The organism is Halorubrum distributum JCM 13561 (assembly GCF_000337395.1).
Classification (GTDB): domain Archaea; phylum Halobacteriota; class Halobacteria; order Halobacteriales; family Haloferacaceae; genus Halorubrum; species Halorubrum distributum.
The window spans coordinates 1-98046 of sequence record NZ_AOJF01000035.1; the positions used below are offsets into that span (position 1 = coordinate 1).

Here is a 98046-nt window from a genome sequence, read left to right on the forward strand (position 1 = left end):
CCCCAGCCTCGTCGGTGGTCCTCCGCTTCGCTCCGGACCACCGACTCCCTCGCGCGTGCTACTCGCGGGCCTACGGCCCGCTCGCAGGCACGCGCCACCGCCCATCTTTTATAAGCGAACGTCGCTACCGCTCACGGCTATTTAAATAGCGTTTCACAGCAACCGGTCTGATTTACCCACTCCGCTAATCGCTCGCCACCCTCGCTCGATCCACACACCGCAACGCCGAACGGCACCACCGCTCCGCGGGTGGGATCGAAACGAAAAACCGCGTGACGCGTCCCGTCGGTCCGAACGCTGAACCGGCGTTAGCGGGCCGCGGCGGCGACGCGCTCGCGCTCCTCCTTCTGCGAGATGGAGTAGGAGCCCTCGACGTCGTAGTCGGCGGCGGCGACGAGTTCGTTCGCGAGCGCCTCGGCGGCGGCGGTCGTCGACTTGTACGTCGCGCTGGCGACGGCGTCGGAGATGAACAACAGCGCCTGGTCGACGCGGCGCTGGGGCGCGACGTCGACCGCCTTCGGGACGGAGATGCCGCCGTACTTCAGGCGGACGGTCTCCTCGCGGGGCGCGGCGTTCTCGACGGCCGTCACGAGCACCTGGACCGGGTTCTCCTCGGTCCGCTCGTGGACGATGTCGAAGGCGTCGCGGACGATCCGCGTCGCCTGCTGTTTCTTGCCCGTGTTCTCGTCGGTCTGCATCAGGCGGTTGATCAGCCGCTCGACCAGGGAGATCTCGGACTTCTTGAACTGCTTGGACGCGTGACGGCCCATGGTGTGCGCGATGGGCGTCACGGTCATGTATCGCTTCGTGGAGGGGTCCTCGTAGGCGATCTCGGTGACGTCCCAGACGCCGAACAGCTTGGCGTTCTCGTTGGCGGCCTCGCTGGAGGCGGGCGCGTCCGGGTCCGGCTCGTCGGCGGCGACGTCCTCCTCGGACGGCGCCTCGGTCTCCTCGCCGCTCATCTGACCGGCTTCTCCGCGTTCCCGCGAACCAGTTCGATCATCGACACGCCGTTGACCTTCTCGACCTTGTAGTTGACGCCGGAGAGGTCGCCCATCGCGCGACCCTTCGCACCGCCGATCCCGGCGATGGTGACCTCGTCGTGCTCGTCGATGAAGGAGATCGCGCCGTCACCGGGACAGAACGCGGTGACCTGCTTCCCGTTTTTGATGAGCTGAACCCGGACGCACTTTCGGATCGCCGAGTTCGGCTGCTTTGCCTCGATGCCGACCTTCTCGAGGACGATGCCGCGCGCCTGCGGGGCACCTTCCAGGGGGTCGGACTTCTTTTTGAGCCCGCGCTCGCGCCGAGCGTACTCGGAGTCGGACCAGCGGCGCTTCTGCCGGTCCTTTTTGAGCTTACGGGCCGCGTACTTGCCGTTCGCCATCGTACGCCTACTTCCGAACGGAGCTACTTAAGCGTCGTCTTTCTCCGCCGCGAAACGCCCTCAGATCCCCCGAGCGGTACCTCTCGACGGATCTGAGAGTGTTTCACGGATCGGCTCGACCGAAAACGACGGGCGTTCGCTCCCGCTGAGCCGGTAAGCCGGCGAGAGCGCCCGTCGTTTCGGATGGAATTCCACAGAACGGTTCGGGTATCAGCCGCTCGTCTCCTCGCGCGCCGTCTCGACCCACGCCGGCTCCGACACCGTCGCGCCGAGGTCCCGGTAGTCGATGTCGACGTCGACGGTCGCCGCCTGCCCGTCGTGTTCGCCCGCCCACGACTGGACGAGCCGCGGGACGAGGCCGGACTCGTACACGTGGACGGTCGCGGACGCCGTCTCGACCGTTTCAGGGATGTTCCGGTCCCCCTCGAAGGCGTCTGCCGCGAACCGCGCGGTCTCCTCGCCGCGCACCTCGCCCGCCCCGTCGCTCGTCGGGTTCCAGAGGTTCAGCCCCTCGTACTCCGTCTCGACGTCCGAGGCCCCACCCTCGACGCGGATCCCGGTCGCCATCTCCGTGCGCATCGCCGACTCGAGTTCGCCCGACGACCGGTCGATCGACCGGCGGCCGTACTCCACGCCCGACTCCCGCTCGACGCGAAACAGCGCATCGCCGTCGGCCGCGTACAGTTCGGAGACGTCCGACGCGTCGGTCTCGGTCACCGCCACCCTGACGTACAACCGCTGGGTTTCGAGGTCGTACCGCGACTCGTACTCCTGCGAGGGAAGCCACGGCGTGGGGTCCTCGCCGCCGTCGTGGCTCGTCTCCGCCGTCGAGAACAGCGTCGCCCCGCCCGCCTCGACCGCCGCGTCGGCGTGGCTCGTCGCCAGCGTCTCGACGTCGAGTCCGTCACCGTCGCGCCACGCGGCGTCGGGGAACGGCCGGTCGACAGTGTCGCCGTCTCCGTTGCCGCCGCCGCTGTCGTCGCCGTCGCCGGAACAGCCGGCGAGTCCGACAGCGGCGGCGGTTCCGAGACCGGCGAGGAGGCGTCTGCGGTCCATGGGTCGACAAACGGGTCGGCGGGCAAAAGTGCGCGGGTTCGGTTTTAAGTCAGCTGAACGTCGTCGACGTCGTAGTGCCGCTCCGCGAGCCGGCGGGCGGTCTCGATGTTCGCGCCCTCAGCGCCGATGGCGACGCCGCGGTCCGCTTCTTGGACCTCGACGTACGCCACGCGGTCGTTCTGCTCGGAGATGGTGACCGCGTTGACGGCCGCGGGCGCGAGCGCGCTCGCGACGAACGCCTCCGCGGTGTCGGCGTCCTCGACCAGTTCGATCGACTTGTCGAGCCGCCGCTCGGCCTCCGCGACGGTCTCGCCGCCCTGGCCGATCGCGGCCGCCATCTCGCCGGCGGGCACCACGAACACGAGGCGGTCGCCCTCCACGAGGCAGTCGGTCGGCGTGACCCCGGTCAGCTCGTCGAACCGACCGATGTACTGCCGCGCCTCGTCGGAGAGCTCGACGTACATTAGTCGTCGCTCACGACGCGCGACCCCATCCGGAGGTCGACGTCGCCGGTCCCCATCGAGATGGGCTTGCCGGCGATGACGTTCTCGATGACGCCGTCGAGGTCGTCGTACTCGCCGTGGATCGCGGCGTCGAGCAGGTGGTTGACCGTCACCTCGAACGCCGCGCGCGCGAGCACCGAGTCCTTGTTGCCGGAGATGCCGTGCCGACCGATCGACTCGATCTCGCCGTTGTTCGTCATGATGTCGGCGACGAGCATGAGGTGCCGGACGTTCACGTCGTCGAGCCCCTGCTCTTCGAGCGTGTTCTTCGTCTCGTCGATGATCGTCTCGCGGGCCGCCTCGACGCCGAGGTTGCGGTAGATCTCGTGGATGTTGTTACACGTCGTCCGCGAGGCGTCGACGCCCTCGATGTCGAGGGTGTCGCCGAACGCGGACCCCTCGGTGTAGAGGACGAACTCCTCGTCGCCGTCGATCTCCTCTTTCCGGATGACGACGCGCTCGATCTCCTCGATCCCCTTGAACACGATCTCCCGGAGCCGCTCGACGAGCTGGAGCAGCTCGCGGTAGCTCGGCTCGTTGGGGCCGAACTCGATGACCGTGCCGGCCTGCCGGGCGTCGACGCCCAGCGAGTCCTCGATCGTCTCGGCGATGATCTCCGCGACCTCCGTCGGGTCGGAGTGGGTGGGCCACCGCTCCAAGAGCGTGTCGTCGTTCAGGTCGATCCGGACCAGCATGTCGGCGACGTTCGTCGACACGTCGCCGAGCGCGAGGATGCGCGTCGCCTCGATCGACCAGACGACCTCGTGCGCCTTCTCGCGGTCGGTCGCGTACTCCCCGTCGAGGTGGACGGTCATCATCGGCGTGTCCGGCGTCTTCCGGGCGTCCACCAGCTCGATGAGCCGGGGGAGCCCCTGCGTGACGTCGATCTCCGCGACGCCGGCGTAGTGGAACGTGTTCATCGTCATCTGCGTCCCGGGCTCGCCGATCGACTGCGCGGAGACGGTGCCGACCGGGTCGAGGGGGTCGACCCGCGTCTGCTCGTAGCGGTTCACGACGCCCTCGACGACGTCGGTCGCCTGCTCGATGGTGACCTCGCCGGCCTCCTCGGCCTTCCGGTCTATCGCCTCGTACACCTTCGACTTGAGCCGGCGGGGGAGCTCGGTCGCCTCCACGACCGCCTCCATGTCGTCGGTGACGTGGTCGTACTCAGTCATCGGACTCCACCCCCGGCCCGCCGGCCTTGTTCAGCCCCGGCCCGGCGTGCTCCGAGAGGTTCGTCGGCGGCTCGCGCTCGCCGAGGAACCGCTCTTTCTCCTCGTCGGAGGCGAACTCGGCGTCGACCACGCGGTCGACGATGCCGTCGACGTCGATGCCGTCCTCCTCGCCGGAGGAGACCTTCACCGGCGAGGTGCCGTCCTCGCCGAACTCGAACTGGACGATCCGGCCCGAGGTGTCCCGGACCGTGCCGTCGTACTGCGCCTCCAGCTCGGAGAGCGCGTTGATGAGCCGCCGCTGGAGGTAGCCGGACTTGGAGGTCCGGACCGCCGTGTCGACGAGCCCCTCGCGGCCGCCCATCGCGTGGAAGAAGAACTCCTGCGGAGTGAGCCCGCCGCGGTAGGAGTTCTCCACGAAGCCGTGCGCCTCGGAGGAGAGGTCGTTCGGCCGGTAATGGGAGAGCGTCCGGTCCTCGTAGCCGCGGTTGATCCGCTCGCCGCGGACCGCCTGCTGGCCGACCGAGCCGGCCATCTGCGTCAGGTTCAGCATCGAGCCGCGTGCGCCCGAGCGGGCCATCACGACCGCCGGGTTGTCGTCGCCGAAGTGCTGGTCGGCGATCTCCCCGGCCGAGTCGCGGGCCTTCCCGAGCGTCTGCATGATCTTCATCTCCAGCGTCTCGTCGACGCCGCGGCCGGGGAGCGACTCCAGCTCGCCGGCCTCGTACGTCGAGATCAGTTCCTGAACGCGGTCGTAGGCGCTCTCGATTGCGTCGTCGACCTGCTCTTCGGCCTCCGGCGGGATCGACTCGTCGTCGATCCCGATCGAGAACCCGAAGTTCATGATCGCGCGCATCGCCAGCGACGCGATCTCGTTGATGAACACGCGGGCGCGGGTCTCCCCGTACTCCTTGGTGAGCGTGTCGACGACCTCGCCGCCGAACGCGCCGACCGCGTCCTCGTCGATGGTCCCCTCGATCAGCTGGCCGTCCTCGATGACGACGCTGTCGCCCGCCGAGGAGGTAAAGGAGAGGTCGAGGTCGTCGGGGAGCAGCTCCGAGAACAGCGTCCGGCCGGTCCAGAACTCGCGGCCGTCGTCGTCGACGCCGTCGGCCTCGGGCAGCTCGTCGACGCGGGTGGCGCGCAGCAGGTCCAGCGCCTGCGTCTCCGAGAACTCGGGGTTGGAGTGGGTGAGCAGGTAGGTGCCGGAGATGTGGTCCTGGATCGCGCCGATGATGTTCCCGCCGAAGCGGGGCGAGAGGATCTGCTCTTGGACGCGCATGAGGACGCGCGCCTCGGCGCGGGCCTCCTCGTTTTGCAGCGCGTGCATGTTCATCTCGTCGCCGTCGAAGTCGGCGTTGTACGGCGGACAGACGACGGTGTTGAGCCGGAACGTCTTGTACGGCATCACCACGACCTCGTGGGCCATGATGGACATCCGGTGCAGCGAGGGCTGCCGGTTGAAGATCACGATGTCGCCGTCGACGAGGTGACGGTTCACCTCCCAGTCGGCCTCGACCTTCTCGGCGAGCTCCTCGCAGTTCTTCTCGGTCACCTTCAGCCGGCGCCCGTCGGGGCGGCGCACGTAGTTCGCGCCGGGGTGGGCCTCGGGCCCGTTCCGGACGTACTGGCGCGCCTCCTCGACGTTGCGCTCGGTGACGTTGAGCGTCTGGGTCATCTCCTTCGCCACGCGGTCGGGGACGCCGACCTCGTTCAGCGAGAGCGTCGGGTCGGGCGAGATGACGGTCCGGGCGGAGAAGTTGACGCGCTTCCCGGAGAGCGAGCCGCGGAAGCGGCCCTCCTTCCCCTTCAGCCGCTGGCTGAGGGTCTTGAGGGGGCGACCGGAGCGGTGGCGCGCCGGCGGCGTCCCGCTGATCTCGTTGTCGACGAAGGTGGTGACGTGGTACTGGAGCAGTTCCCAGAGGTCCTCGATGATCAGCTGCGGGGCGCCGGCCTCGCGGTTCTCCATGAACCGCTGGTTGATCCGGATGATGTCGACCAGCTTGTGGGTGAGGTCGTCCTCGGAGCGCTGGCCGTTGTCCAGCGTGATCGAGGGGCGGGTGGTCACCGGCGGGACGGGGAGGACCGTCAGGATCATCCACTCCGGGCGGGAGTGCTCGGAGTCGATACCGAGGACCTCGAGGTCCTCGTCCGGGATGTCCTCGAACCAGTCGCGGATGTCCGAGGGCATCAGCTTGTTCATGTCCTCCTCGGTGAGGTCGACGTCGAGCGCTTTCTCGATGGCGCGGCGGTCCTCCTTGCGCGGGCGGAACTCGCCGGCCATGATCTCGTTGATCCGGTCGACGGCGATGTCGGTCTCGTCGGCGAGCTCCTGCGGGGAGGTGCCCGGATCGTCCTCCTCCTCGTCGGGCTGCATCGCGGCCGCGATGCGCTCGGAGTAGTCGCCCGAGAGCACGTCTTGGACCTCGTAGTACGTGGTCGGCTTCTCGTGTTTGATGTCCGCCTGCGGCTCGCCGCAGAACGGACAGGTGGACGCCTTCCGGGCCTGCCGGACGGCGGCCTTCAGCACGTCGTGTTCGTCGTCGCCGAGCTCCTTCGCCCGCTCGTAGCGGTCGCGGAACTCGTCGCGCTGCGCCTCGTCCAAGGCGAGCTTCCCGCACTCGCGGCACGTCGATCGGAGCAGCCGCCGGATGAGCTTCGTGAAGCCCACGTGGATGACCGGCGCCGCCAGCTCGATGTGGCCGAAGTGGCCGTTACAGGAGCCGGAGTGGGAGCCGCAGGTGCGGCACTCCAGGCCGGGGTCGATGACGCCCAGTCGCGGGTCCATCAGCCCCATGTCGATCGGATAGCCGTCGTCGTCGTACGTGTCGGCCGTGATCACCTTCGTCGCGGACATGTCCCGGTACGTCTCCGGGTCCATGAGGCCGAAGTCGATCCCGCCGAGCACTTTCGGTGTTTGCGTTGACATCTAAATCGCGTCCTCCAGTTCGAGTTTCGGTCGGATGCCGAGAGCGATCATCTCGTCGAGCAGCAGCTTGAACGCGTAGCTGACCTCCAGCTCGTGGATGTCGTCCTCGTCGCCCGTGACCGGGTCGTACACGCGGCGCTGCTCGCGGTCCTCGACGGCGACGAGGCCGGTCTCCGCGGAGACGTGGACCGTCTCGGCGTCGGAAGACTCCAGCAGCCGCTCGTTGAGCACCATCGACGCGCCGTGGCCGATGATCGTGTCGCGCTCCATCTCCCCGACGCGCAGCCCGCCCTCGCGGGCGCGCCCCTCGGTCGGCTGGCGCGTGAGCACCTGGACCGGCCCGCGCGAGCGGGCGTGGAGCTTGTTCGACACCATGTGGTACAGCTTGTGATAGAAGATCGTCCCGACGAAGATCTCGGCGTCGATCTTCTCGCCGGTGACGCCGGAGTACATGACCTCCTTGCCGGAGGACTCGAAGCCGTACTCCTCCAGCTGACCGCGGAGCTCCTCCTCGTCTTCGCCCTGGAACGGCGTCCCGTCGACCCGCGAGCCGCGGAGCGAGCCGACCTTCCCGCCGAGCATCTCCAGCACGTGGCCGACCGTCATCCGCGACGGCAGCGCGTGCGGATTCATCACGAGGTCCGGGACGACCCCTTCCTCGGTGAACGGCATGTCCTCCTGGGGCGCGAGGTGGCCGACGACGCCCTTCTGTCCGTGTCGGGACGCGAACTTGTCGCCCAGTTCGGGGACGCGCTGGTCGCGCACCTTCACCTTCGAGAGCTTGGAGCCGTCCTCGCCCTCCATCAACGTCACCGTGTCGACGACCCCCGACTCGCCCGAGCGCATCGTGACGGATGTCTCGCGGCGCTTCTGGGGGGAGAGCCCGCCCATGTCGTCGGGCTCTTCGAGGAAGCGCGGCGGGCTGGTCTTGCCGAGCAGCACCGAGGACTCGTCCACCTTCGTCTCCGGGTTGACGAGGCCGTCCTCGTCGAGGTGCGTGTAGGCGTCCTCGCCGCGGGCGCCGCGCACGTCCTGGTCCGGGATCTCGAAGCGGTCCTCCTGGCCGCCGGGGTACCGGCGCTCCTCGCCCTCGTAGGTCCGGAAGAAGTGCGAGCGGGTGAGCGCGCGGTCGACGGAGCCCTGGTTCATCACCAGCGCGTCCTCGATGTTGAACCCCTCGTAGGACATCACGGCGACGACGAAGTTCTGCGCCGCCGGCCGCTTGTCGAAGCTGATCTGGTCGGAGGTCTGCGTCTTCACCATCGCCAGCTGCGGGTAGTGGAGGAGGTGCTGGCGCGTGTCCGGCCGGATCCGGTAGTTCGCCGAGGGGAGCCCGAGCGACTGCTTCATCATCCCCGCGCCCATCGTAATTCGGGGGCTCGCGTTGTGTTCGGGGTACGGGATCATCCCCGCGCCGATACCGAAGACGAGCTGCGGGTCGATCTCGAGGTGCGTGTGGTCCTCGGTCACGTCCTCCTCGTCGACGGCGACGAGGATGTCTTCCTCCTCCTCGGCGTCGATGAACTCGACGTAGCCGCGCTCGACGAGGTCCTCGAACTCGACGTCGCCGCGTTCGAGCGCCTCGATCTCCTCGTCGCCGAGGAGCGGCTCGCCGTTCTCGACGACGATGAGCGGGCGCCGCGCCCGCCCCGCGTCGGCGTTGACGATGACCTCGCGGGTCCGGTCTTTCACCGAGACGTTCACCATCTCACTGACGTCGCCGCGGCGGCGCGCCTCTCGGATCTGTTCGGCGAGCTCGTCCGGGTTCTCGTGGGTGCCCACGAGGCTCCCGTTGACGTACACCTTCGCTTCGCGTTCTGCTTGTGCCATGATCAGTCGTCCGCCGTCTGTCGTTCGACGCCCTCGATGCCGGGGATCCCCTCGACACCCATCGACGCCAGTTCTCGTTTCAGCCCCTGTTCGTCCTCGACCGTCTGCGACAGCTCCATCGCCTGCGCGAAGTTCTTCACGAGCCCGCAGTTCGGTCCCTCCGGCGTCTCGGAGGGACAGATGCGACCCCACTGGGTCGCGTGGAGGTCCCGCGCCTCGAAGTGCGGCTGCGACCGCGACAGCGGCGAGCGCAGGCGCCGCAGGTGCGAGAGCACGCCCATGTAGTCCGTCCGATCGACGAGCTGGGAGACGCCCGAGCGGCCGCCCACCCAGTTCCCCGTCGCGATCGGGTGTTCGAGCCGCTCGGTCAGCACGTCCGAGCGGACGACCGTGTTGACGGTGAGCTGCCGGTTCCGCATATTGGCGCGTTCGAGCTGGTACTTCACGTCGCGCGCCAGCTTGTTCAAGGCGGTGCGGAACAGGTCGCGCATGAGGTCGCCGGAGACCTTCAGGCGCTTGTTCGCGTAGTGGTCCTTGTCGTCGGCCTCCCGGCGGTCGAGGGCGAGCTCGAAGCACGCCTCGGCCATCCGGCAGAGGTAGTACGCCTTGTTGATCCGCACGTCCTCCTCGTCGACGCCCTCCTCGTGGAGGTGCGGCAGGAGGTAGCGGTCGATGACGTAGTTCGCCCGCTTGAGCTGGTAGTTCTTCCCCTGGCCGGAGGCGACGCGCTCGCCGAGGGTCTCGATGGCCTCCTCGGTCGTCTGGACGTCGGCCTCCTCTAAGTTCTCCAGCATGAACTTCACGATCTCGGGGTCGTCCGAGACGCGGTGGACGATCTCCTCGTCAGATTCGAGCCCGAGCGCGCGGACCAGCGTCACGAAGTCGATGGAGCCGGAGACGGAGGGGAACGACACTTCGAGCAGCCCCTCGCGGTTGCGCTCACAGAGGACCAGCGCGCGGTAGCCGCGGCGCTGGGAGAACGTCTTGGCGACCTGGATCTCGTCACCGTACTTCGAGTCGTACTCCGCGAGGATCTTGTTCGGCGCCAGGTCCTCCGAGGTCATCAGCACGCGCTCGGAGCCGTTGACGATGAAGTAGCCGCCGGGGTCGACGGGGTCCTCGCCGATGTCGATGAGCTCCTCGTCGGAGAAGCCCGCCATGTTACACTTGTTCGAGCCGACCATGATCGGCATCCGGCCGACCTTGGTCTCGGTCGTGTCGACGACCTGTTCGGGCTCGTCCTCGCCGCCGCGCACGATGGACATCTCCATGAACACGGGCGCCGAGTAGGTGATGTTGCGGAGGCGCGCCTCCTGCGGGTACAGCAGCTCCTCGGAGCCGTCGGCCTCGCGGACGCGCGGGGTGACCATCCGCACGTCGCCGAGCTCGACGTACACCGGCTCCTGGCCCTCCTTATCGCCGATGTCCGTCTCGATGGTCTCCTTCTCGTCGACGACTTCCTGCATGCCGCGGTCCAGGAAGTTGTTGAACGAGCGGAAGTGATGTTCGGCGAGCCGTTCGTCCGAGAAGTACTCGCGTGAAACCACGCGTCGGTCTTGCCTGTTCATGAGACGACCAGTCGGTACACGACCGCCTCGTCGGTCGTTCGGGAGTCGCGGACGATCTTCACCACGTCGCCGACCTCGGCCTCGTCGGGGAGCGCGGGATCCGTGCGTTTGATCTTCGGTAAATTCGTTTTCTTCACGTCGTACTCCGCCAGGACCTCCTCGACCTCCTCGGGGTCGTCAAGGAGAACGTGGTCCGGGACGAGTTCGTGTTGGCTTACGTCTACCATGGGTGCTGGTGGTGGGGAGAAGCTATCACGAGATACTACAGATACGTATATACGCCAGCGGCATAAGACTTACCAAGCGCCGCCGCGCGCGGCTCACGAGTCGCGGGGCGTTCGACACTCCCACACAGGCGAGGTCGGCACAAAAGCATACCGGCCGCGACCCCCATTTCCCCCTCGGCGTCGCGGCTCGGACGCCCCGATTCCCTGTCACCGACCCGCACTCCCGTCAGGGATGACAAGCCTTATTTGCCAGACAGGGGTACGAACTGATGCGACAAGCCCGGATGGTGTAGTGGCCCATCATACGACCCTGTCACGGTCGTGACGCGGGTTCAAATCCCGCTCCGGGCGTCCCCGGTTTCGGGGCGCTGTCGCTTGTTTGCCCGGATGGTGTAGTGGCCCATCATACGACCCTGTCACGGTCGTGACGCGGGTTCAAATCCCGCTCCGGGCGTTCCTGTCGACGCCGACTACGAGCGAGGAGCGTCAGCGACGAGCGAGTCCGGCGTCGACGAACGCAGACGAAGGGATTTGAATCTGAGGACGAGCGAACGCAGTGAGCGAAGTCCTCCGGGTTCAAATCCCGCTCCGGGCCTCTTTCGCTGCCGCAACAACGAACGAGGAGCGGTAGGAACAAGCGCATCCGACGGCGGTTCCGCTCCCGACCTACAGGTCCAGTTCAGCCAGCAGGTCGTCGACGAGCGTCTCGGTCTTCGCGTCCGGGTCCTCGTCGGTCGCGACGGGCGTCCGCCCGTCGTACGTCTCGTGGACCATGGAGACGCCCTCAGCGAGCGTGTCGAGGCCGTAACCGCCCTCCAGCACGTACGCGTTGGCGGCGCCGACGTCGTCGGCGAGCGACCGGATCCGATCGGTCAACAGCGCGTACCCCTCCGAGGAGACGCGCATCCGCGAGATGGGGTCGTGGCGGTGCGCGTCGAACCCCGCCGAGACGATCAGCAGGTCGGGGTCGAATCTGTCGACCGCGGGCGCGATCCCCTCGTCGACGGCGTACAGGTAGTCGGCGTCGCCGGCGCCGGCCGCCAGCGGGAGGTTCGCGGTGGCCCCCTCGCCGTCTCCCTCGCCGGTCTCGTCGAGGTCGCCCGTGTCCGGGTACAGCCCGTCCTCGTGGATCGACGCGTAGAACACGTCGCCGCGGTCGTAGAAGATGTCCTGCGTCCCGTTCCCGTGGTGGACGTCCCAGTCGAAGATCGCGACGCGGTCCGCGAGCCCCTCGTCGAGCGCGGTCTGGGCCGCGACCGCGGCGTTGTTGAAGAAGCAGAACCCCATCGCGTCGTCGGTGACGGCGTGGTGGCCCGGCGGGCGACCGACGGCGAACGGCGTCTGTCGGCCGGTCGACCCGGTAAGCGCCTCGCGGGCGGCCCACTGTGCGAGCCCGGCGGAGGTGAGCGCGGCGTCCCACGTCCCGTCGCTGGCGACGGTGTCGGGGTCCCAGCTCCCGCCGCCGTCCGCCACGAACGACTCCAGCTCGTCGACGTAGTCGGGGTCGTGGACCGCCGTGACCGCCGCCTTCTCGGCGGGCTCCGCCTCGACGTACTCGACGCCGTGTCGCTTCGCGAGGCCGCGGCGGATCGCGCGGAGCCGGTCCGGGTTCTCCGGGTGTCGCTCGCCGGTGTCGTGGTCGAGACACCGGTCGCTGTAGCCGAACCGCATCTACTCGAACAACGCGAAGTACGTCTCGATGTCCTCGGCCTGTACCGTCCGTCGGTCCGCGTGGCGGGCCAGCGTCGCGGCCGCGCTCGCGACGTTGTCGGCGTAGTCCTCCAGGATGTCGGCCAGCGCGACCCGCGCGTCGACGCCGACCCGGTACCGGTCGTCGATCCGGAGCCGAGCGATCCGGTCGATGGGCGCGACGGGCAGCGTGAGGTCCTCCCGGCTGACGACCTGCTCGACGCCGAAGTCCGCGGCCATCAGCGTCTTTCGACCGTCCGCGGTCGCCCGCTCGGCCGCGTCGACGGCCAGCTCCGCGCCGTGCGACTGGATCCGTCGCGCGAGCTCCTCGGCGGCGTCCGCGCTGACGCGGAGTTCCCCCGCGTTCCGCCGGATGATCCCGTCGACCGGCGCGAACGGCAACTCGACACTCATACACACAGTCGCGTCCGTGTATCGTATAACGCTTTCCGTTAGCCGCATCCCCGCCGGATCCGGACGGGAACCGTCGGGGCCAGAGGACGCGTCCGCGTCAGAAGACGTCGTCGGCGTCGATGGTGCCGTCGCGCTCCGGCCCGCGGACGGTTACCTCCTCGCCGAGCCGGAGGCTCGCGTCGGTGTCCACCGTCTTCGTCCGCTGCCCGTCGTCGAGGACGACCGGGTCGCCGGTCTGGACGACCGTCCCGGTGAACTCCACGCCCTCGCTCGACCGCTCCGCCGTCGCGGCCGCGGCGCCGCCGCTCGCGCTGCCCCCCTCGTCCTCACCGCTCTCGCCGGCGACGGCCTCGGCGGCCGCCTTCTGTCCGTCCTCGGCGAAGGCGCCGAGACCGGTCTCGTCCGCGCCGCGATCGCCCCCGTCGCCGCCGGCCCGGTTCCCCCCCGAGCCGTCGGATCCGGCCGCTCCGTCCGCGACGCCGGCCGCCGCGTCGCTCCCCTCGTCGAGGACCGTGACGGTCGAGCGCCAGTTCGCGGACGCCTCGAGGTCGTCCTGCCAGCCGTCCTGGATCTCGACGTCGGTGAAGACGACGCGGTCGGCCAGTTCGATCTCGCGGTCGGCCTTGTCGCCCCACAGCGCGACGCGGATCTCGCCCGTCTCGTCTTTGATCCGGACGTTGCGGACCTGCCCCTCGCTGCCGTCGTCGCGGTCGAAGGTGCGCACCGGGTCCGTCTCGATGACGCCGCCGCCGACGTCGACGGTTTCGCCGATCTCCAGGTCGGCGATATCGGTCGTCTCCGGGACGTACTCGACGTCCTCGTCCACGCGCTCGACGGTGCCGCGGTCGCCGACGTGGAGCTCGAGGTCGCCGTCGCGCTCGCGGACGTAGCCGTCGCCGACCTCGACGACCTGGCCGGCCTCGAACTCCTCGGCGAGGTCGGCCTTGCCGTCCCACAGCGTCACGCGCACGCGGCCCGTCTCGTCGCCGACCGTGAGGTTCGCCACGCGCCCCTCGCTGCCGTCGTCGCGGTCGAACGTCCGGATCGAGTCGGTGTCGAGCACCTGGCCGACGAGGTCGACGTCGGAGGCGCCGAGCGTGAGGTCCTCGACGCGGTAGGTGTCGAGCACCTGGACGTCGACCTCGGCGTCCTCGTCCGGTTCGACCTTGTCGGCGCTCACTTCGAGGCCGCTGTACCCCTCCTTCGGGCGGCCCATGACGCGGAGGACTTGCCCGACTTCCAGCTCCTCCTCGGCCGCCGCGGCCATATCGTCCCAGAGGGCGACCCGGACGGAGCCGGAGGCGTCCGCGACGTCGACGTTGCAGACGCGGCCCTCCTCGGCCTCCTCGTCGTCGCGCTCGAAGGTCCGGACCTCGCCGATGGCGGTCACCTTCCCGAGGAACTTCACGTCGTTCATCCCCGGCTCGATGTCGGCGATGGTGTCGGCCTCCTCGTCGCGGAGCTCGTGCGCGATGAGCATCGCGGCGGTCTCCTCGTCCGCGAGCCCGCCCATCTGCTCGACCTTGTCCTCGACGGCGGCCTCGAACTCCTCGAACTCGACGTCGGTGTCGAGGTCCTCGTACACCTCCTCTATGGCTCCCATGCTCGTCCCTCCGTGGTCTGCGAGGTCGCGCATAAGCGTTGCCGTTGCCCGGGGTCCGCGCCGGAACCCGACCGGTCGGCGGGGCGACCGACGCGGGTCGCGGTCGCGGCTCGAAGGCGTCTCATAGAGGCTCATGGGGCCCGTCGATACAAAAGGTGTTCATCCGACGCGGGGAGACCGTGCGGACGGCAGGCACGCGGCCGCCGGACCGTAACCGTCTTAAGTTCTACCGCGATACGTAGAGATGAGTCCTGGTAGGGTAGTGGACTATCCTCTTGGCTTGCGGAGCCAGGGACCGGAGTTCAAATCTCCGTCAGGACGTTCACTTTGCGGCTGTCTCACTTCGTTCGACAGCCGCTGCGTTCACGTCCTGACGTGCCTCACGCTCGCTTCGCTCGCGTGAGACTCCGTCAGGACGCTCGTTCATAAATAAAGAGCGGCGTGCGCCTCCGAGCGGCCGCCACCGCGGCCGTGAGGAGCACGCGCGAGGTCGCCGGCGCTACGCGCCGGCTGCCAGAGGGACCGAAGGTCCCGCGCTGGAGTCGGTCGCCGAGCGAAGCGACGGCGACCGACGAGGCTGGGGCGGCGTGAGGCTGCGGTGCTGTGCGGCGCGGGGGGACTCAAAGGGGCAGTCACGAGGACGAAGGCGCGCGAAGCAAGGACCGCAAGGAGGGAGCGTTAGCGACCGACTGAGGACCGCAGCGAGCGCACCGAGTCCTCGCGACTGGGGCTTTGGCGGTGTTCGCCGCGCTCTCGTCGGCGGTTTCAAAACGATTCAGCGTTAGGTCATCTGCCTCAGTCGTCCCTCCGCGAACGGCCCGAACAACATAGTCCACCTCTTAATCGTGCGGGTGGAAGCGGTCCATCGCGCGGCGGACCGCGTCCGTGTCGCCGATGAACGTCACGTGGTCACCGATTTCGAGGACGCTGTCCGCCGAGGGGACGTGATTCTCGCCGTCGCGACTCACCACGGCGACGAAGGTGCCGTCCGGAATCTGCGCGTTGAGGTCGCGGATGGTCTTGCCCGCGAGCTCCCGGGAGGTCACCTCGACCTCCTGAACGTCGTGGCTGTCGCCGAGCTCGTTCATCCAGTGGGTGAGCGCGGGCCGCTCGATCTCGTCGTCGATGGCCACCGCGGTCGCCGTCGTGGCGTCGATACCCGTCACGCCGATGCTGTCGAAGGCGTCGACGTTGTCCGGGTCGTTCACCCGCGAGTACACCGAGGCGACGTCGAACTTGGTGATCGCGAGCTGGCACGCCAGGAGGTTGATGTCGTCGTCGCTCGTCGTCGTGATGAACCGCTTGGCGTCCTCGATGTGGGCGCCGCGCAGCGTCTCCGTGTCGCTGCCGTCCCCCTCGTAGACGGTGTACCCCTCCGAGCGCGCCCGCTCGGCGACGTCCGGGTCCGACTCGACGACCACGACGTACTCCCCCCTGTTCTCCAGTCGCGTGGCGAGCGCCTGGCCGACCCGACCCCCGCCGATGATTATCGTGCGCATTGGTGACACTCCGAGGAACTCTCCGATCTGCCGCGCGAGCCCCGCCTCGACGAGGACCGTCGCGAAGATGACCGCGAACACCGTGCCGACGAGCAGTTCGCCGGCGGCGACGCTGCCCGCGAGCTCCAGTTCGATGGCGAACAGCGTCGCCACGCTCGCCGGGATGATCCCCCGCGGCCCGACGCTCGCGATGAACAGCCGCTCCGGCCGGGTGAACCGCTCGACGCCGACGGTCGCGAGGAACGCCCCCAGCGGCCGGAGGACGAACATGATGACGGCGACGAGCGCGACCACGCCGAGTCCGAGCCCCGCGATCGCCTCGACGTCGATCAGCGCCGCGAGCGAGATGAACACGAAGGACAAGACGATCGTGGTGGTGTTCTCCGCGAACGTCTCTATCTCCTCGCGGTTGTCGATCCCGAGGTTCCCGAGGAGGATCCCGCTCGTCGCCGCGGCCGCGATGCCCGCCTCCGCGGCGACGGCCTCGGCGGCCGCGAACGAGCCGATCGCGGCCGACAGCACGAGGAACTGCGACGCCTGCACGTCGCGTTCGGGGACGAGGTCGCTGTCCAGCAACACGTAGATGATGACGGTCGCGAGCAGCCCCGCGGCGACGCCGACGCCGAACCGCTGGAGGAAGGACAGCACCGTCGCGGGGACGCCGAGGTCGTCGAGCAGCAGCGTCTCGAAGATCACGACCGCGACGATCGCGGCCGTCACGTCGTTGACGATCCCCTCCGTCTCCAGCGCGGTCGCGACGTGGTCCCGCACCCGGACCACGTTGAGGATCGGCGTGATGACGGTCGGGCCGGTCGCCACCAGCAGCGCGCCGATCAGCAGCGCGATCTCCCACGTGCCGTCCGTGAACGCGCGGACCGCCGCCGCGGTGCCGAGGAACATCACGACCGCGCTGATCGTCACCAGCCGGAGCGACACCGTCGACGCGCGCCGGATCCGGTCGATCCGGAGCGCGAACGCCCCCTCGAAGACGATGATCGCGACGCTGAGTCCGACGATGATCTCCAGTCCGTCGCCGAACGTCTCCAGCGTGACCAACCCCAGCAGCTCGGGCCCCAACACCACCCCGATCGCGAGGTAGAAGATGACGCTCGGCACCCGGAGCCGGTGAGCGAGCAGCTGGACGGCGAGCCCCGACACGAGTATCACCGCGATCACCGGCAGCAGGCTACTGGACACGTCTGTCGTCGATACACGCTCCGCCCCCCTTAGTGTACTGGTGGGCGCTCCGGTCGGCCGGATCGGGGCGACGGGGAGAGCACGCTATTGCTTCGCACACACGAACAACTATTAACTCGGTTCCGTCTGTCGGTGGTACCACGCCCGGCCGGTCCCCCACCGCCGGGTCGATACCATGATCGTCCGCGATCCCACCCCGACGTTCGCCCCCCGCCGGAGCGTCCGGAAACGGGCCCGCGGACCGGTCGCCGCTCTCCTCGGCGCCGTCGCCGCGTGACCCCGACGCGGGGACGGCCCGCTCGTCCGCCGCGGCGAGCGCCGTCTTCTCCCCGGCGCCCCGAGACCCCGCTTCGCCGCCCGGAGACCGCGCGGTGCGGTCGCCGGCGGCCGAACCGACGCCAACTGCGAGGCGCACGCCTCGCGCCACGATCCACATCCGTCGATGAACGCAGACCGATCCCCCTCCAGACGCACCGACCACCCCGACCACCCTGACCCGCACGCGACGCCGCACCCGGCCGAACCGCTCCCGTCGTGCGGCGCGATGATCGCCTTCGCGGCGCTGCCGGTGGCGACGGTCGCCGGCCTCTCGTTCCCGATCGCCGCCGCGGTCGCGCTGGCGGCCCTCTGCGGCGCCGTCGCCGGCGCGGCGCTTCACCGGCGCTACCCGACCGCGGTCGACCGGACGTTCCGCCTGCCGGACGACGACGGCGCCGTCCGAGAGGCCTGACGTGTCCGGCACGGGCGACGACCGACGCACTCGCTGACGCTTCCCCCTCCGCTTCCCCCTCCGCTTCCCCGCTGACGCTTCCCCCTCCGCCTTGTCGACCCCAGAACTCGGCATTTATCACTCGCCGCCGTCGACCCCGAGGCGTGACCGACCGCGACTCCGATCCGGACCGGAGCGCGCGCGAGCCGCTCTCCGCGTCAGTCGTGATCACCGCCGGCGCCGCGCTGTTCAACGAGGGGCAGTTCCTCGCCGCCCGCGACGTCTGGGAAGGTGAACGGCAACCATCGGACGGCGACGACAGCGACGACGTCGAGCGACTGCTCCGGGGGCTGGCCGCGACCGCGGCGGCGGCGCACCGCGCGAGCGACGGCGACCGGTCCGGGGCGACGGAGCGCGCGGCCGACGCCGTCGCGGCGCTGGCGAGCGTCTCCGATCCGCGCGGGGTCGCGCTTGGTCCCGTTCGAGAGTGGGCGGAGCGGCTCGCTGCGGCTCCGAGAGACACGGGTTCGGCGACCGCGCCACGGGTCCGTATCGACGACGAGACGCCGGAATTCGGCGGTCTGTCGCTCGACGCGGCCGGGCTCGCGGGGCCGGCGCTCGCGAGGGGTGGCGAGCCGGGCGACCCGGCTACGCTCGCGAGAGCGGCGGAGTTCGCTCGCGAGGAGCGCGGGACGGGACAAACCGAATTCGCGGAACTACTGTTCGCGTACCTCCGGACGCCGGACGCGCGGCCGCAGGTGGCCGCGCGGCTGGGCGATCACGTCGATCGGGAGGCGCGGAAGCGACACGACGTCGACGGGCTGTTCTGAGCGCTTCGGGCCGGTCAGGCGTCGTCCGGGTCGGCGGGGAAGTTGGGTTCGGCGGGCGACTCGGGTGCGGGCCGATCGGCGTCCGACGCGAACGAGTCGCCGTCGTAGCGACCGCCGTTCGTCTCGGTGTCGCTGTCGGACTTGGGTTTGCCCTCGAAGGTGTAGTCGGCGGAGTTGTCGGCGGGGTCGTAGCCGAGCGCCTCGCGGGCGCGCTCGATGGAGTAGTAGCGACGGTCGTTGTTCGAGATGCCGTACACGATCTCGTAACCGTACTCGGCCTGGAGACAGCGGTCGAACAGGTGCGCGCAGTCGCGGTGCGAGAGCCACATCGCCTGCCCGCGCTCGTACTCGCGGGGCGGGTGGTCTCTCGTGAGGTTGCCGATGCGGACGCAGACGACGCTCATTCCGAACTCGTCGTGGTAGAAGCGCCCGAGCGACTCGCCGGCCGCCTTCGAGACGCCGTAGAGGTTCCCGGGGCGGGGGAGCTCGCTGCCGTCGAGCCGGTAGTCGTCCTCGGGGCGGTAGAGGTCCGGCGTGCGGTCCTCGGTCTCGTAGCCGCCGACGGCGTGGTTCGAGGAGGCGAACGCGAACCGCTTGACGCCCGCGTCGGCGGCCGCGCGCATCACGACCTGCGTCCCGTCGATGTTGTTCCGGAGGACGGAGTCCCACGGCGCCGTCTTCCGGGGGTCGCCGGCGAGGTGGATTACCGCGCCGACGTCGCCGACCGCCTCGCGGACGGCGCGCTCGTCGGTGATGTCGGCGACGTACCGGTCGGCGTCGGTGACCCCGTCGGGCACCTTCGCGGCCGGGAGCGGCTCGCGGTCGAGGAGCCGCCAGTCGTACTCGTCGCCGAGACCGCGGAGGATGGCCTGTCCCACCCGTCCGCCGGCGCCCGTCAGCAGGACCGGCTCGTCCATTCGACTCTACGTGGGCGGGAGAACGGCATATATGACACGGTTCGACCGGTGGGACCGAATCGGGTGTGGAAAAGCGCGACGACGGACCGAGAGGCGGACCGAGACCGCCGGACCGCGGCGCTTACAGCTTCTGCCGGGAGACCTTCACGCCGGTCGGGGTGACGATGATCTGGTCGTCGCCCTTCTGGACGATGTCGCCGTCGACCTCCTGGACCACCTGACGGAGCTCGTCGTAGACGTGTTCTATCGTCCGGTCCGACGTGGAGTGGCGGGTGATGTCCGCGATGACGAAGTCGCCGTCGTACACCGCGTCCTTGATCGGGATGACGTCGCTCTGGTCGCCGATCTCGGCGAAGTGTACCTGCGTGCCCGTCTCCGCGTGCGCGTCGGCGAAGTCGTCCGCGTCGAGCTCGACGTAATCGTCGACGGAGCGGCTCCCACTTCCGCCGAGGATCTTGCTCATGATGCCCATACACACCACACGACGAGGTTAGACATTAGTTCTTACGTCAGACGCACCCGCGTCCGTCCCGCGCCGCGGTCAGTCGAGCCGCTCTTGCCACTCCTGGACCCGGGAGAGCAGCTCCACCGGGGGGGTCGACGCCACGTCGACGTCGCTCAGCTCCTCGATCACGGCGCGGGTCTCGGGGTCGAGCCGGTCGGCCGCCGCGGCCTCCGTGGTCTCGACGGAGTCGCCCGCGGCCTCCGCGGCTGCGTCGGAACCGGGCGACGTCGATCCGGCGGTCGCTCCGTTTCGACCCGCCTCCGAGGTCGAGGCGTCGGCCGCCGACCTCCCGTCGGCGTCAGCGCCCTCCGAGAACGATCCGGACGAGAGGTCGAAGACGACCTGCTGTGTGCCCCCTGTGTCGCCGTCGCCCGGGCCCGCGCCGTCGCCGCTCCCCCCGCTCCGCGAGCCGCGGGCCTCGATGGCCTTCTCTTCGCGGAGCCGGTCGAGGACCTCGTCCGCGCGCGAGACGACGGGGTCGGGGACGCCCGCGAGGTCCGCGACGTGAACCCCGTACGAGCGGTTCGTCGGGCCGTCGCGGACGGTGCGGAGGAACGTCACCTCCCCGTCGCGCTCGTCGACGGCGACGTGGACGTTCGCGACACGAGGGAGGTGGTCGGCCAGCGTCGTCAGCTCGTGGTAGTGGGTGGCGAAGAGGGTCCGGGCGCGGACCTCGTTGTGGAGGTACTCGGTCGCCGCCCACGCGATGGAGATGCCGTCGTAGGTGGCGGTGCCGCGGCCGACCTCGTCGAGGATGACGAGCGAGTCCGCGGTCGCCGAGTGGAGGATGTTCGACAGCTCCTGCATCTCGACCATGAACGTCGACCGGCCCTGCGCCAGCTCGTCGAGCGCGCCGACGCGGGTGTAGATGCCGTCGACGAGCCCCACCTCGGCCGCGCGGGCGGGGACGAACGAGCCCGCCTGCGCGAGCAGCTGGATCAGCGCCGCCTGCCGCATGTACGTCGACTTCCCGCTCATGTTCGGCCCGGTGACGATCAGGAAGCCGCGCTCGGCGTCGAGCCGGAGGTCGTTCGGGACGAAGTCGGTCGTCCCCTCGACGACGGGGTGGCGCCCGGCCTCGACGTCGAGCCGGCGTTCCGTCGTCAGCTCCGGGCGCGTCCAGTCCCGCCGGGCGGCGTGGGTCGCGAGCGAGGCGAGCGCGTCGAGCTCGGCGACCGCCCGCCCGGCGTCCTGGAGCAGCTCGGCGCGCTCGGCGACGCGCTCGCGCAGCTCCTCGAACAGGTCGTACTCCAGCTCGCCGCGGGCCTCCTCCAGGCGGAGGACCTCCCGCTCCTTCTCCGCGAGCTCGTCGGTGACGAACCGCTTCGAGTTCTTCAGCGTCTTGATCTCCCGGTAGTGTTCGGGCACCTGGTCGGCAACCGACTTCCCCACCTGGACGTAGTAGCCGTCCGTCTTGTTGCGGTCGACGGTGACGTGGCTGAGCCCGTGTTTCCGCTTCTCGCGCTCCGCGAGGCCGTCGAGCCACGACTTCACTTCCTCGTGACGCTCGATCAGCTCGTCGAGCTCCCCGTCGTACCCCGCCTTCAGCAGCCCGCCGCCCGTCTTCGCCTTGGGCGGGTCCTCGGCGAGCGCCTCGGCGAGCTCCTCGCGGAGCGCGGCCGCCCGCTCGCGGTCGACGCGGTCGAGGACGGCCGCCGCGGGCGAGTCGGCGAGGGCGGTCCCCCCTATCGCGTCGGCGAGGTCCGGGAGCAGCGCGAGCGTGTCGCGGACGGAAAGCAGCTCTCGCGCGCCCGCGCTTCCGCTCGTCGTGCGCGCCGCGAGCCGTTCGAGGTCGTAGGCGTCGCCGAGGACCTCGCGGACCCGGTCGCGGGCGAGCGCCGCGGACGCCAGCGCCTCGACCGCGTCGAGGCGGGCCGCGAGCGCCTCGCGGTCGCGTCGCGGCCGGGTGAGCCACTCGCGGAGCAGCCGGCCGCCGGCTGCGGTGACGGTGTGGTCGACCGTGTCGAACAGCGAGCCGTCGGCGTCGCCCCGCATCGTCTCCGTGATCTCGAGGTTGCGCTGGGTGGTCGCGTCGACGTCGACGCGGTCGTCGGCGCCGTCCGCGGTGAGCCGCGTCATCGAGGCCAGCACGCCCGCGCCCGTCTCCTCGACGTACGAGAGGACCGCGCCCGCGGCCCGGACCGCGAGTTCGGAGTCGAGCCCGACGCTGTCGGTCGTCTCCCGGCCGAACTGCTCGCGCACGGCGTGCTGCGCGCGGCCGGTCGCGAACGCCTCCGCGTCGAACGCGGTCACGCGTCCCGAGAGGTCCTCGCGGACCGCCTCGAGCAGCTCGTCGTCGTTGCGGACGCGCGGCCCGGGGAGCACCTCCGCGGGGTCGAACCGGTACAGCTCGGCGCGCAGATCGCCGCCGTCGTCGACCGTCGTCGCGAGGAACCGCCCCGTGGTCACGTCGGCGAACGCGAGCCCGTAGGGGCTGTCGGCGTCGGAATCGTTCCCCTCGTCCCGCACGACCGCGGCGAGGTAGCGCGCGTCGTCGTCGCTCGTCTCGAGGACAGTACCGGGCGTGACGACCCGGACGATCTCGCGGGCGTGGTCGCCGCCGTCGGTCTCGTACTGGTCCGCGACCGCGACGCGGTAGCCGCGCTCGACGAGGGCGTTCACGTACGGCGTCAGCTCCGAGAGGGGCACGCCCGCCATCGGGTACGACGAGCCGTGGGAGGACTTCTGTGAGATGCTCAGGTCGAGCTCGTCGGCGACCAGCTCGGCGTCGTCCGCGAAGAACTCGTAGAAGTCGCCGCACTGCATCGCGAGGACGTCCGCGTCCGTCTCCGCCTTGAGATCGAGGAACTCCCCGACGATCCCCGTTGCCATATGTCCGTACTCCCGCCGTGCGCGGCTAAAACCCTGCGGGTGTAACGCCGCGACGGGACGGCGCTATTCAACCCGGTTGCGACGCGTTATTGTCCGGTGTATCAGCCCGGAGACGCCGAACAGCAGCGCGAACAGCAGCGCGTACGCGTACCCGGACACCGAGCCGAACGGGACGGTGCCGACCCACGCCGCCGCCGCCAGCAGTCCGCAGACGACCGCGAGCCCGACGTAGTACTCGCTCCAGAGGATCTCGTTGTCCGAGACGATCTCGAGGTACACCTCCAGCTGCCGACTCTCGTCGGTGAGCGACACCAGCCCCCGGTCGGACTCGTACTCGATGAACCCGCTCGCCGCCAGCTTCGGCAGATGCGACTGGTGAAGCGCCGTGTACACTCGCTTGCGCTGCTTGTACGTCACCTCTGGGATCTCGAGGTCGTTCTCCCACGCCGCCAGCTGCTCGGCGATGTCTCTGACGCGGGCGTCGTCGCCGGCCCGTTTCAGGTACTTGATCACGTTCCGTCGCCGCCGGTTACTCAGCGCGGTGAATATCTCGTCGCGAGACGGCCCCTCCTCGTCGTCTGGAACCCGTGCTGGCGTCTTGAGTTGGGGCGTCATGGGAGACTCATAAAAGCGGTTACTTCGTTAATTGGTACCGAAAGACATATTATTTTCTATAACCTTCGAGAATAGACGCCCGGCGAAATATGTCGCGTCGGCGTCGGCGGTATGTCTCTGAACTCGCGCTCTTCGAGGGTTTAACCGCCTACCGTGTTGATCGGTTACAGGGAGGACAGCGGGTTCTGCGGCCGCCGGCCCGACGGTAGGGACTCCATACATACGATCGTTCGGCGCGAACGACCGGCGATGACTACGTCACACGACACGAAAGCGCCGGACCGGCCGGCGGAACGCGCCGGCCGCCGACCGCTGGACCGCCTCCGCCGACCAGAGTACACCGGCGCGAACCGTTGTCTCCCCTGTACAGCGGTCAACGTCTGTATCGCCGTCGGCGCGGCGCTCGCCGCGGGCGGACTGGTCGGCCCGGGCCTCGGCGCTGGGGTGTTCGTCGCTTCGCTCGCGGCGATCTGGCTCCGCGGCTACCTCGTTCCGGGGACGCCCGAACTCACGAAGCGCTACCTCCCCGAGCGGGTCCTCGCGCTGTTCGGCAAGGCGCCGGGCGTGGCGGGCCGGGACGCGCGTCCGACGGGCGACGTCGACCCCGAGGAGTACCTCCTCGGGACCGGTGCCCTCGTCGAGACGCCGGCGGGCGACGACTTCGCGTTCGCGCCCGACTTCGCCGCGGCGTGGCGCGCGTCGGTCCGCGGCGAGACGGGCGAGACGAACGGCGACGGGAACCGGGACGCCCGCGGCCGGGACGCCCGCGACGACCTCGGGGATCTCGCGGAACTCACCGGGCTCGACCGCGACGCGCTGTCGATCGAGTGGCGCGGCGGCGCGGCGTTCGCGTACGCCGACGGGGAGCGGATCGGCCACTGGGAGTCACGCGCGGCGTTCAGGGCGGACGTCGCGGCCGACCGCGTGCTGACGGCGACCCGCGACGACTGGGGGACCCTGCCGCTCGCGGACCGGAGCGCGGTGCTCGGCGCCCTGCGGCTGTTCGTCGAGGAGTGTCCCACCTGTGCCGGGGAGGTGGCGCTCGAAGAGCGGGTCGTCGAGTCCTGCTGTTCCAGCTACGACGCCGTCGCCGGACGCTGCGCGGGCTGTGACGCCCGGCTGTTCGAGCTCCGGCTGCCGGCGTCGCTCGCGACCGCCGAGGAGTAGCGGCGGAGGGGGCGGAGCGGCGGGGCAGGACGAGGACTGTTTTTCCAGGCGGATCGCCGTTTTTCCGGGCGGGTCAGCGTTTCTGGTCGGATCGCCGGGGGCGCAGCTGGCGCAGCACCGAGAACCGGTTGACCCACAGCTGGACCGCGCTGGCGGCGGCGAAGGCGCCGAGCGCGAGGCTGGTCCACAGCACCGGGTCGACGGCCGAGACGAGCGGGGCGTCGAGGAGCGCGGCGAGCACGACGGTCAGCGATCCCACGGCGAGCGCGCGGTACAGCTCCGACCACGTCGCGCCGCCGGGCGCGAGGATCTCCGTGTAGAGCCGCACGTCGCGCGCGCGGCGCGAGAGTTCGACCGTCTGGGAGTCGCGATCGTACGTTATCACGCCCGCGTCCGCCAGCTTCGGCAGGTGCGTCTGGACCAGCGACGTGTACACGCTCTCGCGGCAGCGCGTCGGCGGCGGGCTCTCCCCGGTCTCGCGGCCCGCGACGAGCGTCGACAGCTCGTTGACCGAGACCGTCCCGCCGACGGCGCCGAGCTGTTCGATGGCGCGCCGTCGGCGCTCGTTCGCGAGGATGGCATACACCTGTTCGGCCGGAAGGACGTCGTTTCGGAGTTTCATGATGGGGCTCTGGGCGGCCGCGCTCGGCGGCGTCCGGATTCTGTCACCCTGTGCGACTGACGAGGCTATATGTATGGGCTCGCTGCCCGGGGGAGCCGCCGATGAGGGGCGAAGGTACGACTCTCCTGTCGGATTCGCCCCGACGAGTACGGTCTGCGTGCCGCGTTCGCGGGCGGCGGTACGGACCGCTTACGGTCGAGATCAGTCGGAGTAGGGACGCCGGACCGCCGGTCGAACGCCTCCTTTGACCCGCGGCATGAGACGTTCTATCGGTTGGAATCGGGCGTTCGGCGGTGGCGTGGGAGCGCGTAACTACGTCGGTATCCCTCGGAGGGGAGAGTAACCGATTCGGTTCAGCCCAGCGCGGACGGGGGGCGAGTCGGGGGAGAAATCATGAGCCAAGACACAAACGACACAATCGGACTCTCGCGGCGCAAGGTGCTCGCGGGCCTCGGCGCGGTCGGCGTCGCGTCCGCGGGCGCGGGACTCGGTACCACGGCGTACTTCAACGACACCGAGTCGTTCACCAACAACACGCTCACCGCGGGCGAACTGGACCTCAAGCTCGACTACAAGTCGACGTACCTCGGCGGCCCCGGCCGTCTGGACGACGTCGTCGACATGGGTTACCCGGACGCCGAGGACCTCGGCGACGGCCGGTACCTGCTCGATCAGGCGCCCAGCCCCGCGGACATGCAGGCGTGGGAGGACCTCGTTATGGACGACGACTTCGACTTCTGTTCGCCCGAGGCGGACGAGTACCTCGTCAACGGCGACGGGATCCCGATCTTCACGCTCGACGACGTGAAGCCCGGCGACTCCGGCGAAGTGACGATCAGCATCCACATCTGTGACAACCCCGCGTTCCTCTACCTCGCGGGCGAGCTGACCGAGAACGCGGAGAACGGGCAGTCCGAGCCCGAGATGGAAGACGAGGGCGAAGACGCCGACGGTATCGGCGAGCTCGCGGACGCCATCGAGGTCTGCGTCTGGTACGACGAGGACTGCGACAACGTGTACGAGCCCACGGGCACGGGACAGCAGCAGGAGCTGGAAGTCGCCTTGGTCAGCGACGTCTCCGGCTCGATGAGCGGTTCGATCGACGACCTCCAGGCCGCCGCGAACGGGTTCGTCGACAACCTCTCTGCCCCGGACGAGGCCGCCGCGATCTCGTTCAACAGCTCCGCGTCGCTCGACCAGGAGCTGACCACGAACTACCAGGCCGTCAAGGACGCCATCAACGCCTACAGCGACGGTGGCGGCACGAGCATCGACCTAGGTATCGACGTTGGTGCGGACGAACTCCTCAACGGGAGCAACGCCACCCCCGGCGCCTCAAAAGTGATGATCCTGCTGAGCGACGGGAACTCCAGCGCCAGCGCCGCGAACACCGCGGCGGACGCCGCGAAGAACGCGGGCATCCGCATCTTCACGATCGCCCTCGGGAGCGCGAACACCTCGCTGCTCCAGAGCCTCGCGAGTTCGCCAGACGACGCCTTCGTCGCGCCCGACCCGGCCGACCTCGACACCGTCTACGCCGAGATCGCGCAGATCGTCCTCGCGGGCGAGCAGAAGATCCTCTCCGGCACGATGAGCGAGGTCTTCGCGGAGCTGGCCGACGGCGAGGCGCTCGACGGCAACCGCCAGGAGGAGGGCCGCCAGCCGTACCCCGGCGCGACCACGCAGTGCATCGGCTTCGAGTGGACGCTCCCGGCGGAGGTCGGCAACGAGATCCAGACCGACTCCGTGAGCTTCGATCTGGCCGTCTACGCCGAGCAGTCGCGGCACAACGACAATCCGCAGGTGGCGTTCAACGGGACCGACGTGAACAGCACCAGCCCCGGTCCCGCACCCAACGGCACCGGCAACGTGAGCAACTCGAGCTAGCTCCTCGGAGCAGCGCGGCCCCGGACGACGAGATACGTCCGGTTCCCGGCTCGGCGCCTTCGGGCGGCCGACGCGGCGGTTCGCGACCGCCGCCGGGAGTTCCCTTCGGGGATGATACACAATGAACGACGACAAAATCGGACTATCGCGGCGCAAGATGCTGGTCGGACTCGGTGCGGTCGGCGTGGCTTCCGCTGGCGCGGGCATCGGCACCACTGCGTACTTCAACGACACCGAGACGTTCGAGGACAACACGCTGACGGCGGGCTCGCTGGACCTGTTCGTCCACGTCGACTACTCAGAGGACCAGGGCAGCTACGCGCAGTACTCCACCGAGCCCGGAACGTTCATCGACGGTAACGTCATGGGCGGCGGTGACGGAGAACCCCTCAGCATCCAGGTCTCCGACCTGAAGCCCGGCGACTCCGGCGAGGGCGAGTTCTGCTTCTCGATCGTCGACAACCCCGCGTACATGTGGATGTGCGGCGAGCTGACCGCGAACGCGGAGAACGGGCAGTCCGAACCCGAGATGGACGACGACGATTCGCTCGACGAGGGCGAGCTCGCGGACGCGATGCAGGTGACCGTCTCGTACTGTACTCCCGACGGTGAGAAGGGCGACGAGATCGTCTCCGGCTCGCTGGCGGAGGTAATGCTCGCGCTCCAAGCCGGCGTCCCGCTCTCCGGCGACGGCGACACGGGCGCGGCGCTCGCAGACCGTCCCGCGTTCGAGGGCGTCACCGAACCGTTCCTCGATGGAGAGCCGAACGTCGCGGAGCAGTGCGTCTGCTTCGAGTGGGTCGTCCCGACGAGCGTCGAGAACGAGATTCAGACGGACTCGGTCGCCTTCGACTTCGAGTTCTTCGCCGTCCAGTCGCGGCACAACGACGGGACGCACAACCCCTGCGTCGACGAGACCGTTGTCACCGCGTACGACAACGACTGGAAGGGCCAGACCCTCGGCAACCCCACCGACGGGAACGTCTACACCAGCGTCTCGTTCGGCCAGAATCAGACCGTTCTGAGCTTCGCCTTCGCCGACGACGGCGACGGGGTGGACTTCCTCGACACGGCAGACTACTCCAGCACGAATCTCCCGGTGGCGGTCGACGCGGACGCGGACGGCACCCACGACTGGCAGCTCATCTGGCAGCCCAACGCCGGGTTCCCGGACGCGCCGTTCGGATACCAGCCGAACAACGGCGGGAGCTACGGCGCGACCGAAGCGCTTCCGGCCGGCTTCTCGGCGGCGAAGGTCGGGAACACGGTCGTGTTCGGGATTCCGAACAGCGACATCAACTCGACGTTCCGGCTGCTCGGGTACGGCAGCACCGGCGGCGAGGGACCCATCGCGGAGGTCAACGTCGACCCCTCGTTGGGGCCGGACTTCTACAGCAGCGCGAACGCGATCGAGTTCAGCGACTGACGTGCTGACGACGCCGCTCGAAGCGGCGTGATCGCCTCCCACTCCGGACCCGCGCGGGCGGCCGGGACGACGGTTCGACCCCGTCGGTGGGACTCCCCTCGGGGATTCACAATCATGACAGAGAACGAGAAATTCGACACGATCGGACTGTCGCGGCGCAAGATGCTAGCGGGCCTCGGCGCGATCGGCGTGGCCTCCGCGGGCGCCGGCCTCGGGACCACGGCGTACTTCAACGACACCGAGTCGTTCGAGGGCAACCAGCTGACCGCCGGCCAGCTCGACCTCTTGGTCGACTGGCAGCAGACCTACGACTTCGGCGAGGGGCGCCAGTTCGTCAGCGCGCACCCCGACCACGACGGCGACGGCGAGCAGTCGGTCCAGATCGACGACGAGGTGTTCAAGTACAGCGACTTCCCGGACGAGGACGACACGGACAGCAACGGGGCGAACCTCCCGGTGTTGACCTGCGAGAACATCCCGCCGCTGTCGGAGGCCGACTTCGGCACGGACCCCGTCACGGGCGAGGAGATGGAGACGCTGGTTCAGCTCACCGACGTGAAGCCCGGCGACTCAGGCGAGATCACCTTCTCGCTCCACCTCTGTGACAACCCCGGCTACATCTGGATGCAGGCGGCCAACGTCGACGACGACGGCGGCACCGAAACCGAGCCCGAGCTGCTCGTCGACCCGGACAACATGGGCGACCTCGGCGACGCCATCGAGGCGCGCCTCTGGTACGACGAGGACTGTGACAACGTCTACGACCCGGCGGAGCCGGTCGACATCATGCTGACGCTCGACTTCTCGGGCTCGATGCTGTACGACCAGTTCGGCGGCGTGGTGAACGGAGACGACATCGCGATCAACGGGACCACCTACGGCGAGACGACGAAGATCGACCTCGTCGAGCTCGGCACCCGGCAGTTCATCGACTTCCTCCAGAGCTCGAACGCGGACGTTGAGGTCGGCGTCGCGTACTTCGACGGCGAGAAGGGCGGCGACAACGAACCCCGGACCGGGATCTTACAGCCCCTGACCGACGACCTTTCGGTGGTCGACGGCGCGCTGACGAACCTGCGGCAGAAGCTCGCGAACGTCGTGAGCGGCGGCGCGGGCTCGACGCCGTCCGACGGCGACGGGAACCCCGACCCGTTCGCGGGCGGCGGCGGTATCGCGACCGGCACGTACATCGGCGAGGGCGTCGACGACGCGCAGGCCGAACTCGACGCGAACGGCCGGACCGGCGTCGCGAAGCAGAACATCGTCCTCTCGGACGGCGAGTCGTTCAACGGGACGGGCTCGACGACGTTCTCCTCGCCCACCGCGGCGGCCGACGACGCCCGCGCGGCGTCGCCGAGCCCCGCGACCGACCTGTTCACGATCAACGTCGACGGCAGCGCGAGCACGCTCCAATCGATGGCCGGCCCCGCCGGCGGGACGGGCGGCGACCCGCTGTTCTTCAACGACCTCGACGACCCGCTGAACATCCCGACGGTGTTCGGCAACCTCGCGGCGCAGGCCACGCAGGAGAAGGTCATCATGGAGGACACGCTCGCGAACGTCCTCGCCGAGCTCGCCGACGGGGACGGGATCCCGCTCGACGGCAACCGCGCGACGCTGTACGACGAGCTCAGCGACCCGGCGGACGACCCGGACCGCGACGCGTTCCGCGGCGACGGCGTGATGCACTGCGTCGCACTCGAGTGGGAGCTTCCCCTCGAGGTGGGCAACGAGATCCAAGGCGATACGCTCGCCTTCGACCTCAGCTTCTACACCGAGCAGGCGCGCCACAACGACGGCTCGGGTCCGGAGCTGACCCCCGCCTGAGCGCCGGAGATCCCGCCGGGGTACGGGGCGGACGCGCCGGACGGCGCGAACGCCGAACCGGAGGAGCGCGGCCGGGTACGATCCTCGTACCATCGGGTACGGACGCCGGACCGGCCGAGTAGGTCGCGCATACATACGACCGCGGTGAGGGTAGGAGAGACGAGAAGGGAGAGGGAACCGACGAAACGGCCGTCCGGAGCCGCGACGACACACAATGACACAGAAAGAATCGGGACTCACGCGGCGGGAGGCACTCGCGGGCGCCGGAGCCGTGGGCTTCGCGACCCTCGGGGCCGCCTCCGGACGGCGGACGGGGACGGACAACTGGGACGAGTACACGGACTACACGTACGCCCAGACGGACACGCCGCTGAACCTGCTCGTCGGGTGGCGGCGCACGGAGAACGGGACGGCCGTCGGTTCGAGCCCGGTCGGCGCCGTCGACGACGTCGGCGCGGCCGGGGTCCGGCTCGTCGACGTCGACAACGCGCTGCCGGGCGATTACGGGACGGCGAGCGTCGGGCTTCGGCTCGAAGACCCGGAGGACACCGCCCGCGTGTGGCTGCGGATCGATCCCGGGCTCGACGACCCCGACGACGCGAGCGCCGCGCTCGCGAAGCGCATCGCGCTCACGGTCCGACAGGATACCGGGATATTCGGCGTCGGCAGCTGCGGCGGCGCGGAGGGCGAGTTCGCGAGCGCAGGCGAACTGATCGCCGACGAGACGCTCGCGGACATCGACGGGTCCGCGCTCGCCGACGGCGTCGAACTGCGCCCGGGCCTGCTCGGCGACGGCTGCCTCGCCCCCGGCGAGCAGCGCTGTCTGACCGTCGAGTGGGAGTTTACCGGCGAGGGCGGCAACGCCGGACAGGGCGGCGCGCTCGACTTCATCGTGCAGTTCGCCGCCGACGAGTGCGGCTCCGAGGGGAACCCCTTCGAGACGAACGTGGAGGGCGACACCGCCGGAGGCGGCGTATGACTCCCGGAGAGGAGGAGAAGGGGCGCCCGAGCGGACTGAGCCGCCGCCGGCTCCTCGCCGGGATCGGCGGCGTCGGCGCGGTCGGGATGGCGAGCGGCCTCGGCACGGGCGCGTACCTCGCCGACCGGGAGACGTTCCCGGACAACGCCTTCGGCGCCGGCGCGGTCGGACTGACGGTGGACGGCGACCCCACGGACGGGACCGTCACCGTCGGTCCGTTCGCGGTCGACCGGACGACGTTCGACGGTCGCCCCGAACCCGAGCGGTTCGAGATCGGAGCGTCGGCGAACCCGGTCCGGGTGTGGCTCGCGACGCGATGCCCCGACGGCGACCCGCTCGGGGACGCCCTCGAAGTCGAGGTCGTCGTCGACGGCGAGTCGCTGACGGGCGGCTACCGCCCCCTCGCCGAGGTCGAGCGCGACCTCGCGACCGGGCGGCGGGTCGACGCCGGTTGCCTCGACCCCGACGGCGGTCCGATCGTCGTCGAGGTCGCCCCGTATCTCCCGGCCGACTCGCCCGACGTCGGTGGGAAGGAGACCGAACTGACGGTCCGGCTGTACGCCGAGCAGTGCCGCCACGTCTCGGAGGCCGAGGCGAACGCGCCGGGGGCGAACCCCTTCGCGGGGGTCGTCTGCGAGGGGTCGGAGGCGGACTGCCCCGGGTGCGTCGAGTTCGGGAAGGCCGACTTCGGCGGGTCGACCGCGCCGGGCGACGTCCTGTCGCTGGAGATGATCCTCAACGGCGCGGGGCCGCACGAGGTCGAGATCACCGAGGTCGAGACGAAGGACGACGGCGAGGTCGTCGGCGTCGCGTTCCGGCTTCGGGACGCCGACGGGAATCCGGGGCCGGACATGTGCTCCGTGGCGATCAAGGGCGGACCGGACCGCGACCCCGAGGGCGTCGATATCGACCCAGTGGCTTCGGAGACGGGTGAGATCGTGTTCGCGCCGCGTAACCCCACCAACGGCAAGCGGTACGGGGTCAGCAACGTCACCGTCAGCGTCTGCGCCCGCAACAGCGAAGCCGAGGAGGGCGGCGGTACTTCGCCAGACGGTGACGAGAGCAGGAACGGCAACGGCGACGGTGCCGGCGGGAAAGACAGAGGCAGGTCCGGGAACAGCAGCGGTCGAAACGACGGCGGCGAAGACGGCGACACGGAGGCGAACTGATGACAACCATACTCACATCACCACGGACGAAGCGCGCGGCGAACGTACTCGGGATCGTCCTGTTGATCGCGCTCGTCGCGCCGTTCGCCGCGTACGCGGCCCCCGAGGTCGTCGGCGCCGACGAGAGCTTCGTCGTGCTCACGGCGAGCATGACGCCCGCCATCGCGCCGGGCGACGTGGTGATCGTCGCCGACCGCGACCCGGCCGCGATCGCCGAGGGCGACGTGATCACGTTCATGCGGGGCACGAGCGAGGTGCCGGTGACACACCGCGTGATCGACGTCGTCGACGAGGGCGGGGCGCTCGCCTTCGAGACGATGGGCGACGCCAACGAGGGGCCGGATCCCGGGCTCGTCTCGGCCGGGAGCCTCGTGGGCGCGGTGACGCTGACGATCCCGTACATCGGGTACGTCATCCAGTTCGCGGGCACCCGGGTCGGGTTCGTGGCGCTGGTGCTGCTCCCCTTCGGCCTGCTCGCGGTCACCGAGGTCTGGTCGATCGTCCGCGGCCGCGACGGCGCGGAGTCGCCGGCCACCGCGACGGTGAATCCGGACGGAGAGCCGGTCGGCGGAGGGGACGCCGAGACGGCGGCGTTCGAGTTCGCAGCCGAGTCCGAGCTCGCCCCGACGGCCGCAGCGACCGCCGCAAGCGGTTCCGGCGGCATCTCGGTCGACGCGGTCGGCGGCGCGGCGGCGGTACTCGCCGTCTTCGCTCCGTACGCGGCGTACGTCGCGTTCGAGCTCCGGAGCGCCGCCGCGATCGCGGTCGCGGTCGCGGCCGCGACGCTCCTGTTCGGCGCGCTCGCGACGTGGGTGCCGGCGAGCGGCGTGCTCGACCGGAGCGTTCGGAGCGCCGCGTCGGAGTCGGAGGGCGACGCGTCGGAAACGGCCGCCGACGGCGGGGTCTCCGAGAGCGACGCGGATTCCGACGAGAGCGACGCGGGTTCCGACGAGAGCGACGCGGATTCCGACGGGACTGACTCGGCGGCGGTCGCGACGGGCGAAGAGCGCGTGGAACCGGACGAGTCGGCACCGGTACGGACGCCGACAGCACGCCCCGACGCCGCCGGAGAGGTGGACTGATGCCCGCGAACCGCGGGCTCGTCGCGCTCGTCGCGCTGGCCGTGTTGGTGTGGAGCGTCGCGTTCGCCGGCGGGGCCACGGTGGCGGTCCTCTCGGCCGGCGTCGACGTGACGACGACGTTCGAGACGCCGGAGGAACTGAGCGAGGTCAACGAGTCGAGCGGAAGCGGGTTCGCCGTGGCGACCGTGCCTGTCGAGAACGGGACGACCGCTGTGGGAGAGAACGGGACATCGGCGGCGGCGAACGGCACGGAGACCGTCGGGAACACCACGGTCCCACCCACTGAACAGAACGCCACGGTCCCGCCGACGGACGAAAACGACTCGACGCCGGCGACGAACGAAACCGAGACGGACGAAAACGACTCGACGCCGGCGACGAACGAAACCGAGACGGACGAAAACGACTCGACGCCGACCGATCAGGCGGGAGACCAGTCGAGCCCGCCGAACGAGGAGACGGTGACGAACGAGTCGGCTCCGGCGGGGAACGCGACCGTCGAGGGGTCGACCGCGCCCGACGCGAACGATGTCGATGCGGTCGCGGTTCGTCACCCCCCGGATCCGTCGCGGTCCGGCCAAGGAGCGCGAACGTGACCTTGCCGAGCCGGCCGCGGGAGCGTCTCGGGAAGGGCGACGTACGGTCCGACGGGCGCTGCTCCGTCCCCGGGGCGAAACTCACCGCGCTGTTGCTGCTCGTCGCGCTGCTTCTCCTCCTGTTCCTCGCCAGCCTCGTTCGGATGCTCGGGTGAACTCGCAAACGGCGCGGCCGGGACGCGGTTCCCAGCCGGTGGCCGCGCCCGCCGGAGTTATGGGCGGTACCGGCGTACGACCAGCCGACGAATGACTGCCCTCGACGCCTACGCGTTCGTCTTCGTCGCCGGGCTGATCACGGCGCTGGCGACCGGGATCGGCGCGCTCCCGTTCTTCTTCTTCGAGGCGATCAGCGACCGCGGGAACGTGGCGCTGTGGGGGTTCGCGTCGGGGATCATGCTCTCCGCGTCGCTGTTCGGACTGGTCCAAGAGGGGCTCGCGGAGGGGACGCCCGTCGAGATCGGGGTCGGGATGCTCGCGGGCGTCGCGCTCGTCGTCCTCGCGCACGAGGTGCTGGTGGACGCAGAGATCGATCCCAGGGAGTACGAGGAGGCCGACTTCAAGAAGCTAATTCTGATTCTCGGCGTGCTGACGGTCCACAGCTTCCCGGAGGGGATCGCGGTCGGCGTCTCCTTCGCGGACCTCGGGCTGTCGGGCGGCACCGCGCTGTTCGGCTTCACGGTCCCGCTGCTCGCCGTGTTCATGACAGTCGCCATCTCGATCCACAACATCCCCGAGGGGACGGCCATCTCGATCCCGCTGCGGGCGATGGGCGTCTCGAAGTGGAAGATGGTGTGGTGGTCGATCTTCTCCAGCCTCCCGCAGCCGATCGGCGCCGTGATCGCCTTCGCGTTCGTGCGGTACGCCCGCGAGTTCCTCCCGTACGGCTTCGGCTTCGCCGCGGGCGCGATGATCTACCTCGTCCTCTCGGAGTTCGTCCCCGAGGCGCTCGAAACGGGCGCCGACCTCCCGCGCGGCGGCAAGCCCGTCCTCGTCGGCGGGATCGCGCTCGGCGTCGCGCTGATGGTCCCGCTCGCGTATTTATAAGCAGCCGAGGCGACGACGCGGTGGTTTAAATGAGCGTCACCGGCGGCGACGATTATTTATAAATGAACGATGCGGTGGCGCGTGCCTCCGAGCGTCCGAAGGACGCGAGGAGCACGCGCGAGGGAGTCGGCCGACCGAAGGGAGGCCGACGAGGCTGGGGAGGTGAGAGGTGCGGTGCGGAGCGGTGCGGGTGGGACTCAAAGGGGCAGCCGTGAGGCGGGCGCAGGCGACGCAAGCACCGCAGGAGCGAGTGAAACGAGCGACCGAGGAGCGCAGCGAGCGTGCGCCCGTCTCACGGCTGGGGCTTTGGAGCTGTTCGTCGCCGATCCGTAATCAACCATTTATAAACGAACGACTGGGGCTTTGAAGGCGTTCACCGTGCTGTCATCCATTTATAAACAACCTCCCGATTCGACGGCTCACTCCTCGCCCAGCACGGTCGGGTTGACCGCGCCCGGGCCCTCGCCCACGTCGTAGCCGCGGCGGACCGCCTCGGTCATCTCCTCGACGGCGGCGCCGACTGCGCCGCGAACCGACTCTCCCCGCGCCAGCCGCGCCGCGATCGCGCTCGATAACGCACAGCCGGAGCCGTGCGTCGCATCGGTGTCGATCCGTGGCGTCTCGAAGCGGTCGACGGTCGGGCCGCCGGACTCCGAATCACCCTCCGCGCGGACGAGCGTGTCGACGACCACGTCCTCCCCGACTGCCCCCTCGCTCAGGTGCCCGCCCTTCACCAGCGCCGCGTCCGCGCCGAGCGCGACCAGTTCCCGCCCGGCCGCCTCGGCGTCGGCCGGGGTCTCCACCGGGTCGCCGGTCAGCACCGCGGCCTCGTCCGCGTTCGGCGTGACGAGCGTCGCGGCCGCGACCAGGTCCTCGTAGGCGTCCTCCGCGGCGGGCGAGAGCAGCCGATCGCCGGTCGCCGCGACCATCACGGGATCGACGACGAGCGGGGCGTCGAAGTCCGCGACCAGCTCCGTCACCGTCTCGACGACCTCGGCGGTCGCCAGCATTCCCGTTTTGACCGCCGCGACGTCGAAGTCGTCGGCGACCGCCGCGTACTGGCTCGCGACGTGGTCGGCCGGGAGCGGGTTCACGTCCTCGACGCCGCGCGTGTTCTGTGCGGTCGTCGCCGTCACGACCGACGCCCCGAAGACGCCGTGCGCGCGCATCGCCGCCAGGTCGGCCTGAACCCCCGCCCCGCCACCGCTGTCGCTGCCGGCGACCGTCAGCGCGACCGGCGGATCGACCGGGTCGTACTCGGACATACGCGAGGATACAACTTAGTGATATTAATTGGTGGTGGTTCGGTCATCCTCGGCTCTCTCGGACGCCGCCTGCCGTCGCCGAACGACCTTTTCGGCTCCGCGGCGTAGCGTGGACATGGCAACCGACTCCGACGCCGCGACCGGCGCCGACGAGCCCGAGGCGATCACCGTCTACTCCGACTACGTCTGTCCGTTCTGCTTCCTCGGGCGGCGGTCGCTCGCGAACTATCAGGAGACGCGCGAGGAGCCGCTCGACATCGACTGGCACCCGTTCGACCTCCGCGCGGGCCAGCGCGGGCCGGACGGCGAGATCGATCACGACGCCGACACGGGGAAAGACGAGGAGTACTACGAGCAGGCGCGCGAGAACGTCCGCCGGCTTCAGGAGGAGTACGGCGCCGACGAGATGCAACTCGAGCTCGCGACCGACGTCGACTCGCTGCCCGCGCAGATCGTCTCGGTCCGCGTGCGCGAGACCGCGCCGGACGCGTGGCTCGCGTTCGACGAGGCCGTCTTCGACGCGCTCTGGCTGGAGGGGCGCGACATCGGCGACCGCGACGTGCTGGCGGACATCGCCGCCGACGCCGACGGGCTCGACCCCGAAGTCGTCGACGAGGCGCTCGGCGACGGCGACCTCCGCGAGCGCGTGACCGACATGTTCGACGCCGCGCGGCGGCAGGGCGTCACCGGCGTCCCGACGTTCGCGTACGACGGTCACGCCGCCCGGGGCGCGGTCCCGCCGGAGCAGCTCGAACGGCTCGTCGAAGGGGTCTGAGGTCGGCGGGAGCGGGCGCGCCGATCAGTCCTCCGCGGCGGGCTCGGACCCGGAACGCCTTCCCTCCCCCGCGTCGCTCGGCTCTGCGGCGGCGTCCCGGGGATCCACGAGGTGATACGCGAGCGCGACGCAGCCGAACGCGAGCGCGAAGCCGGCGACGACGTCGGTGAGCCAGTGGATGCCGAGGTACATCGTCGCGATCACGACCGACAGCGAGAGCGGCACCGCGACCGCCGTCCACAGCGGGTACTCGTCGCGCGTCAGGGCCGCGAACGTCCCGACGGTGACCGAAAGCGAGGTGTGCAGCGACGGGAAGACGTTCGAGTTCTGGTTCACCTCGCTCGCGAGCAGTATCACGTCCGGCTGGTTGGTGAACAGCAGCGGCGTCACCATGTCGGGCATCACGTTCCGCGGGCCGTGCGCGAACACCAGCGTGTAGAGGACCAGTCCGATCCCGTAGTTGAGCGCGTACGCGACGAGCAGTCGCCTGAGATCCGCGGTTCGAGGCAGCGCGAGGTACGCGATCGCCGGGAACGCGACGAGGAACGCGTACCCGTACACGTACACCCGCGAGAAGTACGCGGTCAGCGCGGGCGACGCGAACGTCGCCTGGATCCACGCGACGAAACCGCCCTCCAGCCCGTAGATGAGCGCCGTCGCCTGGATCCCGAAGAGCCTGGAGACGTCCAGCAGCGCCGGGCGGCCGACCGCGCTGGCGAGAAGCACCACGCAGACGAGCGCGACGGCCCGACGCGCGTCCCAGATCCGCCCGCGGAGCCCGTCCCACGTCTCCCGGAGCCGGGCGGGACCGATCACCGCGACGCTCGCGGCGGCCAGCATCGCTCCGACCCACGCCACGACCGACGAGAGGACGGAGAGGAACGGACTCATTGCGCCCGCGAGAGCAGCCGCCCTTCGCTGTCGAAGCGATACCCGATATCCCGCAGCGCCGCGCGAGCGGCCTCGACGTCCAGCGATCCCTCGTCGTCGAAGAACGGGTGAACGGGGTCGGTCCCGTCAGTCCACGCCAGCGAGTCGGGGACCGCGTCCGGCGACGCCGCGAGCGGGGAGGCCGCCGCCTGCGCGTACCCCTCGAACGCCTCGTCGACGACCGCGGACTTGTCGATCAGCCGCGCGATGACCGCCCGGAACCGCGGGTTCGACAGCGGGCTCCGCCGCACGTTGTAGCCGACGTGGTAGAACGCCGCCGACCGGCCGCTCACGAGCCGCGCGTCGTCCGAGCGGCCGATCCGCGGGACCGACTGGGGGCCGAGGTTCGAGACGGTCGCGTCCGCGAGCCCCTCGGCGACCGACTCCACGGCCGAGATGTCCGACGGCAGCACCTCGATCCGGAGCCGGTCGAACGCCGGCTTGCCGTGGTACCGGGGCGGGATCCCCGCTCGCGGGTCCGTCGTCCCCCCCGAGGTCTCCGAGTCGGCGTCGGGCGCCGGACGGACGAGGAAGTGGTCGGGGTTGCGCTCGAAGACGACCGACTCCCCGGCTGTCGCCTCGACGAACCGCAGCGGGCCGCTCCCGACCGGTTCGGGGTTGTTCGTGACGACCGCCTGCGTCGTCTCGAAGTCGAACTCGAAGCCCCCGATCGTCGCCGGGTCGGTCCGCTCGGACCAGACGTGTTCCGGGAGGATCGGCACCCGGAGCGCCCGCGCGGCGACCGTCTCGTTGACGTCGGGCACGGTGAGTCGGACCGTCGCGTCGTCGAGGACCCGCTCGTCCTCGACGAGGGAGCTCCGCCCGCGGAACCGCGGCGTCGGCACCGCCGTCTCGACGCCCCCCAGCGAGGTGTCCCGGAGGAACCGGTAGGTGAACGCGACGTCGCTCGCCGTCACGGGCTCGCCGTCGTGCCACCGGGCGTCGCGGAGCGCGACGTCGACGGTGTTGGCGCCGGGCCGCTCCCAGTCGGCCGCCAGCCACGGGACGGTCGACTCGCCGTCCGTGCGGACGAGCGGGTCGTACAACAGGCCGGTGAACGTGCCGTACTTCCGGTACTCCGCGGCGATCGGGTTCCAGTTCTCCGTGATGCGGTCGTCGGTCGTCACCAGCCGGAGGGTGGCCCCGCCCTCGCCGTCCGCGCCGCCCGCCGTCGCCGACGAGGTCGCGTTGTCGTCGTCCGCCGTCGCGTCGCCACCGCCCGACCCCCCGTCTCCCGCCGAGTCGGCGTCGGGGACGGCGTCGAGGCCGAGGAGTCCGGTGACCGACACCGGCTGGCGGTCCTGGGTCCACCCCTCGAACCGCGCCCCCTGGACGGCGGTGAGCGCGTCGGGGAACGCGACGACGGAGAAGGGTTGGAGGTCACACACCGTCTCCTGAAGCGCGTCGACGGCGTCCGACCGGTCGTTTCCGGCCGTCCGGCGCTGTCGCTCCAGCAGGTCGTCGACCGCCATCTCCGTGATCCCGAAGGGGTTCTGCCACCCCGGCTCCGCGACGAACTGCGAGTGCGTCAGCCCGTACAGCGCGTCCGAATCGAACGGTTCCGTCTCCACGAACTGCCCGACGTAGAGGTCGAAGTTCTGGTTCACGAGCACCTTCCGCCACAGGTCGGTCTGTCCGACGGTGTTGAGTCGGACGTCGATGCCGACCGCGGTCAGGTGCTCTTCGAGCTGTCTCGCGATCCGGATCCCGTTGGGGTCGCCGTCGGCCGGCGTGGTGTTGATCTCCAGGGTCAGCTGCGAGCGGGGGTCCCGTCCGGCGATGTTCTCCGTACGACCGAGACAGCCGGCGCTGGCGGCCGCGAGGCCGAGCCCTGCGAGCGCCGCTCGTCGACTGATCGGTCGCGTCATCCGTTCGTTTCCCCCTGTTTTCAGTCGCCGGATATATCTCTTCTGTGCTGTCGCCGCGCCGAGGTGTCGCGTCGGTGCGACGGACCGCCCGTGCGTCCGGAGCGGCCCCTGTCGATCAGATCACGTCCGCCAGCGGGAGCGCGAGCCCGATCGCCCACGCCAGCAGTCCGACGACGGCGACCGGCCGGTCCCCGGCCGCCCGCCCGATCGCGACGACGCCGAGCCCGGCGAGCAGCGCCACCCGGTGGACGACGAGGGCGGGCGGGACCGCCACCCCGAGCGCCGCGAAGTCGGCGACGAAGCCGCCGCCGAGGCCGACGACGACGGCCACCGAGGCCGCCGCCGGGTCCGACCGGGGGGCGCGCCAGACGACCAGCGCGGGCAGCCCGAGCGCGAGGACGAGGTACAGCGGCGCCGCGATCGCCTTCGGCGACACGCCCGGCAGCGCCGCCTCCAGCGTCACGCCCGCGAAGCGGACGCCGACGAGGACGACGCCGAGCGCGAGCCCCAGCGTCGCGGCCGCGGCGTGTCGCTCCGCGTCGGTCCGGAGCCGGCCGAGGAGGTCGGCGGCCGCCTCGCGGGTCCGCCGGCGGAGCAGCGCCCCGGCGAGCGCCGCGGTCGCCGCCAGTTCGATCACGGAGAGCCAGCCGTCGCTGCGGCCGCCGTCGATGCCGCGGTACTCGCGGCGGACGTCGCTCGCGCGGCCCGACTCGATGAACTCGTCTTCCAGCCGCGTCGCGGGCGCGTCGATGTCGGGGACGGTGTGCCGGAGCCGGAACCAGTCGTAGTACTCCTCGTGGGCCTGTATCGCCGTGTAGGCGCCGTCGGGGGACTCGTACGCGCGGAGGTGGTCGCGGACCCCGAGGTACGCCCCGTCGTGGAGCTCGAACGTCTCGGCGAGCCAGACGCCGCCAGTCGGTCCCTCGACGTAGGAGTAGCGGAGCGAGCTGTGGGCGTCCCGCCAGTCGCGGCCGACGAACTCGCGGATCTGGTCGTCGCCCGCCGTCGCCGCCGCCTCGCCGGGGTCGGTCTCCTGCCAGTCCGCGGCCGCGTCGCCCTCGATCGCGGCCCGGGTCGCCGCCGCGTCGGCGTGGAACACCACGTTGATCGCGAGCGTGCGCCCCTCGACGGTCCGGCTCCGACTCGTGTACGGCCAGAGCCGGTAGTCGCCGTCGACCTCGATGAGGCGGTCGTCCGCCACGTCGCCGACCGTCGGCTCCTCGGCGACACCGGCGAAGAACCCGGAGAGGACGAGGCCGATCCCGACCACGAGGAGGAGGGCGACGACGACCCCGATCCGTTTCATGCGCCTCACCAGAGGCCCGGAACACAAACCTGTTCGGGTGGGCTCGTCGCGCTACCGCCGAAATATCCCGCGGGTCGCGGCGGTCACCACGTCTCGACGACGCCGTCGCGGACGTCTTCGGCGCACCCCTCGCAGTCGGGGTGACCCGACTCGAAACAGGCGGGACGCCCCTCGGCGTCGACCGGCACGGTTCGGCGCTCCGCGTGGCGGCGACAGACGATTCGGGCCGCGCCGGCGTCGTCGGTCGGGAGGCCGAACCGCGCCGCCGCGGCCGCGTCGCCCTCGGGGTCGTCGCGCCCCTCGGCGTAGGCGCGTCTGGCCTCCTCGAACTGCTTGCCCGCCTTCCGGAGCTGCTGGCGGATGACCCGTTCGAGCCGGTCGTCCATACCGGCCGTTTCGGCGCGGCGGATATAGGTCCGTTGGCGGTCCGGAGTCGTCAGCCCGCCCGACGCCCGCAGCCCCCCGGGAAACCTTGATGAGACGCCCGAGCGATCGCTCGGGTATGTCCGACGACTGTATCTTCTGTTCGATCGTCGCCGGGGACATCCCGGCGCGCACCGTCTACGAGACCGACGCCGTGCTCGCGTTCCTCGACGCGAACCCGCTCGCGCGCGGGCACACCCTCGTGATTCCGAAGTCGCACGCGCAGCACGTCGGCGACCTCGACGCCGACCTCGCGAGCGACCTGTTCGACGCGGTCGCGTCGCTCACGCCGCAGATTCAGGCGGCGGTCGACGCCGACGGCGCCAACGTGGGCGTCAACGACGGCGAGGCGGCCGGCCAGGAGGTTCCGCACGTCCACGTCCACGTCGTCCCGCGGTTCGAGGGCGACGGCGGCGCGCCGATCCACGCGGTGGCGGGCGAGCGACCCGACCTCTCGGACGACGAGCTCGACGCCGTCGCCGACGCGGTCGCGGCCGCGATAGACGGGTAGGAGGCGCGACGGACCCGCGGCCCGCGCCGCCGCTCGCCTTCGCGGTTTTTACAAACGGCCTCCGGCGAGAGCGGCACATGCAGGCGACGACGCTCGCGCTGGTCGGGGCGACCGGCGGCGCGGGGACGACGCGGACCGCTGTCGAGCTGGCGGCGATGGGCGCGCGCGACGGCGACGACGTCGCGGTCGTCGACGCCGCGTTCACGACGCAGGGACTCTCCGAGTACGTTTCCGGACGGATCGACCCCGACCTGACCGCGCTCCTCACCGAGGATCCGGACGCGGCGCTGTCGGCGGCGGCGTACCCCCTCGCCGGGACCGGTGCGAGCGCCGAGCGGTCGAGTTTCGGCGGCGGGAGCGGAGGCGATGGGAACGAGGGCGACGCGCCGGACCTGCCGGGACGGGTCGACGCGATACCCGCGAGGGCGCCGTTCGAGCGCGTCGCGCGGGCGAAGACGGCGGAGGCCGCCCGCAAGCTGGAGCGGCGGATCGACGAGGCGGCGACGACGTACGACGCGGTGGTCGTCGACGCCGCGGCGGTCGGGTCGAACGAGGCGGTCGCGGCCGCCACGACCGTCGACCGCGCGGTCGCCGTCAGGCCGGCGACGGCCCACGGGCGCGACGCGGTCCAGCGGCTCCGCGGGCGGATCGCCGACGTCGGCGGGAGCCTCGACGCGACGCTCGCGGTCGAGCGAGCGGGGTCCGGCGGTGAGAGCGACGGGGAGCGCGACGGCGACGGGTCCGGCGTCGTCCGCGTACCGGAGACCGATCCCGACGTGGCGGCCGCGCCGACCGCGGCGACGGGAGATGACGCGTACGCGCGGGCGATCGCGGCCGCCTACGAGACCACGTTCGACGCGTCGCTAGGCGTTGAGTTCCCGGATCCGGGACTCGTCGAACGGTTCACTCCCTGAAACGGGTCGAAGGAGAGCCGAACCGCGGCGCGGAACTCAGCGGAGGCCGTCGCCGGCGCCGAGCGCGTCGCCGAGGGGGTCGTCGGCGCCGAGGCCCTCGCCGAGCGGGGCGGAGCCCGCGACCTGCGCGTCGACCGCCTCCGCGACGGGCTCGACCGGGTCGTGCGTCTCGACGTACGTCGCCAGCGCGAAGTCGGCCTCGTCGCCGCCGGTGAGCTCGACGGCCTCACTGCGGGCGGTCCGACCCGCGAGCCAGTCGCGGACGACGTCGCGGCCCGTGGGCGAGAGCGGGCAGACGCCCGCGACGCCGCACCGGTGGAGCGCCTTCGCGGCCGTCATCGGGGAGACCCCGGCCTCGCGGGCCGCGTCGCCGACGCTCCGTCCGGCGGTGTAGGCGTCGACGAGCGTGGCGGTCGCTTCGGGCGTACACGGGAGCGACTCGGCGTGATCCGACAGACGGTCGACGAGCGGCGTCTCCGTGTCGTCCGCGAGCGCGACCCCCCGATCGCGCTGGCGCGAGGTCACCTCGACCCCCGCCGCGATCTCCGACAGCGTCATGCGAACCGATGACTCGGCAGGATGGTTAAAACCACCGTACTGCGGCGCCCTCAGCCGACCGATCACCGACCGGTAACCGGTCGGTTCGCGCGCCGCGATCCGGCCGATCGACCGCCGATTCGCCCGGGTTTAAGTAAGGCATCGGGCCGGAGTTCGACGTGTGATGAGTGACGCACGCTCGACCCGCGTTCGTTCGCCCCGGACCGAGACCGACGACGCCGCGACCGCCGACCGCGCCGCGACCGCCGACCGTGCGGCGACCGCGGAGCGCCCCGCCACCGCAGAGCACGCCGCGACCGCGGAGCGCCCCGCCACCGCCGAGGAGTCCGAGGAGGCCGGCGACCGGGAGACCTGTCCCGAGTGCGGCGGCCGCACGCGCGCCGACGCGGCGGAGCGCGTCTGCGCCGACTGCGGGCTCGTCGTCGAGGCCGACCGGATCGACCACGGCCCCGAGTGGCGGTCGTTCGACGACGACGACGCGAATCCGAAGCGGACCGGTGCCCCCCTGACGCGCTCCCGCCACGATCGCGGCCTCTCGACGGAGATCGGGCGGTCGACGAAGGTGAAGGGGCGCAAGCGCCGGCGGCTCGCCCGGATGCGGACCCAGCACAACCGCGCGCAGATCTCGACGAAGCGCGACCGCAACAAGGTGTACGCCTACACCGAGATCCGCCGGCTCACGGGCGTCCTAGAGCTGCCCGACAGCGTCCGCGACGCCGCCTGCGCGCTGTTCGATTCGGCGCAGGAGGAGAGCCTGCTCCGCGGCCGCTCGCTGGAGGGCTTCGCGGCCGCCTGCGTCTACGTCGCCTGCCGGACCGCCGACGTGGCGCGCACGGTCGGCGAGGTGTGCGCCGAGGCGAAGGCGACCGAGGACGAACACCGGGCCGCCTTCGACGCGATGAACCGCGAGCTCGGCCTGCCCATCGCGCCGAGCGGCCCCGCGGAGTACCTCCCGCGGTTCGCCAGCGACCTCGGCTGCGATCCGGCCGTCGAGCGCCGCGCCGGCGAGCTGGCCGAGCGCGCGGTCGAGGAGGGGATCGCGAACGGCCGCAACCCGGTCGGGGTCGCGGCGGCCTGCCTCTACACCGCGGCCCGCGAGCTCGACGCGGAGTGTACCCAACAGGAGGCCGCGGACGTCGCCGACGTGACGCCCGTGACCGTCCGGCGGACGTACGTCGATCTGACCGAAGAGTGAGTGACGGAAGAGCGAGTCGGAGAAACGCCGACGGGAGCCCCGTCGGCCGTGACGGTCCGCCGGACGGCCGCGGCGGCGTCAGCGGGGATCGTCGCCGGCATCCGGCCGGCGGCGACGGCCGGTCGCCGCGAGAGGGGACCGGGGCGACCGAGAGCCGATAGCGGACAGGCGGTGTGGAGGGCGGGGAGGGCGCCCCGACCGCCCGGCGGGCGTCACGCATCTAAGTCGAGGTGCGGGGGATAATTCTACGTTAGCCGTCGATAGTTCGGACAGACCGAACAACGCGTTCGGGTCGGACGGCTCGCGGCGTGCGTTTCGACCGGTCGCCGCTCGTCGGCCGAGATGGATCCGCTACTCGCCGATCTTGTGCTTGAACGCGAAGAAGACGCGGCGGCCGGTCTCGGTGAGTCGGACGGTGTCGGAGCGCCCGATGTCCTCCAGTTCGACGTAGCCGCGCTCGCGCAGCGGCGAGAGCACGTGCGTCTCTAAGGCGCGGTACTTCGCGGTCCGGCTCTCGCCCGCCTCGCGCAGGAACGTGAGGTCGCGCTCGCGCGCCCACTCGATCAGGTTCCACTTGTCCGTGGTCAGGTTCTCCTCGGCGCGCTCGTGGAGCCGACCGAGGACGGCCACCTGGTCGGTGGTGGGCGCGTCCATCGGGTAGATCGGGAGGTCGACGGTGCGGGCGACGCCCTCGGTGAGCGGCTCCTCGCGCCGGTCGTGCCGGTGGCGCTCGGGCTCGACGCTGTACGGGCGCGCGCCGACGATCATACACGCCAGCGCGACGCCGACCGCGGCGATCCGCGGTCCGGTAGAGACGTTCCCGAAGAGGCGGTCGCCGTCCGCCGCGCTCGCCTGGTGGCGGGCGGCGACGGTCGTCGTCACGCCGAGGGCGTCGTACACGTCCGCGAGCGCGACGGGGATCGGCCGGACTTCGGCGAACTCGGCGGCGGCCGTCCACGCGTCGCGCTGGTAGTCGGTGAGCGCGTCGGGGTCGACGCGGGTGTCGGCGGGGTCGGCGGCGCCGGCCGCCTCGAAGTCCACGTCGCCGCGGGCCCCGTCGCGGTCGGGGGCGTCGACGAGGAGGTAGGCGACGTCGGCGCCGTGGCGGCGGAGGGGCTCGACGATCCGGTCGCGCTCGTAGCCGAGCGGGACCACGTGGACGCGGCGTTCGGCGACGCTGGGGACCGAGGTGTCCATATCGTCCTTGTCCGGGGCGGTCGGTTAAATAGCCCGCCGGAGCGCTCCCGAGGCGTCGCGAGCGATCACGTGTCGTGGGGGCACGTACCACGAAAACCGTTAAGCCCGGCTGTCGCCTACCAGCGGACATGAGCGCTGACCGGTCCGCCCTCAGGCGGGCCATCGAGCGCGGCGAGCGGGACGGCGGCGCCATCGAGTTCAAGGAGCGGCTGACGCGCGAGGTCCACCTCGCCGACGGGCGCATGGAGTCGCTCGTGGCCCAGCTCCGCCACCGCGTCCTCTCCGGCGACGGCGAGGCGACCTACGTCCTCGGCGTCACCGACGACGGGGGACTCGCCGGCATCGCCCCCGAGACCTTCTCGGAGACGATGGACGTGCTGTCGCTTCTGGCCGACGAGGCGGACGCCCACATCGCCGACGTCGAGACCTGGAGCGCCGGCGACGGGCGCGACGGCGACGAGGCGGGGCTGGTCGGGCTCGCGACGCTCCGCGACGGCGGCGTGTTCGAGGCCGACGAGGACCACCTCGTCGTCGGCACCGCCGGCCACGTCGACCACGGGAAGTCGACGCTCGTCGGCACGCTGGTCACCGGCCGCGCCGACGACGGGCAGGGCGGCACGCGCGGCTTCCTCGACGTCCAGCCCCACGAGGTCGAGCGCGGCCTCTCCGCGGACCTCTCGTACGCGGTGTACGGGTTCGCCGACGACGCCGACGAGCCGGTCCGGATGGACAACCCACACCGCAAGGCGGACCGCGCCGGCGTCGTCGAGGCGGCGGACCGGCTCGTGTCCTTCGTCGACACCGTCGGCCACGAGCCGTGGCTCCGGACGACGATCCGCGGGCTCGTCGGCCAGAAGCTCGACTACGGGCTGCTCGTCGTCGCCGCCGACGACGGCCCGACCAAGACCACCCGCGAGCACCTCGGGATCCTCCTCGCGACCGAGCTGCCGACCGTCGTCGCGATCACGAAGGCGGACGCCGTGAGCGACGAGCGGCTCGCGGACGTCGAGCGCGAGGTCGAGTCGATGCTGCGCGACGCGGGACAGACCCCCCTCCTCGTCGACCGGCACGGGGTCGACACCGCGATCGCGGAGGTCGGCGACGGCGTCGTCCCCCTGCTGCGGACCAGCGCGGTGACGAAGGACGGGGTCGAGACGCTCGACCGCCTGTTCGAGCGCCTGCCGAAGCGCGCGACGCCCGATCGCGAGACGTTCCGGATGTACGTCGACCGCAGCTACCAGGTGACCGGCGTGGGCGCGGTCGCGTCCGGCACGGTGAACTCGGGGACCGTCGAGACGGGCGACGAGCTTCTGCTCGGTCCCATGTCCGACGGCTCCTTCCACGAGGTGGAGGCGCGGTCGATCGAGATGCACTACCACCGGGTCGACAAGGCGACCGCCGGGCGGATCGTCGGCATCGCGCTGAAGGGCGTCGACGAGGCGGAGATCGAGCGCGGGATGGCCCTGGTCCCCCGCGGGAGCGAGCCGGAGCCGGTCCGCGAGTTCGACGCCGAGGTGATGGTCCTAAACCACCCGACCCGGATCCAGGAGGGGTACGAGCCGGTCGTCCACCTCGAGACCGTCTCCGAGGCGGCCGCGTTCTTCCCGGCGGAGGGGCGACTGCTCCCGGGCGACACGGGCGAGGCGCGCGTCCGCTTCAAGTTCCGCCCGTACCTGATCGAGGAGGGACAGCGGTTCGTCTTCCGCGAGGGGTCGAGCAAGGGGGTCGGGACCGTGACACGCACCGGAGCCGCGGCCGAGGACCCGCCGTCGCGCGGTCGCTGACTCGCGACCCGCCGCTAACTCGCGTTGGTGACTCGTGATCCGCCGATGACTCGCGGCCCGGCGGTCCGAGCGCTCGGCGCGTGAGAGCATCAGGGATTTTATTTTATGATTCCGACCGCGGATCGATCGGTGAATGTCGGATCGCGGCAGTGGTTTCTTCCTGATTCGGACGGCGTTCGAGGTGAGGGTGCGCACAAAAAGACAACGAAGCGACGAGAGGTGACCGTACGGACACGGTGAGCCAAAATACTTATTAGAGTGAAACAAGAGGTCGCCTGTATGCGTCGACAACACACACAACGCGTTTCACGACGGAAGGTCCTCGCCGGCGGGGCAGCCGGCACCTCCCTCCTGCTCGCCGGGTGTGCCGGCGGCGGGGACGGCGGAGACGGCTCCGACGGTGGCGACGGCTCGGACGGCTCGGACGGCTCGGACGGTTCCGACGGCGGCGACGGCGGCGACGGCGGCAGCGCCCCGACCCTGTTCTTCGCGCAGGCGAAGGGTCCGCTCGACATGGACCCGGTCGTCATGAACGACGTGCCGTCCGCGCAGATCGCCGGGCGGATCTTCGACGGCCTCTACGAGTACACCGACGGCGTCAGCCTGGAACCGAAGATCGCCGCGGACATGCCCACGGTCGAGCGCGACGGGACGCGGTTCATCGTCCCGATCCGCGAGGACGCCCAGTTCCAGAACGGCGACCCGGTCACCGCCGAGGACGTCGTTCACACGATGATGGCGCCCGTCGAGGAACAGACCGAGAACGCCTCCGAGGTGGACATGATCGACACCGGGGAGGCGATCGACGAGACCACCGCGCAGTTCGACCTCAAGTACCCGTACGGCGCGTTCACGATCGCCATGGCGCGGAACGTCGTCAACGCCTCCGTGCGGCAGGAGGACACCGAGGCGTACAACATGGACCCGGTCACCTCCGGGCCGTTCAAGCTCAGCGAGTGGGAGCCGGAGAGCTACGCGACGCTCGAGCGGTGGGACGACTACTGGGACAGCGACAACCTCCCGGAGATCGGCACGGTCGAGTTCGAGCCGATCGTCGAGCAGACGACGCGGGTCACCGAGCTGGAGACCGGGAACGTCGACGTCATCGAGTCGATCCCGCCGCAGCTGTACGAGACGGTCGAGGCGAACCAGAACGCCACGCTGACGGAGGAGCCGGGTATCGGGTACTTCTACCTCGCGTTCAACTGTAACGAGGGGCCGACGAGCGACCCGCTCGTCCGCGAGGCCGTCGACTACTGCGTCTCGATGGACCAGGCGGTCGAGAACTTCGTCGAGCCGGCCGGCGTCCGCCAGAGCAGCCCGTTCCCGTCCTCGATCTCCGAGGAGTGGAACTTCCCGACCGACGAGTGGTCGGACATTCAGCACGACCAGGACCTCGAGGAGGCGCAGGCGCTGTTCGAGGAGGCCGGCGTCCCGATGGACTACAACTGGCGGATCATCGTGCCGCCGGACAACAAGCGCGAGCAGATCGGCATCTCCATCGGCGACGGGCTCCAGAACGCCGGCTTCCAGAACGTCGAAGTCCAGCGTCTCGACTGGGGCACGTTCCTCGACGCGTACGTCACCGGCAACGAGGACGACTACAACATGTACACCCTCGGCTGGTCCGGCTCGCCGGACCCGGACACGTTCGCGTACAACCTGCTGAGCCAGGAGACGGAGGGCGTGACGAACGGGACGTTCCACGGCTACGACGAGGCCTCGCAGAAGCTGACGCAGGCCCGCGAGTCGGCGGACCGCGAGGAGCGCCGCCAGCTCTACATCGAGGCGACGACGTCGCTGCTGGAGGGGCGCGTCCACCTCCCGGCGTACAACCTGAACAACTCCTACGGCGTGCGCAACGTCGTGGAGGGCTTCAGCTCGCACCCGATCTCGACGGAGGTCCAGCTGGACGGCGTCACCGTGACCCGGTGATCGGACGCGGCGACCCGGCGATCGGCCCGGCGGTGCGGACCCGCGCGGTCCGCGCTCGGAACGGTATCGAGTCGTAAACGCCGCCCTTCCGAGCGGTCGGTGGTGCGGTCGACCGGCCGCTCGCGGCTCCGAATTGGTGCGTCGGCAGGAGCGAAACGGATAAGCGACAGCACAAACCGAGACGAACGCAACGAGGAACCAACGACAGTGAGCTTACTTCGGTACACACTCCGGCGGTTCGCACAGGCGATACCCGTACTGATAGGTATCGTGACGATAACCTTCTTCCTGGCCAACCAGATCCCCGGCGACCCGGTCGACATCATGCTCGGGCCGACGCCGGCCCAAGAGCAGGTCGAGGCGATCCGCGCCCAGTACGGCCTCGATCGACCGATACACGTGCGGTACTTCGCGTACCTTAGCAGCGTCGCGACGGGCGACCTCGGCTTCAGCATCTACTACGACCGCCCCGTCCTCGAGATGATCATCCTCCGGCTCCCGGTCACGCTGCTGCTCATGCTGTCGGCGTTCGCGTTCGCCATCATCACCGCCATTCCGCTCGGCGTGATCTCGGCGAAACGGCGGAACGAGCCGGCCGACCACGTCTCCCGGATCATCTCGCTGATCGGCGTCTCGACCCCGTCGTTCTGGATCGGCTTGGTGTTGATCATCGTCTTCGCCTTCTATCTCGGGTGGTTCCCCGCGCGGGGGCTCGTCCTCCCGTGGGCCGACCCGACGAACGTCCGCGGGGCGGCGACGCAGTTCCAGGTGATACGCCAGTCGATGCATCACCTCTTCCTGCCGATGATCGGGCTCGGAACCCTTCAGATGGCGCAGATCACCCGTATCGAGCGCTCGTCGATGGTCGACTCGCTCCAGGGCGAGTACGTGAAGCTCGCCCGCGCGTACGGCGTGCCCGAGTCGACGATCGTCCGCAAGCACGCGTTCCAGGTGGCGCAGCTGCCGGTTATCACCATCATCGGCCTCGGCCTCTCGACCGCGCTCGGCGGCGCCGTCCTCACGGAGACCGTCTTCGGGATCCAGGGGATGGGGAGGCTGATCATCACGGCGATCAACAACCAGGACTACCAGCTGATCATGGGGACGACGCTCGTGTTCGGGTTCGTCTACGTGGTCGGCGTGATCATCACGGACATCACGTACAGCTACCTCGACCCGCGGGTCACCTACGGTGACGAGTAATGTCTGTTAACAGCGCAACTTCGGACGACGACACGCCGGACGACGGCGAGGAGAGCAGCGGGCCCGACGAGGTCGAGGCCCGTGTCGGCCTACGGTACACCCTGAAGCAGGTCAGACAGGACACGACGGCTCGGATCGGGACCTACATCGTCGGCTTCATGACCTTCGTCGCGGTGTTCGCCGCGTTCGACTACTACGTCCTCGACTACGCGATCGCGGAGGCGGTGCTGTACAACCCCGAGACCGACCCGGAGAACGTCCGGCGGCTCCTCCCGCCGGTCGGCATGGAGAACCAGTTCGGGCAGGGCGTTATGGCACACCCGCTCGGCACCGATCACCGCGGTCGAGACCTGCTCTCCCGGACAATCTACGGGACGCGGATCGCGATGACGGTCGGGTTCCTCGCGACCGCAATCGGCCTCGGCGGCGGCACCGTCATCGGCGCCGTCTCCGGCTACTACGGCGGCTGGATCGACGACGTGCTCCAGCGCGTCACCGAGACCATCTACGCGATCCCGTTCCTCGTGCTGGTCATCGCGTTCATGACCGCGTTCGGGCGGAACCTCACGTTCGCGATGATCGGCGTCGGGATCACGGCGGTCCCCGTGTTCAACCGGCTGATCCGGTCGCGCGTCGTCTCCATCCGCGAGGAGGACTACGTCGAGGCCGCGCGGGCCGCCGGGGTGAAAGACCGGAACATCATCTTCCGGCACATCATTCCGAACAGCTTCGCGCCGGTGCTGGTCCAGGCGACGCTCCAGGTCGGCGTGAGCATCCTCATCGTCGCCGGCCTCTCGTTCCTCGGCTTCGGCGCGCAGCCGCCGACGCCGTCGTGGGGGCAGATGCTGTCCGCCTCGCGCGGGTACATGCTCCCCGCGCCGACGTTCAGCATCTTCCCCGGAATCGCCATTCTGATCACCGTCATCGGCTTCAACATCCTCGGCGACGGTCTCCAGGACGCCCTCGATCCGCGGATCAACAACTGATATGAGCGAACCACTACTCAGCGTACGCGATCTCAAGACACAGTTCTTCACCGAGGACGGCACGGTCCGCGCCGTCGACGGCATCTCCTTCGACGTCCACGAGGGGGAGATCGTCGGCCTCGTCGGCGAGTCGGGCGCCGGAAAGTCGGTGGCGACCTCCAGTATCCTCCGGCTCGTCGACAGCCCCGGCGAGATCGTCGGCGGCGAGATCGAGTTCAAAGGCGAGACGATCTTCGGGCTCGAAGAGGGCGACGACGGCGAGCTGCGCCCCCGCGACGAGATGCTCACCGAAGAGGAGATGCGAAAGCGGATCCGCGGCCGCGAGATAGCGATCATCTTCCAGGACCCGATGGAGTCTTTGAACCCCGTGTTCACCGTCGGGGGGCAGCTCCGGGAGTTCATCGAGATTAACCGCGATTTGGGGGCCGAGGAGGCGAAAGAAGAGGCGATCGACATGCTCAGGGAGGTCGGGATTCCGGCGCCGGAGTCCCGGTACGACGAGTACCCGCACCAGTTCTCCGGCGGGATGCGGCAGCGCGTGCTGATCGCGATGGCGCTCGCCTGCCAGCCCGACCTGATCATCGCCGACGAGCCGACGACCGCGCTCGACGTCACCGTCGAGGGCGAGATCCTGGAGATGGTGACCGAGCTCCAGGACAAGTACGACACCTCGTTCATCTGGGTCACCCACGACATGAGCGTCGTCGCGGAGATCTGCGACCGCGTCAACGTGATGTACCTCGGCGAGATCATCGAGCAGGCCGAGGTGGACGACCTGTTCCACGACACGAAACACCCGTACACGTCGGCGCTGCTCGACTCGATGCCCCGTCCCGACCGGACGGTCGACGAGCTCAGGCCGATCCAGGGGGTGATGCCGGAGGCGATCGATCCGCCCGCCGGCTGTCGGTTCCACTCGCGGTGTCCCGAGGCGCGGGAGGTGTGCCGCGAGGTCCACCCCGAGCCGCGGGAGCTGAGCGACGAGGGCGAGGCGCCGCACACGGCCGCGTGCGTGAAACACGACGCGTTCGGCGTGGGGTACGACGAGAGCCCGCCGATCGAGACGGAGGCCACCGGCGGGTTCTCCGCCGGCTTCACCGAGACCGGGGGTGAGGCGGAATGACGGAAGTCGGCCCGCCGGAGTCGGACCCCGAGGCGCTGTTACAGGTCCGGGACCTCAAGAAGCATTTCGACAACGAGAGCGGACTCCTCGCCGGCGTCCAGCTCGACGACGAGTTCCCGTACGTCTCCCGGTCGACCTCCGACGTCCGCGCCGTCGACGGCGTGAGCTTCGACATCAAGGAGGGGGAGACCCTCGGGCTCGTCGGCGAGTCCGGCTGCGGGAAGTCGACGCTCGCGCGCACCGTCCTCCGGCTGCTCGAACCGACCAGCGGGAGCGTCTACTTCCAGGGCGAGGACCTCGCCGAGCTGTCCGGCGAGCCGCTGCGGCGGATGCGGAAGGACATGCAGATGATCTTCCAGGACCCGCAGTCGTCGCTCGACCCCCGGATGAAGGTCGGCCCGATCGTCGAGGAGCCGATGAAGGCCCACGACATGCTCGACGAGGAGGGCCGGGAGGCCCGCGCCAAGGAGCTGTTGGAGAAGGTCGGGCTCGACCCGCAACACTACAACCGGTACCCGCACGCGTTCTCCGGCGGGCAGCGCCAGCGCGTGAACCTCGCGCGGGCCCTGTCGGTGAACCCCGACTTCATCGTCTGCGACGAGCCGGTGTCGGCGCTCGACGTGTCGATCCAGGCGCAGGTGCTCAACACGATGGAGGAGCTGCAAGAGGAGTTCGACCTCACCTACCTGTTCATCGCGCACGACCTGAGCGTCATCCGCCACATCTCCGACCGCGTGGCGGTGATGTACCTCGGGAACGTCGTCGAGCTGGCCGACAAAGAGGAGCTGTTCGAGAACCCGAAACACCCGTACACCCGGGCGCTGCTCGACGCGATTCCGGTCCCGGACCCGCGGAGCGGCGGGCGGAAGGCGCTCCTCTCGGGCGACGTGCCCTCGCCGATCGACCCGCCCTCGGGCTGCCGGTTCCGGACGCGGTGTCCGAAGGTGATCCAGCCGGACGAGTACGACATGACGGAGGACGCCTGGCGGAACGTCGTGGAGTTCCAGCGCGCGGTCGAGCGCCGGGCGTTCGAGGAGACCGACCCCGACGCGCTCCGGTCGCGGTACTTCGAAAACGCGGTGCCGAGCGGCGACGCCGGCACCCTGCTCGACGAGGCGCTCGGGCACATCGAGCGCGATGAATGGGACGACGCCGAACAGATCCTCAGCGAGCGGTTCGCGGACCAGAGCGTCTGCGCGACGACGACGCCCGCCTACGAGGTGCCGTCCGACCTCACCGACGGCCGTCACTACTCGGCGTGTCACCTGCGTCGCGACGAGGCGCTCGCGAGCGCCGTCGACGAGCCCGCGGTCGACGGCGCGGCCCGCCCCGGCGCGGAAGTGACCGAAGCGGACGACTGACCGCCCTCGTTTTCGGCCGTTCGGTTCGGCGGAGAAGCTGACAGCGGGCCGGCGAGCGCCGGCTACCGGATCCGGATCTGCGTGGCGTCCTCGTGACGCTCGTCGGCGTCGGGGACCGGGACGAACGCGGAGATCCTGTGGTCGCCGCGCTCGGCCCGGACCGACCGGTCGAGCCCGTCCTCGTCGGAGCGGCGGAACCGCCCGTTCCACGTGACCGTCGCGCGCTTCGTCTCGCCGGCCCGGAGCGACAGCGAGGACTCCTCGGCGGACACGTAGCGTCGCTCGTCGGTGGCCTCTAAGACGCCGTCGACCGCCCACCCCCACAGGCGGCGGGTCGTCGTGGGGACCTCGACCGGGACCGGCAGGCGGTTGCGGATCGCGACTGTGATCGCGACCGGCTCGTCGGGGGCGTACTCGGCGGCGTCGGTGCTGACGGTCACCTCGATCGCTCGCCGCGCCACCGATCGGGGCACGACGCGGCCGAGGGCCTCGGAGAGGTAGTTCTTCGTCTCGTCGAAGCCGGTTCGGTCCGTCCGACCGTCGTGTCGTCTGTCGACCATGTGAGTCTCTGAAAGCGGGAGATCGGGAGCGTCGGCCGCCGTTCGGCTCGTCGTAGGCGGTTCGCGGTACTAAGCGTTCGGGTCGGCGTCGGGCGATGAGTCGGCGTCGGGCGATGAGTCGGCGTCGGGCGATGAGTCAGCGTCGGGCGATGAGTCGGCGTCGGGCGATGAGTCGGCGTCGCCGGAGCCCGGCCGGCCGCCGTCGACCACCTCGACGAGTTTCATCAGGGGGTACCCGTCTTCCAGCTCCATGCGCGTGCGGACCGTGACGCCCTCGTAGGCGATCCGCATCCGGACGTCCATCAGCGAGCCGGTGAGCTCGGTGTAGCCGTTCTCGTGGTCGATGGCGTCCGCGACGCGGTCGTCGTGGACCGTCACCTCGACCGCCTCGCAGTGCGGCTGGTTCTCGATCGCCTCCGCCATCGCGGCCTCCAGGCTCCGCGCGCTCGACGGGCTGACGGGCGTCCCGGCGAACTGGTGGTACAGCGAGCCGAACTTGATCCCCGCCTCGAAACACGCCTGCTGGGCGTCGGTTGCCATGGCGGAACGCGGCCGCGGGCGGGCAAGAAGGTTCGGACGGCGAGCGGGAGGAACGGTCCGAGGTGCGGCAGGCGGCCGCGGTTATCGGTCGGCGGCGAGGGGAAGCAGCCCGCCGTCGTCGCCGGAGTCGTCGTCGCTCGTGTTGCCGTCGTCAGTCGTGTTGTCGTCGGCGCTGGTGCTGCCCCCGTCGTCGCTGGTGTTCTCGCCGTCGTCGGTCGCCCCGCCGTCATCGCTCGCGCTCCCGCCGTCGTCGGAGCCCTCGGCGTCGGTCGAGTCTCCGGTGTCGCTCCCCTCGCCTCGGTCGAGCCCCTCGTCGAAGATGTCCGTCTCGACCGTCTCCTCGTATGTCAGCGCGTCCAGCGGGACGGTGAGCTCCTCGCCGGAGGGGAGCTCGACCACCGCGTAGAACTCGATCCGGAGGTCGCTCACCTGGTGGCCGTTGTCCGACTCGTTCAGGTGGGTCACCCACCACTCGTCGAGGCGTTCGTTGCGGAGGGCGGCGGACAGCTCGACCGTCTCGGAGCCGTACGAGGGGATGACGTACTCCTCCTCGGTCGAGCCCGAGCCCATCGCGACGCCGTTCATCGTCACGTCGTAGCCGATCTCGGTGACGACGTACGGTTCGAGGTTGGGGTTGTAGGCGTCGAACTCCATCTCGATCGGGGTCTCCTCTTCGCTCACCGTTCCCCACCGCCCGCGCGTCTCGTTGACGTAGAGGACCGGGTCGTCGACGAGCGGCGCGTCGGCGTTCACCGGGCGCGTCTCGTCGGAGGTGAACGCGCCGATGAGGTCCGTCTCGACCTGTCGGGTCCGCGTGAGGTTCGCGCTCCGGCCGAGGAGATCGGAGGTGACCGTCGCGTCGATGGCGACGGTCGTCCGCTCGTCGTTCTCGACGTGGCTGGTCCACCACGGCGGGATCGCGTCGTTCTCGAGATCCGTCTCGAACGCGATAGAGGAGTTTCCGGAGGCGACGCTGACGCCCTCGCGGCCGCCGCTCGCCATCTCGACGTCGTTCATCGAGACGGTGTAGTCGATCGAGACGCCGTCGAGGCCGACCCCGATCGGGTTCGGGTTCGAGACGACCAGGTCGGTCTCGACGACCGTCGTCTCGTTCGTCACGTCGCCGAAGGAGTTGTTCACGGCGGCGACGCTCGGGACGCCGACGACGCCGAGGGCGAACGCCCCGCCGACCGCGGCGGCGACGACGAGCAGCCCGACGACGGCGATCCGGAGCTTCCCAGCGGTGAGCGCCGAGACGATGCGGTTCAGAGCCATACCCGTTCGTTTCGATCGGCAGATAAAGTCGTATCGTTCGCGAAGGGGCGTTTTGACGAGCGTATCGGTCGACGGGCGGGGTCGACGCGCGGGGACGAGGAACCGAAGGCGTTTGGTTCGGCGGGCGGAACGAGCGGACATGAACCACCTCCGCGTGGGCGGCGGACGAGTGCTCCGGCCGGACGGCCGGGTCGAGCGGGCGGACGTCGCGGTCGACCGCGACGAGGGAACGATTCGAGCCGTCGGGTCGCCGAGCGAGGTCGACGAGGCGGTCGGCGGGGCGGCCGCCGAGACGCTCGACGCGTCGGGGTCGCTCGTGATCCCCGGGCTCGTCAACGCGCACACGCACGTCGCGATGACGCTGCTCCGCGGGTACGCCGACGACAAGCCGCTCGACCCGTGGCTCCGCGAGGACATCTGGCCGGCGGAGGCCGAACTGACGCCGGACGACGTCGAGGCGGGCGCCGAGCTCGGCGCCGTAGAGATGATCCGGTCGGGGACGACCGCGTTCGCGGACATGTACTTCGCGATGGACCGCGTCGCCGACGCCGTCGACCGCGCGGGGCTGCGCGCGAGACTCGGGCACGGCGTCGTCACGGTCGGGAAGGGCGAGGCGGACGCCCGGGCGGACGTCGAGGAGAGCCTCGCGGTCGCGCGCGAGCTCGACGGCGCCGCGGACGGCCGGGTCCGCACCGCGTTCATGCCGCACTCGCTGACGACGGTCGGCGAGGAGTTCCTCCGCGAGGGCGTCGCCGAGGCGCGCGAGGCGGGGATTCCGATCCACCTCCACGCGAACGAGACGACCGACGAGGTGGAGCCGATCGTCGAGGAGCGCGGCGAGCGGCCGATCGCGTACGCCGCCGAGATCGACGCGCTCGGCCCGGACGACTTCTTCGCGCACGGCGTCCACGTCGACGACTCCGAGATCGACCGGCTCGCCGAGGCGGGGACCGCGGTCGTCCACTGCCCGGCCTCGAACATGAAGCTCGCCAGCGGGATGGCCCCGGTCCAGCGCCTGCGCGAGGCGGGCGTGACGGTCGCGTTGGGCACCGACGGCGCGGCCTCGAACAACGACCTCGACGTGTTCGACGAGATGCGCGACGCCGCGATGCTCGGGAAGCTGGCCGCGGACGACGCGAGCGCGGTCCCCGCGGCGGCCGTCGTGGAGATGGCGACCGCCGGCGGCGCCGACGCCCTGAACCTCCCCGGCGGCCGGATCGAGGCGGGCGCGGCCGCCGACCTCGCGGTCGTCGACCTCGACGCGCCGCACCTGACGCCCGTCCACGACCCCGTTTCGCACCTCGCGTACGCGGCCCGCGGGAGCGACGTGCGCCACACGGTCTGCGACGGCCAGGTCCTGATGCGCGACCGCGAGGTCCTGACGCTCGACGCCGAGGCGGTCCAAGAGCGCGCCGCGAACGCCGCGCGCGACCTCGTCGAGCGGGTCGAATCGGCGTAGCGCGCTGCGCGACCGCAACCGAACGCGAAGCGCGAAGCCGACCCACGTAGGCAGTATTTAAATATTGAATCCGGGATTCACGTCTCATTTATAAATGGGAGTGCGGTGGCGCGTGCCTCCGAGTGGTCGCCAGAGGCGGCCGCGAGGAGCACGCGCGAGGGACGCGGCGACCGAAGCGAAGCGGAGGGAGCCGCGAGGTTGGGGAGGTGTGAGGCGCTGTGCGGTGCGGTCGGGTGGGATTCAAAGGGCCAGTCGCGAGGCCGACGTACANGAGGAGCACGCGCGAGGGACGCGGCGACCGAAGCGAAGCGGAGGGAGCCGCGAGGTTGGGGAGGTGTGAGGCGCTGTGCGGTGCGGTCGGGTGGGATTCAAAGGGCCAGTCGCGAGGCCGACGTACGCTCGCTGTCGTTCGAAAGGCGCTTTGCGCCTTTCGTGATGACGAGACGCCTCCGGCGTCTCGAACCACGCGCTTCACTCGGTCGCTCACTACGTTCGTTCCCTCGTTCCAGTGCTTGCGTCGCCTACGTCGGCCTCGCGACTGGGGCTTTGGAGGCGTTCGCCGTCGTTCCGCTAGCTACCTTTTATAAACGAGCCGCCGGGGTTCCGTCGGTAGTCACCGCGCCAGCAGACGCGGCGCGAACAGTCGACAGGTAAACGACGTACCGCGCGCGAGCGACGACCGACCCGAAACCGGGGACGAATCCGGCACCGATCACCGTCGAAACAGCCGTCGAGTCCCGATCTCCCAAAACAAACTCCTCAGCGCCGTTAACCCGGATACAAACCGGATTAAACCGCGTTAACGGACTTCTCTATTTATACGTGAACAGGGAGTGGACCCGAGTGGACATGAGCAAACGCACGACAGCCATCCTCCTGATCGCGGTCGTCGCGCTCGGCGCGATGACCGGCGTTGCGGCCGCCGACGGCCACCTCGAAGTGGCCGTCGACACGGACGCGGACGGGACAGCGACGGTCGAGGTGACCGAGAACGACACCGCCGTCGAGAACGCCACGGTCGTCGTGAGCGTGGTCGACGCGGAGAACGAGTCGTACGCGGGAGCGGGCGAGTACGAGACGGACGCGAACGGCACCGTCGACCTCGAAGCGCCCGAAGAGGACGTGACGGTCGAAGTCACGGCCGCCGCGGGTAACGACACCGCCGCGACGACGGTCGACCTCGAAGCCCCTGACGGGCTCGAACTCGACGTGGCGGACACCGACGGCGAGCCCGTCGTCACGGTGACCAACGACGACACCGCGGTCGAGAACGCCTCGGTCAACGTCACGACCGTCGACGAGAACGCCTCCTACGCCGGCACGGGCGACTACGAGACCGACGAGAACGGCACCGTCGACCTCCCCGCCGCCGAGGAGGACGTGACGGTGAACGTCACGGCCGAGTACGAGAACGAGAGCGTCTCCGAGACGGTCGACATCGAGGCGCCCGACGGCCTCGAACTCGACGTGGAGAACACCGACGGCGAGCCGGTCGTCACGGTGACGAACGACGACGACCCCGCCGAGAACGCCTCGATCACCGTCGAGCTCGCCGACGACGCGGACGAGAACGCCTCGTACGCGGGCACGGGCGAGTACGAGACGGACGCCAACGGCACGGTGACGCTCCCCGCCGCCGAGGAGGACGTCACGGTCGAGATCACCGCCGAGTACGAGAACGAGAGCGTCTCGACGACCGCCGACCTCACCGTCGGCGACGAGGGCGACGAGGCCGACGAGCAGGCGTTCGGCCAGCTCGTCCAGGAGTTCATCGAGAGCCTCGAGGACCGGGACGGCGGCATCGGCAGCGCGGTCTCGGACTTCGTGACGGAGAACAACCCCGGTAACGCCCCCGACCACGCGGGCGGCCCCGGCGGCCCTGACGACGGTAACGCCAGCGACGAGAACGACAGCGCGCCGGGCAACGCGCCCGACCACGCGGGCGGCCCCGACGGCGAGAACGACAGCGACGAGCGCGGCCCGCCGGCCCACGCCGGTCCGGGCGGTGACGACGCGGAAGACGACGACGCGGAAGACGACGACGCGGAAGAAGACGACGCGGAAGAAGACGACGCTGAGGAAGACGACGCGGAAGAAGACGACGCGGAAGAAGACGACGCGGAAGAAGACGCCGACGAGGAGGATGATGAAGACGATGAAGAGGACGAGGACGACGACGACGGCGGCCCGCCGGACCACGCTGGCGGCCCCGGCGGTAACTGACGACGCGGTCCGCAGTTCGGGTCGGTAACGCGAGCGTCGCTCGCTGAGGACCGACTTTCCTTTTGCGTGCGCACTCCGTGTCGGCAGGGTTTAGTGCGCCGTGAGCGAACCGAGAGGCATGAGCGAAACCGCGTATTCGCCGGTGTCACAGCACCTCTCGGACGTCGAAGCGGCCCGAGAGGAGGGGCGCCGGAAGATGGACTGGGCGCTCCAGCACATGCCGATCCTGAACGCGCTCCGCGACGAGTTCGTCGACGAGCAGCCGCTCGCCGGCGAGACGATCGCGATGGCGATGCACGTCGAGGCGAAGACCGCGAACCTCGTCGAGCTGCTCGCCGAGGGCGGCGCCGAGGTCGCGATCACCGGCTGTAACCCCCTCTCGACGCACGACGACGTGTCGGCCGCGCTCGACGCCCACGAGTCGATCACCTCCTACGCGGTCCGCGGCGTCGACGACGACGAGTACTACGACGCGATGCACGCCTGTATCGCCCACGGGCCCACCATCACAGTCGACGACGGGATGGACATGGTGAAGCTCGTCCACGAGGAGTACCCCGACCTCATCGACTCCATCGTCGGCGGCGCCGAGGAGACGACCACCGGCGTCGACCGCCTGCGCGCGATGGACGCCGACGGCGAGCTCCACTACCCCGTCTTCGCCGTGAACGACACGCCGATGAAGCAGCTGTTCGACAACGTCCACGGCACGGGCGAGTCGTCGCTCGCGACCATCGCGATGACGACGAACCTCTCGTGGGCCGGGAAGAACGTCGTCGTCGGCGGCTACGGCCAGTGCGGGAAGGGCGTCGCCAAGAAGGCGGCCGGCCAGAACGCGAACGTCATCGTCTGCGAGGTCGACCCCCGGAAGGCCCTGGAAGCCCACATGGAGGGCTACGAAGTGCTGCCGATGGAGGAGGCCGCGAAGAAGGGCGACGTGTTCATCACGACGACCGGCAACCGCGACGTGATCACCCGCGAGCACTTCGAGGAGATGAGCGACGGCGTCCTCCTCGCGAACGCCGGCCACTTCGACGTGGAGGTGAACCTCGACGACCTCGACGACCTCGCGGTCGACCGCTACGAGGTCCGCGACGGCGTCGAGGGGTTCGAGATGCCCGACGGCCGCGTCCTGAACGTCATCGCGGAGGGCCGGCTCGTCAACCTCGCCGCGCCCATCGCCCTGGGCCACCCCGTCGAGGTGATGGACCAGAGCTTCGGCGTCCAGGCGGTCGTCGTCCGCGAGCTCGCCGCGAACGGCGACGCGTACGACGCCGGCGTCCACGACGTGCCCGACGATCTCGACCGCGAGGTCGCGGACATCAAGCTCGCAGCCGAGGGCGTCGAGTACGACGCGCTCAGCGACGAGCAGCGCGAGTACATGGGGAGCTGGGAGCACGGCACCTGATCCGGGCTCAACGCAGCCCGCCCACCGACCGCACCGCCGCCTTCGACCGGCTTTTGTGCGACGCGGTCGTACCGATCCCATGAACCTGACCGCGGTGTTACACGCCGGGTTCGGCGTATCGGTGCTGGCCGGAATCCTCGTCTCGGACGCGACGCTCCGCGTCGCCGCCTTCGCGCTCGGGGCGATCCTATTTGTCGCCGGCATCGTCGTGTCGCGGCGCGGCGACTGAGCCGCATCCGCCCCCGGCGCGCGCCCTTTTTCACTCGCAACCGCCTACGGAGGCCAGTGACAGTTACGAGCGTCCACGACCCGAGCCACCGCGAGGCCCTCTGGGAGCTGGAGGACGCCTTCGAGCGCGGCGATCTCGTCAGCCTGTTCGGCCGCTGTACGGTCTCGTACGAGGGTCGGGCCGCCTCGGACCTCGGCGCGGGCGATCGGCTGCTCGTGTTGAAGCCCGACGGGGCCGCCCTCGTCCACACCGACGAGGGGCGCCAGCCGGTCAACTGGCAGCCGCCGGGATCCGAACACCACGCCGCGGTGCGCGAGGGGCGGCTCCGCGTGCGCTCGACCCGAAGCAATCCCGACGAGACGCTGACGGTCCGCTTCTCGGACGTCCACCAGCTCTCCGCGATGGCCGTGACGGGCGGGCGCGACCTCGACCTCCACGGCAGCGAGGAGGACCTCCGGACCCGAATCTTGGAGCGACCCGACCTCGTCGAGGCCGGATTCGAGCCCCGCGAGACCGAACGCCCGTCCAGCGCCGGCCCGATGGACGTCTTCGGCGTCGACGCCGACGGGACCCCGGTCGTCGTCGAGCTGAAGCGCCGGCGTGTCGGCCCGGACGCCGTCGGGCAACTCGCCCGGTACGTGCGGGCGCTCCGCGAGGAACTGGGGATCGAGGATACCGAAGAGGACGAATATTCCGACCGCGACGCCCCCGCGGTCCGCGGCGTCCTCGTCGCGCCGTCGGTCACCGACCGCGCCGCGGAGCGGCTCGCGGACCGCGGGTTCGACCACGTCGCGCTCGACCCGACGCCGGAGGAGTGAGCCGGGCGGCGTGTCAACGCGGACCGCGATTCGAGGCGGAACGCCGCCGCTGCCCCCCGAAGAGCCGACGAAGCCGCCTCGCTATCGAAGGGTTTATCGCCGCAGCGCGGGCTACATCGGACAAGTAGCCATGTCTGACAAACCCGCCTCTATGTATCGGACGATCGACAAGCCGTCGTACACCCGCCGCGAGTACATCACGGGCATCCCCGGCTCGAAGATCGCCCAGCACAACATGGGCGACCTCTCCGCGGAGCCGGACGACTACCCCGTCCAGATCAGCCTCCGCGTCGAGGAGGAGCTCCAGGTCCGACACGGCTCGCTGGAGAGCGCGCGCCTCTCGGCGAACCGCCACCTGATCAAGGAGCTCGGCGAGGGCAACTACAAGATGACCCTCCGCAAGTTCCCCCACCAGGTCATCCGGGAGAACAAGCAGGCGACCGGCGCCGGCGCGGACCGCGTCTCCGACGGGATGCGGCAGGCGTTCGGTAAGCCGGTCGGCACCGCGGCGCGTCTCAACAAGGACGACGTCGTCTTCACGGCGTACTGCGACGTCGAGCAGGCGTCCGTCGTGAAAGAGGCGTTCCGCCGCGCGTACAACAAGCTCTCCCCGCCGTGCCGGATCACGGTCGACCGCGGCGAGAAGCTGCTCGTCTCGTAGACCACCTCGACCCCCGTCCGTGAGGCGGGCTTTTCTCCGCGCGTTCGCGTGACGTAGCCGCGGCGCCGCGAGTCTCCGGACCGGTTCCGATCCCCGAGCCGAACACCTGAAATACCTCGCTCGCGTACCGCACGGCAGTGTCACAGCAGCTGGCCGAGGTCGAGACGCTGTTCCTCCACGAGGCGCGGAGCGACTACACCGTCGTCGCGAACCGCGACGGCAAGCGCGTGCTCCGCGGGCGGCTCGAGCTCAAGGAGACCTCCGCGGGCCCGCGCCCGGGGAAGTTTCGGGTGATCCGCGACGGCGAGGACCACCCCCGCCAGCCGGACGAGTTCGTCGACCTCGCCCGCGCGGCCGGCCGGATCCGCATCTCCGAGCAGACCTCCCCCGAGAACCGGGCGCGGCTGAAGGAGATGCTCGACGGCTACCAGCTGGAGGCGACGGCGGTCCGGACCTGCCGGCGCTGCGCGAGCGACGGGCGCTACGGGCCGATCACCTCGGAGGACGCCATCGACCACAACGGCGAGCTGATCTGCCGGGACTGCGCCCGCCGGGAGCTGGAGCGCGAACTGTCGTACAAAGGCGAGTTCACGGGCGCGGCCGAGGAGCGGCTCGAAGAGCTGCTGTACGAGTCGGGCGACCTCGACCGGATCGTGAGCCTCCTCCAGGGCGGACTCGACCCCGACCTCACGAAGTACGACGAGGTGTCGGCGAACGTCGACGACGTCTCGCCCGTCCGGACCGAGGATCTGGACCTCCATCCGGACCTCTCTTCGCACCTCCAAGGCCGCTTCGAGGAGCTACTGCCGGTCCAGAGTCTCTCCGTGCGGAACGGGCTGCTCGACGGCGACGACCAGCTCGTGGTGAGCGCCACGGCGACCGGGAAGACGCTCGTCGGCGAGCTGACCGGGATCGACCGCGCGCTGAAGGGCGACGGGAAGCTGCTCTTCCTGGTCCCGCTCGTCGCGCTCGCAAACCAGAAACACGAGGACTTCGAGGACCGCTACGGCGACCTGCTCGACGTCTCCATCCGGGTCGGCTCCTCGCGGGTGAACGACGACGGCAACCGCTTCGACCCGAACGCCGACGTGATCGTCGGCACCTACGAGGGGATCGACCACGCGCTCCGGACGGGCAAGGACCTCGGCGACGTGGGGACGGTCGTCATCGACGAGGTCCACACGCTGAAGGAGGGCGAGCGCGGCCACCGGCTCGACGGGCTCATCTCGCGGCTGAAGTATTACAGCGAGGATCGGATGGAGACCCACGCGGGCTACGACGGCACCCAGTTCGTCTACCTCTCGGCGACCGTCGGGAACCCCGAGTGGCTCGCGGAGAAGCTCCGGGCGACGCTCATCGAGTACGAGGAGCGACCCGTGCCCATCGAGCGGCACGTCACCTTCGCGGACAGTCGGGAGAAGGCGCAGATCGCGGACAAGCTCGTCAAGCGGGAGTTCGACACGAAGTCCTCGAAGGGGTACCGCGGGCAGACGATCATCTTCACGAACTCGCGGCGGCGCTGCCACGAGATCAGCCGCAAGCTGCGGTACGACTCCGCGCCGTACCACGCCGGCCTCGACTACGGGCGCCGGAAGAAGGTCGAGCGCCAGTTCGGGAACCAGGACCTCTCGGCGGTCGTCACCACCGCGGCGCTGGCGGCCGGCGTCGACTTCCCCGCCTCGCAGGTGATCTTCGACTCGCTGGCGATGGGGATCGAGTGGCTCTCGGTCCAGGAGTTCTCGCAGATGCTCGGGCGCGCCGGACGCCCGGACTACCACGACCGCGGCCGCGTCTACCTCCTCGTCGAGCCCGACGGCGTCTACCACGGCTCGATGGACCGCACGGAAGACGAGGTGGCGTTCACCCTCCTGAAAGGCGAGATGGAGGACGTCGCGACCCACTACGACGAGACCGCGGCCGCCGAGGAGACGCTCGCGAACGTCGTCGTGGCCGGCAAGAAGGCGAAGCGCCTCAACGACCGCATGATCGGCGAGGTGCCGACGAAACACGCGCTCGGGAAGCTGCTGGAGTGGAACTTCATCGACGGCTTCGAGCCCACGCCGCTCGGCCGGGGCGTCACCAGGCACTTCCTCGCGCCCGACGAGGCGTTCTTCATCCTCGACTCGGTCCGAAAGGGAACCGACCCGTACGACATCGTCGCCGACCTCGAACGGCGCGACGACGAGGAGTGAGCGGCGCGAAGCGCAACGAAACCCTTTAGCGGCCGATGCGGGTACGTATAGACACGGGGCCGTGGGGTAGTGGTATCCTCGCTGCCTTGGGTGCAGTGGACCTGAGTTCGACTCTCAGCGGCCCCATTCTGCTGCTGCGAACAGTCTATGAGCAGTGGCGACTATTTATAAATAAAGAGGCGGTGGCGCGTGCCTGCGAGGCCGCTTCGCGGCCGAGCAGCACGCGCGAGGGAGTCAGTCGCCGGAGCGAAGCGGAGGCGACTGACGAGGCTGGGGAGGTGTGAGGCGCGGTGCGGTTGCGGTCGGGGTGGGACTCAAAGGGGCAGCCGAGAGGCGGTCGCAGGCGACGTAAGCACCGCAGCGAGCAACGCGAGGGAGGAGCGCAGCGAGCGTGCGACCGCCTCTCGGCTGGGGCTTTGGAGGTGTTCGCCGCCGATCTACCAGCGACTATTTATAAACAAGCCGCTGGAACTTTGGTATTCTTCACCGCACCGCCGATCACCACCTAAAAACGATCTCAGGCCAAGTCAGTCAGCGACTGCTGTTCGTACACGTCGGGGTCGGCGGGGGGCGCGTCCCGGACCTCGGGGTAGTACTCCAGCAGCTGCGTCGCCAGCTCCTCGCCGAGCCGAACGGGCACAGCGTTGCCGATTTGTTTCATCACGTCGGTCTTGGTCCCCTCGAAGACGAACTCGTCGGGGAACGTCTGGAGCCGCGCCATCTCGCGCGGCGTGAGGTAGCGGTCCTCGGTCGGGTGGATGAAGACGTTCGTGCTCACCGTCAGCGACGGTTCGTCGGGGTCGAGCCGGCGGAGGTACGTCCCGTAGCGCTTGACGATCTCCGGCTCGTGGGGGCAGGTATCGGTGTCCTCGCAGTCGCAGCGGTACTTCTTCGTCTTCAGGCGGTCGGGGAGGTCGCGGTAGTAGCCGCCCGGGGGGACGTGGCGGATGCGTTCGAGCGTCTTCTCACCGGTGTTCGCGTACGTCATGTTCGGGAGGTCGTCGCTCGCGTCGGCGAGCGCCTCGCCGGCCGTGCGCCAGCTCCCCTCGGGCGTCGTCGGCTCCGGGAAGCGGATCGGCACGTCGCGGTCGGTACCCATGAAGAAGATCCGGCGGCGCTTCTGGGGGACTCCGTACTGTTCGGCCTCGAGCACCCGGTACTCGCACTTGTAGCCGTGGGCCGCGAACTCGTCGACGATGAGGTCCTTCACGTACCGGTCGTCGCTGGTCTGGCGGTTGATCAGGTCGCGGACGTTCTCCATCAACACCAGCTGCGGTTCGAGGACGGAGACGACCCGGAGGAACTCCTCGAAGAGGGTGTTCCGGCGGTCCTTCTCCATCTCGTCCAGCTCGATCTGCTCGTTGTTGAGTCGGCTGAACCCCTGACAGGGCGGCCCGCCGATCACCACGTCGACGCCGTCCGGGTCGTAACCGGCGCCCGCGACGGCCTCGCGGATCGCCGGGGCGTCGAGCTCGCGGACGTCCTCCTCGACGAACTCGGTGTCGGGGAAGTTGCGGCGGTACGTCTCCGCGGCCGGCTCCCACTGGTCGCTCCCGAGGGCGACGTCGAAGCCGGCGCGCTCGAAGCCCAGATCCAGGCCGCCGCACCCGGAGAAGAAGCCGGCGACGACCGGCGCGTCGGCGTCGCCGCTCGCGGCGTGCGCGCCGTCCGCGCCGGTCACGGCGTCGTCACCGGTCGTCGCGTCGCCGTCAGCGCCCACCGGCACCACCTCGCTCGAACGCGGGCGCGCGTACTCGGTCCATTTGCCACTCGGTTCGCTGCGGGCGCATAAAAACGTCACACCTCGGGGCGCGAGGCGTCGGCGCGTCGGTCGCCCGCCCGGATCAGGCCCCCGGGTCAGGCCCCCGGATCAGGTCCGCGGATCAGGCCCGCCGCTCGCTGATCTCCTCGGCGATCCGCTCGTCCGGGCGGCGGAGCTCGCCGGACTCGACCTCGTAGACGTAGCCGGAGACGGTCGTGTCGTCCGGGATGAACGCGGACTCGCGGAGGTACTCGACCTGTGCGGCGCAGGCCGCGTCGATGTCGTCGGTCATCTTCACCCAGTCGAGGAGGTCGGCCTCGCCGATGGTGAGCTCCGGGAGCGAGGGGTCGAGGTCGACGTCGTCGAGGTCGCCGGCCTGCGCTTCGAGTCCCTCGCGGACCGCATCGTCGGGTGCGCTCATCATGCCGCAGTCGGTGTGGTTGATCACGACGATCTCGTCGGTGTCGAAGAAGTTCGTCGTGAGCGCGGCCGACCGGATCACGTCATCGGTCACCTTGCCGCCCGCGTTGCGGAACACCTGCGCGTCGCCGAGGTCGATGCCGAGCGCCTCCTCGATCGGGATTCGCTCGTCCATACAGGCGACGACGAGGAGGTTCTCGTCGGTCGGGATCCCCTTGCGACGGCGGCGCGCCCAGTCGTCGCGCTCGTCGACCGCGGCGTCGAGCTGCTCGTGGTGCGTGTCGTGGGCGTCGTGGTCGTGGTCGTGGTCGTCGTGGTCGTGGTCGTGGTCGTCGTGGGATGCCATCGGCGGATCGGAGGGGCGCGAGAAAGGGGGCGGTTGCGGAAACCCCGATCCGCACCGTCGCCCCGGATCGGCGGCGATATCGTCCGACGTCTGGGACGCGAATCGGACGCCGAACGGAGCGAGGGCGATCGACGGAAGCGAGCGGGCGGTGTCCGATCGGGGCGCCGCCTTTCGAAATCCTTTTGTCTCGAATCGGCGTTGGTCCGAGTGCGAGCCGCCTTAGCTCAGACTGGGAGAGCACTCGACTGAAGATCGAGCTGTCCCCCGTTCAAATCGGGGAGGCGGCATATTCTGAACCCGCGAGCGACGGCGAGCGGGTGAAGAAACGACGCCGACCCGATTTGGGCACGGAAGTCGCGCGCAGCGCAGCGAACACGTCTTCCGGAGTTCAAATCGGGGAGGCGGCATGGCTTTTCGGCACGATCCGCATTCGTTAGCCTTGATTGAAGATCGAGCTGTCCCCCGTCCCCGCGAGCGTCGGCTGAAGGACCCGGTCACCCGTTCGGCCCCAGCGGCGACGCGCACTCGCGACAGTAAACGAATTCGGCCGCGTTTTCGGCGCCGCACTGCGGACAGGTCGACGGACCCGCACCGTCGGTCTCCGGGTCCGCCGGGTCACGGTCGTAGACGGGGTCCTCGGTGTACCGCTCGATCTCGCCCTCGCGCCGCTTGCGACTGCGCTCGCGACCCTCTCGGAAGATCGCGACGAGGGCCCGAGCCCCGACCCCCAGCGCGACGAGCAGCAGGGCGCCGGTCGCGACGAGGTAGACCGTGCCAACGTCGACCATGGGGCGCCTACGGGCCGGAGACGTAGATAGTGTAGGGTGTCAACACGGGTCGCGGACAGTCCTCGGCCCCGGGCGGCCGACCGCGGCTCACTCGTCGCCGACGAAGACGGTCGCGAGCCGGTCGCCGCAGTGCGGGCAGTTCAGCGTCTGCCACGTGTCCGCGTCGAGGTCGCCGAACGGCTCCGAGCGCCGGGCGTCCGCGACGGCGACGCTCGCGCCGCACGTCTCGCAGTTGTGGGTGTCGGCGGCGTCAGTCATTCCCCGAGCGAGTACAGCGCGGTCGCCGCGAGGATGCCCGCGGTCTGCCCGGCGCCGACGAGCGCGATTCCCGCGACGGTGCCGGTCGCAGAGCCCGCGAGCGCGGCGACGGCGGCGCCCGCGACCGAACACGCGGCCGCGACGTACTGAACGATCGAGCGCGGGACCGCCGGGTCACGCAGGCCCGTGTAGACGAACGCGGGCGCGGGCAGCAGCATCCAGCCGTAGAACGCGACGGCGAGGAGCGCGTCGGCCGGGACCGCGCCCGCGAGCGCCGGGACGGTCCCGTCGCGCGCGAGGAACCCGGCGACGCCGGCGAGCGTGACCGGCGTGCCCGCGAGGATGACCAGCTTCCACGCGCGCAGGACGCCCGTCGCCATGTCGCGCCACGAGGCGGCGACGAAGGCGACGAGCAGGGCGCTCATGACGACGTGGGCGACGAACAGCGCGTGCGAAGAGACGACGCCGAGGACCGCCCCGGCGGCGACTCCCCAAGCCGCCGGGACCAACAGCGCGGGACCGTTCTCGCGGAGCGGTAAGCCGGGGCCGCCCGCTCGGTGCGCGTGAGACACACGCGCCGCTTTCGCGGCCGGAACCATAAACGTCGGCGTCGGACTGGTCGCCGGAGAACTCGACGGATCGGACACTCGCGCACAGCGAACCCGTCGAACGGTCAACTGGCGGCCGTAGAACTGGGATTTTTCGAAGACAATCGTTCAGCGAGCGTCGTGGTAACTGTACACTCGCAATTCTTATCCCCGGTCGGGGCCTCTCTATGAACGCAATGGCGACCGGAAAGGTTGATTTCTTCAACGACACTGGCGGCTACGGATTTATTGAGACTGACGACGCGGACGACGACGTGTTCTTCCACATGGAAGACGTCGGCGGCCCGGACCTCGAAGAGGGCCAGGAGCTCGAGTTCGACATCGAGTCCTCCGAGAAGGGCCCCCGCGCGACCAACGTCGTTCGGCAGTAAGCCGATCCGAAAGGTGGGTCGGTCCGGCTGACGCCGAACGCGACTCTGACACACGGTACTAACCATTTTCGTCCGCGTCGCGGGCTCACGCTCGCCGCGGCCGTATTTTATTCCCGACGAGCGCGTCGCTCGTCGCGTGCGCCGCGGTGCGTAAAAGAATCGACGAGCGCGTCGCGGCCGCGCTCAGATGTGTTGGCCGAAGAGCCCGCGGCCCTTCGTCACCTCGACGTCGCCCTCGACTTTCGTCTGACACGCGAGGCGGACGTCGTGGCTCGGGTGGTGCGGCGGGAGCCAGAGGCGGGCGCGCTCCTTCTTGCCCGGTTCGCTGACCTCGCCCTCGACCTGGACCGCACAGGAGCCGCACGACCCGGCGCCGCGGCAGTTGAGCTGTTCCATCTTGCCGTTGTAGACGGAGAGACCGGCCTCTTTGAGCACGTCGCGGAGGTTGGCGCCCTTCTCGCACTCGATTTCCTCGCCCTTGTAGGATACAGTAGGCATGTGAGTACACGGTACGCGAGCGATCCACAAAGAGTCTGTGTCCGCGCGACGCGGCGAGCGAAACCGAGGTCGGCGGCCCGGCCGCCCCGCGAAACGGTCGTGTGCCGAGCGTCGGACGCCGACGGGGCGTTTTTTACCCTCGGCACCGCAGGGTGGCACAATGGGACTCAGGTGTCTGCTCGGACACGACTTCGGCGAACCCGAACTCCAGCGGGAGCGCGAGGAGGAGGGCGACGAGGTCGTCACGACAGTCAAGGAGGTGAAGACCTGCGCTCGCTGCGGCGAGACGCAGATCGTCAGCGAAAACACCGAGGTGACGACGATGGAGCAACTCGCCGACGAGGCCGCCGCGAACGCGGCCGGCGGGAGCGACGCGGACGCGGCCGCGACGCGGGAAGTCGGCAGCGGGCCGGGCCCCACCGAGAGGATGCCGGGCTCGGCGTCGGAGGGCGTCGACGCGGACGACGCCGAGCCCGGCACGGGAGGGGTGACCCTCGACGAGGAGCCCGAAGCCGGGAGCGACGACGCGGTGATCCTCGACGACGACGCGGGCGACGAGGCGCCCGAAACGGCCGCCGGAGCGTCCCCGGAAGGGAGCGACGCGCCGGGGAGCGCGACGGAGCGCCCCGACACCGCGGGCGGGTCGGACGCGGCTGGCGGAGCGGCCCCGGCGGACGAGGACGCGGAGCTGTTGGACGCGGGCGAGGACTCGGCGTCGGCCTCGTCTGCCTCCGCCGCGTCGTCCCCGACGGACGACGCGCCGGAATCCGCGTCGGGCGAGGCCGACGCGGAGAGCGACGACGGCGTGATCCTCGACGAGGACGGGGAGGACGCCGACGACAGGGAGCGCGGCGCGTGGCCGTCGGTCGACGAGGCGGACGCCGACGCCGACGGGTCGACCGCATGGCCCGACCACGGCGGCGAGGACGAGGGGTTCAGCGCGGAGGTCGGCGAGGGCGGCGACGCGGGCGTCGAGTTCGGCGGCGGGCTCACCCCGGAGGCCGCGGAGGAGCGGGGAGAAGAGGGGGAAGAGACGGAGTACGTCGAGGCCCCCGACGACGCGGAGAGCGTCGCGTTCGACGCCGGCGACGAGGGGGAGACGGGCATCACGCGCGGCGAGAGCCCCGAGCTTGAGACGGTGGGAGACGACGGGCCGACGGAGTACTACTGCCCCGAGTGCGGGATGGTCCGAGCCGCGGACGGGAGTTCGATGCGCGCCGGCGACATCTGTCCGGAGTGCAAGCGCGGGTACGTCGACGAGCGGCCCCAGTAGACGGAGCGGAAACGGCGCGTATCGACGGCCGAGCCCGCGCGGAGCGACCGTGACGAAACTGGTTTACGCCGGCCTGTCGAACGGTCGCGGCATGAAGGAGTACAAGATGCGCCGCGGCGAGCATCTGGACGACCGCATGCCGGACCTGAAGGGCTCTGTCGAGGAGTACTTCGGCGAGGTCACCGACACCGAGGAGTGGGAGGGCCACGAACTGTACGTCGTCGAGGACCCCGACAACCCGGTGTTCGACCGGATCGTCGCGGGCGCCGCCGAGTACGGGAGCAAGAAGGACAAGCTGGCGGTCCACTTCGAGGAGCGCCCCGCCGAGGACGTCATCGCCGAGGGGAACGCCGACGCCGCCGCGGACGCCGTCGACGCGAAAAACGAGTTCCTCTTGGAGGCGACCGGCCGCGACGCGAAGTCCCGCCGCGACTCGCTGAAGCGCGAAGTCGAGGACGACGCGCCCGACTACTGAGCGGACGCCGCCGTTTTTCGCCGAGAGCCGTGCTCGGAGCCGGTGGCTTCTCGCTCGGCGAAAGGCCGAAGAGCGACGCCTCCCGCCCGTGAGAGTGTCAGGATCGATCGGTTAAATATTTATTCAGATTCGAGTTAAAACTCCGCCAAACTTAACTCGGTCGGGGGCGAAAGGCGTGTATGAGCATTGAGACAGTTGTGCTGGCGGTCGGGAGCGAAGACGAGAAACGGACCGAGCGGCTCGCGGAGGAGATCATCGCGCTCGCCGAGCCGGCGGACGCCGAGGTCGTGTTGACACACGTGTTCGGCGAGGAGGAGTTCGACGAGACCCGCGCGAAGTTGGGCTTCGACCCGGACGGCGAGAACTCGACGCCCGACGAGGTCGCGGAGCGACACCGGACCACCCGGGATCTCTCGAAGGCGCTGTCGGCGGCCGGCGTGCGGCACTCCGTCCGCGGCGCGGTCGGCGACCTCGCGGACGAGGTCGTCGAGACCGCCGAGGGACTCGAGGCCGACCGCGTCGTCGTCGGCGGCCGGCGGCGCTCGCCGACCGGAAAGGCCGTCTTCGGCAGCGCGGCGCAGGAGGTCATGCTCTCGTCGCCGTGTCCGGTGACGTTCGTCCGCGAGACCGCCTCGTAACGCGATTTCGCTGAAGCGGCTCGGTTCTTTACACTCGCTCGACCGCCCGAAGCGTCCCGCTTAAGTGAGACGGGTTCGCGCTTACACCCGATGTACTACGTGGGCGTCGATCTCGGGGCGACGAACGTCCGAGCGGTCGTCGGCGACGAGACCGCGGCGGTCCTCGGCTCCGCGTCGCGAGGCACCCCGCGGGGACCGAACGGCATCGCCGTCACGGAGGCCGTCTTGGAGGTGGTCCGGGGGGCTTGTACCGACGCGGGAATCTCACCGAGCGAGGCGGTCGCGGCCGGGATCGGCTCGATCGGCCCCCTCGACCTCGCGGAAGGGGTCGTCCAGGGGCCCGCGAACCTCCCGGACACCGTCGAGCGCATCCCGCTCGTCGGGCCGGTCGGTCGGCTACTCGACACCGACGAGGTGTACCTCCACAACGACACCATCGCGGGCGTCATCGGCGAGCGGTTCCACTCCGAGCGCAACCCCGACGACATGGTGTACCTCACCATCTCCTCGGGGATCGGCGCCGGCGTGGCCGTCGACGGCAACGTCCTCTCGGGGTGGGACGGCAACGCCGGCGAGGTCGGCCACATGACCGTCGACCCGCATGGGTTCATGACCTGCGGCTGCGGGCTCGACGGCCACTGGGAGGGGTACTGCTCGGGGAACAACATCCCGAAGTACGCCCGCGAGCTGTACGAGGAGGACCCGATCGAGACGAGCCTCCCGATCGAGGACCCCGACTTCTCCGCGGTCGACGTGTTCGAGGCGGCCGGCGAGGACACTTTCGCCGACCACGTGATCGACCAGGTCGCCCACTGGAACGCCATGGGGATCGCAAACGTCATCCACGCGTACGCGCCGCTCGTCGTGAGCGTCGGCGGCGCGGTCGCGCTCAACAACCCCGACCGCGTCCTCGATCCCATCCGCGAGAAGCTCCCGGAGATGGTGTTCATCAACGTCCCCGAGGTGCGGCTCACCGACCTCGGCGACGACGTCGTGGTGAAAGGCGCCCTCGCGAGCGCGCTGACGGACGGCACCGGCGACCGCTCGCGCGTCGAGCAGGCGCCCTGACGGCGGCATGCGGAACGGGAGCGGGTCGGTCTCTACTGCTCGAACTCGTCGAGTTCCGGCTCCACGTCCTCGCCGACCTCGTCGCGCGTGTCGAGGAACGCGTCGCGGTACCGCCAGATCTTCCGGAGGAGAACGTACCCGAACGCGCCCTGAAAGACCACGACGAATCCGAACAGCGCGACGACCTGCGGGAGGCCAAGCAGCTGCGAGGCGACGCCCGTCACCGGACCGACGAGCGTGTTGTACAGCGCGTGGATCGCCGCCGCGAGGACGAGCCCCTTGACGATGATGGGGCCGCGATTTCCGGGGTTGAACTTGGCGAGCCCGAGGTAGTAGCCCGCGAACGCCGAGTAGACGACGTGGCCGGGGCCCGCGAGCGCCCGGAGCGCGGCGATGCCGTCGCCGGCGCCGAGCGCCGCGATCCCGACCGTCAGCTCCGCCATGTCGACGTTCTGCGCGATGTACACGAAGTTCTCGATGACGACGAAACCGAGGCCCGCGATGGCGCCGTAGACGGCGCCGTCGATGACGGCGTCGAAGCGGTCGTCGGTGTAGGCGTACAGCCGCACCGCGAGCAGCTTCACCGACTCCTCTATCGGCCCGACGACGACGAAGAAGAAGAGGACGAGCCCGAGGAAGCCGAACGGCCGGAAGTACGGCTGGAGCACGCTGTTCAGGATCGCCGCGAACGTCGCGGTGAGGATGGAGAGGAGGAACGTCGCCACGAGCAGCGACAGCGGCTCGGCGGTCGTCACGTCCGAGACGTACACGTACGCGGCGAGGCCGAGCGCGGGGATCACAGAGAGGCCGAGGAGGATCGCGATGGCCGGGTCGAAGAGGAGCCCCAGCCCGAACGAGCCGAGGATCGCGAGGAGGCCGACGAAGGCGACGAAGACGACGAGCGCCTTCGCCGAGCGGGTGATGAGCCAGTGTAACGCGACCGACAGCCCGTCGAGGGAGGTCCGTTCCTCCCAGGTCGCGACGTCGTACAGGTCGCGGCCGTCGTCGGCCCGGGACGCGATCGGGTCCTCGTCGGATGGCATGGCTCCCGTTTGCCTCCGGGGTGACTTAATTAGTGGGCGGCGTCCGAGGGGCGGCCGGCGGTAAGCGGACAGGAGCGGCGCGGCCGACAGCGTTGAAACGGCGGCGCCCGAAGGCGGGGTATGCACTTCGATCCACGGGTCCAGCGCGCTCTCCGAGAGGCCGGGCTGGACGCGGACGCCGTCGCCGACGCCTCGGACCGCGTCGCCGAGCTCGTCGCCCGCGACGCCGACCGACTCCGCTCGTTCTTCGACGCGGACGGGCCCTACTACTCCGACATGGAGATGGCGCACAGCGCGTCGGAGACGCAGGAACACGCGACCGCCGACGTCGACCTGTTCACCCACGGGAGCGACCTCCGCGGCTACCTCTCGCTCGACGGGTGGGGCGTCCCGGTCGAGGGCGGACGGATCCTCCGCGAGGACGGCGGCGACCCGGTCGTCGTCGAACTCTCGCTCGGCGACACGGTGAACGACCGGGTGCGGTTCGCGCGCGAGCGCGGGGACCTCTGAGGATGGCCCGAGCCCGCGTCCGCGGCATCTACGCGACGGCGCTCACCGCGCGCCTGCTCGACGCCGGCCACGAGGTCGTCGACGCCTCGCCGCCGATCCGCCGACGCTTCGACGCCGAGTTCGAAAACGACCCGCCGGACGTCCGGATCGAGACGAGCGGCGACCGGCAGGGCGTCGGCGCGAGCGGCGACCCCGGCGCGGTCGAGGCGGTCCGCGGGCTCCTGACCGGCGCGGGCCGCGACGCGCTCGCGTGGGCGGACCCGACGCCGCCCGGCGCGGTCCTCGACGGCGAGGTGACGGAGACGCTCGGCGGCGGCGCCGTCGTCGACCTCCGGGTGGGCGACGGGCAAGCCGGCGGCGCCGGCGACGAAGCCGGGGGCGCGCCCGCGGGGGCCGCCGAGGGATACCTCCCGTACGGCGACGTCGACGCCTGGGTGGAGACGGGGGACCCGGTCCGCGTTCAGGTGCGCGAGTCCGCGGCGCCGTGGACGGACCAGCGCCCCGAACTCGCCGGGAAACTCCGCGTGGGCAGCGACCTCGTCGCGCTCGAACCGGGGTCGGGAACGCGGGTCGACGTGCGAGACGACGAGGCCGCCCGCGAGCTGTCGGGGATGCTCGACCTGCTCGACCTCGACCCGCCGGACGGGTGGCTCGCGGTGTGGCAGCCCCCCGCGGTCGACGCCGACACGGAGGCGCTGACCGCGGGCCTCGACGCGGCGGTCGACGCCGCCGAGGAGCTGCGCGCGGCGGTCGAGTCCGGCGAGGGGAGCGAGTCGGTCGGCGGCGAGGCCGACAGTGACGGCGGCGGCCTCGGCGTCCGCGGCGACCGGAGCCGGCTCCGCGACGCGCCGGTCGCCGCGCCGAGCGCGGGCGTCTGGGTCTGGTTCGGCCGCGAGAGCCGGTTCGGGCTCGACGACGCGCGCCGGACCGCGACCGCGACGATGCCGGGCCACCACCGCGTGAAGGCGGGGTCGGCGGACGCTTCGGCCGGGGTCGACCTCGCGGAGGCGCTCTGCGAGCCCGCCGCCGACGCCGAGTTCCCGTTCGCGACCGTGACCGACGCGTTCGGCCCGCGCGAGGGCGACGCCCTCCGGATCGACCACGGGAAACCGGATGGCCGACTGATCACCCTCGGCGAGGGGACGGTGACGGGGGTCGACCCGGACGGGACCGTCGCCGTCGAGCGCGAGATGACCGGCGGCGGGACCTACGACGGGCTGGGCGTCGACCGCGTGGCGGGCGACGTCGCCGAGACGAGCCTGAAGGAGGGCCGCTGGTGGTACCCGACGACGTACCGCGGCCGGGACGGGACCGTCCGCGGGACGTACGTCAACGTCTGTACCCCGGTGGAGATCTTCCCGGACGCCGCCCGATACGTCGACCTCCACGTCGACGTGGTGAAACGCCCCGACGGAACGGTCGAGCGCGTCGACGACGACGAGCTCGACGAGGCGGTCGCGGCCGGAACGGTCCCCGAGCCGCTGGCGGAGAAGGCGCGGAGCGTCGCGTCGGCGCTGGAAAACGCGCTGTGAGGCGCCCAAAGCCCCGAATATCTCTTCCGGACGAACGTATCGACTCGGTCGTTTCGAAATTCAATCACTTCGATTCGTTACAATAACATTATTATTCATCGTATAGACGGTGGGGACGGAATGAGTGAAAAACGATCTCAGCAATCGTTAGACGGATCGACGCGGCGGGGGTTCCTCGGGAGCGTGGGGGCGCTGGTCGCCGCGGCCGCCTACTCGCGGGACGTGTCGGCCGACGACGCCGCGCGGGTGGCCAACGACGCGGACGATCCGGTTCAGACGGTGGAGTCGCCCGACGGGTCGATCGCGGTCACGGTCGACGTCGCCGACGGGGTGCCGACCTACGAGGTCGCGCGCGAGGGCGAGACCTACGTCGAGTCGTCGACGCTCGGGTTCGACTTCCGGAACCAGTCGGCGTTCGGTGCGAGCGCCGGTAGCGAGGACGGGCCAGTGGCAGTCACGGGCACCGAGCGCGAGGCGGCGACGGAAGAGTGGGAGCCGGTGTGGGGCGCCTACGACGCGGTGTCGGCCGAGTACAACGCTCTCAGCGTCGGCCTCGCGGACGCGGGATCGGACGGGGGCGCCGCCGAGGACGCCCGGACCGCCACTCTCCAGATCCGCGTCTTCGACGACGGGGTCGGTCTCCGAGTGGTCCTCGGCGAGGGCTTCGCGAGCAACTCGGAGAAGGCAGTCGTCGACTCGGAGAACACCGGCGTCGACTTCGCGGACGACTACACCGCGTGGTGGATCGCGAACGCGGTGACGAACCCGCGGTTCGAACAGGAGTACGCGGAGACGCCGCTCTCGGAGATCCCGGGCGGGAGCGATGACCGACGGCCCGACGAGACGCCGATGCGGACCGGGGCGCACACGCCGCTCACCGTCGACGCCGGCGACGCGTACCTCAGCGTCCACGAGGCGAACCTCGACGACTACGCGGCCGCGACGCTCGCACCCCGGAGCGACGACGGGGGGACGGCGTTCGCGACCGAGCTCACGCCGCTGCCCGACGGGTCGCGGGCCTCGCTGGAGCTGCCGGCGGCGACGCCGTGGCGGACGATCCAGGTCGTCGACCGGCCGGGCGAGCTGATCGAGTCGCAGCTGGTCCCGCTGCTCTCCGACCCGCTCGACGAGTCGGCGCTCCCGACCGCCGGCGGCGCGCCCGACACCGACTGGATCGAGCCCCGGAAGTACGTCGGCATCTGGTGGACGATGATCGCGGGGTCGGCGAACTGGGAGTACCGCTCCGACGACGAGATCGAGGGAGCGGGGAACAACCCCGCCGCGTACATCCACGGCGCGCGCACCGAGCGCATGAAGCGGTACATGCGCTTCGCGAGCGAGAACGGCATCGACAGCGTCCTCGTCGAGGGGTGGAACCAGGGGTGGGACACCTATCCGGGCGACGGCTCCGGGCTGAAGTTCGGGGTGGACGACTCCTACCCCGACTTCGACGTTCGGGAGGTGACCGAGTTCGGCGCGTCGCTTCCGGAGCCCGTCGAGATGACGGCCCACAACGAGACCGCCGGTAACATCCCGAACTACGAGGAGGCGGTCCTCGACGGGGACGCCTTCGCGGGCTACGACGACGTCGGCATCAACACGATCAAGAACGGCTACGTCGCGGATCGGGGGCTCGGCATCGACGGGGACGGAACGGCGGCGACACACAACCACCACAACCAGCTCGCGGTGAACCACCACCGGCGGGTGATCCGCGAGGCGGCCGCGAACCGCCAGCAGCTGGAGATCCACGAGGGGATCAAGCCGACCGGCGAGATCCGCACCTACCCGAACGTGGCGAACCGCGAGGTGGTGAAGGCCCAAGAGTACGACGGGTTCGGTCAGCTGGGGTCGAACGTCGGCCGCGACCACCACGTCACGCTGCCGTTCACGCGGAACCTCGCCGGCCCGGTGAGCTACCAGCCCGGCATCTTCGACATCACCTTCAACGACGAGCGCGGCGACCAGATCCAGACGACGCGGGCGAAACAGCTCGCGATGTACCCGACGTACCTCAGCGGCCTCCAGATGGCCGCCGACCGGATCGAGGGGTACGTCGACGAGACGTTCGCGGTGGGCGAGGCGCTCCAGGCCGCCGCCGGCGAGCTCGACGGGCTCGTCACCAGCGACAAGTGGCGGGACGCGTTCGGGACCAACTACGTCGCGGTCGATCCCAACCGCGCGCCCAGCGGGTCGTCGGTCTCCTTCACGGTCGAGGACGTGCCGAGCGCCGGGACGTACGACCTTCACCTCCGGTACGCGAGCGACGCCGAGGAGAACGCGGGCCGCGTGATCGACGCCGGCACGCCGCGGGCGACGCTGCGCGTCAACGACGACCGCGAGACCATCGAGCCCGACTTCACCGAGTACTGGGACGACTGGCAGGTGCTCACGACCGAGGTCGACCTCGACGCGGGCGACAACGAGGTCGCGATCGAGCTCGACTACGCGCAGGGCGAGGACGGCTTCAGCGGCGACGTGGGCGGATTCAACCTCAACACCGTCGCCGTCACCGAGTCCGGCGAGCCGTCGCCGGCCCCGGCCGAGTACGAGGGGTACGTCCCCGACAGCGAGAACTTCGACGCCGAGCCCGAGTTCGGCTTCATCGAGTCGGTCCCGGCGGCCGGCTGGGACGAGACGCGCGTCGTCGGCGCCGCGATCGGCGACTACCTCGCGATCGCCCGCCTGCACGGCGACGAGTGGTACCTCGGCGTCATGACCGACGGCGACGGCCGCGCGGTCGACGTGCCGCTCGACTTCCTCGCGCCCGGGAACTCGGGGAACGCACCCGGCAACTCCGGCGACGCGCCGGGGCGCGGCAAGGGGAAGGGCAAAGGCAAGGGTAACGGCCGCGGCAACGGCAACGGAAACGGTCGCGGAAACGGCCGCGGCAAGGGCCGAAACGGTCCGAAGTACGTCGCGGAGATCTTCGCTGACGCGGTCGGCACCGGCGTCGACCGCGACCCGACCGAGGTCCGCATCGACGAGGCGGTCGTCACGCCCGACACGACGCTGCTCGCGTCGCTCGCCGCGAGCGGCGGGACCGCGGTCAAACTGCGCCCGGCGCGGGGCCGAGAGATCAACCGGCTCCCCGAGTACGAGCGCCCGGAGCAGGAGGTGACGGCGGTCGATGTCGCCGAGGAAGCGGATATCGGAGAACCGTTCATCACCGCGACCGGCTCCAACGACGCCGCCTTCGTCGGCGGCAGGACGGTCGAGATCCTCGTCGACGGCGAGGTCGAAGCGCTCAATAACGTCCGACTACCGCCGAACGCGACGGACGAGACGGTGGAGCTCGGCTTCAGTGTCTCGCGGATCGACACCTTCGACATCGTCGTCCGCGAGGCCGACAGCGGGACGGAGCTCGGCTCCGGGACCGTCACGGTCGCTCCCGGCGACCTCGTGGCGGAGCTCACCGACCCGCAGGGCGACGACGCCGGGCCCGGCGAGTACATCTACCCGGGGAGCGGTGACTTCCAACCGGGCGCGTTCGACCTCCGCTCGTTCCGCGTGCTGGAGAGCGAAGAGGAGTACCGGTTCGCCTTCGAGGTGGAGAACCTGTACGACACGTTCGGGAGCGGCGTGTTCTCGCCGCACTTCTTCGTCGTTTACCTCCGCGACCCGTCCGCTGACAGCGGGCGAACGACGGAGATTGGTGACCTGAGCGTCGTCACGGAGTTCGACGACCCGTGGCAGTACCGGCTCTCCGCCAGCGGCTTCGCCGGGGCGCTCGTCGACGCCGACGGGACTCGAATAGAGAGCCCCGAGCAGTTCGCCGACTTCAGCTCGAACGTCGCCGTCGTCTCCGTTCCGAAGACGGCGCTCGGCGGCGCCGACATCTCCGATTGGGAGGTCCTCCCGGTGGTCGGTTCGGAAGACTTCGGCGCGTTCCGCGACGTCCAAGTCGAGGCCGGCGGGTTCGTCTTCGGCGGTGCGAAGGCGGACGCGGCGGGCAACGCGCCGCGCGTGATCGACATGATCACGCCGGAGGGAACGTCGCAGTCTGACGCGCTCGCCTACGACGCCGATACGCTCGCGTCGCTGCCGTTCACGCCGCTGTAGAGTTGAGGAAGAGTAGAGACGCGGCGGAGCCCTCCGCCGCGCCGCATTCAGAAGTGGTTCGCGGACTCGGTCTCGTGTTTCAGTTCGCCGCCGCGGCCGCCCTCTACGGTGGAGGCGCCGTTGTCGCCGGAGGAGGCGGTCCGGACGGTGACGTTGTCGACCTCTTCGAAGTCCATGATGAGGTCGCGACGGATGTTGTCGGCGGTGATGTTGGAGATGCCGCAGCCGGAGCAGGTGCCGCCGAGTTCCACGACGACCTCACCGGTCTCGGGGTCCGCCTCGCGCACGACGCTCGTGCCGCCGTGCATCTGGATGATCGGCATCTGTCCGACCATCCACTGCTCTACCCGGTCCGCGAGGCTTTCGTCGCTCTCGTCGCTCATTGCCTCCAGTACAACGCCGACGGTATGGAAAGTTGCGGTTTAGGAGCGATCGAACAAATCGAAAGGAACTGTGTCATCGTCGATGAGACGGAACAGCGCCGCGAGGACCGCTCATCTGGGGCCAGCGTCGAGCGACTACCGGTCGGGCTCGTCGCTCGGGTCGGCCGCGTCGCCCGACTGGCTGGGGAGGCGCGTGGGGTCGGCCGCGTCGTCGCCGTTCATCGAGTCGTCGCGCTCGAGCAGGTACAGCAGCGGGCCGAGCGCGGTCAACACGAGGACGCCGGGGAGGGGCGCGTCGGGGACGAGGACCAGCGTGACGAGGCTCGCGCCGCCGGTGAGAACGACGAGGGCGGCCCACGCCGGCGGCGAGCCGAGGTCGACGCCGACGCGGACCGCGTCGCGGTAGACGGCCGCGGCGATCAGCGCGACGGCGAGGCCCCCGCCGCCGGCGACGAGCGCCGTGGTGACGGACATACGATCGGTTGGAGCGAGACGGGAAAAAGGGTGTCGCGAGCGAACGCGAGCGGAAATCGGAGGGAGGGCGAGAGCGCGGACGCGAGGGCGACTACGGCGCCTCGCCGGTCTCGATGCTGAAGGAGTCGCGGGGGTAGGCGACGCAGGTGAGCGTGTAGCCGTCGTCGATCTCGGCTTCCTCGAGCATCTGCTGGTTGTCGTGCTCGACGAAGTCTTCGCTCGGGCCGTCCGCGATCCGTCCGGCACACGAGACGCACTGGCCCTGCCGACAGGCGTACGGGAGGTCCCACCCCTCGTCTTCGCCCTGTTCGAGGATGGGCTCGTCGTTGGAGAGCTCGACCGTCTCGCCCTGCTTGACGAACTCGACCTCGAAGTACTCCACCTCGTCTTCGGGGATGGCGCCGGGGCCGGAGCCGCCGGCATCGCCCTCTTCGAGCTCGCCCTCCTCGCCGTCGCCGCCGGCTGGGATGGCGCCGCCGCCGCCACCGCCGCCGCCGACCGCGCGGTTACCCGGCTCCGGGAATTCCGTCTCGGGGACCGCGGACGCGCGGCGTTCGAGGACTTCGTCCGAGATGTCGGTCGTGGGCTCCCACCCCGTCCCCCGCACCGAGGTGACGAGGACCATGAGCAGCGTCGCGACCGCCGCGAGCACGATCGCGGGCGGGTTCACGATCGCCGCGAGCACGATCGCCAGTGGGTTGAGCATACGAGGGGATATGAAGAGGTGGATTAAGACCGTTTTGATCGGTCCAACGGGACGAGACCGGCGTCGAGCGGCAGCGCTGCGGAGAGATCGCCCGCAGCCACGCCGCGGAGCGGTCCATTTATCGGCCGAGCGGTCGACTGGACGCCCATGGAAGTGAAATCCCGGCACCACCTCCGGAGCGACGAGATCACGGCGATCCAAGAGGCGGTCGCCGACCACCTCGGGGTCGACATCGACGGGGACACCTTCGAGTTCGTCGAGTTCGTCGACGCCGGCTACGAGCTCGTCCTGGTCGACGGCGACCCGGCCGTCTTCTACGTCGACGACGACGAGCCGTTCCTCACCGTCCGGGGCGCGAACGACTTCGACCCGGAGACGGGCGTCGTCACGGTCGACGCGGGCGCGATTTCCTTCGTCTCCGACGGCGCCGACGTGATGCGCCCGGGGATCGTCGAGGCCGACGAGGCGATCCGCGCTGGCGACCTCGTCGTGATCGCCGAGGAGACCCACGGGAAGGTGCTGGCGGTGGGCCGCGCGCTGGTCGACGGCGACGAGATGGCCGGCGACAGCGGGAAGGTCGTCGAGTCGATCCACCACGTCGGCGACGACCTCTACGAGTTCTCGGTGTGAGCTCGGGCGGCGGCAGCGACACTATTTATAAATAGACGAGGCGGTGGCGCGTGCCTGCGAGGCCGCTTCGCGGCCGAGCAGCACCGCGCGAGGGAGTCAGTCGCCTGAGCGAAGCGAAGGCGACTGACGAGGCTGGGGAGGCGTGAGGTGCCGTGCGGTGCGGGGAGGGACTCGAAGGGGCAGTCACCGGCAGCTCCGCCGCCGGTTGCCCGTGGCGCGTAGCGCCACGCTGCCGGGAGGCGGCCGTAGGCGACGTAAGTACCACAGGGAGCGAACGAACTGAGCGACCGAGGAGCACAGCGAGCGTACGGCCGCCTCCCGGCTGGGGCTTCGGCGGTGTTCACCGCTGATCCGCACACGCTGTTTTATAAGTAATCGACAGCACACCCACCGACGACGACCCAAGCGAACACGCGATCCCTCCGCGCCTTTTAATCGCCTCGCCCGCGACCCCAGAGGTAATGACCGGGATCCGGGTGCTCAGCTACAACGTCCGCTACGCCAACCGCGGCGACCACCACGACGCCTGGCACGACCGCCGCGACGCCGTCGCGCGACTCGTCCGGTTCCATCGCCCCGACGTCGCCGCGTTCCAGGAGCCGCTCCCCGAGCAGCGCGAGGATCTCCGCGAGCGGCTCTTGGCGTACGAGTTCGTCGGACGCGGCCGCGAGGCCGGCGGTGAGGGCGAGGGGTGCCCGATCGCGGTCCGGAGCGAGCGCTGGGAGATCGCCGACAGCGACACGTTCTGGCTCTCGGAGACCCCCGATGAGCCCTCGACCGGCTGGGACGCCTCCCACCCGCGGATCGCGACGTGGGCGCGGGTCCAAGCCGTCGACGGCGACGCGGAGCTACTCGTCGTCAACACGCACTTCGACCACGTGAGCGCACACGCGCGACGCGAGTCCGCCCGCCTGCTCCGCGAGCGGGTGCCGGAGATAGCGGCGGCGGACGAGGACGATGCCGGCGCGACGCCCCCGGTCGTGCTCGTCGGCGACCTCAACTGTACCCCGGGGTCGGAGCCGCACCGGATCCTCGTCGGGGACGAGTCCGTCGCGAGAGACGGCGCTACGACGGGCGACGCCCTCGCGCTCCGCGACGCCGCGGCCGACGCCGACCTCAGACACGGCCCGGAGACGAGCCTCACCGACTTCTCGCGGCTGATCGACGGCCGCCGGATCGACCACGCGCTCGTCTCGCCCGCGGTGTCGGTCGACGCGTTCGCGACGCTCACGGACCGCGACGACCGCGGGCGGTACCCCTCCGACCACCTGCCGATCCTCGCGCGGCTGTCGATGTAGGGAGCGGCCGCTACTCCGCGTCGGTGTTGCCGGCCTCCGCGTCGGCGTCGTCGGCCTCCGCGTCGTCTTCGGCGTCCTCCGCGTCGGCGTACTTCTCCAAGATCGTCTCGTAGCCGCGTTTGGCGGTCTCGTACGTCTCGCGGAGGTCGGCCACCGGGGTCTCGCTCGCGTCGACCCGGAGGTCGTTGTAGTACGGGTCGTCCGCGTCCTCCTCGGTGTTGCGCACGAGCAGCGCCGCGGACTGGACCTCGAGGTCCTCGCGCTTGTCGCCGCCCGCGGCGTGGCCCGCCGCGAGAGCGTCGATCAGCCGCTCGGCGAGCGGCGCGTCGCCGTGCGCGTCGGACTCGTAGGCGGCCGCGGTGTCCTCGATCACGTCCTCGCCCGTCAGGAGGTTGCCCGCGACGGTGTAGTTCTGCCCCTCGCGGTGGCCGTACCAGCCGTTACACTCGTCGCCGGAGAACGCGAACGTCCCGTCGGCGTCGACGCCGTGGAGCTGGCGCTGGGCGCTCCCCTCGTCGGCGTTCAGGAGGGCCTCCAAGGCGTCGTCAACCGCGAGCCCGTCGCCGAGGTACTCGATCCCCTTTCGCCCGAGCTCGACGTTGACGAGCGACTGGGTCGCAACCGCGCCGTCCGACGACGCGAAGGGGCACAGCGTGCCGACGCCCGGCAGCCGCGTCGTCACCGCCACGCCGAACCGGATCTGGTCGCCGCCGTCCTCGTCGGTGTACCGCTCGCGAACGCAGATGCTGAACGTCACACGCGTACTGGGTCGGCGTCCCGCAAAAGAGTGGGTTCCGGGGGCGAGCTTTCCGGTTCTCGGGCGCGGAGCGGCGGGGTGAAACGGACGGCGAGCGCGCGAGCGATTCGCGGGGACCCACGCCCGCCGTGGATCTCACGAACCCCGGATAAAACCGGCCGACGGACCGTCACCGATCGGGGCGGATCCGGGGACTGCGACGGCACCGAACGGATCGAGTGGGATGTGAACTGGCGACATACTTATCCGTGGCAATCCCTCCCACATATATAGCCTCGGATACGGGCGAGGCGTCCACCGGCACCGACGCGCACCCCGACGACGCGCCGCTCGCGGGTCGACGAGCTGCCGATACGCGCACGGAGAGCGACAGCTCCGGGCGTCGCGACCCGCGCCGGCGACGCCGATCCCGCCATCCGAGCGAACGTGATACGATGGCAGACCGACACACGCTCGAACGGCTCAGCGAGGAGTACCGGACGGCGGTCCCCGACGACCTCAGAGCCGCGCGCTCGTTCGACTGGTACCTGGACGCGCTGTACGACGACCCCGAAATCGCGCGGAACGCGCACCAGCGCGTCGCGGACATGTTCGACCACTACGGGACGCGCTACGACGAGGAACGCGGCGTCGTCGAGTACGCGCTCGCCGCCGAGGACCCGCTCCACGACGGCGAGAACGTCTTCTACGGCCGCGAGGTACACGAGGCGATCCACGAGTTCGTCAACAAGGTGAAGTCCGGAGCCCGCGGACTGGGTCCCGAAAAGCGGATCAAGCTCCTGCTCGGTCCGGTCGGCTCCGGCAAGTCGCACTTCGACTGGCTGGTCCGCCGCTACTTCGAGGCGTACACCCGCGAGGACGCCGGCCGCATGTACACCTTCCGGTGGGTCGACCTCTGTTCGGTGATCGACGACCAGGACCCGGACGACGACGCGGTCCGCTCGCCGATGAGCCAGGACCCGCTCGTCCTCCTCCCGAAGCCCCAGCGGGGGGCGGTGATCGACGACCTCAACGAGCGGCTCGACGCCCCCTACACGCTCAGGAACGACCAGCACCCGGACCCGGCCTCGGAGTTTTACCTGAACGAGCTGCTCGCGCACTACGACGACGACCTGGAGCGCGTCCTCGACGAGCACGTCGAGGTCGTCCGGCTCGTCGCCGACGAGAACCGCCGGGAGTGCATCGAGACGTTCGAGCCGAAGGACAAGAAGAACCAGGACGAGACGGAGCTCACCGGCGACGTCAACTACGCGAAGCTCGCCGTCTACGGCGAGTCCGACCCGCGCGCGTTCGACTACGCCGGCGCGTTCTGCAACGCGAACCGGGGGCTGTTCTCCGGCGAGGAGCTGTTGAAGCTCCAGCGGGAGTTCCTCTACGACTTCCTCCACGCCTCCCAGGAGTCGACGATCAAGCCGAAGAACAACCCGCGGATCGACATCGACCAGGTGATCGTCGGCCGGACGAACATGCCGGAGTACCGCGAGAAGACCGGCGACGAGAAGATGGAGGCGTTCAACGACCGCACCAAGCGGATCGACTACCCGTACGTGTTGGAGTACGAGAGCGAGGCGAAGATCTACGAGAAGATGCTCGACAACGCCGACGTTCCCAACGTCCACGTCGAGCCCCACGCCTTGGAGATGGCCGGGCTCTTCGGCGTCTTGACCCGGCTGGAAGAGCCGACCGACGAGACGGTGACGCTCGTGGAGAAGGCGAAGGCGTACAACGGGGAGTTAGAAGACGAGGAGATCGACCGGCGAAAGCTCCGCGAGGACGCCGCCGAGTCCGCCGACGTCGGCGAGGGGATGGACGGGATCTCCGCGCGGTTCGTCGGCGACGAGATCGCGGAGGCGATCATGGACGCCACCCACCGCGAGCGGGGGTACCTCTCGCCGCTCTCCGTCTTCGACCACTTCGAGGCGAACCTCGGCGGCCACGGCTCGATCGCGGCCGAGGACCTCGACCGCTACGAGCGCCTGCTCGACCGCGTCCGCGAGGAGTACCGCGAGCGCGCCATCGAGGACGTGCGCCACGCGCTGGCGTACGACGTCGACGAGCTCCGTCGCCAGGGCGAGAAGTACATGGACCACGTGATGGCGTACATCGACGACGACACCGTCGACGACGAGCTGACCGGGCGGGAGACGGAGCCGGACGAGACGTTCCTCCGCGCCGTCGAAGAGCAGCTCGACGTGCCCTCCGACCGGAAGGACGACTTCCGTCAGGAGGTGTCGAACTGGGTGTCGCGGCGCGCCCGCGAGGGGCGCGGCTTCGACCCGCAGGAGAACGACCGGCTCCGGCGCGCCCTCGAACGGAAGCTGTGGGAGGACAAGAAGCACAACATCAACTTCTCGGCGCTGGTGTCCGCGACCGACCTCGACGACGAGGACCGGAGCGCGTGGGTCTCGGCCTTGGTCGACCGCGGCTACTCCGAGGAGGGTGCCGCCGAGGTGCTGGAGTACGCGGGCGCGGCGGTCGCGCGCTCGGAGATCGAGGACGGTGGCTGAGATGAGCGACCGCACCCGATCGGACGGCGAGGGGTTCGTCGACGCGGCCGACGAGGCGCTCCGGGGGGCGTACGACCCGCCGATGAGCCTCGCCGCCTACGTCGACCGCGTGTTGGAGAACCCGACCGCGGCCGCCTCCGGCGCGGGGTACGTCCTCGCGGCCGTCGAGTCGTTCGGGACCCGCGAGGTCCGCGAGCGCGGCGAGACGCTCGACCGGTACCGGTTCTTCGACGACCCGGCGAACGACGGCGAACACGCCGTCCTCGGCAACACCCGCGCGCTCAACGGGTTCGTCGACGACCTCCGCGCGGCCGCGACCGGGCGGGGCGGCGACGAGACGATAGTCTGGGTCGACGGGCCGACCGCGACCGGGAAATCGGAGTTCAAGCGGTGTCTCGTCAACGGGCTCCGCGCGTTCTCGAAGACGGACGCCGGCCGGCGGTACACCGTCGAGTGGAACGTCGCGGGCGCCGACGGCGTCGGCGGCGGCGCGGGCGCCGCGTCGCTCTCGTACGGCGACGGCGGCGACGCCGGGGAGTGGTACCGAAGCCCGGTCCAGTCGCACCCGCTGTCGGTGTTCCCCGAGGCGGTCCGGGAGTCGATCGCCGACGCGGCCGACGACGACGCCTACCCGATCGCCGCCGACGTGGAGCTCGACCCGTTCAGCCGCGAGGCGTACGACCGCCTGGAGTCGGCCTACCGCGAGCGGGGACGCCGCGACCTCTTCTCGGCGATCACCGACCGCGACCACCTCCGGGTGACGAGCTACGTCGTCGACGTGGGTCGCGGGATCGGCGTCCTCCACGCCGAGGACGACGGGACCGCGAAGGAGCGGCTCGTCGGCTCGTGGATGGGCGGCATGCTGCGCGAGTTGGACTCGCGCGGCCGGAAGAACCCGCAGGCGTTCAGCTACGACGGCGTGCTCTCGCAGGGGAACGGCGTCGCCACGGTCGTCGAGGACGCGAGCCAGCACGCGGACCTGCTCCGGCGGCTGCTCAACGTCCCCGACGAGCGCCGGGTGAAGCTGGACAAGGGGATCGGGATGGACTTGGACACCCAGCTGATCGTCATCTCGAACCCCGACCTCGACGCGGAGCTGGACCGCCACGCCGAGCGCGGCGACGCCGACCCGCTGAAGGCGCTGAAGCGCCGGCTCTCGAAACACGAGTTCCGCTACCTCACGAACCGCCGGCTGGAGGCGCGGCTCCTGCGCAGAGAGATCGCCGGCGCGACGGCGGTGGAGGGGGCGGGCGACGCGGACGACGCGGCGGTCGGAGCGGACGCCGCCGCGGGGAGCGACGGCGCGACGCGGGCGCGCGACGACCCGGGCGCCGCGCCGCTGTCGATCGAGGTCCGGAAGTCGGACGGCGCGGCCGTCGAGCGCGAGATCGCGCCCCACGCGGTGGGGGCCGCGGCGCTGTACGCGGTCGTCACGCGCCTCGACGGCGACGACCTCCCCGGCGACCTCGACCTGATCGAGACGGCGGAGCTGTACGAGACGGGCGAGGTCCGGCGCGGCGACGACGCGGTGACCGTCGACGACGTGGCCCTCGCCGCGGGGGACGGCCGGAACGGGATCCCGGTCACGTACGCCCGCGACGCGGTCGCCGACCTGCTCGCGACGACCGCCGACCGGAGCCACCCCGACCTCCCCGTCGAGCGCGTCGTCACCCCGACGGACGTGCTCGACGCGATGGCGGACGGGCTCGCCGGCGCCCCCGTCTTCTCGCGGGCCGAGGCCGCGGAGTTCGAGGGGCGCCGCGGGCCGGTCGCCGAGCGGATCCGCGAGCGGCAGCGCGAGGACGTGATCGGCGCGATCCTCGCCGAGGAGACCGTCCCGACGGAGACGGTCGCCGAGTACGTCGAGCACGTGTACGCGTGGGACGAGGACGACCCGACCGACAGCGAGCGGGCCGACGAGGCGCCGGACCCGCTCGCGATGAAGGTGTTCGAGACGGAGACGCTCGGGCGCTTCGACGAGGGCGACTACCGCGGGACCGACCCGGGCCGCGACGTCGAGCGCTTCCGGCGCGAGCGGGTGATCCGCGGGCTCACGCGGTACGCGTGGCGCAACCGCGGCGAGGAGTTCAGCGTCGACGAGGTCGACCTCGGGGAGGTGCCCGAGCTGAAGGCGGTGATCGACGCGAACGACCTCGCCGACGTGAAGCGGCGGTTCCCCGATCTCGACCCCGCGGCGTGGCCCGACCCGCCCGCCGACACCGAGACGGAGCGGGTGAAGGCGGAGACGATAGCCCGCCTGTGCGAGCGCGGGTACAGCCCCGCGTCCGCGGAGCTGACGAGCCGCGCGGTGATGGATGACGTTCGCGACGAGTGGCCCGACGTCGACGGCGGCCGCGCCGACGAAGACGGGCCGAACGGCGGCGCCGACCGGAACGGAGGTGGTGATCCGTGGGACTGACGGAGGACCGCGAGCGCTTCCGCGAGGTCGGCGAGACGCGCCGAGAGGACCTCGCGGAGTTCATCAGCCACGGCGACCTCGGCGGCTCCGACGCCGACCGGATCCGGATCCCGATCAAGGTCGTCGACCTCCCCGCCTTCGAGTACGACCAGCGAGCGGCCGGCGGGGTGGGGCAGGGCCTGTCTCTTATACACATCTCTGATGGNCCTTGCCAGCCCGCTCAGAGATGTGTATAAGAGACAGATCCCGAGGAGTTCGCCCGCGAGCTCGACGAGGCGCTCGGCCTCGACCTCGAACCGAAGGGGAAGCGGGTGGTAGCGGAGGTGGAGGGCGACTTCACCGACACCGCCCGCTCCGGCCCCCGAGGGACCCTCGACGTCGACGAGTTCTTCAAGCGCGGGCTGAAGCGCCACCTCGCGACCGACTTCGACGAGTCGTACGTCCGCGAGGGGCTGTTCGTCGCCGGCGCCGACGTGGACGACGTCTTCGCGTGGGCGCGCGACCAGGAGATCCCGGTCTCGCGGGCGTGGATCGCCGACGCCGCGGCGACCGCGGAGGACGAGCGCGGCGAGCCGGTGGCGGCGCTCGACCGCTGGGAGAGCTTCGACGCGCTCGAGGAGGGGGTCGACCGCGAGCCCGTCACCCACCGGATCCGCCGGGAGGGGCTCGACAGCGTCCCGTTCCGCCGCGAGGACGAGCGGTTCCGCCACCCGGAGGTGATCGAGAAGCGCGAGCGCAACGTCGTCGTCGTCAACGTCCGCGACGCCTCCGGCTCGATGCGGGAGACGAAGCGGGAGCTCGTCGAGCGCGTGTTCACCCCGATGGACTGGTACCTGACCGGGAAGTACGACGCCGCCGAGTTCCGGTACGTCGTCCACGACGCGGAGGCGTGGGAGGTCGACCGCGAGGAGTTCTTCGGGATTCAGTCCGGGGGCGGCACCCGGATCTCCAGCGCGTACGACCTCGTCGAGGAGATCCTCGAGGAGTACCCGTACGGCGAGTGGAACCGGTACGTGTTCGCCGCGGGCGACTCCGAGAACGCCGGCAGCGACACCACCGAGCGCGTGATCCCGAAGATGGAGTCGATCGACGCCAACCTCCACGCGTACGTGGAGACCCAGCCCGGCGACGGCGCGGCGAACGCCCGCCACGCCGACGAGGTCGAGGCGGCGTTCGAGGGGGACGACGGTGTGGCCGTCGCGCGCGTCAGCGAGCCGGACGACGTGACGGACGCGATCTACGAGATCCTCAGCACGGAGGCCGAAGACGACGGACCCAAGACGGGCGACGGCCGCGCGACCGGCCGGACCGACGGGGGTGAGCGGCGATGAGGGACGACCGGGTCGAGGCGAAACGCGAGGCCGAGGCGCTCGACGAGCCGGCCCGCGAGGCCCGCGAACTGGCGGAGCGGCTCGGGCTGGCGCCGTACCCGGTGCGCTACTGGGTCGTCGACCACGACCAGATGAACGAGCTGATCGCCTACGGCGGCTTCCAGCGTCGGTACCCGCACTGGCGGTGGGGGATGAACTACGAGAGACAGAAAAAGAAGGACCGCCACGGGCTGGGGAAGGCGTTCGAGATCGTCAACAACGACGACCCCGCCCACGCCTTCCTCCAAGAGTCGAACTCGGCGGCCGACCAGAAGGCCGTCATCACCCACGTCGAGGCGCACGCCGACTTCTTCGCGAACAACGAGTGGTTCGGGCTGTACGCCGACCGCGGCGAGGACGGCCCGAACGCGGCGGCGCGGCTGGAGCGCAACGCCGACCGGATCGCGGCGATCGCCGAACGGACGGACGTCGACCGCGACGAGGTGGAGCGCCTGATCGACGCCGTGAGCGCCCTCGAAGACACGATCGACCAGCACAGCCCGGTCGACGCCGCCCGGTCGGTCGAGGAGCCGGGCGTCGCGGCCGACGTGAGCGACGGCGACGAGGACCCGCTGGCGGCGATCGAAGCCCGGATCGACGAGCTCAATCTCTCCGAGGAGGTGCGCCGCGACGTGTTCGACGACGAGTGGCTGGAGGCACGCGGCGAGGGCGTCGAGCCGGAGGAGCCGCGCCCGGACGTGCTGGCGTTCCTGCGCGACCACGGGAAGCGGTACGACCCCGACAGCGGGAAGGCGGTCGACCGCGAGCCGTGGGAGACCACCGTCATCGACGCGGTCCGCGAGGAGGCGTACTACTTCGCGGGGCAGAAGCAGACGAAGGTGATGAACGAGGGGTGGGCGACGTACTGGGAGTCGGTGATGATGGGCGGCGAGGGGTTCGCCGGCCCGGACGAGTTCCTCACGTACGCCGACCACATGTCCCGGGTGCTCGGGTCGCCCGGACTGAACCCGTACAAGCTCGGCTTCGAGCTGTGGACGCACGTGGAGCTCCGGGCGGCGCGCCGGGAGGTGCTCGACAAGCTGCTCCGCGTCGAGGGGGTGACGCCGGAGAACTTCCACGCCCGGATCGACCTCGACGAGGTCGCGGCCTTGCTCGACCCGCACCCGGCGATCGCGGGCGCCGGCCCGGCGACGCTCGACGAGCTCGCCGAAATGGCCGCCGACGGCGACCCCCGCGTGGACGCCGAGGCGGTCGACCGGGCGCTCTCCGCCGGAGACGAGGCCGACGCGGGCGCGGAGTCCGCCGGCGTCGACGTCGAGCGGTACCCGTGGAAGCTGCTCACGCGCGAGGGGCTCGCGGAGCGCCACTACGTCCTCTCGCGGCCGGAGCACCGGGGCGCGCTCCGCAACGTCTCCCGGGAGGCGCTCGAAGAGCAGGCGCGGTACCTGTTCGACGTCGACCGATACGACACCGTGGCGGCCGCGATCGACGACGTCGACCGCGCGGCCGGCTGGGAGCGCATGTTCGAGGTGCGCGAGAGCCACAACGACGTGACGTTCATCGACGCGTTCCTCACCGACGAGTTCGTCCGCGAGGGGAACTACTTCACCTACGAGTACAGCCGGGCCGCCGGGGAACACCGCGTCGCCAGCGTCGACGCCGACGACGTGCGCAAGAAGCTGCTCCTCCGGTTCACGAACTTCGGGAAGCCGACGATCGTCGTGCTGGACGGGAACTTCCGGAACCGGGGCGAGCTCCTCTTGGGCCACCGGTACAACGGCGTCGAACTCGACGCGGAGCGCGCGAAGGCGACCCTGAAGCGCGTCTTCGAGCTGTGGGGTCGCCCGGTGAACCTCGCGACGATCCGCGTCGAGTACGACGACGGGGAGGTCCGGCGCGCCAAGCGACGCGGCGAGGAGCCGGCGGGCACGGAGGTCGGCGTGCGGTACCAGTACGACGGCGGCGACGTGACCGAACACGACCTCGACGCCGAGACCGAGTCCCGGATCGCGGCCGACGACGTCGATTACGACACGAAGCCCGACGACTGGCTGGCGTGAGGCGCCCGCTGCCGGCCCCTGGATCCGCCGCTCCGCCCTTCGGACCGACACTTATGACCGGCGGGCGACAAGGACGGACATGGACACTCCGGAGACGGAGGCTGCCGAGGGCGGCGCCGACCGATCGCGCCCGCTCCCGGAGGGGACGCCGCTCGCGTTCGCGGACCGGGACCCGACCGCGATCGACGACGCGACCGAGCTGTACCTGCTGGACCGGCACTCGGCCGCGGACGGCACCGTCAGGGTCCAAGTGTTAGGCTGGGAGCGCGACGGCGACTTAGTCCGCGTCGCCTACGCGCTCCCGACCGGCGAGCGCCTGCGCGACCGCTACCGTTGGCCGACTGCGGGCCGGTACGACGAGAGCGACTTCCTCGCGCTGGTCCGCGGGCTCGGCTACCCGCCGGGCGCCGCCAACCTCATCGCCGGGGAGTTCGCCCGCGCGCGCAGCGAGAACGGCCGCTGGCGGATCGTGACCGGGCGGCGGTCGGACGGGGAGCGGGACTCCGACGCTGCGAGCGGCGCGAGCGGCGGGGAGCGGGACTCCGACGCTGCGAGCGGCGGGGAGCGGGCCGAACCCGCGACCGCGGCGGGCGAACGCGCCGCCGTGTCCGACGCGCCGTCCGGACTCCGGGAGCGCGTGCGGCGCCTCGACCCGATGGCGACGGGGAGCGCCGCGGTGGTCCTCCTCGTCCTCGCGGTCGTGATCCCGGCGACGCTGGCGACGCTGACGGGCGGGCTCACGGCCGCGTCGACCGCACTCGGCGGCGTGCTCGGAGCCGCCGCGCTGGCGACGCTGCGACTCTCGATCGCCGCGGTGTCGTGACAGGCGATCGGGAGACGGAGCGCGGCTACGCGAGCGCGGCGACCAGCTCCGACACCGCCGCGATCTCGTCGTCGTTGATCCCGTGGCCCATCCCCTCGTAGATCCGCTCGTCGACGTCGGCACCGAGCGCCTCCAACACCGCGGTCGTCTCGTGGACGCGCTCCTCGGGAATATGGGGGTCGGTGTCGCTACAGCCGACGAACGCGGGCGTCCCGGCGAGCGGCTCCTCGGCGTCGCCGTCCAGTCCGCCCTCGGCGTCCTCCTCCGCCCCGCCCTTGATGTCGGCGGCCGCGTCCGCGAGGTAGTCGTCGACGGCGACCGTCTCGCCGATCAGCCCACCGCTGAAGACGGCGAGCCCGCCGTAGCGGGTCGGGCTGCGGGCGACGAACTCGCTCGCGAGGCAGGCGCCCTGCGAGAAGCCGCCGACGAGGACGCGATCGCGAGCGATCCCGGCGTCGACCGCGCGACCGACCGCCGATCCGACCGCCCGAAGCCCCGAGGTCCGACCGGGCTCGTTGTCCGCAATCGGCGCGAGGAAGGAGTTCGGGTACCATGTGTTTCCCGCGGCCGCGGGTGCGATGATCGCGACGTCGCGGTCGCCGGCCAGCTGCTCGCCCAAGTCGACGACGCTGCGGGCGGTGGCGCCGCGGCCGTGGACGAGCACGAGCGCCGCTCCGGCGTCGTCAAGCGGCGTCCCGGCCGTGACCAGTGGCTCGTCGCCGTGGGGGTCGTCGCCCGCGTGCGGTCCCGGAGAGCGGTCGGCCATCTCAGACCCCGACGCCGGCGTCGGCGTCGGGCAGGTCGTGTTTGTTCACGGGGAGCCCGAGCTCTTCGAGGGCCCCCTCCATGTGGCGGTCCTGCGCGAAGTCGGCACCGTCCTCCTCGCGGAGGCGCTGCGCGGCCGCGAGCACCTCGCCCTTCCGGCCGTCGGGGATCTCGTACTTGTCGGCCGACAGCTCGATGACGAGCCCGTTGTTGTCTTGGGTGTAAATCGAGTGGAAGATGCCCCGGTCGAACACGTTGTACCCCTTGCCGGCGTCTTCGAGCGCCGCCATGATCTCCTCGTACTCGTCGGGTTCGACGCTGAAACACAGGTGGTGGACGGCCCCCGTGTTGACGCGCTGGCCGCGCGCAGACGCCCGCTCGTCGCTCACGAACACCGTGAGGATTCGGCCGTCGCCGGTGTCGAAGAAGAGGTGCGTCTGCGAAGGGTCGTCGAGGTTCGGCTGCCGCAACACGAGTGGCATCCCGAGCAGGTCGCGGTAGAAGGCGAGCGTGTCCTCCTCGTTGCTGCCCCAGACCGTGATGTGATCGGTGCCGCTGGTGTGGAACGGTGCGTCCGGAAGCTCCGACGTGACCGGAGCCAGCTTCTCGTCACTCATACCGATCGAGAGGCGACCGAGCCGTATAAAATCGAGAGGGACGGGACGGTGACCGGCTGACACCGGTGTTATCTGGCGGAGTACCTCAGAGGGGCCGTCGTTCGACTCCGCTCGAGAGCGCCCGGCGGGTCGCCGTCGCCGGCTGATCCCGTCGTCGAGTCCCCGTGCGCGGAGCTGTGCCGGCAACTGCGGAGGACCGCCGTCACTGCTGCCAGACGGGCGGTGCGACGCCGAGCGTCCGAACGACGACGGGGTACGCGACGGCGATGACCAGGACGATCACCAGCGACGCCGCGAGCCCGAGCCCGCCGAGGACGCACTCGACGACCGCCAGCGCGGCGAACATGGCGACGAACATCACCGCCCAGTGGGGGGCGAGCTGTCGCACCTTCTCCGTTGTCGAACTCATGGTCTCGGTAGCGGTCCCGACGGGTAGTGACTGTCGGTAGACCGGAGCGGAACCGAACGAAAACGCCGGTCGGCGGTCAGTACCGCGACGGGATGAACGCCATCCCGGCGAGCATGATCGACGACAAGACCGAGAGGACGAGGACGCGCGAGAGACCGCTGCTGTACTGGTTGAACCGTTCGATCTCGGTGACCTGCGCCTCGTACGCCTCGATGTCCGACGACATTCGGAGCGTCGAGGCGTCGGGGAAGTGCGCGACGTAGTCCGTGTCACCGAGCGTCACCGTCGAGTGCTGCGCGACCTCGACCGTCTCCGTCTCCGTGGTCTCCCACACGAGGACCGCGCCGCCGGTCGTCACGTCGTCGACCGTGACCGTCTGCCCGTCGTACTCGAGCGTCTCACCCGTCGCGTGCGTCCGCTCTTCGGGCGCGGGGAAGTACTCGTCGACGGGCACCAGCGTCCGGTCGCCGTTCTCGTCGGTCACCGCGACGTACTCGCCGTCCTCCAGCGTGACCGTCTCGTTTTCCGCCGCGTCGTCGGCTTGGAGAATCGCCTGTCGGTCGAGCACTTCGACGAGCGTGAACTCGCTGGCGTCGTCGCCGGAAATCTCAACGCGCCACTGGCGGTCATCGACCGTCACCGTCGAGCCGTTCGCCCACGTCTCGGACGTCTCGGCGGTGTACTCGCGTTCGAGCGTTCCGGTAACGACGGTCGTTGCCGCACCGCCGTGACCGCCACCCTCCTCCGTCTCCGAGATGTCGGCCACCGTGAACGTCTCCCCGCCGGCTTCGATCGTATCTCCCTGCGCAGCGTCAATTTCCGGGTTTTCGAGCGCTATCTCCGGACTCTCGGCCGTCGCGGTCAGCGCGCCCGCCACGCCCGCGACGGCGAGGAACAGCGCGACAAACACGGCCACAGCGCGTCGTTGCATAGTTCACGCATGGGTCACCCGGTGTTTAACGGTTACTAAGCGGGTCAGTTCGTGGGACCGACCGGCCGGTCCGTCTCGAAGAAGAAAGCCAAGGGCCGGATTTGAACCGGCGTTGGGCGGCTCTGCAGGCCGCTGCGTCTGACCAGACTCTGCCACCTTGGCGCGTGCGAACGTACCGCTGTCGAGCGTTTAAGCTTAGCGGTCGGCTGCGAGCGTGTGGGTCGCTGGATATGAAAAAAGCCCACGGACGTTACGTCCGTGGGCTTGGTGGGATTGTTCCCGTATGAATGGGTAGGCGGCGACT

The 98046-nt window shown here is 70.2% G+C and carries 86 protein-coding genes, 6 tRNA genes and 1 pseudogene; 49 read left to right on the forward strand and 44 right to left on the reverse strand.

What is annotated here, in order from left to right:
* Positions 1 to 308: 308 nt before the first annotated feature.
* The 9 genes from C470_RS08245 to C470_RS08285 all read right to left on the reverse strand — a co-directional run bounded on the left by C470_RS08245 (position 309) and on the right by C470_RS08285 (position 10672).
* Complete coding sequence (locus tag C470_RS08245; RefSeq protein ID WP_004599084.1) at positions 309 to 962, reverse strand: 30S ribosomal protein S7; 654 nt, start codon at positions 960 to 962, stop codon at positions 309 to 311.
* Entirely contained in the window at positions 959 to 1387 is a 429-nt protein-coding gene (locus C470_RS08250) for a 30S ribosomal protein S12 (protein ID WP_004599087.1), read from the reverse strand. Before C470_RS08250 ends, C470_RS08245 begins: the two co-directional genes overlap by 4 nt.
* A gap of 210 nt (positions 1388 to 1597) precedes the next feature.
* Positions 1598 to 2443 (reverse strand): DUF7537 family lipoprotein, encoded by an 846-nt coding sequence (locus tag C470_RS08255; protein ID WP_008366564.1) that lies wholly within the window; start codon positions 2441 to 2443, stop codon positions 1598 to 1600.
* 44 nt (positions 2444 to 2487) lie between these two features.
* Positions 2488 to 2907 (reverse strand): NusA-like transcription termination signal-binding factor, encoded by a 420-nt coding sequence (locus tag C470_RS08260; RefSeq protein WP_004599091.1) that lies wholly within the window; start codon positions 2905 to 2907, stop codon positions 2488 to 2490.
* Positions 2907 to 4121: a DNA-directed RNA polymerase subunit A'' gene (rpoA2, locus tag C470_RS08265; RefSeq protein WP_007345760.1), complete on the reverse strand. Its 1215-nt coding sequence runs from the start codon at positions 4119 to 4121 to the stop codon at positions 2907 to 2909. The genes C470_RS08260 and rpoA2 overlap by 1 nt, the downstream gene beginning before the upstream one ends.
* Complete coding sequence (locus tag C470_RS08270; protein WP_159369024.1) at positions 4114 to 7047, reverse strand: DNA-directed RNA polymerase subunit A'; 2934 nt, start codon at positions 7045 to 7047, stop codon at positions 4114 to 4116. The genes rpoA2 and C470_RS08270 overlap by 8 nt, the downstream gene beginning before the upstream one ends.
* Positions 7048 to 8877 carry a DNA-directed RNA polymerase subunit B gene (gene rpoB / locus C470_RS08275; RefSeq protein WP_004599095.1) on the reverse strand — a complete coding sequence of 610 codons (1830 nt, stop codon included), beginning with the start codon at positions 8875 to 8877 and terminating at the stop codon, positions 7048 to 7050. It lies immediately after the preceding gene.
* A 2-nt stretch (positions 8878 to 8879) separates the two neighbouring features.
* A complete protein-coding gene (locus C470_RS08280; protein WP_004599096.1) occupies positions 8880 to 10445 on the reverse strand; it encodes a DNA-directed RNA polymerase subunit B'' in 1566 nt (521 codons plus the stop codon).
* Entirely contained in the window at positions 10442 to 10672 is a 231-nt protein-coding gene (locus C470_RS08285) for a DNA-directed RNA polymerase subunit H (protein ID WP_004599097.1), read from the reverse strand. The genes C470_RS08280 and C470_RS08285 overlap by 4 nt, the downstream gene beginning before the upstream one ends.
* A gap of 278 nt (positions 10673 to 10950) precedes the next feature.
* Here C470_RS08285 and C470_RS08290 point away from each other — a divergent pair.
* Positions 10951 to 11023, forward strand: a tRNA-Asp gene (locus C470_RS08290).
* 30 nt (positions 11024 to 11053) lie between these two features.
* Positions 11054 to 11126 (forward strand) — tRNA-Asp (locus C470_RS08295).
* Between the two features lie 212 nt (positions 11127 to 11338).
* Here the strand turns inward: C470_RS08295 and C470_RS08300 are convergent.
* The 3 genes from C470_RS08300 to C470_RS08310 form a co-directional block, all read right to left on the reverse strand.
* A complete protein-coding gene (locus tag C470_RS08300; protein WP_008366571.1) occupies positions 11339 to 12343 on the reverse strand; it encodes a histone deacetylase family protein in 1005 nt (334 codons plus the stop codon).
* Positions 12344 to 12775: a histone family protein gene (locus tag C470_RS08305; RefSeq protein ID WP_004599099.1), complete on the reverse strand. Its 432-nt coding sequence runs from the start codon at positions 12773 to 12775 to the stop codon at positions 12344 to 12346.
* Positions 12776 to 12872: 97 nt separating this feature from the next.
* Entirely contained in the window at positions 12873 to 14378 is a 1506-nt protein-coding gene (locus C470_RS08310) for a single-stranded DNA binding protein (RefSeq protein ID WP_193365835.1), read from the reverse strand.
* Between the two features lie 248 nt (positions 14379 to 14626).
* Here C470_RS08310 and C470_RS08315 point away from each other — a divergent pair.
* A tRNA-Arg gene (locus tag C470_RS08315) sits at positions 14627 to 14699 on the forward strand.
* A 518-nt stretch (positions 14700 to 15217) separates the two neighbouring features.
* Here C470_RS08315 and C470_RS08320 read toward each other — a convergent pair.
* Positions 15218 to 17053, reverse strand: coding sequence for a cation:proton antiporter domain-containing protein (locus C470_RS08320; RefSeq protein WP_007995379.1), 1836 nt, complete (start codon positions 17051 to 17053; stop codon positions 15218 to 15220).
* A gap of 463 nt (positions 17054 to 17516) precedes the next feature.
* On the opposite strand from C470_RS08320, the gene C470_RS16310 reads away from it, so the two are divergent.
* Positions 17517 to 17804, forward strand: coding sequence for a hypothetical protein (locus C470_RS16310; RefSeq protein WP_239638578.1), 288 nt, complete (start codon positions 17517 to 17519; stop codon positions 17802 to 17804).
* Positions 17805 to 17947: 143 nt separating this feature from the next.
* Positions 17948 to 18613 carry a DUF309 domain-containing protein gene (locus C470_RS08330; RefSeq protein WP_008366577.1) on the forward strand — a complete coding sequence of 222 codons (666 nt, stop codon included), beginning with the start codon at positions 17948 to 17950 and terminating at the stop codon, positions 18611 to 18613.
* Positions 18614 to 18627: 14 nt separating this feature from the next.
* On the opposite strand, the gene azf is transcribed toward C470_RS08330, so the two are convergent.
* The 4 genes from azf to C470_RS08350 form a co-directional block, all read right to left on the reverse strand.
* Entirely contained in the window at positions 18628 to 19530 is a 903-nt protein-coding gene (gene azf, locus C470_RS08335; RefSeq protein ID WP_004599104.1) for an NAD-dependent glucose-6-phosphate dehydrogenase Azf, read from the reverse strand.
* Positions 19531 to 19651: 121 nt separating this feature from the next.
* Positions 19652 to 20002 carry a cell division protein SepF gene (locus C470_RS08340; RefSeq protein ID WP_004599105.1) on the reverse strand — a complete coding sequence of 117 codons (351 nt, stop codon included), beginning with the start codon at positions 20000 to 20002 and terminating at the stop codon, positions 19652 to 19654.
* A gap of 69 nt (positions 20003 to 20071) precedes the next feature.
* Positions 20072 to 22867, reverse strand: a complete 2796-nt coding sequence (gene mutS, locus C470_RS08345) for a DNA mismatch repair protein MutS (protein ID WP_008366580.1) — start codon at positions 22865 to 22867, stop codon at positions 20072 to 20074.
* Positions 22868 to 22930: 63 nt separating this feature from the next.
* Positions 22931 to 23482, reverse strand: a complete 552-nt coding sequence (locus C470_RS08350; protein ID WP_004599107.1) for a DUF7344 domain-containing protein — start codon at positions 23480 to 23482, stop codon at positions 22931 to 22933.
* Between the two features lie 249 nt (positions 23483 to 23731).
* Between C470_RS08350 and C470_RS08355 the strand changes: the two genes are divergently transcribed.
* Positions 23732 to 24649, forward strand: coding sequence for a hypothetical protein (locus C470_RS08355; protein WP_008366583.1), 918 nt, complete (start codon positions 23732 to 23734; stop codon positions 24647 to 24649).
* Between the two features lie 73 nt (positions 24650 to 24722).
* On the opposite strand, the gene C470_RS08360 is transcribed toward C470_RS08355, so the two are convergent.
* Complete coding sequence (locus C470_RS08360; protein ID WP_004599109.1) at positions 24723 to 25271, reverse strand: DUF7344 domain-containing protein; 549 nt, start codon at positions 25269 to 25271, stop codon at positions 24723 to 24725.
* Positions 25272 to 25664: 393 nt separating this feature from the next.
* Between C470_RS08360 and C470_RS08365 the strand changes: the two genes are divergently transcribed.
* From C470_RS08365 to C470_RS08400, 9 genes are all read left to right on the forward strand, one after another.
* Positions 25665 to 27158 (forward strand): vWA domain-containing protein, encoded by a 1494-nt coding sequence (locus C470_RS08365; RefSeq protein WP_004599858.1) that lies wholly within the window; start codon positions 25665 to 25667, stop codon positions 27156 to 27158.
* 121 nt (positions 27159 to 27279) lie between these two features.
* Positions 27280 to 28584: a SipW-dependent-type signal peptide-containing protein gene (locus tag C470_RS08370; protein WP_008366586.1), complete on the forward strand. Its 1305-nt coding sequence runs from the start codon at positions 27280 to 27282 to the stop codon at positions 28582 to 28584.
* A gap of 114 nt (positions 28585 to 28698) precedes the next feature.
* The gene (locus tag C470_RS08375; RefSeq protein WP_008366587.1) at positions 28699 to 30411 is read left to right on the forward strand and encodes a SipW-dependent-type signal peptide-containing protein; all 1713 of its coding nucleotides are present in this window, start codon (positions 28699 to 28701) and stop codon (positions 30409 to 30411) included.
* A gap of 214 nt (positions 30412 to 30625) precedes the next feature.
* Positions 30626 to 31390 (forward strand): hypothetical protein, encoded by a 765-nt coding sequence (locus C470_RS08380; RefSeq protein ID WP_008366589.1) that lies wholly within the window; start codon positions 30626 to 30628, stop codon positions 31388 to 31390.
* Positions 31387 to 32559, forward strand: a complete 1173-nt coding sequence (locus C470_RS08385) for a hypothetical protein (RefSeq protein WP_008366591.1) — start codon at positions 31387 to 31389, stop codon at positions 32557 to 32559. Before C470_RS08380 ends, C470_RS08385 begins: the two co-directional genes overlap by 4 nt.
* Positions 32559 to 33641 carry a signal peptidase I gene (locus C470_RS08390; RefSeq protein ID WP_008366593.1) on the forward strand — a complete coding sequence of 361 codons (1083 nt, stop codon included), beginning with the start codon at positions 32559 to 32561 and terminating at the stop codon, positions 33639 to 33641. The genes C470_RS08385 and C470_RS08390 overlap by 1 nt, the downstream gene beginning before the upstream one ends.
* Positions 33641 to 34237, forward strand: coding sequence for a hypothetical protein (locus C470_RS08395; protein ID WP_008366594.1), 597 nt, complete (start codon positions 33641 to 33643; stop codon positions 34235 to 34237). Before C470_RS08390 ends, C470_RS08395 begins: the two co-directional genes overlap by 1 nt.
* Positions 34234 to 34392 carry a hypothetical protein gene (locus C470_RS15930; RefSeq protein ID WP_159358103.1) on the forward strand — a complete coding sequence of 53 codons (159 nt, stop codon included), beginning with the start codon at positions 34234 to 34236 and terminating at the stop codon, positions 34390 to 34392. The genes C470_RS08395 and C470_RS15930 overlap by 4 nt, the downstream gene beginning before the upstream one ends.
* A 91-nt stretch (positions 34393 to 34483) precedes the next feature.
* Positions 34484 to 35281, forward strand: a complete 798-nt coding sequence (locus C470_RS08400) for a ZIP family metal transporter (protein WP_008366596.1) — start codon at positions 34484 to 34486, stop codon at positions 35279 to 35281.
* A 419-nt stretch (positions 35282 to 35700) separates the two neighbouring features.
* Here the strand turns inward: C470_RS08400 and thiD are convergent, their stop codons facing one another.
* Positions 35701 to 36546 carry a bifunctional hydroxymethylpyrimidine kinase/phosphomethylpyrimidine kinase gene (gene thiD, locus C470_RS08405; protein ID WP_008366597.1) on the reverse strand — a complete coding sequence of 282 codons (846 nt, stop codon included), beginning with the start codon at positions 36544 to 36546 and terminating at the stop codon, positions 35701 to 35703.
* A gap of 115 nt (positions 36547 to 36661) precedes the next feature.
* Here thiD and C470_RS08410 point away from each other — a divergent pair, with 115 nt between their 5' ends.
* Positions 36662 to 37321, forward strand: coding sequence for a DsbA family oxidoreductase (locus C470_RS08410; protein ID WP_007995408.1), 660 nt, complete (start codon positions 36662 to 36664; stop codon positions 37319 to 37321).
* Positions 37322 to 37345: 24 nt separating this feature from the next.
* Here C470_RS08410 and C470_RS08415 read toward each other — a convergent pair whose 3' ends face one another.
* The 4 genes from C470_RS08415 to C470_RS08430 form a co-directional block, all read right to left on the reverse strand.
* Positions 37346 to 38212, reverse strand: a complete 867-nt coding sequence (locus C470_RS08415) for a phosphatase PAP2 family protein (RefSeq protein ID WP_008366599.1) — start codon at positions 38210 to 38212, stop codon at positions 37346 to 37348.
* Positions 38209 to 40119 carry an ABC transporter substrate-binding protein gene (locus C470_RS08420; RefSeq protein ID WP_008366601.1) on the reverse strand — a complete coding sequence of 637 codons (1911 nt, stop codon included), beginning with the start codon at positions 40117 to 40119 and terminating at the stop codon, positions 38209 to 38211. Before C470_RS08420 ends, C470_RS08415 begins: the two co-directional genes overlap by 4 nt.
* A gap of 115 nt (positions 40120 to 40234) precedes the next feature.
* Complete coding sequence (locus C470_RS08425) at positions 40235 to 41425, reverse strand: hypothetical protein (RefSeq protein ID WP_008366603.1); 1191 nt, start codon at positions 41423 to 41425, stop codon at positions 40235 to 40237.
* A gap of 83 nt (positions 41426 to 41508) precedes the next feature.
* Entirely contained in the window at positions 41509 to 41811 is a 303-nt protein-coding gene (locus C470_RS08430; RefSeq protein ID WP_007345739.1) for a DUF7091 family protein, read from the reverse strand.
* Positions 41812 to 41927: 116 nt separating this feature from the next.
* Here C470_RS08430 and C470_RS08435 point away from each other — a divergent pair, with 116 nt between their 5' ends.
* Complete coding sequence (locus C470_RS08435; RefSeq protein ID WP_008366606.1) at positions 41928 to 42359, forward strand: HIT domain-containing protein; 432 nt, start codon at positions 41928 to 41930, stop codon at positions 42357 to 42359.
* A gap of 77 nt (positions 42360 to 42436) precedes the next feature.
* Positions 42437 to 43273, forward strand: coding sequence for a cell division inhibitor (locus tag C470_RS08440; protein ID WP_008366608.1), 837 nt, complete (start codon positions 42437 to 42439; stop codon positions 43271 to 43273).
* Positions 43274 to 43309: 36 nt separating this feature from the next.
* Here C470_RS08440 and C470_RS08445 read toward each other — a convergent pair whose 3' ends face one another.
* Entirely contained in the window at positions 43310 to 43831 is a 522-nt protein-coding gene (locus tag C470_RS08445; RefSeq protein ID WP_004599126.1) for a DUF7858 family protein, read from the reverse strand.
* Between the two features lie 163 nt (positions 43832 to 43994).
* On the opposite strand from C470_RS08445, the gene C470_RS08450 reads away from it, so the two are divergent.
* Positions 43995 to 45026 (forward strand): transcription initiation factor IIB, encoded by a 1032-nt coding sequence (locus C470_RS08450; protein ID WP_008366610.1) that lies wholly within the window; start codon positions 43995 to 43997, stop codon positions 45024 to 45026.
* Positions 45027 to 45377: 351 nt separating this feature from the next.
* Here the strand turns inward: C470_RS08450 and C470_RS08455 are convergent, their stop codons facing one another.
* Entirely contained in the window at positions 45378 to 46223 is an 846-nt protein-coding gene (locus tag C470_RS08455; protein ID WP_007345734.1) for an HFX_2341 family transcriptional regulator domain-containing protein, read from the reverse strand.
* 128 nt (positions 46224 to 46351) lie between these two features.
* Between C470_RS08455 and C470_RS08460 the strand changes: the two genes are divergently transcribed.
* The 6 genes from C470_RS08460 to C470_RS08485 all read left to right on the forward strand — a co-directional run bounded on the left by C470_RS08460 (position 46352) and on the right by C470_RS08485 (position 54615).
* A complete protein-coding gene (locus C470_RS08460) occupies positions 46352 to 48007 on the forward strand; it encodes a GTPBP1 family GTP-binding protein (protein WP_008366612.1) in 1656 nt (551 codons plus the stop codon).
* A 279-nt stretch (positions 48008 to 48286) separates the two neighbouring features.
* Positions 48287 to 49942, forward strand: a complete 1656-nt coding sequence (locus C470_RS08465; protein WP_008366614.1) for an ABC transporter substrate-binding protein — start codon at positions 48287 to 48289, stop codon at positions 49940 to 49942.
* A 207-nt stretch (positions 49943 to 50149) separates the two neighbouring features.
* On the forward strand, positions 50150 to 51145 hold the full coding sequence (locus C470_RS08470) for an ABC transporter permease (RefSeq protein WP_275039646.1): 996 nt from the start codon (positions 50150 to 50152) through the stop codon (positions 51143 to 51145).
* Positions 51145 to 52131, forward strand: coding sequence for an ABC transporter permease (locus C470_RS08475; protein ID WP_007345731.1), 987 nt, complete (start codon positions 51145 to 51147; stop codon positions 52129 to 52131). Before C470_RS08470 ends, C470_RS08475 begins: the two co-directional genes overlap by 1 nt.
* Position 52132: 1 nt before the next feature.
* A complete protein-coding gene (locus tag C470_RS08480) occupies positions 52133 to 53254 on the forward strand; it encodes an ABC transporter ATP-binding protein (RefSeq protein WP_004599141.1) in 1122 nt (373 codons plus the stop codon).
* Entirely contained in the window at positions 53251 to 54615 is a 1365-nt protein-coding gene (locus tag C470_RS08485) for an ABC transporter ATP-binding protein (protein ID WP_008366617.1), read from the forward strand. Before C470_RS08480 ends, C470_RS08485 begins: the two co-directional genes overlap by 4 nt.
* 62 nt (positions 54616 to 54677) lie before the next feature.
* Here C470_RS08485 and C470_RS08490 read toward each other — a convergent pair whose 3' ends face one another.
* From C470_RS08490 to C470_RS08500, 3 genes are all read right to left on the reverse strand, one after another.
* Positions 54678 to 55175, reverse strand: coding sequence for a hypothetical protein (locus C470_RS08490; protein WP_004599143.1), 498 nt, complete (start codon positions 55173 to 55175; stop codon positions 54678 to 54680).
* A gap of 69 nt (positions 55176 to 55244) precedes the next feature.
* Positions 55245 to 55715 (reverse strand): dihydroneopterin aldolase family protein, encoded by a 471-nt coding sequence (locus C470_RS08495; protein ID WP_008366619.1) that lies wholly within the window; start codon positions 55713 to 55715, stop codon positions 55245 to 55247.
* Between the two features lie 81 nt (positions 55716 to 55796).
* Positions 55797 to 56990 carry an LEA type 2 family protein gene (locus C470_RS08500; protein WP_008366620.1) on the reverse strand — a complete coding sequence of 398 codons (1194 nt, stop codon included), beginning with the start codon at positions 56988 to 56990 and terminating at the stop codon, positions 55797 to 55799.
* A gap of 139 nt (positions 56991 to 57129) precedes the next feature.
* Here C470_RS08500 and C470_RS08505 point away from each other — a divergent pair, with 139 nt between their 5' ends.
* The 8 genes from C470_RS08505 (at position 57130) to C470_RS08535 (ending at position 66106) form a co-directional block, all read left to right on the forward strand.
* Entirely contained in the window at positions 57130 to 58449 is a 1320-nt protein-coding gene (locus C470_RS08505) for an amidohydrolase (RefSeq protein ID WP_008366622.1), read from the forward strand.
* Between the two features lie 849 nt (positions 58450 to 59298).
* A complete protein-coding gene (locus C470_RS08510) occupies positions 59299 to 60672 on the forward strand; it encodes a hypothetical protein (protein WP_008366624.1) in 1374 nt (457 codons plus the stop codon).
* A gap of 118 nt (positions 60673 to 60790) precedes the next feature.
* Positions 60791 to 62080 (forward strand): adenosylhomocysteinase, encoded by a 1290-nt coding sequence (locus C470_RS08515; protein ID WP_008366625.1) that lies wholly within the window; start codon positions 60791 to 60793, stop codon positions 62078 to 62080.
* Positions 62081 to 62159: 79 nt separating this feature from the next.
* On the forward strand, positions 62160 to 62309 hold the full coding sequence (locus C470_RS16100; RefSeq protein WP_004599149.1) for a hypothetical protein: 150 nt from the start codon (positions 62160 to 62162) through the stop codon (positions 62307 to 62309).
* Between the two features lie 56 nt (positions 62310 to 62365).
* Positions 62366 to 63127: an endonuclease NucS gene (gene nucS, locus C470_RS08520; RefSeq protein ID WP_004599150.1), complete on the forward strand. Its 762-nt coding sequence runs from the start codon at positions 62366 to 62368 to the stop codon at positions 63125 to 63127.
* 130 nt (positions 63128 to 63257) lie between these two features.
* Complete coding sequence (locus C470_RS08525; RefSeq protein WP_004599151.1) at positions 63258 to 63788, forward strand: 50S ribosomal protein L16; 531 nt, start codon at positions 63258 to 63260, stop codon at positions 63786 to 63788.
* A 137-nt stretch (positions 63789 to 63925) separates the two neighbouring features.
* Entirely contained in the window at positions 63926 to 65980 is a 2055-nt protein-coding gene (locus C470_RS08530; protein ID WP_008366628.1) for a DEAD/DEAH box helicase, read from the forward strand.
* 55 nt (positions 65981 to 66035) lie between these two features.
* Positions 66036 to 66106: transfer RNA gene (locus tag C470_RS08535), tRNA-Pro, on the forward strand.
* Positions 66107 to 66497: 391 nt separating this feature from the next.
* On the opposite strand, the gene C470_RS08540 is transcribed toward C470_RS08535, so the two are convergent.
* Entirely contained in the window at positions 66498 to 67700 is a 1203-nt protein-coding gene (locus C470_RS08540) for a DNA cytosine methyltransferase (RefSeq protein WP_008366629.1), read from the reverse strand.
* A gap of 163 nt (positions 67701 to 67863) precedes the next feature.
* Positions 67864 to 68508 carry a beta-class carbonic anhydrase gene (locus C470_RS08545; RefSeq protein ID WP_008366632.1) on the reverse strand — a complete coding sequence of 215 codons (645 nt, stop codon included), beginning with the start codon at positions 68506 to 68508 and terminating at the stop codon, positions 67864 to 67866.
* Between the two features lie 213 nt (positions 68509 to 68721).
* On the opposite strand from C470_RS08545, the gene C470_RS08550 reads away from it, so the two are divergent.
* Positions 68722 to 68795 (forward strand) — tRNA-Phe (locus C470_RS08550).
* A 207-nt stretch (positions 68796 to 69002) separates the two neighbouring features.
* On the opposite strand, the gene C470_RS08555 is transcribed toward C470_RS08550, so the two are convergent.
* The 3 genes from C470_RS08555 to C470_RS08560 form a co-directional block, all read right to left on the reverse strand.
* On the reverse strand, positions 69003 to 69296 hold the full coding sequence (locus C470_RS08555) for a zinc ribbon domain-containing protein (protein WP_008366635.1): 294 nt from the start codon (positions 69294 to 69296) through the stop codon (positions 69003 to 69005).
* 87 nt (positions 69297 to 69383) lie between these two features.
* A complete protein-coding gene (locus C470_RS16105; RefSeq protein ID WP_008366637.1) occupies positions 69384 to 69554 on the reverse strand; it encodes a hypothetical protein in 171 nt (56 codons plus the stop codon).
* Positions 69551 to 70153: a hypothetical protein gene (locus C470_RS08560; RefSeq protein WP_004599157.1), complete on the reverse strand. Its 603-nt coding sequence runs from the start codon at positions 70151 to 70153 to the stop codon at positions 69551 to 69553. Before C470_RS08560 ends, C470_RS16105 begins: the two co-directional genes overlap by 4 nt.
* A 185-nt stretch (positions 70154 to 70338) precedes the next feature.
* Here C470_RS08560 and C470_RS08565 point away from each other — a divergent pair, with 185 nt between their 5' ends.
* Positions 70339 to 70533, forward strand: coding sequence for a cold-shock protein (locus C470_RS08565; protein WP_004599158.1), 195 nt, complete (start codon positions 70339 to 70341; stop codon positions 70531 to 70533).
* Positions 70534 to 70716: 183 nt separating this feature from the next.
* Here the strand turns inward: C470_RS08565 and C470_RS08570 are convergent, their stop codons facing one another.
* A complete protein-coding gene (locus C470_RS08570) occupies positions 70717 to 71031 on the reverse strand; it encodes a 2Fe-2S iron-sulfur cluster-binding protein (protein ID WP_004599159.1) in 315 nt (104 codons plus the stop codon).
* Positions 71032 to 71191: 160 nt separating this feature from the next.
* On the opposite strand from C470_RS08570, the gene C470_RS08575 reads away from it, so the two are divergent.
* From C470_RS08575 to C470_RS08590, 4 genes are all read left to right on the forward strand, one after another.
* A complete protein-coding gene (locus C470_RS08575; RefSeq protein WP_008366639.1) occupies positions 71192 to 72304 on the forward strand; it encodes a DUF7093 family protein in 1113 nt (370 codons plus the stop codon).
* 91 nt (positions 72305 to 72395) lie between these two features.
* Complete coding sequence (locus C470_RS08580) at positions 72396 to 72779, forward strand: DUF5611 family protein (RefSeq protein ID WP_004599162.1); 384 nt, start codon at positions 72396 to 72398, stop codon at positions 72777 to 72779.
* Between the two features lie 179 nt (positions 72780 to 72958).
* Entirely contained in the window at positions 72959 to 73417 is a 459-nt protein-coding gene (locus C470_RS08585; RefSeq protein ID WP_004599163.1) for a universal stress protein, read from the forward strand.
* Between the two features lie 90 nt (positions 73418 to 73507).
* Complete coding sequence (locus C470_RS08590) at positions 73508 to 74485, forward strand: ROK family protein (RefSeq protein WP_004599165.1); 978 nt, start codon at positions 73508 to 73510, stop codon at positions 74483 to 74485.
* A gap of 32 nt (positions 74486 to 74517) precedes the next feature.
* Here the strand turns inward: C470_RS08590 and C470_RS08595 are convergent, their stop codons facing one another.
* A complete protein-coding gene (locus tag C470_RS08595; RefSeq protein WP_004599166.1) occupies positions 74518 to 75528 on the reverse strand; it encodes a PrsW family intramembrane metalloprotease in 1011 nt (336 codons plus the stop codon).
* Positions 75529 to 75648: 120 nt separating this feature from the next.
* On the opposite strand from C470_RS08595, the gene C470_RS08600 reads away from it, so the two are divergent.
* From C470_RS08600 to C470_RS08610, 3 genes are all read left to right on the forward strand, one after another.
* Positions 75649 to 76038 carry a DUF7532 family protein gene (locus C470_RS08600; RefSeq protein ID WP_007345715.1) on the forward strand — a complete coding sequence of 130 codons (390 nt, stop codon included), beginning with the start codon at positions 75649 to 75651 and terminating at the stop codon, positions 76036 to 76038.
* Positions 76039 to 76040: 2 nt separating this feature from the next.
* Positions 76041 to 77570 carry a DUF402 domain-containing protein gene (locus C470_RS08605; RefSeq protein ID WP_008366642.1) on the forward strand — a complete coding sequence of 510 codons (1530 nt, stop codon included), beginning with the start codon at positions 76041 to 76043 and terminating at the stop codon, positions 77568 to 77570.
* A 183-nt stretch (positions 77571 to 77753) separates the two neighbouring features.
* Entirely contained in the window at positions 77754 to 81632 is a 3879-nt protein-coding gene (locus tag C470_RS08610; RefSeq protein ID WP_008366643.1) for a glycoside hydrolase family 97 catalytic domain-containing protein, read from the forward strand.
* 47 nt (positions 81633 to 81679) lie between these two features.
* On the opposite strand, the gene C470_RS08615 is transcribed toward C470_RS08610, so the two are convergent.
* The 3 genes from C470_RS08615 to C470_RS08625 form a co-directional block, all read right to left on the reverse strand.
* The gene (locus C470_RS08615) at positions 81680 to 82015 is read right to left on the reverse strand and encodes a NifU family protein (protein ID WP_004599172.1); all 336 of its coding nucleotides are present in this window, start codon (positions 82013 to 82015) and stop codon (positions 81680 to 81682) included.
* Positions 82016 to 82150: 135 nt separating this feature from the next.
* Entirely contained in the window at positions 82151 to 82489 is a 339-nt protein-coding gene (locus tag C470_RS08620; RefSeq protein ID WP_004599175.1) for a hypothetical protein, read from the reverse strand.
* Positions 82490 to 82580: 91 nt separating this feature from the next.
* On the reverse strand, positions 82581 to 83195 hold the full coding sequence (locus C470_RS08625) for a 2Fe-2S iron-sulfur cluster-binding protein (RefSeq protein ID WP_004599176.1): 615 nt from the start codon (positions 83193 to 83195) through the stop codon (positions 82581 to 82583).
* A gap of 147 nt (positions 83196 to 83342) precedes the next feature.
* Between C470_RS08625 and C470_RS08630 the strand changes: the two genes are divergently transcribed.
* Both C470_RS08630 and C470_RS08635 read left to right on the forward strand, forming a co-directional pair.
* Positions 83343 to 83825 (forward strand): RNA-binding protein, encoded by a 483-nt coding sequence (locus tag C470_RS08630; protein WP_004599178.1) that lies wholly within the window; start codon positions 83343 to 83345, stop codon positions 83823 to 83825.
* 461 nt (positions 83826 to 84286) lie between these two features.
* Positions 84287 to 85123: an endonuclease/exonuclease/phosphatase family protein gene (locus C470_RS08635; protein ID WP_008366646.1), complete on the forward strand. Its 837-nt coding sequence runs from the start codon at positions 84287 to 84289 to the stop codon at positions 85121 to 85123.
* A 10-nt stretch (positions 85124 to 85133) separates the two neighbouring features.
* Here C470_RS08635 and C470_RS08640 read toward each other — a convergent pair whose 3' ends face one another.
* Positions 85134 to 85880: a DUF1028 domain-containing protein gene (locus tag C470_RS08640; protein WP_008366648.1), complete on the reverse strand. Its 747-nt coding sequence runs from the start codon at positions 85878 to 85880 to the stop codon at positions 85134 to 85136.
* Positions 85881 to 86314: 434 nt separating this feature from the next.
* Here C470_RS08640 and C470_RS08645 point away from each other — a divergent pair, with 434 nt between their 5' ends.
* From C470_RS08645 to C470_RS08665, 5 genes and pseudogenes are all read left to right on the forward strand, one after another.
* The gene (locus C470_RS08645; RefSeq protein WP_007995460.1) at positions 86315 to 88387 is read left to right on the forward strand and encodes a PrkA family serine protein kinase; all 2073 of its coding nucleotides are present in this window, start codon (positions 86315 to 86317) and stop codon (positions 88385 to 88387) included.
* Position 88388: 1 nt separating this feature from the next.
* The gene (locus C470_RS08650) at positions 88389 to 90806 is read left to right on the forward strand and encodes a serine protein kinase PrkA (RefSeq protein WP_008366650.1); all 2418 of its coding nucleotides are present in this window, start codon (positions 88389 to 88391) and stop codon (positions 90804 to 90806) included.
* Positions 90797 to 92137 (forward strand): annotated as a pseudogene (locus C470_RS08655) (DUF444 family protein). Before C470_RS08650 ends, C470_RS08655 begins: the two are co-directional and overlap by 10 nt.
* A complete protein-coding gene (locus tag C470_RS08660; RefSeq protein WP_008366652.1) occupies positions 92134 to 94197 on the forward strand; it encodes a SpoVR family protein in 2064 nt (687 codons plus the stop codon). Before C470_RS08655 ends, C470_RS08660 begins: the two are co-directional and overlap by 4 nt.
* 79 nt (positions 94198 to 94276) lie before the next feature.
* A complete protein-coding gene (locus C470_RS08665; protein WP_008366654.1) occupies positions 94277 to 95020 on the forward strand; it encodes a hypothetical protein in 744 nt (247 codons plus the stop codon).
* 25 nt (positions 95021 to 95045) lie between these two features.
* Here the strand turns inward: C470_RS08665 and C470_RS08670 are convergent, their stop codons facing one another.
* The 5 genes from C470_RS08670 to C470_RS08690 all read right to left on the reverse strand — a co-directional run bounded on the left by C470_RS08670 (position 95046) and on the right by C470_RS08690 (position 97904).
* On the reverse strand, positions 95046 to 95786 hold the full coding sequence (locus C470_RS08670) for an alpha/beta hydrolase (RefSeq protein ID WP_008366656.1): 741 nt from the start codon (positions 95784 to 95786) through the stop codon (positions 95046 to 95048).
* 1 nt (position 95787) lies between these two features.
* A complete protein-coding gene (locus C470_RS08675) occupies positions 95788 to 96402 on the reverse strand; it encodes a VOC family protein (RefSeq protein ID WP_008366658.1) in 615 nt (204 codons plus the stop codon).
* A 202-nt stretch (positions 96403 to 96604) separates the two neighbouring features.
* On the reverse strand, positions 96605 to 96811 hold the full coding sequence (locus tag C470_RS08680) for a hypothetical protein (RefSeq protein WP_008366660.1): 207 nt from the start codon (positions 96809 to 96811) through the stop codon (positions 96605 to 96607).
* A gap of 76 nt (positions 96812 to 96887) precedes the next feature.
* The gene (locus C470_RS08685) at positions 96888 to 97727 is read right to left on the reverse strand and encodes a hypothetical protein (RefSeq protein ID WP_004599194.1); all 840 of its coding nucleotides are present in this window, start codon (positions 97725 to 97727) and stop codon (positions 96888 to 96890) included.
* A 101-nt stretch (positions 97728 to 97828) separates the two neighbouring features.
* Positions 97829 to 97904, reverse strand: a tRNA-Cys gene (locus C470_RS08690).
* Positions 97905 to 98046 lie beyond the last annotated feature (142 nt).

Coding starts and splice junctions, on each gene's coding strand:
- C470_RS08245 (WP_004599084.1), bottom strand. CDS start 962: ATGAGCGGCGAGGAGACCGAGGCGCCGTCCGAGGAGGACGTCGCCGCC.
- C470_RS08250 (WP_004599087.1), bottom strand. CDS start 1,387: ATGGCGAACGGCAAGTACGCGGCCCGTAAGCTCAAAAAGGACCGGCAG.
- C470_RS08255 (WP_008366564.1), bottom strand. CDS start 2,443: ATGGACCGCAGACGCCTCCTCGCCGGTCTCGGAACCGCCGCCGCTGTC.
- C470_RS08260 (WP_004599091.1), bottom strand. CDS start 2,907: ATGTACGTCGAGCTCTCCGACGAGGCGCGGCAGTACATCGGTCGGTTC.
- rpoA2 (WP_007345760.1), bottom strand. CDS start 4,121: ATGACTGAGTACGACCACGTCACCGACGACATGGAGGCGGTCGTGGAG.
- C470_RS08270 (WP_159369024.1), bottom strand. CDS start 7,047: ATGTCAACGCAAACACCGAAAGTGCTCGGCGGGATCGACTTCGGCCTC.
- rpoB (WP_004599095.1), bottom strand. CDS start 8,877: ATGGCACAAGCAGAACGCGAAGCGAAGGTGTACGTCAACGGGAGCCTC.
- C470_RS08280 (WP_004599096.1), bottom strand. CDS start 10,445: ATGAACAGGCAAGACCGACGCGTGGTTTCACGCGAGTACTTCTCGGAC.
- C470_RS08285 (WP_004599097.1), bottom strand. CDS start 10,672: ATGGTAGACGTAAGCCAACACGAACTCGTCCCGGACCACGTTCTCCTT.
- C470_RS08300 (WP_008366571.1), bottom strand. CDS start 12,343: ATGCGGTTCGGCTACAGCGACCGGTGTCTCGACCACGACACCGGCGAG.
- C470_RS08305 (WP_004599099.1), bottom strand. CDS start 12,775: ATGAGTGTCGAGTTGCCGTTCGCGCCGGTCGACGGGATCATCCGGCGG.
- C470_RS08310 (WP_193365835.1), bottom strand. CDS start 14,378: ATGGGAGCCATAGAGGAGGTGTACGAGGACCTCGACACCGACGTCGAG.
- C470_RS16310 (WP_239638578.1), top strand. CDS start 17,517: ATGAACGCAGACCGATCCCCCTCCAGACGCACCGACCACCCCGACCAC.
- azf (WP_004599104.1), bottom strand. CDS start 19,530: ATGGACGAGCCGGTCCTGCTGACGGGCGCCGGCGGACGGGTGGGACAG.
- C470_RS08340 (WP_004599105.1), bottom strand. CDS start 20,002: ATGGGCATCATGAGCAAGATCCTCGGCGGAAGTGGGAGCCGCTCCGTC.
- mutS (WP_008366580.1), bottom strand. CDS start 22,867: ATGGCAACGGGGATCGTCGGGGAGTTCCTCGATCTCAAGGCGGAGACG.
- C470_RS08350 (WP_004599107.1), bottom strand. CDS start 23,482: ATGACGCCCCAACTCAAGACGCCAGCACGGGTTCCAGACGACGAGGAG.
- C470_RS08355 (WP_008366583.1), top strand. CDS start 23,732: ATGACTACGTCACACGACACGAAAGCGCCGGACCGGCCGGCGGAACGC.
- C470_RS08360 (WP_004599109.1), bottom strand. CDS start 25,271: ATGAAACTCCGAAACGACGTCCTTCCGGCCGAACAGGTGTATGCCATC.
- C470_RS08365 (WP_004599858.1), top strand. CDS start 25,665: ATGAGCCAAGACACAAACGACACAATCGGACTCTCGCGGCGCAAGGTG.
- C470_RS08370 (WP_008366586.1), top strand. CDS start 27,280: ATGAACGACGACAAAATCGGACTATCGCGGCGCAAGATGCTGGTCGGA.
- C470_RS08375 (WP_008366587.1), top strand. CDS start 28,699: ATGACAGAGAACGAGAAATTCGACACGATCGGACTGTCGCGGCGCAAG.
- C470_RS08380 (WP_008366589.1), top strand. CDS start 30,626: ATGACACAGAAAGAATCGGGACTCACGCGGCGGGAGGCACTCGCGGGC.
- C470_RS08385 (WP_008366591.1), top strand. CDS start 31,387: ATGACTCCCGGAGAGGAGGAGAAGGGGCGCCCGAGCGGACTGAGCCGC.
- C470_RS08390 (WP_008366593.1), top strand. CDS start 32,559: ATGACAACCATACTCACATCACCACGGACGAAGCGCGCGGCGAACGTA.
- C470_RS08395 (WP_008366594.1), top strand. CDS start 33,641: ATGCCCGCGAACCGCGGGCTCGTCGCGCTCGTCGCGCTGGCCGTGTTG.
- C470_RS08400 (WP_008366596.1), top strand. CDS start 34,484: ATGACTGCCCTCGACGCCTACGCGTTCGTCTTCGTCGCCGGGCTGATC.
- thiD (WP_008366597.1), bottom strand. CDS start 36,546: ATGTCCGAGTACGACCCGGTCGATCCGCCGGTCGCGCTGACGGTCGCC.
- C470_RS08410 (WP_007995408.1), top strand. CDS start 36,662: ATGGCAACCGACTCCGACGCCGCGACCGGCGCCGACGAGCCCGAGGCG.
- C470_RS08415 (WP_008366599.1), bottom strand. CDS start 38,212: ATGAGTCCGTTCCTCTCCGTCCTCTCGTCGGTCGTGGCGTGGGTCGGA.
- C470_RS08420 (WP_008366601.1), bottom strand. CDS start 40,119: ATGACGCGACCGATCAGTCGACGAGCGGCGCTCGCAGGGCTCGGCCTC.
- C470_RS08425 (WP_008366603.1), bottom strand. CDS start 41,425: ATGAAACGGATCGGGGTCGTCGTCGCCCTCCTCCTCGTGGTCGGGATC.
- C470_RS08430 (WP_007345739.1), bottom strand. CDS start 41,811: ATGGACGACCGGCTCGAACGGGTCATCCGCCAGCAGCTCCGGAAGGCG.
- C470_RS08435 (WP_008366606.1), top strand. CDS start 41,928: ATGTCCGACGACTGTATCTTCTGTTCGATCGTCGCCGGGGACATCCCG.
- C470_RS08440 (WP_008366608.1), top strand. CDS start 42,437: ATGCAGGCGACGACGCTCGCGCTGGTCGGGGCGACCGGCGGCGCGGGG.
- C470_RS08445 (WP_004599126.1), bottom strand. CDS start 43,831: ATGACGCTGTCGGAGATCGCGGCGGGGGTCGAGGTGACCTCGCGCCAG.
- C470_RS08450 (WP_008366610.1), top strand. CDS start 43,995: ATGAGTGACGCACGCTCGACCCGCGTTCGTTCGCCCCGGACCGAGACC.
- C470_RS08455 (WP_007345734.1), bottom strand. CDS start 46,223: ATGGACACCTCGGTCCCCAGCGTCGCCGAACGCCGCGTCCACGTGGTC.
- C470_RS08460 (WP_008366612.1), top strand. CDS start 46,352: ATGAGCGCTGACCGGTCCGCCCTCAGGCGGGCCATCGAGCGCGGCGAG.
- C470_RS08465 (WP_008366614.1), top strand. CDS start 48,287: ATGCGTCGACAACACACACAACGCGTTTCACGACGGAAGGTCCTCGCC.
- C470_RS08475 (WP_007345731.1), top strand. CDS start 51,145: ATGTCTGTTAACAGCGCAACTTCGGACGACGACACGCCGGACGACGGC.
- C470_RS08480 (WP_004599141.1), top strand. CDS start 52,133: ATGAGCGAACCACTACTCAGCGTACGCGATCTCAAGACACAGTTCTTC.
- C470_RS08485 (WP_008366617.1), top strand. CDS start 53,251: ATGACGGAAGTCGGCCCGCCGGAGTCGGACCCCGAGGCGCTGTTACAG.
- C470_RS08490 (WP_004599143.1), bottom strand. CDS start 55,175: ATGGTCGACAGACGACACGACGGTCGGACGGACCGAACCGGCTTCGAC.
- C470_RS08495 (WP_008366619.1), bottom strand. CDS start 55,715: ATGGCAACCGACGCCCAGCAGGCGTGTTTCGAGGCGGGGATCAAGTTC.
- C470_RS08500 (WP_008366620.1), bottom strand. CDS start 56,990: ATGGCTCTGAACCGCATCGTCTCGGCGCTCACCGCTGGGAAGCTCCGG.
- C470_RS08505 (WP_008366622.1), top strand. CDS start 57,130: ATGAACCACCTCCGCGTGGGCGGCGGACGAGTGCTCCGGCCGGACGGC.
- C470_RS08510 (WP_008366624.1), top strand. CDS start 59,299: ATGAGCAAACGCACGACAGCCATCCTCCTGATCGCGGTCGTCGCGCTC.
- C470_RS08515 (WP_008366625.1), top strand. CDS start 60,791: ATGAGCGAAACCGCGTATTCGCCGGTGTCACAGCACCTCTCGGACGTC.
- C470_RS16100 (WP_004599149.1), top strand. CDS start 62,160: ATGAACCTGACCGCGGTGTTACACGCCGGGTTCGGCGTATCGGTGCTG.
- C470_RS08525 (WP_004599151.1), top strand. CDS start 63,258: ATGTCTGACAAACCCGCCTCTATGTATCGGACGATCGACAAGCCGTCG.
- C470_RS08545 (WP_008366632.1), bottom strand. CDS start 68,508: ATGGCATCCCACGACGACCACGACCACGACCACGACGACCACGACCAC.
- C470_RS08555 (WP_008366635.1), bottom strand. CDS start 69,296: ATGGTCGACGTTGGCACGGTCTACCTCGTCGCGACCGGCGCCCTGCTG.
- C470_RS16105 (WP_008366637.1), bottom strand. CDS start 69,554: ATGACTGACGCCGCCGACACCCACAACTGCGAGACGTGCGGCGCGAGC.
- C470_RS08560 (WP_004599157.1), bottom strand. CDS start 70,153: ATGGTTCCGGCCGCGAAAGCGGCGCGTGTGTCTCACGCGCACCGAGCG.
- C470_RS08565 (WP_004599158.1), top strand. CDS start 70,339: ATGGCGACCGGAAAGGTTGATTTCTTCAACGACACTGGCGGCTACGGA.
- C470_RS08570 (WP_004599159.1), bottom strand. CDS start 71,031: ATGCCTACTGTATCCTACAAGGGCGAGGAAATCGAGTGCGAGAAGGGC.
- C470_RS08575 (WP_008366639.1), top strand. CDS start 71,192: ATGGGACTCAGGTGTCTGCTCGGACACGACTTCGGCGAACCCGAACTC.
- C470_RS08580 (WP_004599162.1), top strand. CDS start 72,396: ATGAAGGAGTACAAGATGCGCCGCGGCGAGCATCTGGACGACCGCATG.
- C470_RS08585 (WP_004599163.1), top strand. CDS start 72,959: ATGAGCATTGAGACAGTTGTGCTGGCGGTCGGGAGCGAAGACGAGAAA.
- C470_RS08590 (WP_004599165.1), top strand. CDS start 73,508: ATGTACTACGTGGGCGTCGATCTCGGGGCGACGAACGTCCGAGCGGTC.
- C470_RS08595 (WP_004599166.1), bottom strand. CDS start 75,528: ATGCCATCCGACGAGGACCCGATCGCGTCCCGGGCCGACGACGGCCGC.
- C470_RS08600 (WP_007345715.1), top strand. CDS start 75,649: ATGCACTTCGATCCACGGGTCCAGCGCGCTCTCCGAGAGGCCGGGCTG.
- C470_RS08605 (WP_008366642.1), top strand. CDS start 76,041: ATGGCCCGAGCCCGCGTCCGCGGCATCTACGCGACGGCGCTCACCGCG.
- C470_RS08615 (WP_004599172.1), bottom strand. CDS start 82,015: ATGAGCGACGAGAGCGACGAAAGCCTCGCGGACCGGGTAGAGCAGTGG.
- C470_RS08620 (WP_004599175.1), bottom strand. CDS start 82,489: ATGTCCGTCACCACGGCGCTCGTCGCCGGCGGCGGGGGCCTCGCCGTC.
- C470_RS08625 (WP_004599176.1), bottom strand. CDS start 83,195: ATGCTCAACCCACTGGCGATCGTGCTCGCGGCGATCGTGAACCCGCCC.
- C470_RS08630 (WP_004599178.1), top strand. CDS start 83,343: ATGGAAGTGAAATCCCGGCACCACCTCCGGAGCGACGAGATCACGGCG.
- C470_RS08635 (WP_008366646.1), top strand. CDS start 84,287: ATGACCGGGATCCGGGTGCTCAGCTACAACGTCCGCTACGCCAACCGC.
- C470_RS08645 (WP_007995460.1), top strand. CDS start 86,315: ATGGCAGACCGACACACGCTCGAACGGCTCAGCGAGGAGTACCGGACG.
- C470_RS08650 (WP_008366650.1), top strand. CDS start 88,389: ATGAGCGACCGCACCCGATCGGACGGCGAGGGGTTCGTCGACGCGGCC.
- C470_RS08660 (WP_008366652.1), top strand. CDS start 92,134: ATGAGGGACGACCGGGTCGAGGCGAAACGCGAGGCCGAGGCGCTCGAC.
- C470_RS08665 (WP_008366654.1), top strand. CDS start 94,277: ATGGACACTCCGGAGACGGAGGCTGCCGAGGGCGGCGCCGACCGATCG.
- C470_RS08670 (WP_008366656.1), bottom strand. CDS start 95,786: ATGGCCGACCGCTCTCCGGGACCGCACGCGGGCGACGACCCCCACGGC.
- C470_RS08675 (WP_008366658.1), bottom strand. CDS start 96,402: ATGAGTGACGAGAAGCTGGCTCCGGTCACGTCGGAGCTTCCGGACGCA.
- C470_RS08680 (WP_008366660.1), bottom strand. CDS start 96,811: ATGAGTTCGACAACGGAGAAGGTGCGACAGCTCGCCCCCCACTGGGCG.